The 115343-nt window shown below is 33.7% G+C and carries 100 protein-coding genes and 1 riboswitch (1 of these 101 cut by a window edge); of the genes, 34 read left to right on the forward strand and 66 right to left on the reverse strand.

The window, feature by feature from the left end:
- Nucleotides 1-8: 8 nt before the first annotated feature.
- The 6 genes from EYD46_RS12750 to EYD46_RS12775 all read right to left on the reverse strand — a co-directional run bounded on the left by EYD46_RS12750 (nt 9) and on the right by EYD46_RS12775 (nt 5109).
- On the reverse strand, nt 9-929 hold the full coding sequence (locus EYD46_RS12750; RefSeq protein WP_130937558.1) for a lipid A-modifier LpxR family protein: 921 nt from the start codon (nt 927-929) through the stop codon (nt 9-11).
- 128 nt (nt 930-1057) lie between these two features.
- On the reverse strand, nt 1058-1822 hold the full coding sequence (locus EYD46_RS12755; RefSeq protein ID WP_130937559.1) for a hypothetical protein: 765 nt from the start codon (nt 1820-1822) through the stop codon (nt 1058-1060).
- An 11-nt stretch (nt 1823-1833) separates the two neighbouring features.
- Nucleotides 1834-2607, reverse strand: coding sequence for a hypothetical protein (locus EYD46_RS12760; RefSeq protein WP_130937560.1), 774 nt, complete (start codon nt 2605-2607; stop codon nt 1834-1836).
- 92 nt (nt 2608-2699) lie between these two features.
- Nucleotides 2700-3929 (reverse strand): LVIVD repeat-containing protein, encoded by a 1230-nt coding sequence (locus EYD46_RS12765; protein WP_130937561.1) that lies wholly within the window; start codon nt 3927-3929, stop codon nt 2700-2702.
- A gap of 32 nt (nt 3930-3961) precedes the next feature.
- A complete protein-coding gene (locus tag EYD46_RS12770; RefSeq protein ID WP_130937562.1) occupies nt 3962-4396 on the reverse strand; it encodes a hypothetical protein in 435 nt (144 codons plus the stop codon).
- Between the two features lie 14 nt (nt 4397-4410).
- Nucleotides 4411-5109: a lipocalin-like domain-containing protein gene (locus EYD46_RS12775; protein ID WP_130937563.1), complete on the reverse strand. Its 699-nt coding sequence runs from the start codon at nt 5107-5109 to the stop codon at nt 4411-4413.
- Between the two features lie 270 nt (nt 5110-5379).
- On the opposite strand from EYD46_RS12775, the gene miaB reads away from it, so the two are divergent.
- From miaB to groL, 8 genes are all read left to right on the forward strand, one after another.
- Entirely contained in the window at nt 5380-6828 is a 1449-nt protein-coding gene (gene miaB, locus EYD46_RS12780; protein WP_130937564.1) for a tRNA (N6-isopentenyl adenosine(37)-C2)-methylthiotransferase MiaB, read from the forward strand.
- Nucleotides 6829-6835: 7 nt separating this feature from the next.
- Nucleotides 6836-7177: a hypothetical protein gene (locus tag EYD46_RS12785; protein ID WP_130937565.1), complete on the forward strand. Its 342-nt coding sequence runs from the start codon at nt 6836-6838 to the stop codon at nt 7175-7177.
- Entirely contained in the window at nt 7178-8452 is a 1275-nt protein-coding gene (locus tag EYD46_RS12790) for a sigma 54-interacting transcriptional regulator (RefSeq protein ID WP_130937566.1), read from the forward strand.
- A 63-nt stretch (nt 8453-8515) separates the two neighbouring features.
- Entirely contained in the window at nt 8516-9022 is a 507-nt protein-coding gene (lptE, locus tag EYD46_RS12795; protein WP_130937567.1) for an LPS assembly lipoprotein LptE, read from the forward strand.
- 7 nt (nt 9023-9029) lie between these two features.
- Entirely contained in the window at nt 9030-9971 is a 942-nt protein-coding gene (locus tag EYD46_RS12800; protein ID WP_130937568.1) for a hypothetical protein, read from the forward strand.
- A gap of 6 nt (nt 9972-9977) precedes the next feature.
- Nucleotides 9978-10346 carry a preprotein translocase subunit SecG gene (gene secG, locus EYD46_RS12805; RefSeq protein ID WP_130937569.1) on the forward strand — a complete coding sequence of 123 codons (369 nt, stop codon included), beginning with the start codon at nt 9978-9980 and terminating at the stop codon, nt 10344-10346.
- Nucleotides 10347-10695: 349 nt separating this feature from the next.
- On the forward strand, nt 10696-10971 hold the full coding sequence (locus tag EYD46_RS12810; protein WP_130937570.1) for a co-chaperone GroES: 276 nt from the start codon (nt 10696-10698) through the stop codon (nt 10969-10971).
- Between the two features lie 111 nt (nt 10972-11082).
- Nucleotides 11083-12714, forward strand: coding sequence for a chaperonin GroEL (gene groL / locus EYD46_RS12815; RefSeq protein ID WP_130937571.1), 1632 nt, complete (start codon nt 11083-11085; stop codon nt 12712-12714).
- 54 nt (nt 12715-12768) lie between these two features.
- Here the strand turns inward: groL and EYD46_RS12820 are convergent, their stop codons facing one another.
- Nucleotides 12769-14076 carry a CsgG/HfaB family protein gene (locus tag EYD46_RS12820; protein WP_130937572.1) on the reverse strand — a complete coding sequence of 436 codons (1308 nt, stop codon included), beginning with the start codon at nt 14074-14076 and terminating at the stop codon, nt 12769-12771.
- Between the two features lie 145 nt (nt 14077-14221).
- On the opposite strand from EYD46_RS12820, the gene EYD46_RS12825 reads away from it, so the two are divergent.
- On the forward strand, nt 14222-14881 hold the full coding sequence (locus EYD46_RS12825) for a DUF6090 family protein (protein ID WP_130937573.1): 660 nt from the start codon (nt 14222-14224) through the stop codon (nt 14879-14881).
- On the opposite strand, the gene EYD46_RS12830 is transcribed toward EYD46_RS12825, so the two are convergent.
- The 8 genes from EYD46_RS12830 to xrtF all read right to left on the reverse strand — a co-directional run bounded on the left by EYD46_RS12830 (nt 14867) and on the right by xrtF (nt 20752).
- Complete coding sequence (locus EYD46_RS12830) at nt 14867-15232, reverse strand: DUF2200 domain-containing protein (protein WP_130937574.1); 366 nt, start codon at nt 15230-15232, stop codon at nt 14867-14869. The genes EYD46_RS12825 and EYD46_RS12830 overlap by 15 nt on opposite strands.
- Nucleotides 15233-15253: 21 nt before the next feature.
- Nucleotides 15254-15604, reverse strand: coding sequence for a ribose-5-phosphate isomerase (locus EYD46_RS12835; RefSeq protein ID WP_130937575.1), 351 nt, complete (start codon nt 15602-15604; stop codon nt 15254-15256).
- Nucleotides 15605-15625: 21 nt separating this feature from the next.
- Nucleotides 15626-15991 (reverse strand): heavy-metal-associated domain-containing protein, encoded by a 366-nt coding sequence (locus EYD46_RS12840; protein ID WP_130937576.1) that lies wholly within the window; start codon nt 15989-15991, stop codon nt 15626-15628.
- A gap of 98 nt (nt 15992-16089) precedes the next feature.
- Nucleotides 16090-18330, reverse strand: coding sequence for a TonB-dependent receptor (locus tag EYD46_RS12845; protein WP_130937577.1), 2241 nt, complete (start codon nt 18328-18330; stop codon nt 16090-16092).
- Nucleotides 18331-19053, reverse strand: coding sequence for a heavy metal translocating P-type ATPase (locus EYD46_RS12850; RefSeq protein ID WP_130937578.1), 723 nt, complete (start codon nt 19051-19053; stop codon nt 18331-18333). It abuts the gene before it with no gap.
- A gap of 125 nt (nt 19054-19178) precedes the next feature.
- Complete coding sequence (locus EYD46_RS12855) at nt 19179-19580, reverse strand: HYC_CC_PP family protein (RefSeq protein ID WP_174719904.1); 402 nt, start codon at nt 19578-19580, stop codon at nt 19179-19181.
- Nucleotides 19581-19776: 196 nt separating this feature from the next.
- Complete coding sequence (locus EYD46_RS12860) at nt 19777-20208, reverse strand: exosortase F system-associated membrane protein (protein ID WP_130937579.1); 432 nt, start codon at nt 20206-20208, stop codon at nt 19777-19779.
- Nucleotides 20201-20752, reverse strand: coding sequence for an exosortase family protein XrtF (xrtF, locus tag EYD46_RS12865; RefSeq protein ID WP_130937580.1), 552 nt, complete (start codon nt 20750-20752; stop codon nt 20201-20203). Before xrtF ends, EYD46_RS12860 begins: the two co-directional genes overlap by 8 nt.
- A 65-nt stretch (nt 20753-20817) precedes the next feature.
- Here xrtF and EYD46_RS12870 point away from each other — a divergent pair, with 65 nt between their 5' ends.
- Nucleotides 20818-21276, forward strand: coding sequence for a GAF domain-containing protein (locus tag EYD46_RS12870; protein WP_130937581.1), 459 nt, complete (start codon nt 20818-20820; stop codon nt 21274-21276).
- A 241-nt stretch (nt 21277-21517) separates the two neighbouring features.
- A complete protein-coding gene (purH, locus tag EYD46_RS12875; protein WP_130937582.1) occupies nt 21518-23050 on the forward strand; it encodes a bifunctional phosphoribosylaminoimidazolecarboxamide formyltransferase/IMP cyclohydrolase in 1533 nt (510 codons plus the stop codon).
- Between the two features lie 489 nt (nt 23051-23539).
- On the opposite strand, the gene EYD46_RS12880 is transcribed toward purH, so the two are convergent.
- The 4 genes from EYD46_RS12880 to EYD46_RS12895 all read right to left on the reverse strand — a co-directional run bounded on the left by EYD46_RS12880 (nt 23540) and on the right by EYD46_RS12895 (nt 29245).
- Nucleotides 23540-24286 (reverse strand): LytR/AlgR family response regulator transcription factor, encoded by a 747-nt coding sequence (locus EYD46_RS12880; RefSeq protein WP_130937583.1) that lies wholly within the window; start codon nt 24284-24286, stop codon nt 23540-23542.
- The gene (locus EYD46_RS12885) at nt 24279-26030 is read right to left on the reverse strand and encodes a tetratricopeptide repeat-containing sensor histidine kinase (RefSeq protein ID WP_130937584.1); all 1752 of its coding nucleotides are present in this window, start codon (nt 26028-26030) and stop codon (nt 24279-24281) included. Before EYD46_RS12885 ends, EYD46_RS12880 begins: the two co-directional genes overlap by 8 nt.
- Before the next feature lie 82 nt (nt 26031-26112).
- Nucleotides 26113-26553 carry a hypothetical protein gene (locus EYD46_RS12890; protein WP_130937585.1) on the reverse strand — a complete coding sequence of 147 codons (441 nt, stop codon included), beginning with the start codon at nt 26551-26553 and terminating at the stop codon, nt 26113-26115.
- Between the two features lie 169 nt (nt 26554-26722).
- Nucleotides 26723-29245 (reverse strand): T9SS type A sorting domain-containing protein, encoded by a 2523-nt coding sequence (locus EYD46_RS12895; RefSeq protein ID WP_130937586.1) that lies wholly within the window; start codon nt 29243-29245, stop codon nt 26723-26725.
- A 269-nt stretch (nt 29246-29514) separates the two neighbouring features.
- On the opposite strand from EYD46_RS12895, the gene EYD46_RS12900 reads away from it, so the two are divergent.
- The 10 genes from EYD46_RS12900 to EYD46_RS12940 all read left to right on the forward strand — a co-directional run bounded on the left by EYD46_RS12900 (nt 29515) and on the right by EYD46_RS12940 (nt 39505).
- The gene (locus EYD46_RS12900; protein ID WP_130937587.1) at nt 29515-30543 is read left to right on the forward strand and encodes a rod shape-determining protein; all 1029 of its coding nucleotides are present in this window, start codon (nt 29515-29517) and stop codon (nt 30541-30543) included.
- A 23-nt stretch (nt 30544-30566) separates the two neighbouring features.
- Complete coding sequence (locus tag EYD46_RS17795) at nt 30567-30722, forward strand: hypothetical protein (RefSeq protein WP_165454384.1); 156 nt, start codon at nt 30567-30569, stop codon at nt 30720-30722.
- Between the two features lie 11 nt (nt 30723-30733).
- Nucleotides 30734-31552 (forward strand): rod shape-determining protein MreC, encoded by an 819-nt coding sequence (gene mreC, locus EYD46_RS12905; RefSeq protein WP_130937588.1) that lies wholly within the window; start codon nt 30734-30736, stop codon nt 31550-31552.
- Nucleotides 31545-32048: a rod shape-determining protein MreD gene (locus EYD46_RS12910; RefSeq protein ID WP_130937589.1), complete on the forward strand. Its 504-nt coding sequence runs from the start codon at nt 31545-31547 to the stop codon at nt 32046-32048. The genes mreC and EYD46_RS12910 overlap by 8 nt, the downstream gene beginning before the upstream one ends.
- Nucleotides 32048-33985 (forward strand): penicillin-binding protein 2, encoded by a 1938-nt coding sequence (mrdA, locus tag EYD46_RS12915; protein ID WP_130937590.1) that lies wholly within the window; start codon nt 32048-32050, stop codon nt 33983-33985. Before EYD46_RS12910 ends, mrdA begins: the two co-directional genes overlap by 1 nt.
- The gene (rodA, locus tag EYD46_RS12920) at nt 33985-35262 is read left to right on the forward strand and encodes a rod shape-determining protein RodA (protein WP_130937591.1); all 1278 of its coding nucleotides are present in this window, start codon (nt 33985-33987) and stop codon (nt 35260-35262) included. Before mrdA ends, rodA begins: the two co-directional genes overlap by 1 nt.
- 28 nt (nt 35263-35290) lie before the next feature.
- The gene (gene def / locus EYD46_RS12925) at nt 35291-35908 is read left to right on the forward strand and encodes a peptide deformylase (protein WP_130937592.1); all 618 of its coding nucleotides are present in this window, start codon (nt 35291-35293) and stop codon (nt 35906-35908) included.
- 244 nt (nt 35909-36152) lie between these two features.
- Nucleotides 36153-37595: a circularly permuted type 2 ATP-grasp protein gene (locus EYD46_RS12930; protein ID WP_130937593.1), complete on the forward strand. Its 1443-nt coding sequence runs from the start codon at nt 36153-36155 to the stop codon at nt 37593-37595.
- Nucleotides 37596-37599: 4 nt separating this feature from the next.
- Nucleotides 37600-38526 carry an alpha-E domain-containing protein gene (locus EYD46_RS12935; RefSeq protein WP_130937594.1) on the forward strand — a complete coding sequence of 309 codons (927 nt, stop codon included), beginning with the start codon at nt 37600-37602 and terminating at the stop codon, nt 38524-38526.
- A 7-nt stretch (nt 38527-38533) separates the two neighbouring features.
- Complete coding sequence (locus EYD46_RS12940; protein ID WP_130937595.1) at nt 38534-39505, forward strand: transglutaminase family protein; 972 nt, start codon at nt 38534-38536, stop codon at nt 39503-39505.
- A 56-nt stretch (nt 39506-39561) separates the two neighbouring features.
- Here the strand turns inward: EYD46_RS12940 and EYD46_RS12945 are convergent, their stop codons facing one another.
- The 10 genes from EYD46_RS12945 to EYD46_RS12990 all read right to left on the reverse strand — a co-directional run bounded on the left by EYD46_RS12945 (nt 39562) and on the right by EYD46_RS12990 (nt 50728).
- Nucleotides 39562-40539, reverse strand: coding sequence for a polyprenyl synthetase family protein (locus tag EYD46_RS12945; protein WP_130937596.1), 978 nt, complete (start codon nt 40537-40539; stop codon nt 39562-39564).
- A 23-nt stretch (nt 40540-40562) separates the two neighbouring features.
- Nucleotides 40563-41603, reverse strand: coding sequence for a 23S rRNA (adenine(2503)-C(2))-methyltransferase RlmN (gene rlmN, locus EYD46_RS12950; RefSeq protein ID WP_130937597.1), 1041 nt, complete (start codon nt 41601-41603; stop codon nt 40563-40565).
- A gap of 357 nt (nt 41604-41960) precedes the next feature.
- Complete coding sequence (gene queA, locus EYD46_RS12955; RefSeq protein WP_130937598.1) at nt 41961-43010, reverse strand: tRNA preQ1(34) S-adenosylmethionine ribosyltransferase-isomerase QueA; 1050 nt, start codon at nt 43008-43010, stop codon at nt 41961-41963.
- A gap of 80 nt (nt 43011-43090) precedes the next feature.
- Nucleotides 43091-44308, reverse strand: a complete 1218-nt coding sequence (locus tag EYD46_RS12960) for a 3-phosphoshikimate 1-carboxyvinyltransferase (protein WP_130937599.1) — start codon at nt 44306-44308, stop codon at nt 43091-43093.
- Nucleotides 44309-44352: 44 nt separating this feature from the next.
- Nucleotides 44353-44679: a nucleotide pyrophosphohydrolase gene (locus EYD46_RS12965; protein WP_130937600.1), complete on the reverse strand. Its 327-nt coding sequence runs from the start codon at nt 44677-44679 to the stop codon at nt 44353-44355.
- Nucleotides 44679-46601 carry a DUF3857 domain-containing protein gene (locus tag EYD46_RS12970; RefSeq protein ID WP_130937601.1) on the reverse strand — a complete coding sequence of 641 codons (1923 nt, stop codon included), beginning with the start codon at nt 46599-46601 and terminating at the stop codon, nt 44679-44681. The genes EYD46_RS12965 and EYD46_RS12970 overlap by 1 nt, the downstream gene beginning before the upstream one ends.
- Nucleotides 46602-46603: 2 nt before the next feature.
- Entirely contained in the window at nt 46604-48517 is a 1914-nt protein-coding gene (locus EYD46_RS12975) for a DUF3857 domain-containing protein (protein WP_130937602.1), read from the reverse strand.
- A 134-nt stretch (nt 48518-48651) separates the two neighbouring features.
- Nucleotides 48652-49104, reverse strand: a complete 453-nt coding sequence (gene dtd / locus EYD46_RS12980) for a D-aminoacyl-tRNA deacylase (protein WP_130937603.1) — start codon at nt 49102-49104, stop codon at nt 48652-48654.
- Complete coding sequence (gene rsgA, locus EYD46_RS12985) at nt 49101-50051, reverse strand: ribosome small subunit-dependent GTPase A (RefSeq protein ID WP_130937604.1); 951 nt, start codon at nt 50049-50051, stop codon at nt 49101-49103. Before rsgA ends, dtd begins: the two co-directional genes overlap by 4 nt.
- A gap of 44 nt (nt 50052-50095) precedes the next feature.
- A complete protein-coding gene (locus EYD46_RS12990; protein ID WP_130937605.1) occupies nt 50096-50728 on the reverse strand; it encodes a T9SS type A sorting domain-containing protein in 633 nt (210 codons plus the stop codon).
- Between the two features lie 187 nt (nt 50729-50915).
- Here EYD46_RS12990 and EYD46_RS12995 point away from each other — a divergent pair, with 187 nt between their 5' ends.
- Together EYD46_RS12995 and EYD46_RS13000 are read left to right on the forward strand one after the other, a co-directional pair.
- Nucleotides 50916-51365 (forward strand): hypothetical protein, encoded by a 450-nt coding sequence (locus EYD46_RS12995; RefSeq protein WP_130937606.1) that lies wholly within the window; start codon nt 50916-50918, stop codon nt 51363-51365.
- 148 nt (nt 51366-51513) lie between these two features.
- Nucleotides 51514-52038, forward strand: a complete 525-nt coding sequence (locus EYD46_RS13000) for a hypothetical protein (protein ID WP_130937607.1) — start codon at nt 51514-51516, stop codon at nt 52036-52038.
- A 72-nt stretch (nt 52039-52110) separates the two neighbouring features.
- On the opposite strand, the gene EYD46_RS13005 is transcribed toward EYD46_RS13000, so the two are convergent.
- The 4 genes from EYD46_RS13005 to EYD46_RS13020 form a co-directional block, all read right to left on the reverse strand.
- Nucleotides 52111-53193 carry a bifunctional 3-deoxy-7-phosphoheptulonate synthase/chorismate mutase type II gene (locus EYD46_RS13005; RefSeq protein WP_130937608.1) on the reverse strand — a complete coding sequence of 361 codons (1083 nt, stop codon included), beginning with the start codon at nt 53191-53193 and terminating at the stop codon, nt 52111-52113.
- 160 nt (nt 53194-53353) lie between these two features.
- Complete coding sequence (locus EYD46_RS13010) at nt 53354-54205, reverse strand: prephenate dehydrogenase (protein ID WP_130937609.1); 852 nt, start codon at nt 54203-54205, stop codon at nt 53354-53356.
- Between the two features lies 1 nt (nt 54206).
- Nucleotides 54207-55352 (reverse strand): pyridoxal phosphate-dependent aminotransferase, encoded by a 1146-nt coding sequence (locus tag EYD46_RS13015; RefSeq protein WP_130937610.1) that lies wholly within the window; start codon nt 55350-55352, stop codon nt 54207-54209.
- Nucleotides 55349-56176 carry a prephenate dehydratase gene (locus EYD46_RS13020; protein ID WP_130937611.1) on the reverse strand — a complete coding sequence of 276 codons (828 nt, stop codon included), beginning with the start codon at nt 56174-56176 and terminating at the stop codon, nt 55349-55351. Before EYD46_RS13020 ends, EYD46_RS13015 begins: the two co-directional genes overlap by 4 nt.
- 282 nt (nt 56177-56458) lie before the next feature.
- Here EYD46_RS13020 and gldA point away from each other — a divergent pair, with 282 nt between their 5' ends.
- The 3 genes from gldA to EYD46_RS13035 all read left to right on the forward strand — a co-directional run bounded on the left by gldA (nt 56459) and on the right by EYD46_RS13035 (nt 60790).
- Complete coding sequence (gene gldA, locus EYD46_RS13025; protein WP_130937612.1) at nt 56459-57352, forward strand: gliding motility-associated ABC transporter ATP-binding subunit GldA; 894 nt, start codon at nt 56459-56461, stop codon at nt 57350-57352.
- Nucleotides 57353-57509: 157 nt separating this feature from the next.
- On the forward strand, nt 57510-59600 hold the full coding sequence (gene pta / locus EYD46_RS13030; RefSeq protein WP_130937613.1) for a phosphate acetyltransferase: 2091 nt from the start codon (nt 57510-57512) through the stop codon (nt 59598-59600).
- Between the two features lie 2 nt (nt 59601-59602).
- Nucleotides 59603-60790, forward strand: coding sequence for an acetate/propionate family kinase (locus EYD46_RS13035; RefSeq protein WP_130937614.1), 1188 nt, complete (start codon nt 59603-59605; stop codon nt 60788-60790).
- Here the strand turns inward: EYD46_RS13035 and EYD46_RS13040 are convergent.
- From EYD46_RS13040 to EYD46_RS13155, 24 genes are all read right to left on the reverse strand, one after another.
- On the reverse strand, nt 60776-61522 hold the full coding sequence (locus EYD46_RS13040) for a head GIN domain-containing protein (protein ID WP_130937615.1): 747 nt from the start codon (nt 61520-61522) through the stop codon (nt 60776-60778). The two genes, EYD46_RS13035 and EYD46_RS13040, sit on opposite strands and share 15 nt — an antisense overlap.
- Before the next feature lie 6 nt (nt 61523-61528).
- Nucleotides 61529-61954, reverse strand: a complete 426-nt coding sequence (locus EYD46_RS13045; protein ID WP_130937616.1) for a VOC family protein — start codon at nt 61952-61954, stop codon at nt 61529-61531.
- Nucleotides 61955-61964: 10 nt separating this feature from the next.
- A complete protein-coding gene (locus EYD46_RS13050) occupies nt 61965-63065 on the reverse strand; it encodes an acyloxyacyl hydrolase (protein ID WP_130937617.1) in 1101 nt (366 codons plus the stop codon).
- A gap of 31 nt (nt 63066-63096) precedes the next feature.
- Nucleotides 63097-64053, reverse strand: a complete 957-nt coding sequence (gene metF, locus EYD46_RS13055; protein ID WP_130937618.1) for a methylenetetrahydrofolate reductase [NAD(P)H] — start codon at nt 64051-64053, stop codon at nt 63097-63099.
- Nucleotides 64054-64335: 282 nt separating this feature from the next.
- On the reverse strand, nt 64336-67011 hold the full coding sequence (gene metH / locus EYD46_RS13060) for a methionine synthase (RefSeq protein ID WP_130937619.1): 2676 nt from the start codon (nt 67009-67011) through the stop codon (nt 64336-64338).
- Nucleotides 67012-67086: 75 nt separating this feature from the next.
- Entirely contained in the window at nt 67087-67542 is a 456-nt protein-coding gene (locus EYD46_RS13065) for a GNAT family N-acetyltransferase (RefSeq protein ID WP_130937620.1), read from the reverse strand.
- Between the two features lie 6 nt (nt 67543-67548).
- Nucleotides 67549-68556 (reverse strand): homocysteine S-methyltransferase family protein, encoded by a 1008-nt coding sequence (locus EYD46_RS13070; RefSeq protein WP_130937621.1) that lies wholly within the window; start codon nt 68554-68556, stop codon nt 67549-67551.
- A gap of 56 nt (nt 68557-68612) precedes the next feature.
- Nucleotides 68613-69503, reverse strand: coding sequence for a cysteine synthase CysM (cysM, locus tag EYD46_RS13075; protein ID WP_130937622.1), 891 nt, complete (start codon nt 69501-69503; stop codon nt 68613-68615).
- Nucleotides 69487-70230, reverse strand: a complete 744-nt coding sequence (gene epsC, locus EYD46_RS13080) for a serine O-acetyltransferase EpsC (RefSeq protein WP_130937623.1) — start codon at nt 70228-70230, stop codon at nt 69487-69489. Before epsC ends, cysM begins: the two co-directional genes overlap by 17 nt.
- 238 nt (nt 70231-70468) lie before the next feature.
- The gene (locus EYD46_RS13085; RefSeq protein ID WP_130937624.1) at nt 70469-71524 is read right to left on the reverse strand and encodes an NAD(P)/FAD-dependent oxidoreductase; all 1056 of its coding nucleotides are present in this window, start codon (nt 71522-71524) and stop codon (nt 70469-70471) included.
- 82 nt (nt 71525-71606) lie between these two features.
- Nucleotides 71607-72185 carry a precorrin-2 dehydrogenase/sirohydrochlorin ferrochelatase family protein gene (locus tag EYD46_RS13090; RefSeq protein ID WP_130937625.1) on the reverse strand — a complete coding sequence of 193 codons (579 nt, stop codon included), beginning with the start codon at nt 72183-72185 and terminating at the stop codon, nt 71607-71609.
- A gap of 3 nt (nt 72186-72188) precedes the next feature.
- Nucleotides 72189-72950, reverse strand: coding sequence for a uroporphyrinogen-III C-methyltransferase (gene cobA / locus EYD46_RS13095; protein WP_130937626.1), 762 nt, complete (start codon nt 72948-72950; stop codon nt 72189-72191).
- Nucleotides 72951-72959: 9 nt separating this feature from the next.
- Nucleotides 72960-75065, reverse strand: coding sequence for a HEPN domain-containing protein (locus EYD46_RS13100; RefSeq protein WP_130937627.1), 2106 nt, complete (start codon nt 75063-75065; stop codon nt 72960-72962).
- A gap of 12 nt (nt 75066-75077) precedes the next feature.
- Entirely contained in the window at nt 75078-76325 is a 1248-nt protein-coding gene (locus tag EYD46_RS13105) for a sulfate adenylyltransferase subunit 1 (RefSeq protein WP_130937628.1), read from the reverse strand.
- A gap of 128 nt (nt 76326-76453) precedes the next feature.
- The gene (cysD, locus tag EYD46_RS13110; RefSeq protein WP_130937629.1) at nt 76454-77359 is read right to left on the reverse strand and encodes a sulfate adenylyltransferase subunit CysD; all 906 of its coding nucleotides are present in this window, start codon (nt 77357-77359) and stop codon (nt 76454-76456) included.
- 128 nt (nt 77360-77487) lie between these two features.
- A complete protein-coding gene (locus EYD46_RS13115) occupies nt 77488-78114 on the reverse strand; it encodes a phosphoadenosine phosphosulfate reductase domain-containing protein (RefSeq protein WP_130937630.1) in 627 nt (208 codons plus the stop codon).
- Between the two features lie 10 nt (nt 78115-78124).
- Nucleotides 78125-78370 carry a DUF2061 domain-containing protein gene (locus EYD46_RS13120; protein WP_371870108.1) on the reverse strand — a complete coding sequence of 82 codons (246 nt, stop codon included), beginning with the start codon at nt 78368-78370 and terminating at the stop codon, nt 78125-78127.
- A 179-nt stretch (nt 78371-78549) separates the two neighbouring features.
- Nucleotides 78550-78963, reverse strand: coding sequence for an RrF2 family transcriptional regulator (locus EYD46_RS13125; protein WP_130937632.1), 414 nt, complete (start codon nt 78961-78963; stop codon nt 78550-78552).
- 48 nt (nt 78964-79011) lie between these two features.
- Nucleotides 79012-80316, reverse strand: a complete 1305-nt coding sequence (locus tag EYD46_RS13130; protein WP_130937633.1) for a BamA/TamA family outer membrane protein — start codon at nt 80314-80316, stop codon at nt 79012-79014.
- Between the two features lie 108 nt (nt 80317-80424).
- Nucleotides 80425-81630: a polysaccharide lyase family 7 protein gene (locus EYD46_RS13135; RefSeq protein ID WP_130937634.1), complete on the reverse strand. Its 1206-nt coding sequence runs from the start codon at nt 81628-81630 to the stop codon at nt 80425-80427.
- 100 nt (nt 81631-81730) lie between these two features.
- Nucleotides 81731-82903 (reverse strand): trans-sulfuration enzyme family protein, encoded by a 1173-nt coding sequence (locus EYD46_RS13140; protein ID WP_130937635.1) that lies wholly within the window; start codon nt 82901-82903, stop codon nt 81731-81733.
- Nucleotides 82904-83045: 142 nt separating this feature from the next.
- Nucleotides 83046-83657: a DUF4145 domain-containing protein gene (locus EYD46_RS13145; protein ID WP_130937636.1), complete on the reverse strand. Its 612-nt coding sequence runs from the start codon at nt 83655-83657 to the stop codon at nt 83046-83048.
- Between the two features lie 27 nt (nt 83658-83684).
- A complete protein-coding gene (thrA, locus tag EYD46_RS13150) occupies nt 83685-87083 on the reverse strand; it encodes a bifunctional aspartate kinase/homoserine dehydrogenase I (RefSeq protein WP_130937637.1) in 3399 nt (1132 codons plus the stop codon).
- 422 nt (nt 87084-87505) lie between these two features.
- The gene (locus EYD46_RS13155; RefSeq protein ID WP_130937638.1) at nt 87506-88780 is read right to left on the reverse strand and encodes an O-acetylhomoserine aminocarboxypropyltransferase/cysteine synthase family protein; all 1275 of its coding nucleotides are present in this window, start codon (nt 88778-88780) and stop codon (nt 87506-87508) included.
- A gap of 118 nt (nt 88781-88898) precedes the next feature.
- Nucleotides 88899-89023, reverse strand: a riboswitch (SAM riboswitch).
- Between the two features lie 319 nt (nt 89024-89342).
- Here EYD46_RS13155 and EYD46_RS13160 point away from each other — a divergent pair.
- The 3 genes from EYD46_RS13160 to EYD46_RS13170 all read left to right on the forward strand — a co-directional run bounded on the left by EYD46_RS13160 (nt 89343) and on the right by EYD46_RS13170 (nt 91436).
- The gene (locus tag EYD46_RS13160) at nt 89343-89900 is read left to right on the forward strand and encodes a DUF2975 domain-containing protein (protein WP_130937639.1); all 558 of its coding nucleotides are present in this window, start codon (nt 89343-89345) and stop codon (nt 89898-89900) included.
- Nucleotides 89897-90121 (forward strand): helix-turn-helix domain-containing protein, encoded by a 225-nt coding sequence (locus tag EYD46_RS13165; protein WP_130937640.1) that lies wholly within the window; start codon nt 89897-89899, stop codon nt 90119-90121. Before EYD46_RS13160 ends, EYD46_RS13165 begins: the two co-directional genes overlap by 4 nt.
- A 169-nt stretch (nt 90122-90290) precedes the next feature.
- Complete coding sequence (locus tag EYD46_RS13170) at nt 90291-91436, forward strand: pepsin/retropepsin-like aspartic protease family protein (protein ID WP_130937641.1); 1146 nt, start codon at nt 90291-90293, stop codon at nt 91434-91436.
- A gap of 460 nt (nt 91437-91896) precedes the next feature.
- Here EYD46_RS13170 and EYD46_RS13175 read toward each other — a convergent pair whose 3' ends face one another.
- Complete coding sequence (locus EYD46_RS13175) at nt 91897-93441, reverse strand: hypothetical protein (protein ID WP_371870112.1); 1545 nt, start codon at nt 93439-93441, stop codon at nt 91897-91899.
- 149 nt (nt 93442-93590) lie between these two features.
- Here EYD46_RS13175 and EYD46_RS13180 point away from each other — a divergent pair, with 149 nt between their 5' ends.
- The gene (locus EYD46_RS13180) at nt 93591-94766 is read left to right on the forward strand and encodes a 2-isopropylmalate synthase (RefSeq protein WP_130937643.1); all 1176 of its coding nucleotides are present in this window, start codon (nt 93591-93593) and stop codon (nt 94764-94766) included.
- 82 nt (nt 94767-94848) lie between these two features.
- Nucleotides 94849-95967: a 3-isopropylmalate dehydrogenase gene (leuB, locus tag EYD46_RS13185; protein ID WP_130937644.1), complete on the forward strand. Its 1119-nt coding sequence runs from the start codon at nt 94849-94851 to the stop codon at nt 95965-95967.
- Nucleotides 95968-96088: 121 nt separating this feature from the next.
- On the opposite strand, the gene EYD46_RS13190 is transcribed toward leuB, so the two are convergent.
- The 8 genes from EYD46_RS13190 to EYD46_RS13225 all read right to left on the reverse strand — a co-directional run bounded on the left by EYD46_RS13190 (nt 96089) and on the right by EYD46_RS13225 (nt 109407).
- Nucleotides 96089-97756, reverse strand: coding sequence for an alpha-amylase family glycosyl hydrolase (locus EYD46_RS13190; RefSeq protein WP_130937645.1), 1668 nt, complete (start codon nt 97754-97756; stop codon nt 96089-96091).
- 3 nt (nt 97757-97759) lie between these two features.
- Entirely contained in the window at nt 97760-99634 is a 1875-nt protein-coding gene (locus tag EYD46_RS13195; RefSeq protein ID WP_130937646.1) for an alpha-amylase family glycosyl hydrolase, read from the reverse strand.
- Nucleotides 99635-99712: 78 nt separating this feature from the next.
- Nucleotides 99713-101677, reverse strand: coding sequence for a glycoside hydrolase family 13 protein (locus EYD46_RS13200; protein WP_371870109.1), 1965 nt, complete (start codon nt 101675-101677; stop codon nt 99713-99715).
- Nucleotides 101678-101687: 10 nt separating this feature from the next.
- Nucleotides 101688-103778 carry a glycoside hydrolase family 97 protein gene (locus tag EYD46_RS13205; RefSeq protein ID WP_371870113.1) on the reverse strand — a complete coding sequence of 697 codons (2091 nt, stop codon included), beginning with the start codon at nt 103776-103778 and terminating at the stop codon, nt 101688-101690.
- Nucleotides 103779-103836: 58 nt separating this feature from the next.
- Complete coding sequence (locus tag EYD46_RS13210) at nt 103837-106146, reverse strand: glycoside hydrolase family 65 protein (protein ID WP_130937648.1); 2310 nt, start codon at nt 106144-106146, stop codon at nt 103837-103839.
- Nucleotides 106118-106816, reverse strand: a complete 699-nt coding sequence (pgmB, locus tag EYD46_RS13215; protein WP_130937649.1) for a beta-phosphoglucomutase — start codon at nt 106814-106816, stop codon at nt 106118-106120. Before pgmB ends, EYD46_RS13210 begins: the two co-directional genes overlap by 29 nt.
- A 1-nt stretch (nt 106817) precedes the next feature.
- Nucleotides 106818-108179, reverse strand: coding sequence for an MFS transporter (locus EYD46_RS13220; RefSeq protein WP_130937650.1), 1362 nt, complete (start codon nt 108177-108179; stop codon nt 106818-106820).
- 154 nt (nt 108180-108333) lie between these two features.
- On the reverse strand, nt 108334-109407 hold the full coding sequence (locus tag EYD46_RS13225) for a LacI family DNA-binding transcriptional regulator (protein ID WP_130937651.1): 1074 nt from the start codon (nt 109405-109407) through the stop codon (nt 108334-108336).
- Between the two features lie 248 nt (nt 109408-109655).
- On the opposite strand from EYD46_RS13225, the gene EYD46_RS13230 reads away from it, so the two are divergent.
- The 3 genes in view from EYD46_RS13230 to EYD46_RS13240 are tightly spaced (at most 17 nt apart) and all read left to right on the forward strand, a layout consistent with a single transcriptional unit that may run on beyond the window.
- On the forward strand, nt 109656-112601 hold the full coding sequence (locus EYD46_RS13230; RefSeq protein WP_130937652.1) for a SusC/RagA family TonB-linked outer membrane protein: 2946 nt from the start codon (nt 109656-109658) through the stop codon (nt 112599-112601).
- Nucleotides 112602-112611: 10 nt separating this feature from the next.
- Entirely contained in the window at nt 112612-114216 is a 1605-nt protein-coding gene (locus tag EYD46_RS13235) for a RagB/SusD family nutrient uptake outer membrane protein (protein ID WP_130937653.1), read from the forward strand.
- A gap of 17 nt (nt 114217-114233) precedes the next feature.
- A protein-coding gene (locus EYD46_RS13240) for a SusE domain-containing protein (protein ID WP_130937654.1) crosses the window boundary here: on the forward strand, nt 114234-115343 show its 5' portion. The gene runs 24 nt beyond the window's last position; 1110 of the gene's 1134 nt are visible here — the first part of the coding sequence; it begins with the start codon at nt 114234-114236; its stop codon lies off the right edge, out of view.

Genomic DNA, 115343 nt, shown 5'->3' on the forward strand with positions numbered 1-115343 from the left:
ATGAATACTTAAATACCAAAACCAAATACTAACATACCATAAATATGAGATTTTGATAATGGTGTTTCTTTAGAGTTATAGTTGAATTCAATCTTATAAACCTGATTTCTAATTTTCAAGGCACTACCTACCACCATATTAAAAACATGATTTTCAGCAATTGACGTAAAAGGATCGTTATTTCTAAATGGACTCCCTTGTATTAACGTATTTAGTGCTACATATTTATAACCTCCACCAATAAAACCAAAAAATTCTTTTTTAAATGTTGCATCTAATGCTTGTATTCGATAGGAATTTTGAAAGTCATTAAATTTTCCAAAAAACAAAAACACATTGTTTTGTAGATAAGTGTCTTTACTTCCCAAACTGAGACTGGCACGATTTTGAATATCCAAATTCTTAGATATCTGAAAATTATATATTTTTTTTATCTTGAAATTAAAGAGCCATTTAAAAGCTATTTCATCTTCCCAAGTAGGCTTTTCTATATTCAACAAACCATGAAATGCATTTTGCAATTTTCCTGCTAATGATGCTTCTCCTGTTATTCCTGATTCTAAAGCTAGAAATAAAGCTGAATTTGATTTAATCTTACCCAACTCCAAGCTACCAAACAACCATCCTGCATAAGGACGATCAAAATCATTAGTATCAAAAGAAAAAAGGTTACTGGGGGTATATGTTTCGTTTCCTATTGATATATTGGTTTGCAATTTTTCATTTTTCGTCTTTTTGAATAAAATATTACTATTTACATTTTTCCTGTAGGTAATATGTAAACCATTAGTATAGTACTTGTCTTGAAAAACAAACTTATCGTTGCTTATTCTTATTTCTATTTGCTGATCTTGAGATACTATAACATTACAACCTAATAGACCGAGGACTAAAAAACTCCAGATTTTTAAAATTTGTAGCGTATACAATTAAGTTATAATTAAATATTGATGTAAACATATAGTCGTATTATGACGTGATCATCTTACGATTTTAAATAACAATAAAAAGCTAAACTTGTAAGTTTAGCTTTTTATTTTACTCGTGTATATTAAAATTATTCTCCTGAACCTATTTGCTCGATTTCACTTTTGTCGTCAAAGCCAACAGATTCTTTATAAATCATATATAAAGGAATATAAGAAAAAGAAGAAGTAGCTATAATTCCAATAAAGCACATTAACATACCTACTAACCCCGCTAAAAAACCAGCCACTATCATTAGCCCAAAGGTTATCAACCATTTTTTATTCCCTAATTTAAATCCAGCTTTTACTATTTCTGAAACAGACAAATCTGGGTTAAATGCATATATAACATTTATAATAGAAATAGGCACCACAGCATATATTATTGGAAAAAAACATAACATGTAAGAAATTATAATAATTAAGAATGTTGCAGCTCCTACTTTAATTGTTTTTCCTAAATAAGGTCTTTTAAAAAAATATAGATAATCGTCATTGGCATTTTCATCAGCATCTTTATGCTTACATATTCTAAAAAAAGCTGCTTTAAGACCAACACCTATTATCATTGCAAAAAATGAAAAAACAATCATCATGCCGTAGAATGGTAACATTACAGCAAAGTTTGGCTCCCCTCCATTATTGAATGATTCAGGATCCATAATACCCATTCCTATAAATGGCACATACATTAACAAATAAAACGGCAGCATAAATAACATACTTAAAAGTAAAATTACTAACCCTTGCACCCAAACTTTTTTGAATAGCTCTATAGAATCACTAAAAATAGTTCCAAAATCTAACTCCTTAGCAGTTTCTATCTTGTCTAATAATATATCAATTGTATTCATCTTTTATTATTTTAAAATGAGTCTTCTCTTTGGTTTGTACCAATTAAATCAATTTCGTTACGGTTATCAAACCCTAACACTCCTTTATAGATTAAAAAAACTGGTAAATACATTATACTAACGGTAAGGACCACCCCTACTATGCAAGCTATCGCCCCAAGCATTCCTAATATACCACACACAAACATGGATCCAAAACTAATTAACCACTTTTTATTACCTAATGCAAAGCTTAACTTAATAATTTCTGTTTCACTCAAATCTGGGTTATTAGCAAATATGATAGAAAAATAGGATAAAGGCACAAAAACATATATATAAGGAATTAATAACAGAGCCTGAGCTAATGCCTGTATTAGAGCGTACACGATTCCTAGCATTAATGCCTTAGAAAAATATTCTTTTTTGAAATAATAAAAATAGTCATCATTGTAAGTTTCTCCCTGTACTTCTTGCTTACACATTCTGTAGAATCCTGCCAACATTACAATCATTAATGTGCTAGCTAAAATAGTTTGTGGCAAGCCATACAGTGCACTTTGAGAATAAAATTTTGTTAAGCTATCTATAGTTATGCCTTCCATTAGTATAGAAGGATCTACAGCCAGACCGATAGCTTGAAAAATAAAATTTAAGCATACACCAGCTATCGCTATAATTAATATCACTAAAAACCCTTTTAACCAAACTTTCTTGAACAACTCTATGGCTTCATTTAAAATATCTCCAAAATTTAATTCTGGTGCATTTCTTATTTTATCTCTTAAAACTTCGTATGAATTCATTTAAACAAGTGATTTATTATAGATATCTTTATACAATTATAAACAAAAAAATCTGCCCGAGAGCAGATTTTTCCAACAACATCAGTTTTAGTTTAGTTTAGCGAATAAGCACTAATAAGCGCCACGTTGTTGACTTTATATTCATATTGATATAGTGTATTCTCACCAATCATTATTAAACTATTTTCTAAAGGAATTACATCTTTGGCTTGGGCTTCTTCAAGTGTGTTAACCAAATCTAAATCTACAGGAGTATTTCGTTTAAATAATTTTAAACCAGCTGTTCCATCGCATACATAAAGTATATCATCTTTTATCCCAAGTCCATACGGATTTTCTAATATGTAACGTTTAGCTAAAGTAGGATTAGATTTGTCTGATATATCTATAACTTCAAGTACACTTTCCTGTTGTCCACATAAATTACCTCCTCTCAAAGTTAAATATGCATAATTACCGTCAACTACAACCGGGTCGCATCCCTCCCAATGCACAAACTCTGAAACATATTCTGGTGTAGATGGAGTTTTTAAATCATAAATATACATCCCTTGAGTGCTCCCTAAATACAAATAACCATCAGCAGCAAACATGGTCTCAATATTCCACCCTGCACTTTGCGTAGCCTCTAACACAGGATTTGATAAATTTTGAATATTGAAAATAGACATGCTGTATTGTCCGACAGTATACAAATAGTTATTTACTATTTGAAATCTTGCTAAAGACCCACCTTTACCAACCGCTGCTTCTGCAGATGTATTACTGAAAGCGATATCGTCAATTAATACTCGATCAAAATCTTCTCTTCGTTCCTGTTTTAGATTCCAACCTACGATAACTTGAGTTTCATAATTAAAACCCTCAAAATCAGAAAACTCAGCTTCTTCAGGAATTTGATAATTATATATTTCAAATACATCTTCTAAACGCTCCACTTGTTTTACATCATTAATATTAGAAATATCGAACACTACTAAATCTGTAGCACTATCAGCATATAGATAATCGTTTTTTACAGAAATATCTTCATTACCAGGGATTTCAATATAATTTAATGGTTGGGGAGATACAGGGTTAGAATTATCAATAATATGTACACCTCTATCAGTATCACTTACAAAAATATAATTACCGTAAGTGTATATCTTTCCAGGTTCAGCAATAGGTTGAGGCGCTTTGATTTTAACTGATTTACGAAAATCAGATTTACTCATAACTTCTGGTGTTGCAACCAGTACCAGATCAGAATTACTATCGTTATCACAAGAAAAAAATGTAACAATTAGTAATAGGTTTAAAAAAAATGTAGTTGATTTCACAGTTTATAGTTTGTTTATAGCTTAGTTAAAGTTTAGTATGAATAGTTTACAGATGTTTCCCAACCATCAAGATTCAAAATAATTTCATTACTCCCGCTAATTTGCAACGGCTCTAGATTAAAAGAAATTGTACGTTCAAAAAAGGCAGTACATACCTCAGCATTAAGGAATTCAAATTTCAAAAAACGTTGTTCAGGAGAAGATTCAGCAACAGCTCCAGAATCTACCAAAGCAAAAGACCAAGAATTACCATCGCAACCTGATGCTCCTATTGAAATACTTAAACAATCTCCATCAATACTAACATCTGTAAACTGGAAACTATCAGATTGAATAGTATCATAAGCCGTATTATCTATTACAACTATATCATCACATAAATTATCAATATCATCAACAATATCGTCATCACATTGTGTGCTCAAAAAACAGCACATTACAAAAACTAGGAAACTTATTTTTTTCATTTTTAAAGATTTAGTTAGTATTTTAAAATTGGAAAACCATTTTCACAGACTACAGCAGTGGGTTGCGGAGTGATATCACAAGTTGAAAAAACACTCCACTTTATATTATATTCATTTTCAGCTTGGGTATAAATCTCAACCTTTTCTAAAAACGCCTCAACATCTATAGATTTTGGATAAGCAACATACCCTTGCGGTCCACCGCAAGATTTAGAACCGTATGGTGCAAATGCCCAATCCTCGGCATTTTCACAAGCTATACCATCAATCAATTCATTAATATCATCAAATAAACTCATCAATATTCTATAATCTTGTTCTTGTTCACTAAGCGCCTTAGTTACTACAAGCTCTGTTTCTGTAACTGATATAATACGCCATACATAATTGTTTGGAAAGTGATTTTGTGTTATGGTTATTACATTTTCAGTGAGTTCCCAAGTACCGTTATAATCTGAAAAATGAAGCGGAGGTGTTCCACACCATCCAGAAGAACGTTCAACTAAATTACCTTTAGCTCTAAATGAAATACCATAAGTATTCTCAGGTAAAGAATTTTGTCTTTTAAAAGTGATGTTTTCCTTATCATACTGTACCTCAGACCAGTTTCCTATTAACAAATTAGACGCATCTATTAAATCATCTTCATTCGATTCACACTTCATATTAATACAACAAATTAATATGGTTACAGCAAAGGCTAACTTTTTCATAAGCGTCTTTTGGGTTTAATTTAAAGTTCAATTATTAGATACAGAACTAAACAAATGGTTGCGTGAAAAATTTGAATCAATATTGAAAATACAATGAAAACAGAATGTTTCATTTTAGATTTCTGTCTTTGCAGGAATAACAATTTTTAATACAAACTTCGTTGCTGTACACAAAGAATTATTTTTCAATTTAAATATGACACTTTGTCATAAAATGCATATTAATTGTATCTTTGCACACTTATTGACCCATTGTGGACTCAGGATATTATGGAAAAGATTATAGACGAAAGCAAACAAGGACAATCCTTAATTTTAGACAAAAAAGAAGGCAATACGCGTAAACTTTTTATTGAAAGTTATGGGTGTCAAATGAATTTTAGTGATAGCGAAATTGTGGCTTCTATTTTAAACGAACAAGGCTACAACACTACACAAAATTTAGAAGAAGCCGATTTGGTTTTGGTTAATACCTGCTCTATTCGAGATAAGGCAGAACAAACTGTTAGAAAACGTTTAGAAAAATATAATGCCGTAAAACAAAACCAAAATCCAAGCATGAAAGTTGGTGTTTTAGGGTGTATGGCAGAACGTTTAAAAAGCAAGTTTCTTGAGGAAGAAAAAATTGTAGATTTAGTTGTTGGTCCTGATGCCTACAAAGATTTACCTAATCTTTTAGCTGAAGTCGAAGATGGAAGAGATGCTATTAATGTTATTTTATCTAAAGAAGAGACTTATGGCGACATATCTCCTGTACGTTTAAACACAAACGGTGTAACTGCCTTTGTTTCCATAACAAGAGGTTGTGATAACATGTGTACATTTTGCGTAGTTCCTTTTACTCGTGGGAGAGAGCGCAGTAGAGATCCACAAAGTATTATTGAAGAGGTTAATGATTTGTGGAATAAAGGATACAAAGAAGTAACGCTTTTAGGGCAGAATGTAGACAGTTACCTGTGGTATGGTGGTGGGTTGAAAAAAGATTTTGATAAAGCCAGCGAACTTCAAAAAGCTACAGCTGTGAATTTTGCTATGCTGCTAGATATGTGCGCTATTGCTCAACCAAAAATGCGTTTCCGCTTCTCTACATCTAATCCTCAAGATTTCACTTTGGATGTGATTGAAACTATGGCAAAACATAGAAACATTTGCAATTATATACACTTACCTGTGCAAAGTGGAAGTGACCGAATTCTAAAAGCAATGAATCGTTTACATACACGCAAAGAATATTTCAAATTAATTGATAACATAAAACGATTGATTCCAGATTGTGCTATTAGCCAAGATATGATTGCTGGTTTCCCAACAGAAACAGAAGAAGATCATCAAGATACATTAAGCTTAATGGAATATGTGAAATACGATTTTGGTTTCATGTTTGCATACTCAGAAAGACCGGGCACACTTGCAGAGCGCAAAATGGAAGACGATATTCCCGAAGATATTAAGAAAAGGCGTTTAAATGAAATTATTGCTTTGCAACAAAAGCATAGTTTATTGCGCACACAGGAACATGTTGGAAAAATTGAGGAGGTATTGATCGAGAAGTCTTCGAAGCGTTCTGATGCGCATTGGTCTGGTAGAAACACTCAAAACACTGTAGTTGTTTTTCCAAAAAACAAATATAATATTGGAGATTTTGTAAATGTAAAAATCACAGATTGCACCAGTGCTACCCTAATTGGAGAAGCTGTTGGATATTCAGATAATAATTAAATAAAAGATGACTGAATTTAACTTTAACAACAAAACATTTTCTTTAATTGAAAACTCAGAAAATGGACAGGTTAATTCTGAAACACTATTTAAATATAAACAACAAGGCAATCTAATTACTGCTGATTATTCTGGAGGAAGTGTTATTTACGGAAAAATAGTTGGTAAGCTAAACAAAGATAAAATAGAGATGCTTTACCAATGTTTAACTTCAGACGAAGAATTAAGAGCAGGAAAAGCAATTGCAACGATTAGTTTAACAAAAGAGCATAAAATTAAACTGAAGTTACATTGGGAGTGGCTTAATGATAAAAACGAAAAAGGAACTTCAGAATATATAGAAAACTAAATGGAATCAGTACAAGCCATAAAACAACGCTTTGGTATTATTGGTAATACACTATCGTTAAACCGTGCTTTAGAAAAGGCGATTCGTGTATCTCCAACGGATATTTCAGTTTTGGTAACTGGAGAAAGTGGTGTTGGAAAAGAAAGTATTCCTAAAATCATACATCAATTATCACATAGAAAACACAATAAATATATTGCTGTGAACTGTGGTGCCATTCCAGAAGGCACTATAGATAGTGAACTTTTTGGGCATGAAAAAGGTGCTTTTACAGGAGCAACTTCTACACGTAGTGGATATTTTGAAGTAGCTGATGGTGGGACTATTTTTTTAGATGAAGTTGGAGAATTACCACTTACCACACAAGTACGTTTATTACGTGTTTTAGAAAATGGCGAGTTCATTAAAGTAGGCTCCAGTAAAGTACAAAAAACCAACGTTCGTATAGTTGCAGCTACAAACGTTAATATGTTTGAAGCTATCGAAAAGGAAAAGTTTCGCGAAGATTTATACTATCGTTTAAGTACCGTTGAAATTAACTTGCCACCGCTTCGAGAACGCCAAGATGACATCCATTTACTATTTAGAAAATTCGCCAGTGATTTTGCATTAAAATATAAAATGCCTACTGTAAAACTTACCGATAATGCAGTTCAATTGCTTCTAAAACATAGATGGGGAGGAAACATTAGGCAGTTGCGTAATGTTGCCGAACAAATATCTGTTCTTGAGCAAAACCGAACAGTTTCAGCTGAAGTTTTAAGAGGCTATTTACCTGCCTCAGGCACTCCAAATTTACCTGCAGTTGTAAAGTCTTCTAAAAGCGAAAGTGATTTTAGTAGCGAAAGAGAGATTCTTTACAAAGTACTGTTTGATATGAAAAGTGACTTAAATGATTTAAAGAAACTCACTATGGAGCTCATGAAAAATGGTAACTCCAAAGATGTAGAAAAAGAAAACGAGCATTTAATTCAGAAAATTTATGGAGACGATAATGAGGATGCTACTGATTTTTCTTTTGAAGAAGAAGAAAACATAGTAGAAAACCCTGAAGTTTTATCTATTCCAGAACATATCAACGAAGTATCTACTGGAGATAAATACCATTTCGCCGAAGAAATCGAAGAAGAAGAGACTTTGTCTTTACAAGACAAAGAATTAGAATTAATAAAAAAATCATTGGAGCGACATAACGGAAAACGTAAATTAGCCGCTGCTGAATTAGGTATAAGTGAAAGAACACTATACCGAAAAATTAAGCAATACGATCTTTAAACTAAACTATAAGTCGCAATATTAAATTAGCAACAATATTAAAAATTCTACGTTAGGAATTAAATGAAATACATAAAATACATATACATTTTAGGACTACTTGTTTTAGTTTCTAATTGTGGGTTCTATTCGTTTACGGGAGCTTCAATATCTCCAGACACTAAAACATTTCAAGTAAATCGTTTTGAAAATAATTCGCTTTTAGTTGAACCCGGTTTAGAGGTAACTTTTAGAAATACCATGATTGCCATTTTGGAAAATCAAACCAACTTAAACAATGTAAACTCCAATGGAGATATTGTTTATGAGGGAGAGATTACAGAATACCGTATCTCTCCTACTACAGCTACAGCTCAAAATACAGCTGCACAAAACAGGTTAACTATAAGTGTAAAAGTGCACTTTTATGATAAAAACGATCCTGAAGCAGAATTTGATCAAAGATTCTCATTTTTTCACGATTATGAAGGAACCGCTCAATTATCAGGGGCTGTTAAGGACACTGCTATAGAAGAAATTTTTGAGCGTATAACACAAGATATTTTTAATGCCTCTTTGGCAAAATGGTAAACACACTTTGAATAGTCACGATTTTACATCATTATTACAAAACCCTCAAAACATAAATCCTCAAAAAACCGAGGCACTTAGGACTATTATTCAACAACACCCCTATTTTCAATCTGCAAAAGCATTACACCTTAAAGGCTTAAAACATCAAGAAAGCACTGATTACAACCAAGCCTTAAAGACAACTGCAGCTTACACTACAGATAGAAGTATCCTTTTTGACTTTATTACATCAGATGTTTTTATTCAGAATGAAATATCAAAAATAATCAAACAAAATACCATTTATTTGAATGACATTAATGTAAATGCTGATGATATTTCTTTAGATAAAAGTCAACAAATTGCTCATAACCTTAAACAGCAAATTAAAGAAACCTCTGGTGTTTTAGACCCTGAATTATTTCAACCTAAAGACCCCTCAGCAGTAAGAACCATTAACTTTAAGTTAGATGAATCTGAAGCTATTGAAAGTACTACTGAAGCCTCTAATATTGAAGAAGCATCAGCCGAAGACATTTTAAAATTAGGTAAGCCCTTACAATTTGATAGGCGTGAAACACATTCCTTTAATGAATGGTTAAAACTAACGCGAATAAAACCAATTAAAAGAAATGAGGCTTCTGAAAAAATGACTTCAAAAGAAAAAACATCAACCCAAACGCATGATAAGTCAAAACAAAGTGAAATTATAGATAGATTTATCGCGGAAAATCCTAAAATAACACCAGCTAAAGCGCCAGTCTCAAAAGAAAACTTAGCAAAGGCAAGAACAAAGCAGTCTGAAACCTTAATGACTGAGACTTTAGCAAGGATTTACCTAGAGCAAAAAAACTACAAAAAAGCAATTCAATCTTACAAAATTTTAAGTTTGAAATATCCAGAAAAAAGTAGTTTCTTTGCAAACCAAATTAAGGCAATACAACAATTACAAGAATATAATAAATAAAAAATAATGGGTACGTTTACAATATTTTTAATCCTTATCGTAGTTGTAGCATTTTTGCTTGTAGTAGTAATTATGGTACAAAACCCTAAAGGTGGTGGCTTATCTTCATCTTTTGGTGGCGGTGGCACACAGCAACTTGGTGGCGTTAAAAAAACCACAGACTTTTTAGATAAAAGCACATGGACTTTAGCAACAGTACTTTTGGTATTAATCTTAGTATCAAATATTACAATTGGTGGTGGGAATGCAACAGCAGATTCTAAAGCTCTAGATACTGATGCGCAAACTACGCAACCTTTACCAGATGCAGTACCAGACACGCAACCATTACCTACAGGTAGTGATAATTCTGGAACAACAGACACAAATCCATAGTAAGATCACAATCTGTAAAATATAAAACAAAAGTCAACTTATATTATATAAGTTGGCTTTTTTTAATGAATTTAATTTGGACATTACCAAACTTAGCCGAGGTCTAACCTTCCTATTAGCCGCAGACTACCCTTTACAACTCCTCACTTCGCAACTCTCTGCGAGATTTCCATTGCAATTCCTAATGCAATCTATCCGCCAAAAACAGTAACTGAGCTTAAATTAATAGATCATCTAGCAATACTATCATATCTTTTCTGCAAGTTTGTCAGTTTCCCTGCCATGGCACATTTTTAGCTTAACGCTTAAGCGTTAATATAATAACCTAAATAATAAAATATAAAACAAAATGGGAGTAAACATTAAACCATTAGCAGACAGAGTTCTTATAGAACCTGCCGCAGCTGAAACAAAAACAGCATCAGGAATTATTATTCCAGACAACGCTAAAGAAAAACCTCAAAAGGGAACAGTAGTAGCTGCCGGACCTGGCACTAAAGATGAACCTATTACAGTTAAAGTTGGCGATACCGTTTTATATGGAAAATACGCTGGCACAGAATTAAAACTTGACGGCACAGATTATTTAATGATGCGTGAGAGTGATATTCTTGCAATTGTTTAATTACAAATTCCAAAAACCAAAAAAATAAATTCCAAAAAATCTCATTTAACTAAGCTCCTTCTTTGGAATTTAGAATTTGAACATTGAGATTTTAAATAAAATTTTTAAAAGATGGCAAAAGACATAAAATTTGATATTGAAGCACGCGATGGTTTAAAACGTGGTGTAGATGCATTAGCAAACGCAGTAAAAGTAACTTTAGGTCCTAAAGGACGTAATGTAATTATTTCTAAAAGCTTTGGAGCACCTCAAGTAACAAAAGACGGGGTTTCTGTTGCAAAAGAAATTGAATTGGAAGATGCTCATGAAAACATGGGAGCGCAAATGGTAAAAGAAGTAGCTTCTAAAACTAACGATTTAGCTGGAGATGGTACTACAACGGCTACCGTTTTAGCACAGGCTATCGTAAAAGAAGGCTTAAAAAATGTAGCTTCTGGTGCAAATCCAATGGATTTAAAACGTGGTATTGATAAAGCTGTAGAAGCAATAACAGTTGATCTTGAAAAGCAGGCAAAAAAAGTAGGAAACTCTTCTGAAAAAATAAAGCAAGTAGCTGCTATTTCTGCCAATAATGACGATACTATTGGAGAGCTAATTGCACAAGCTTTTGGAAAAGTTGGTAAAGAAGGAGTAATTACTGTTGAAGAAGCTAAAGGTATGGACACTTATGTTGATGTTGTTGAGGGTATGCAGTTTGACAGGGGATATTTATCACCATATTTCGTTACAGACTCAGATAAAATGATTGCAGATTTAGAAAATCCATACATTTTATTATTCGATAAGAAGATTTCTAACTTACAAGAAATTCTTCCAATTTTAGAACCAGTTGCACAATCTGGTCGTCCTTTATTAATTATTGCAGAAGATGTAGACGGACAAGCTTTAGCTACTTTAGTTGTGAACAAACTACGTGGTGGTTTAAAAATCGCTGCTGTTAAAGCACCAGGTTTTGGAGATAGACGTAAAGCAATGCTTGAAGATATAGCTATTTTAACTGGTGGAACTGTAATTTCTGAAGAAAGAGGATTCACTTTAGAGAATGCTGATTTAAGCATGCTAGGTACTGCTGAGACAGTAACAGTTGACAAAGACAACACAACAATAGTTAATGGTTCTGGAAAAGCTGGAGATATTAAAGCAAGAGTAAATCAAATTAAAGCTCAAATTGAAACTACTACTTCTGATTATGATAGAGAGAAGTTACAAGAGCGTTTAGCAAAATTAGCTGGTGGTGTTGCGGTACTATATGTTGGTGCTGCTTCTGAGGTTGAAATGAAAGAAAAGAAAGATCGTGTTGACGATGCCTTACATGCTACAAGAGCTGCAGTAGAAGAAGGTATTGTTGCTGGTGGTGGTGTTGCTTTAGTAAGAGCAAAATCTATTTTAGCTAAAATTACTACTGATAATTTAGATGAAACTACCGGTGTACAAATTGTAAATAAAGCTATTGAAGCACCTTTAAGAACTATCGTTGAAAATGCTGGTGGAGAAGGTTCTGTAGTTATCAATAAAGTATTAGAAGGTAAGAAAGATTTTGGTTATGATGCTAAATCTGAGGAATATGTAGATATGCTTAAAACAGGAATTATAGATCCTAAAAAAGTAACACGTATTGCTTTAGAAAATGCTGCCTCTGTTGCTGGTATGATTTTAACTACTGAGTGTGCTTTAATTGATATTAAAGAAGATGCACCTGCAATGCCTCCAATGGGTGGCGGCGGAATGCCAGGAATGATGTAATATCAGATCGTTACAGATAAATTAAAAAAACGCTTCCTGTTTGGAAGCGTTTTTTTATTTACCACGTATCACATCTTTATCTTTAAAATAGCCTTTTTCGCCATTAGGTAACTTTGCGATAATCCATTTGCCATCTTCTGAAACTTCAACAACATCAAGTTCTATTCCCCCTGGAAACTCGCCAACTGTTTTAGAAGCTTCATTTGCTTTAGAATATGCCATCTTTCTTTTACTTCTAGACCCTTTAATTTTAATACGCTCTATCAATACATTTTCTCCAGAACTTACAAAAGTATAAGGCTGTATTGCAATCCCTAAAAGACCTAAATAGGCTGTGAGTTCAATATTTTCCTCTGCTCGCCTTAAGCCATTAACATAAGCTTCATTTCCAGAATTCATATTTACTGCTACGCTATACAATTCCTTTGCTTTTTGATAATTACCTACGGCTTCGTTTAACACCCCCATATTAAACACCAATTCAGCATTATATGGATCTACTTCATATATGGCACTGTACATATCGTAAGCTTTATCTATTTCTCTTAGTTTAAGATATTCTGTAGCATCTTTGATGCGCTCCTTAAACTGCTTATTTTTCACCCTTTCAAATGTAAAAGTATATGAATAATAATAAGGTGCTATGTAATTAGCCAATTGATATGCAATACTTTCACAACCAAATTCTGCTAATTTTGCTGGTGCCATCACCGCATCATCCAACGGTCTTGTATTTGACACTGAAGTATCTTTTTTTGATGATCTACCACTAGTTTGCCCAATAATTTCTCCTGTTTCAATAGATAATACTTTCATTCTCGCCTCTACTGATGTGGTTCTCGTTAAATGATACGATATTATTAATTTACCGTCGTCATTTCTATAAGAGCTTCTATCTCGTTCATCCGTACTAGAATAAGACACGTTTCCTGTAATAATAGCATCTACACCTAAATCTTTACCTATAGATACAATTTGCGCATCACTTAATTCTGCAAGTACTATATTTTTATCTTTTAGTAATCGTTGTAACTCCTCTCTTTCTACAATCGAATAAATATCAGTTCTCGCTCCCTCAATAAAACAATTATCACTCTTACCTCTATATTCTTTTAATAAAGCAATAGAAATATAATCTGAAAGCTTACTACCAACATCTATACCTGCATTTTTATATTCGTCTGAACTTATATTTTGGAAATCCAATATTGCTATACGCTGTACGTTACCAATATCTTTTTTGGGTGGACTTAACAAGGAAGTTCTTAATATTGATTTAAAAAGTTGGGCGGATACGTTTTGTGTATTTATACATACCAAAAAAATGAAAATTGACAATTTGAGAGTATTCTTTATGTTCATCGTAATTAATTTTAATATTACACCGAAAGTAATAGTGTTTTAATTACTTTGTATGAGAGAACCCGTAAACAAAAGGTTTTTATTAAATTGATCCCTCTATTTTTAAACCTAGACAGGTAAGTACAAAAGTTATATTTTTATAAACATGAAAAAAATAAATTGGCAATATGCGCTTGGAGAGGTTTTAATAGTAATTGTTGGTATTTCTATAGCATTTAGCATGAATAAATGTGCCGAAAACACAAAAAATGACAAACTGAAGCAGCAATATTTAACGAGTATAAAAAACGATCTTGAAATTGATAAAGTTACACTTGAGACCAACACCGAAGAATTGGGAAGAAAAATAGGTGTACTTCAAAAAGTACTACCTTTGTTTAGTGCTACTAACTCCAATGAAAAAAATGGACTGCGTGAAATTTTCTCTATCATGCAATTAACCGATTTTAATCCTAAAGATATTACCTATCAATCTATGATCAACTCTGGAGATTTTAGCTTGATAGAGGATTTCCAATTAAAAACAGCTATAGAAACACACTACTCTGATTATAAAACTATTTTAAAAGACTACGAGCGTCAGGAAATTATTCATAAAGAATACTTTGGCGATTATTTCATACATAACATGGATTATGATGCAATGCGTCGTGGGGAATTAGGCTTTATGGATGAAAAACTACTTAAAAATATCCTACAAAGTATGAGAGGCGCTTTTATTATTAAACAGAAGGCAAGTGAACGTGGTATAAAAAGCTGTGATAGTTTAATTAAACTAATTTCTTCTGAATTAGCTTCCCCTTAAAATTTTTTCCATTTTTCGACCCTTGGCCAATTCATCTATCAGTTTATCCAAATAACGGCATTGCTTTGTTAATGTATTATCAATTTCTTCAATACGATAACCACAAATAACACCCTTGATTAATTCAGCATTAGGATTAACTTCCGCTTCGTTAAAGAACTCCTCAAAAGTTACTTTTCGGTCTATCATATCTTTAATTTTTGCATCATCAAAACCCGTCAACCATGTAATTACCGTATGTAACTCTTCTTTTGTTCTGCCTTTTTTCTCAACTTTATTAACGTAGTGTGGATAGACTGAAAAAAATTTCATTGTCCTAACGCGTTCGTTGTGCTCTGGTGTAGTTTTCATATTTTAAAGTATTAGCAAGATTTAATTATACCATACTGCATAGCCTTTTCGTCTTAATTCCAAGGCTAGGGTTTCTTCCATTTTTAATGCTTCAACCTTTGAAAGAATAGGATTTATGTGATTGTACAAACTTGGCCTTAAATAAGACCCATATTTTTCAACAATACTAGCCGATATTTTATACCCTTTTTTATTTCTATAACCTGTTTTATGTTGAAGAAATCGCTCTTTAGGTGTTTTGCTGGTCATACCAACATATAAACATTCCAATACGCCATTAAATTGAGGGTTAGCAGCTCTAAATTTAGCATTTTCTGAAAAAACACGCTTCTTTAGTTCTATAACATAAATACAATATTTGGTCTTAGGCATATTAAAAAACTATCACTATAATTAAGACTTAGTGTTTTCCTCATGAGCTTCTTTAATATCTTCATCCCGATATTTACAGCATGGGTGTACTTTTGCATAAGCTTCATCTGTTGCTCTTTCATTTTTAACATCATGCCCTACAGCCAATACTTGCGCTTTAATTGAAGTGGTATCCGTTTTACGTTCATCAAAAATTAATTTTAACTCATGTGTATCCACATCCCATTGCGCATATTTTACACCTTTGGTATTTAAGCATGTCTTCTCTATTCTAGCTTTGCACATACCACAAACACCATCTACCTCCATGGAAGCTTTAGCGTTTTTATTTTGTGCATAAGTTGTTGTTGCTATTAGTAATATTGCTATTGTAATAATGTTTTTCATTTTTAGTCTTTTTTATCATTCCTACGAAAGCAGGAATCTTATTTTACATTTAACTTTATCCTGAGTGAACTTCCCTCCTTTTGCGGGAATAATATACTCTATTTTATTCTATATCGTAACCCCGCATAATACATACTTCCAAAAATTGGACCATACACAAAAGTGGAATCAAAATTCTCACTAAAAGGATTATCTGCTGCTAAAATTGGATTGGACTGTCTTACGTTAGTAACATTTTCTCCACCTAAATATACCTCAAATTTAGGAGAGAACACTTTCGTTATTTGCGTGTTTAAAGTTGCTACCATTGGTGTTCGTTCTGGTAATTGAAATTCCACGGGGTTACTTGCTGTTGATGCATAGCGTTGATCTCCCAACCAATTATAAGTAACATCAAATTTCCAACGACTTCTTGCTCCTTCTTCACGATTTGTAACATACCCTAAATTAGCAAACACACGATGTTTGGGAGTTAATGATCTTTCTAATCGCCCTGCATTATAGTCTGTTTGTACATCATAAAATTTGTAAGCAGTTCTAAAGTCTAAACCTTCAAAGGCATTATAATTTAATTCTACCTGAAAGCTATTAGCAAAACTTTTTCCTTCTAGATTATAAAAATTAATTTCCTGAGGGTTTTCCCAATCTACTACAACTTGATTTGTGAAATCTGTTTTATAAAAATCTAAAGTAATATCGGCTTTTCTTCCAAAAAGATTAAATCCTTGTAAATAGGACACGCCATAATTCCAGGCAATTTCGGGATCCAAACCATAAATATTACCCCTAGAGTTTAAAATATTGATCTGTCGTGATGTTGAGAATAATTGTTGATTTTCGGTGAAAATATTAGCACTACGCTTGCCTCTTCCAAAAGATGCTCTAAATGCAGATTTACTCCAAGGTGAATATCTTAGATGTAAACGTGGAGTAATGAATGTTCCTAATAAATTATGATGATCAATACGAAATCCTGCTGTAAGATTCAGTAGCTCTAAATTATCGTAACTATACTCAAAAAATGCTCCAACTGAGTTTTCGGTTCTTGTATAATTTGTAGTATTTACCAATTCGTCATAGTCATCATACGTATAGCTTAGCCCTGTTTTTATTTTATTTCTGGAATCGCTAATTATAGAGTTATATATCGCATTTGCATATAGACTATTATGCTGAATATCATAAATGTTCAACCCAAAATAAGAATCTTGTTTATGACTGCTAAATGCTGTTTGCACTCCTAAACTTTGCCATGGTACTTCTGGATTTACATAACCAAATTTAGCCGAAACCTCATACCGTTTGGTTTTAATTTCACTGCCCCAGGCATTGGTAGTTAATTTATCTGTTTCTGGATTAAAATCTAACTGACCCGATTGTTTCTCATCATCTAAATACTTCAAATTAATAAAACTCACAAAACCTTTTTGAGTATCGGTATATTGCCAACGGTTCATAAAATTTATTTGATTAAATAATGGCATATCTAAAAACCCATCGTCATTTACATCATGCTTCTTTTGGTGTGTATTACCGTGAATGTATAATCCAGTATGCCATCTGTTACTCACTTTTGTATTGATATGGGTATTTAGTTCTAAACGTTCACTTGTTGCCCAATACAAATTCACAAATAACTTATCATCTATTGAAGGCTTTACTAACTCTGTATTAATTTGCCCTGCAATACTTTCAAACCCATTAACCACACTCCCTGCGCCTTTGGTAATTTGAATACTTTCTACCCAAGTTCCAGGAATAAAACTTAGTCCATAAGCTTGGGATGCACCTCTTATGGATGGAATATTTTCTGTTGCAATTAAAATATACGGACTTGTTAACCCTAACATCTTAATTTGCCGAGTCCCTGAAATGGCATCGGCAAAATTTACATCAATAGAGGGATTGGTTTCAAAACTTTCTGATAAATTACAGCATGCTGCTTTTAACAACTCTTCACTGCTTACCGTAATAACATTTTGTGATTTCAAATACGATTTTGCTGTGGTTTGTTTTCTTGAAGTTACAACTACTTCATCTAAATCGTCTGTAGATTTTAACCAGTGTTGTATAAATTTTGGTGTATTAATTGTGAGTGTATCTGTTTTAAAACCAACATAACTAATCACTAGTTTTCTATAGGATGGTTTATACGAAATTGTAAAATTTCCATCGATATCAGTAACTGTTCCAACTTCTGTGTTTAACCAAAACACATTAGCTCCTGCTAAACCTATATGCGTATTAGTATCGTTTGCTTCCATAACAACCCCGCTTATCTTGTCTTGCGAAAAACAAACAACTGTAAGCATCATCAATATATATACAATGCTTCTCATTTATCCATTTATTTGAATTAACATGATAATTGCCATGACAATCATGATACTATTCTCGATAAATGTGGCTTTTGTCATAGGTAATTTTAATGCGATTCCTAGGCACGCACATTGCATTGACTTTTTATCTAGTAGTGTTTTTGCTACCCCTATAGTAGTGATTCCCAAAATTACCAACGTGATAACCAAAGCTATAGGGATTTCAATTCGCATTAAAAATAGTAGCGCAAGTGCCACCTCTACAAAAGGGTATAACCATGCGTATATTGGCACTGCTTTTGCCAAAGGATCATACATCCTGAATGATTTGGGAAAGCCTTTTAAATCTAATAGCTTAAAAAAGCTAAAAACAATATAGAATAGGCCCATAAAATCTAACATAAAGCCATTAGTATCCCATGGATTTCTATTAAGTAATATAGAAGCTATTGTGATATAACCAAAAATTAAAAACAATGGAAATAATTGTTTTAATTCTGATGTGTCTTCTGTTGTAATAGCAGAAGAATTTGCAAAACTATTTTGCTCTGAAATTGAATATTTATTAGGAAGTACTTCTTGTAACTGCTGAGTTGAAATGTGTTTTGACATTTGGATAGTTGCCTCTGCAGATTCTAAATTTACCATAGCATTTTCTACTTCTGGAATTGCATTTAGCTTTTCTTCTACAGAGGTTCTGCATCCATTACAGGTCATTCCTGTAACTGTATATTTATATTTCATTTTGATTTTAATATTTGAAATAACTAATTCGTCTTTTCATTCCTGAAAAAGCAGGAATCTAAAATTCACTTACCATGTAATGGTAAGGTTCCTACTTTCGCAGGAATGACAGAATTACTTAAAAATCAAATTAAAAACACCTCATCTAAAACCTGAATGTCGTAGACAAGATTGGGAGGAGAATAGTCCTTATGAGAAATGGTTTCTTTAGGTAAACTTTTAAAACCATTGATATATGTGTATGTAAAGGCTACCAAGAATTGCTGCTGCTTAATATCTAATTCTTCAAAGGAAGCTTGTTTTAATTCATCCTGACCTTCAACTACATCAATCTCATCATCACAGCAAGACTTTTGCTGCATTACATCTGCACTTTCCATACCACAGGATTTTGCTTCAGAAAAAACCGCAACATCTATTAGAGTATCTCCACAATAATGCTTTTCTATAGTAAAAGACACAGTAGAAAACAACACTAACAATGCTAGGGTAACAGAAAATATTTTATGTAACAATTGATGTATCACATTACAAAATTACAAAAATTGAATTTTAAGTATTAGTATTTATCAAATGATTAACAAACAAACAGTAATGTTGTTGCTGTACATGATGTTTGCAGATAATGCATTAGGGATTGAACGGCATGTTTGAAATCCCCGACGTAGGAGGGATTGAGTAGTGAAAGCCCGACCCCGCTTTTTCGGGGGAATGCCCAAAAAATTAACTTTCTTTTATTTTATGATAATAAAAAGCTGGAAGTAATAGAATTAAAATTATAGGTTGAATTAAAAACCTACGGATATTAAAAAACAGATAATAGTCTTCTTGTTTTGGGTTGGATATAAAAAATAGAAAGAGTACGATTAAAACAACATAGGCAATACCAAAAATAATACTTGAAAACTTTAGGGTACTCGCATCTCTAAATATCACAAACAGTATTCCTAAAGATATAATGCTATTTAAAACATACCTTAATGTTGTAAACGCTACCAATTTAAACACCTCGCGTCTTGGACTATCTAAATACAAATAGTCGTTCTGAAAAAACGTAAGATAAGGATCGTAAAAAAGCGTGTCTTCGAAAAACCGAATTAAAATCAACAATGCAAACAACACTATTAACAATATGTATTTTAACGGTTTAGACATTGTTTTGCTTTAATTTAGAAAACCTATTTACCCAAAACACCCATAATAAAAATACCATACTATAAATTATTGCAGGAAATACTACACTGTGCAATATATCTTCATACTTTGGATAATGGTATAAACCTATTGTTAAAAGCACAATTCTTAACAGATTCACACTATAAATAAGCACACTTCCTGAGAGAATATAAAAGAATGTTGTTTTTAAATTTCCTGAGAATGCTACAACAAAGGATAAAAACAAAATAATTACACTTACCGCATTACATCCCTCAATAACACGTGCCAAGTATTTACCATTTATTAACAATTTCATAGAAGCTTCGTTAGGGTGTGGCAATATTTTAGCATCATACCCTAGTGTATCTAAAACTGCATCGCTTTGCCTTGCTACTAAATTGGTTAAATAATCGGGGTAATAGAGTGAGCCATCAGAAAATTGCAAATAAAATTTATAACACACTGAAAGTATAGTGTATACCAACAAAAATGTAAGAATAAATTTTATAACCGACTTGTATTTTACAAATAGTGCTTTCAAGTAATTATTAGTATAAACTCCGAAATTACATCTTTTTAGATACTTTTACCAAAACTTTTGAAATCATGCCTTTTAAAAATCTAAAACCACAAGTTGAGACTATTATTTCTAATACTGAAAAAACTGTTGATGAACGTTTACTAAGTGTTTGTGAATTACTGGAAACCAATATTGATTACTACAACTGGGTGGGGTTTTATTTTAGAAACGGCGATAAGGAAGAATTAAAATTAGGGCCTTATGTTGGGGCTCCTACAGACCATACAATTATTCCCTTTGGGAAAGGTATTTGCGGACAAGTTGCTGTAAGTAATGAAAACTTTGTTGTGCCTGATGTGTCTGCCCAAGACAATTACATTGCATGTAGTATTACTGTAAAGTCTGAAATTGTAATTCCAATTTTTGTAAATGGAGAAAATGTTGGGCAGATTGATATTGATTCTAACACTCCTGATCCTTTTTCTGAAGCTGACGAACGGTTTTTGGAGTTTGTTTGTAAGAAAGTCTCTGAAATACTTTCTTAAAATTCCAATTTTCAGAAACTAAATTCCAAAATTATTAGAGTGCCGTTTTGCAATTTTTGTTCTCTGTTAACAACTTCTCGCTTTCGTTAAAAAAATGCCCTCTTTTTCAAACAAATAGAGATTGCATTTCTTAAGGAAATAGCTACTTTTGCATTTTGATTTAAAACATAAACTTTTTAACCAAACCACAACAGTACTGTTCTCTTTTTCAAAGAAATAGAACTTTAAGAATCTCTAAGCAATGAGCAACGAAAAAACAATTAAATCTGCATTAATCTCGGTTTTTAGTAAAGACGGATTAGCACCAATCGTAAAAGAGTTAGACAAACAAGGTGTTACCATTTATTCTACAGGAGGTACAGAAACTTTTATTAACGATTTAGGAATTAATGTAGTACCCGTAGAGGATGTTACTTCTTATCCCTCTATTTTGGGAGGTCGTGTAAAAACATTACATCCAAAAGTATTTGGTGGTATTTTAAACCGCCAAAACCATGATGGAGATGTTGCAGAATTGGCTGAATATGAAATTCCACAAATTGATGTTGTAATTGTTGATTTATATCCTTTTGAAAAAACTGTTGCTTCTGGCGCTAGTAATCAGGACATCATTGAAAAAATAGATATTGGAGGTATTTCCTTAATACGTGCAGCAGCAAAAAATTATGCTGACGTCATTTGTATATCATCTGTTGATGATTACAATGAGTTTTTAGAATTAATTTCTATAAACAACGGTACTATCTCTGAAGAAGACAGAAAACGTTTTGCTGCAAAAGCTTTTAATGTGTCTTCACATTACGATACAGCTATCTTTAATTATTTTAATCAAAATAACAAAGAGACTGTTTTAAAGTTAAGTGAAACTAAAGGCAAGGTTTTACGCTATGGTGAAAACCCACATCAAAAAGGATTTTTCTTTGGAGATTTTGACGAACTATTCACTAAACTTCATGGTAAAGAATTGAGCTACAACAACCTTTTAGATGTTGATGCTGCAGTAAATTTAATGTTAGAATTTAAAAACGATGCGCCTACATTTGCCATCTTAAAACATAATAATGCCTGTGGTTTAGCACAACGTGATACACTTCATAAGGCGTATGTTGATGCTTTAGCCGGGGATCCTGTTTCAGCTTTTGGTGGTGTATTAATTAGCAATACTGAAATTGATGTAGCTACTGCTGAAGAAATCCATAAACTATTCTGTGAAGTAGTAATAGCACCTTCTTTTTCTCCTGAAGCTTTAGAAATACTAAAAGGAAAAAAGAATCGTATTTTATTACAAATTCATGATATAGATATGCCAAAAACAAACGTTCGTAGTTGTTTAAATGGTGTGTTGGTTCAAGATAGAAATACTATTACTGACACTGCTGAAGACTTAAAAACTGTTACTAATATTGCGCCTACTAATGCACAAATAGACGATTTATTATTCGCTTCAAAAATTTGTAAGCATACCAAATCTAATACTATTGTTTTAGCCAAAAACAAGCAATTGTGTGCAAGTGGTACCGGGCAAACTAGTCGTGTAGATGCTTTACAACAGGCTATTCATAAAGCTGGCTCTTTTAATTTTGATTTGAATGGTGCGGTAATGGCTAGTGATGCATTTTTCCCTTTCCCTGATTGTGTAGAAATTGCTGATAATGCAGGAATAAATGCTGTGATTCAGCCTGGTGGTTCTATTAAAGACCAGTTAAGTATTGATTATTGCAACGATAATGATATAGCTATGGTAATGACAGGTACGCGTCATTTTAAGCATTAAAAAGAGATAATTAATCTTATTTAAAAAGAGCACTCTTATTGAGTGCTCTTTTTTTTCGAACCTATACTAATAAATAAACTTATCCCTTAATTAAGTTTATCAATAAAAGACAATTATAAAACGTTTAGTGTGGGCATGCCTTAACCTATATATGATTCGAACTGTGATTAAACAGAGGTTAATATAACTAGTCTATAAATTAAAATGCTTAACTGAACAACTACTGCTATCATCAAAAAATAAAGTAAATAATTTGTTTTAATTTTTCCTGTTTCTTCCATATTATTTGTATCTTTCTTTCTATGCTTCTCCTTTGAACACATATACTACTTAATCCCTTTCTTATTCTGGGGTAAATATAAATGTGATACTAAACTATTTTAGAAAAAATGACATGAAACGGAAAATCTGTTGTATGAAACAAGAATAGTTTGTAATGAAATTTTTCATTTATTTTAAACAGGTTGTACAACAGTAAGAAATAGCTTTCTACCTAAGCGTTGTTAGTCTTTTTAAAAGATCTTTATAGGTTTCGCTTAAAGTTACTTTGTGGTTTCCTGAAAGCAAAATAAGGTTATCAGCAGGTATTATTTCTTCAATTTTATTAATATTCACAATGAAGTTACGGTGCGTTCTACAGAAGACATTGTTATCTAACAACTTAAGGAGTTTTGTTAGTGAAATTAAGATGACAAACTTATCTTGCTCCGATATGATGTTACAATACCTTTCTTCCACTTCAATACAAATAATATCTTTTGTATACACCTTTTTAAGTGATTTTCCTTTTTTTATGAAGAGATATTCGTTACTTATAATGGTATCTTCAGCCTCACTTAAGAATACATCTGGCTGTTTATAAAATTTTTCTACTGCCATTTCTAAAGCATACAAAATCTCTAGCTCATTAAACGGCTTTATTAAAAAACTAAAAGGCTGAGTAAGTTTGGCGCGTTCAAATATAGCCCTATCTGTACTGCTCGTTAAAAAAACAAAAGGTATTGATGCGTTTGGTGTTGCATTTATGGTTTCTGCAAATGTGATACCCTCAGGGTTTCCATTTAAAAAAATATCTACTACTGCTATATCGACAGAATTACTATGAAACATTTGTAGTGCATCCGAAAATGTAGTGGCCACACCTACAATATTATAATTATAGGATTTTAATGTTGTAACAAGCGCATTACTTTCGGCAGGTGTATCTTCAATTATTAAGACATTTACCTTATGCATTTGGTGTAGTTTTTGGTAAAGATACGACCATTTTAGTTCCTTTTCCTAATGTGCTTTCTATTGTAAACTTACTATTATTCTTTTTGATGTAAGATTTGCAAAGTTGTAACCCTAAACCTGTACCAATAGTGCCTTCATGTTCTTTTTTAGCAAGTGTCCCTGTATCCTTTTGTAAGGTTTCGAGTGTAGTTTTACTCATACCTAAACCACTATCCTCTACAATTAAATTACAATAGATGCCATTTGGATGTTCTGTATAAATCTTAATACTATCGTTTGCTTCAGAAAACTTTATAGCATTATCCAGTAAGTTTCGCAATACTATTTTAAGTGATTCTTGATCAGCAAACACTTTATCTGTTTTTAAAATTGACATAGAAAAATCAATACCTTTATCTTCCATTATGGCTTTGTAATTATATGCTACTTGCTCTACTATAAAAAACAAGCGTAATGACTCTATATGAAAATAGGATTGTTTAGTTTGTAATAGCGCCCAATGCAATAAATTATCTAACAAGTTATAGGCACCATTTACAATACTACTATTGTTTTGCAGAGCATCTTTAATAGTATCTAAGTTTTTAGTTCCTATATCATCTAACAACTTAGTATTACTCATTTTCAAAGCATTTACTGAGGATCTTAAATCATGACTTACAATTGAAAATAGTTTATCTTTTGCAACATTAAGCTCATCTAAACGGGCCTTTTGAGCAAGAATAATTTTATTAGTTTTATTTTTTTCCTTGTAAAAGTAAAAGGTAACGCCTAACAAAATTAGAAGTGTTACTGCAGAATATAGCAAACTATTGCGTTCCTTGACTTTTGCTTTATTTTCGGCCTCTAACAAGTTCACTTCCTGTTGTTTTTGTTTAACGGCAAATTCCTTTTCAATTTGAGCTACTTCATATATTTTATTTTGATCATTTAAAGAATCTTTCCATTGTTCGTATTCTTTTCTATAAACTAGGGCTTTTTGAAAGTTTTTTCGATTTTCTTCAACTACTGCCATATTCATGGATGTCAACAGTTTTTCATTAAAAGCTTTAATATTTTTAGAAAGACGGTATGCCTTTTCAAAATATGGAATCGCCATGTCGTCTTTATATTGCTCGTAATATAAATTAGCAATATTACCATATGTTAGTATTAAAGCCAAGGTATCTTTTTTTAGCTCCCTGTCTTTTGCACTTTGTAACAAATAAGGCTCTGCTTTATTAAAGTTTTTTAGGTGCAAATAGCATAATCCAATATTTTCGAGTATATCTCCCTTTCTTATAAAAAAATTATTATTAACATCCTTGGGCGATCCTATTAATTCCTTAAAATAAGATATAGCTTTTTCAAATTCATGTTGCTCCAAAGCAATCTGCCCCAAACGCATTTTAACTAATGGATAATACTCAAATTTAGGAGATATTAGTTTAAATTCTCTTTCAGCTTCTTGATATATGCTTTTGCTTAGAAAACTAAACCCTCTAAAGTAATGGCTATAATCAGTTAAATCAATATTTTGCTTAGCTGTATTAAGATAGCGCATGGCGTATACCAATGTAGAATCCCATTCCTCTTCTACAAAAAAAGATGCGGACTTATAAAAGTCTACATCAGATTTATGTTGATTTGCCTTTTTTAGAATTTCAGAACGAAATACATCATTTTGAGTTACTTCTTGAGAAGATAAATAATATCTAAAAAGCAGAAATAGAAGTAATATGCTAAACTTTATGATTCTATTCATAATGAGAGATCAAAAGACAAATATATTTAAAAAAAAACCGCAAGGTTCACTTGCGGTTTTTGTTTCTTTAATAATGAGAGTCTTATTTTCCTTGTACTCCCGTAACTGTTCCTCTAGATGTAACTGGATCACTATCCCATAAAAAGGTTTCTATTTGTACTAAATCAGACGGAGGGTTTTCAACTACAAAATCCACACGATATGCATTAAAAGTTTGGTAACTCTGCTCTGGTGCATCGTAAATAATGAAAAAGTCCAATTGTGTCTCACCAGAATCAGAAATAACAGATTCCTGATTTACAGCAGATAAGTTTGGCGTTTCAGAAGACGCTACAAATACTACTGCACTTACTTGTAAATTCCCCTCAGGGCTAAAACTAACTTGCACAAGCGGTGCTAAAGGTTTTAAACTTGATGAATTATAATCAAATTCAATTTGAGAATTTAAATTTGTGATGCTTATCAAGTTTTGGTTAATAGGTTGTCCTGGTGGTGTAGTTACACTTAAAATTGATGTACTCATGATAAATTGGGGGTTTTAAGTTAATGATTGTAATTATTTTTTGTTTGAAAAATCATCCAATAGTATAAAATAAATCGATTAAATACAAATAAATAGGTTTAAATACTTATTTAAATAAAAAAAAAGAGCATCCGTAAATGCTCTTTTAAATTATATAATTATGATTATTTTAATTTTTAACTACTCTTTTTGTTATACTACTTCCAGAATCCTCATCGGTAATATTTAAAAAATATGTACCGTTAGAAAGCTGACTTAAATCTAACGTCATTCTATTACTTGAGGGTGTAGAAGTCCCTATATGCTGTTTTCCTAAAATATCAAAAACTTTAATATTTAAATTCAGACTATTGTTTCCTTTATAACTAATGGTAACAGAGGAATGAGTAGGGTTTGGATATAACGACACATTAAAATTAGTTTCAAAATCGTTTGTTGATAGTGAGCTACAATCCGTTCCTGTTAATCGTGTTACAGAAATAGCATTTGAAAGATCAAAACATCCACTCAAATCAGACACATAAGTCGCACTTCCTAAACCAATATCTCCTGTGTATCTTAAATACCAGATGTCACATACACCTGTTGGGGCACCCTCTAAACTAAATCCGCCTGCTGGCTGTGTCGCTGGAGTGCCTAAAATCTCTCCCGTGGCTTGATCCGTGATTACCCATGTAGCACTATCGCCTGAACGTGCTACCGAATCATCAAACTCTACAGCTATTAAATCATCGGTACCCTCGCCTACGCAGATCTCTGCCGTGGTATCTGTAGTACCTGAGATTTGGATAGCCCCACCATTTACTGCATTTCTTGATACTGATATTGGGTTAGATAGATCGAAACAGCCACTTAAGTCTGCAACATTCGTTGCGCTACCTAAGCCTATATCCCCTGTATATCTTAAATACCAGATGTCACATACACCTGTTGAGGCACCCTCTAAACTAAAACCGCCTGCTGGTTGTGTAGCTGGAGCACCTAAAATCTCTCCTGTGGCTTGGTCTGTAATTACCCATGTGGCACTATCACCTGAACGTGCTACCGAATCGTCAAACTCTACAGCTATCAAATCATCAGTGCCTTCTCCCACGCAGATCTCTGCCGTGGTATCTGTAGTACCTGCGATTTGGATAGCCCCACCATTTACTGCATTTCTTGATACTGATATTGGGTTGGACAGATCGAAACAGCCAATTAAGTCTGCAACATTCGTTGCGCTGCCTAAACCTATATCGCCTGTATATCTCAAGTACCAGATATCGCAGATTCCTGTTGGTGCGCCTTCTAAACTAAAACCTCCAGCTGGCTGTGTTGCTGGGGCTCCCAAAATATCTCCTGTGGCTTGATCCGTGATTACCCATGTAGCATTATCTCCTGAACGGGCTACCGAATCATCAAACTCTACGGCTATTAAATCATCGGTACCTTCTCCCACACAGATCTCTGCCGTGGTATCTGTAGTGCCTGCAATTTGTATCGCTCCACCGTTTACTGCATTTCTTGATACTGATATTGGGTTGGACAGATCGAAACAGCCACTTAAGTCTGCAACATTCGTTGCGCTACCTAAGCCTATATCCCCTGTATATCTTAAATACCAAATATCACAGATTCCTGTTGGTGCGCCCTCTAAACTAAACCCACCTGCTGGTTGTGTAGCTGGAGCACCTAAAATCTCTCCTGTGGCTTGATCCGTGATTACCCATGTAGCACTATCGCCTGAACGTGCTACCGAATCGTCAAACTCTACAGCTATCAAATCATCAGTGCCTTCTCCCACGCAGATCTCTGCCGTGGTATCTGTAGTACCTGCGATTTGGATAGCCCCACCATTTACTGCATTTCTTGATACTGATATTGGGTTGGACAGATCGAAACAGCCAATTAAGTCTGCAACATTCGTTGCGCTGCCTAAACCTATATCGCCTGTATATCTCAAGTACCAGATATCGCAGATTCCTGTTGGTGCGCCTTCTAAACTAAAACCTCCAGCTGGCTGTGTTGCTGGGGCTCCCAAAATATCTCCTGTGGCTTGATCCGTGATTACCCATGTTGATGATGCACCACTTAGCACTCCGGCATCTACAAACTCTACTTCTATTCCATCTACTACACCTTCGCCTACACAAATCTCGGCTGTAGTGTCTGTAGTTCCAGCGATTTGAATCGCTCCGCCTTCAGCATTACATGCACTCCACGAAGCGGCAGATCCACCGGTTATAGTAGTATAAGGTACATTACCAGAAACAAAATTACTTGCATTATCCCATCTACCAGCAGTTACTGCCTGTGAAACTCGAGGCTGACTACCAGCACCCCACTGTACATAATCAATTAAATCAGTAGGGTTTGATGAACCAAAGTTACTATTACTAAATAAACTTAAACCATCCATGGCATCGTCCATGGTGTATGATAAAGTTACAGTTGCTCCTGCAGCTAACATAGCGCTACCACTTATTGGGGTTAGTGATCCTATTGAAACATAAGTACTGGGACCTAAGCACAATTGATAACCTGTTAGATCTACTAACATAGATCCTGGATTTGTAATAGTTAAAACATCTGATGTTGGGTCTACGTTAGTAAACCTAACATCTTGTGCATTTGCATGAAATAATACGCTTAAAAAGCATATCATCAAAAAGCACGTTTTCATAAATTTCCACACGGGTAATTCTTTTTTCATCTTTTGATTTTTTATTTGTTAATTATTGATTGATAAAACTAACAACCAACAATGATTCAAAATGTTAGCTATCTTACATTTTGAAAATTCAAATGTTAAAATTGACTTTTCTCAGTAAAAAGAGTAATGTATCACTTAGACAAAGCGTATCAATTAGGGAGATATTTTCGATTTTAAATATTTTGATATACTATTAAACTTAAATATTTATGAACTTTTATTACTTTTACGGGATTCGTTTTTAAACCACTTTAAACTTCTAATATCATATGGGATTTTTTGACTTCTTAACCGAAGACATAGCTATTGATTTAGGTACTGCTAATACCTTGATTATTCATAACGACAAAGTAGTTGTGGATGCGCCTTCTATTGTAGCCAGAGACAGGGTTAACAATAAAATTATTGCTGTAGGACAGGAAGCGAGTTTAATGCAAGGAAAAACCCATGAAAACATTAAAACCATTCGTCCTTTAAAAGATGGTGTAATTGCAGACTTTGATGCCTCAGAGCAAATGATAAGTATGTTTATTAAAAACATACCTGCATTAAAAAAGAAATTTTTCACTCCAGCTTTACGCATGGTAATTTGTATTCCTTCTGGAATTACTGAAGTGGAGATGCGTGCTGTAAAAGAAAGTGCTGAACGTGTAAATGGTAAAGAAGTATATTTAATTCACGAGCCTATGGCTGCTGCTATAGGTATTGGTGTAGATATCATGCAACCCAAAGGAAATATGGTAGTTGATATAGGTGGTGGTACTACTGAAATTGCTGTTATTGCACTTGGGGGTATAGTTTGTGATAAATCGGTAAAAATTGCAGGAGATGTGTTTACCAATGATATTGTATACTACATGAGAACTCAGCATAATTTATATGTTGGAGAACGTACTGCTGAAAAAATTAAAATACAAATTGGTGCTGCAACCGAAGATTTAGAATTACCTCCAGAAGATATGAGTGTTCAAGGACGCGACTTATTGACTGGAAAACCAAAACAAGTTTCAATTTCGTTTAGAGAAATTGCAAAAGCACTTGATAAATCAATTTTGAGAATTGAAGATGCAGTAATGGAAACTTTAGGACAAACACCTCCTGAATTAGCCGCAGACATATACAATACAGGTATTTATTTAGCTGGTGGAGGATCCATGCTACGTGGTTTAGATAAACGATTATCGCAAAAAACAGATTTACCTGTTTATATTGCCGAAGACCCTTTACGAGCTGTTGTTAGAGGTACAGGTATTACACTTAAAAACTTACCTAAATATAAAAGTGTATTGATAAAGTAAGCCCTTTTTAAAAATGCTGTAATATGTTTAAGGACGTTATTTTAAAATCCACAAATGCATCTTATGCGTTAGGGATTGCAGCGGCATCCTTTTTTGCATTTTGTAGCAAAAAAGATATAGTGAAAAGCCCGACCACGCCAAAGCGTGGTAACGTCCAAAATACAACCATTAACAATTAGGTTAATAAACCATGCAACAGATTATAAACTTTATAATACGGAACAAAAACTTTTTATTGTTCTTATTGCTTTTTGGTATTGGTCTTATTTTCACAATTCAATCTCACTCTTATCATAAAAGTAGGTTTGTTAATTCTGCTAATTTTTTAAGTGGCGGTGTTTATAATTCAGTAAACAATATTAGTTCTTATTTTGACTTAAGAGCTCAAAATCAATTATTAGCTGAAGAGAATAAACGCTTAAATGAATTATTATTCAATAGTAAAACGGATAATGATTCTACAACAGAGCATATTCCTAATACGCTAAATTACGCCTATACTGCAGCTAATGTTATTCGTAATAATTACAGTTTAACCAATAATTTTTTATTAGTAAATAGAGGCAAAAACGATAGTATTAATGAAGACTTTGGTGTAATTTCTACATTAGGTATTGTTGGGATTATAGATGGTGTTTCCAACAATTACGCGAGGGTAATTTCCATCTTAAATTCTAAAAGCAGTATTAGCGTTACTCTTAAAAAATCAGGACATATTGGTTCTTTAACATGGAATGGTAATTCTCCAAATATTATTCAACTTATTGATGTTGAAAAAATAGCACCTGTTTCAGTAGGCGATACCATTGTTACTTCAGGACAATCCCTAATTTTTCCTAAAAACATACCTGTTGGAACTGTATTAAATTCTAAGCTAGACGCCACTGAAAACTTCTATGAGATAGATGTGAAATTATTTAACGACATGACTAGTATTGAGCATGTTTATATTATTAAAAACACCAATAAAAAAGAGATTGAAACTTTACTAGAAAACACCAATGAATAGTATTATAACTGGACAAAGTATTAGGTTTATTTTACTTGTATTATTTCAGGTAATACTGTTTAATCACATTAATTTTTTAGGTTATATCAATCCATACATTTATATCATCTTTATTATTTTCTATCCTATAAAAAATAACCGTTTGTTATTTCTATTTCTTGCTTTTTTAATAGGATTAACGGTTGATATGTTTTCGGATTCAGGTGGTATTCATGCCTCTGCTTCTGTTTTTATTGCTTATGCAAGACCCGCCTTTTTGAAGTTCTCATTTGGTACTATGTATGAGCATAATAATGTTAAGTTTGATAATACGGACTTTGGAGCAAAACTTACTTATATAGCTCTATTAGCTTTATTACATCACATTATTTTATTTTCCTTAGAAATATTTAGTATTTCTAGGATACTAATGGTATTTCAAAAAACGTTATTCTCAGGTATATTTACTATTTTAATGATTACGTTAATTTCAATCATTTTTAGTCGAAAAAACTAATGAGGCAATTTTTACTTTTCTTATTGGTTATTCTATGTGGCTTTACCTTTATTGGTAGGTTATTTTACCTGCAAATTTATAAAGGACGGTCAAATAGTTTACATGATGACAATGCCATACGAAAAGTTTGGGATTATCCTAAACGCGGTTTTGTTTATGACAGAAATGGAAAACTTCTAGTTGGCAACCAACCTTCTTATGATGTTATGGTTATACCTAGAGAAGTTGGAGAATTTGATATCGATGAATTTTGTAAGCTTTTAAAAATATCACGAGAAACTTACGATAAAAAACTAGACCGCGCTAAACGCTACTCTCCCAGACTAGCTTCTCCTTTTGTCCCGCAACTTTCTAAGCAAGATTACGCAGTACTTCAAGAAAAAATGCGAAAGTTTGAAGGTTTTTATATTCAAAAAAGACCTTTAAGAAAATATGAAACCACTATTGGAGCTAACGTACTAGGAGATATTGGAGAAGTAAACAACAGAGATATAAAGAACGATCCTTACTACCAAATGGGAGATTTAAAAGGAAAAAATGGAGTAGAAGCATCTTACGAAAAAACCTTGAGAGGCGTTAAAGGTATTAAGCGTATTTTAAGAGACAGATTTAACAAAGATATTGGTCCATACAAAGATGGTAAGTTTGATTCCCTGCCAGAACAGGGCAAAGACATAACCATAACTATTGATGCAAACTTACAAGCTTATGGCGAACTGCTAATGGAAAACAAACGTGGTGGTGTAATTGCCCTTGAGCCCTCTTCCGGAGAAATTTTAGCCATGGTAGCTGCACCTACTTACGATCCTAATATCCTAGTGGGTAGAGAGCGTTCAAAAAACTTTACTAAGTTATTACGTGACAAAATTGCTAATCCATTATTTAATAGAAGTATTCAGGGCGTTTACGCACCGGGTTCGCCTTTTAAACTTATGAATGCTTTAATTGCTTTGCAAGAAGATGTTATTACGCCAGATGAAAAAATCACATGTTATGCTGGCTACAAATATGGCAACCGCTTTATGAAATGTCACTGTTATAGAGGAAGACGTAATAATATGATTACTGGCATACAAGAATCTTGCAATGCATACTTTGCAACGACTTATAGACGTATTTTAGACAAATCTGGTAATGCATCTGTAGGTATTGATACTTGGAGCAAACATGCACAAAGTTTTGGGCTTGGTAATTTTTTAAATAATGATTTATATGTAGGCCAAAAAGGACGTATACCAGATAGGGCGTATTATAAACACGTATACCCAAAAACATTTTATTCAACATATACTATCTCTAATGCTATAGGACAAGGAGAAGTAGTTACTACCCCCATACAACTAGCTAATATGACCTGCGCCATTGCCAACAGAGGGTATTATTACACACCACATATTATTAAAAATATTGAGGATGAGACACTGCCAGATAATTTTACAAAGCCAAAATATACTACGATAGACAAAACTCATTTTGAACCCATAATTGAGGGGATGCATGCTGTTTACAAAAACGGAACAGCAAAATTCTTAAACATTAAAGGTATTGACATTTGTGGTAAGACTGGTACAGTAGAAAACTTTGCGATTATCGATAGTGTAAGAACACAACTAACCGACCATTCCATTTTTGTTGCTTTTGCTCCTAAGGAAAATCCCAAGATTGCCATTGCTGTTTTTGTTGAAAATGGTTATTGGGGTAGCCGTTTTGCTGGGAAAGTAGCAAGTTTAATGATTGAAAAACATATTAAAGGACAGATAACGAGAACAGATTTGGAAGAGTGGCTTTTAAAGCATTCATTAGAAAACGAATATGCTAAACCTTATTCAGGAATTCCTTTTAATATTAATGGTAAAACGCAATTGCAAATTATTGAAGAACCAGAGTACTACCGTTTAAAACGTAAGTTAAACCAACTTAACACTACTGCCAACTAATGGTTAGAGAATCAAATAGATATTTTAAATTCGATTGGGTTACTATTATTATTTTTTTACTTTTAGTAGGATTTGGTTGGCTTAACATTTTATCAGCTTCGCATACGGGAACAGATATTAATTATTTTGATTTCACGAAACCCTTTGCTAAACAATTAGCATTTATTTGCTTAACTCTAATATTAATAGTATTGCTCTTAGCTATAGATGCCAAGTTCTATGAACGCTTTGCAAGTATTTTTTATATTATCTCAATGTTATCTCTTGTTGGGCTTTTTCTTTTTGGAAAAAATGTAAATGGTGCTACCTCATGGTACGCTATAGGAAGTTTTACCCTTCAACCTAGTGAATTTGCCAAAGCCGCTACTGCTCTTGCTGTTGCTAAATATATAAGTGATTTAAACACAGATATAAACACACTAAAAGACCAACTTCGTACGTTCCTTATTATACTTATTCCTGCCATTTTAGTTTTGTTACAAAATGATACTGGGAGTACTGTAGTTTATGGTGCTTTCTTTTTTGTATTATACCGTGAAGGTTTACCAAAAACATACCTTATCATTGGTGGTTTGATAGTACTACTCTCTATACTTGCTCTTAAATTTGGTGCATTAGTTACTACTGTTATAGCTACTTTAGTAATGTTATTTCTATATTTTTTTAGCAAACGTAAAGTTTCAATACTTCAAAGTGTATTTGTAATCATTATAAGTGCTTCCTTAAGTTTTGGCTTACAATTTTTTTACAAAAGTATATTAAAGTCACATCAACAAGATAGAATTAGCTTATGGTTAGGCTTAGAAAAAGACCCCGAAAAACTAGAGGCTATGAAACGTACATTTGCCTACAACCTCAACGAATCTGAAAAAGCCATAAGTTCTGGAGGTTTTACAGGTAAAGGTTTTATGGAAGGTACTCGTACTACTGGTAAGTTTGTACCAGAGCAACATACCGATTATATTTTTAGTACCGTAGGCGAGGAATGGGGCTTTTTGGGCACCACCCTTGTTGTGATACTTTTTGTACTACTTATACTAAGAGTTTTGCATTTAGCCGAACTTCAAAAATCACAGTTTAGCCGTGTATATGGTTATGGTGTTGCTTCTATCATTTTTATGCATTTTATGATTAATATTGGTATGGTTATGGGATTAATTCCAACTATAGGTATTCCTCTACCAATGTTTAGTTATGGTGGGTCCGGTTTATGGGCATTCACTATTTTACTATTTATTTTTATTAAATTGGATTCTAATCGGATTAACGAATGGTAGATAACTCGTATTTAATCAACTTATCCAAATGAAAAAAATTATATTTTTTGCATTTAGTATTCTTTTAATTTCTGGTTGTTCTAGCTCTAAATATCTAAAATCCTTTTCTTTTTCATCAGAAGAAAAACAGCTTATTACAAATGGAGATAGTTTAGCGCCAATGCGCGTGTATAAAATATCTAGCACAACAGACTCTTTAGTATTGCGAACTAAAAGCACATATATTAAACCAGACCCCGAAAATATCGTACTTAAAAAATTCGTTAAGCGTTTGTACACCACAGTAAGAGATAGTATGTCTATGGGTGTTGGTATTGCAGCACCGCAAGTTGGTATTTTAAAAAACATTATTTGGGTGCAACGTTTGGATAAGGAGGGTTTACCTTTTGAAGTTTACCTAAACCCCAAAATCATTAATTATTCTACAACAACACAAACGGTAAGGGAAGGATGTCTTTCCATCCCTGATAGGAGCGAAACCCTTAGCAGTCGGTCAGAGAAAATTATCATTGAGTATGATACGATGCAAGGGCAATATAAATCTGAAACCGTTGAGGGATTTACTGCAGTTATTTTTCAACATGAAATCGATCACCTTAATGGGATTTTATATCTAGACCATCTGCAGAAAGAATTAAAAAACTAAAACATACATTCCTATATCGAGGTTTTACCTTCGTTATTATTTGAGGTAATATATAGATTCCTGAGGCAGTTTTTAGCAAAGAGAAATATAAGGAACCAAAATAAAACACCCTTATTTTACGAAATCTTTATTTAATACTCATCTAAACACTTATTTTAATAATTTATATTCATCGCAATAGCATTATTCATGAATATTATTTATCTTTTTTTAAATTTTATTGAAAGACTCTCAAAAACAAAGTATGCAAAATTCATCACTTTTTTCTTCTTATGATTTTTTAAAAGATACTTGGGATGAAATGTTTACCACTAACCAAAAATTGCGCGAACAGTATAATACAATTACTAGTTATTTAAGTAACACATCGGAAGATGAACTGACTAAAAAAGAGGATCTTTCCAAACAACTCTTTATGAACCAAGGTGTTACCTTTACTGTTTACAATGATGAAAAAGGTATTGAGAAAATTTTTCCTTTCGATATTTTACCAAGAATCCTAACCTACAAAGAATGGGAAAAAATTGAAACTGGTATCAAACAACGTATAACCGCTTTAAACCTATTTTTAAAGGATATTTATCATGACCAATATATTTTAAAAGACGGCATAATACCTGTTGATTTGGTGTATTCGTGCCCATATTTTTTACGCGAAATGAAGGGAGTTACACCACCACATGATATTTATGTTCACATTACCGGTGTAGATTTAATAAGAAATAACGACGGCGAATTTTATGTTCTCGAAGATAATTTAAGAACCCCCTCTGGTGTAAGCTATATGTTAGAGAATAGAGAAATTTCTAAACGTATCTTCCCAGGTATTTTACCAAAATGTAACGTTCTTACAGTATCTAACTACCCAAACATACTGTACAAAAAATTAAAAGCTTGTAGTAATCAACCCGACCCGAATGTAGTTTTATTAACTCCTGGAATATACAATTCGGCTTATTACGAGCATACTACACTAGCACGTTTAATGGGCATAGAACTCGTTGAAGGTTCCGATCTAGTGGTTAAAGATCATACAGTTTTTATGAAAACCACATTTGGGTTAAAGCGTATTGATGTGATATACAGACGTGTTGATGACGATTATTTAGATCCATTAGAATTTAATGCCAACAGTATCTTAGGCGTAGCTGGTATTATGTCTGCTTACAGAAAAGGCAACGTTACCATAGTTAATGCACCGGGAACAGGAATAGCAGACGATAAAGCGGTTTATACATTTGTTCCTGATATGATTCGCTACTATTTGAATGAAGAGCCTATTTTAAAGAATATTGAAACTTACCAATTGGGGAAACCTGAAGATTTAGAATATGTAAAAAATAATATTTCTAAAATGGTAATCAAAAAAACAGATGGTAGTGGCGGGTATGGCATGCTTATGGGGCACGAAGCCAATAAAAAAGATATCGAAGCTTATTTTAAAACCGTAGATAAAAACCCTGCTGCATATATAGCCCAACCCATCTTAAAACTTTCTACTGCTCCCTGTTTTATAGATGGAAAATTATCGCCTAGGTGTGTAGATTTAAGGCCATTTGCCATCTATGGTCCAGATGGAATTGAAATATGCCCCGGTGGCCTAACACGTGTTGCATTAAAAAAAGGTTCATTAGTTGTAAATAGTTCTCAAGGTGGAGGCAGTAAAGACACATGGGTAATAAAATAAATTTATGTTAAGCAGAGTAGCAAATAACTTAATGTGGATGAATCGCTATATGGAGCGCGGGTATAGTATTTTAAGGCTACTTAAAGTAAATTTTTCTGCAAACCAAGATTCTCCAGAACTATTCTCTTGGACACCTATTATCAAAAATTATGCTGGACCAGATAGCACATTTCAAACAGAAAACGCTGTAGAATGTATTGACTTTATGGTTTTTAATATTGATAACCCTAATTCTATTATAAATCTGGTTACAAAGTCAAGAGAAAATGCCAGAAGTGCTCAAGAACACATACCAAGGGAATTGTGGTTAGGCATTAACAGCTACTTCTTGTACTTAAAAGACAGTAATTTACCAGAAAAATTAAAACAACAAGACCCCGTTGTATTTCTAGACAGATTGTTAAATTATCAGTTGTTACATTATGGTAATATTGATATTACGCAGGAGAGAGGAGCAGCATACTATTTTATGAACGTAGGTAAGTTTTTAGAACGCGTTATTCAAATTTCTGATTTTACATCTATGAAACTTGTGCAAATTGCAAAAACATCTGACAGTTTAGAGCGCAGTTTCCATTGGAAAAACTTACTTCTATCTGTGGGAGCTTATCAATTGTTTCTTAAGAAATACAAGTCATCCCTTCAGGAAGATCATGTAATACGTGTTATTTTTCAAGAACAATTATTTCCAAAATCGCTGTACTACTGTGTTAACAAATTAAGTAGACATATTAATTTACTTATAAGAACCAATGAACTCGTAAAAAACGATTTAGAATTTTTGCTTGGTAAACTAGAAAGCACCATAAAGTACACTACTATTGAAAACATAAACGAGCAAGGGTTAGAGAATTTTATTGAAAACATAAAACAAGATATTAGAAACATCTCCATGAGTATTAATAACGTATATTTCTCCACTAAAAGTTAATACTTGTATGTCGTTATACTATATAAAACATATTACAAAATACACGTACAGTGGCGATGTAATTGATGGTGCTAACCAAATACGTTTATACCCTTTTAACAATGAATTTCAAAAGGTAACGTACCAAAAAATTCTAATAAACGGGAATCCAAATATTCACGTCCACCAAGATTTCTATTCTAATGCTGTTGGGTCATTTATGCTAGTTGAACCACATAATTTTTTATCAATAGAATCTGAAATTGAGGTTATTACATCTCCTATTATCTTTCCAGAAGATAATGCGGCACCAAACAAACAGTGGGAATTTTTGAAGTCCTTAAAAAATGACTCTCAATTTATAGACTATTTAAAGTATATCTCTTTTGATGGTACTCCTGAAATTTTTGAGATGATTAATGAAAAGCATCTTTCTGAAATTACCCCCTACAAAATTGCTTTAGAATTTTGTGAGTTCATCTATACCAATTTTAAATACATACAAGGTATCACTAATGTAGATTCTAAGTTAGATTTAGTATGGGAATTAAAGGCAGGAGTATGTCAAGACTTTACCAATATATTATTGCAGATGATACGTATGTTAGGCATTCCTGCGAGATACGTTAGTGGCTATATATGTCCTGGAGATTCTAAAACACGCGGTGAGGGTGCTACCCATGCATGGATAGAGGTTTATATTCCCTTTTACGGTTGGTTAGGTTTAGACCCTACTAATAATCTAGTAGCATCAGAGCATCATGTAAAACTAGCAGTAGGAAAAAATTATAAAGATTGCGCACCAGTTAAAGGTGTTTATAAAGGACACGTTACGGATAGTCTTTTTGTAAAAGTACATGTAAGCAACACTAAAAATTATAATGATATTGCTGTTACATCTACTGATGCAGAAAAATCAAAAACTACTGAAAAGAAGATTACCATTAACAGCTATCGACGAAATTTAGAGTTCATCCAACAGCAACAACAGCAGCAGTAGTATTTTTTTTGATATTGGTAATTATTTCGAAGAAAAATAAGTGGACAAAAAACACTCTATTTCTTCCTATCAATTACATAATTTACCATCAATTCTAGTGAATCTTTGTATTCTGATTCTGGATAGTCTTCAAGCATTAGTAGTGCTTTTTGCTGAAATGCTTTCATTTTAGATATCGCATAATCTAACCCTCCACTATCTTTCACATAAGTAATAACTTCCTTGACCCTCTTAGCATTTTTATTATGGTTTTTAACAGAGTTAATTAGCCATTTTTTATCTTTTTTATCTGCATGGTTTATAGCATAAATTAAAGGTAACGTCATTTTTTGTTCCTTAATATCTATGCCTGTAGGCTTTCCTATTTGGGTCTCGCCATAATCGAACAAATCATCTTTAATTTGAAATGCCATCCCTATTAACTCTCCAAATTTACGCATGCTATCAACATGCTGAGATTTTGGTTTTACCGAAGCTGCACCCAAACTACAGCAGGCTGCTATTAGGGTTGCTGTTTTTTGGCGAATGATTTCGTAATATACGTCTTCAGTTATATCTAATTTCCTGGCTTTTTCAATTTGTAACAATTCCCCCTCACTCATCTCACGAACTGCGATGGATATAATTTTCAATAAATCAAAATCGTTATTATCAATGGAGAGTAATAAGCCTTTCGAGAGTAGATAATCTCCAATTAAAACAGCAATTTTATTTTTCCAAAGTGCATTTACTGAGAAAAAACCTCTACGACGATTACTGTCGTCCACCACATCGTCATGTACTAAAGTAGCTGTATGAATTAACTCTATAACTGATGCACCACGATAGGTGCGTTCACTTACCTCTCCATCAGATACCATTTTTGCTACTAAAAACACAAACATAGGGCGCATTTGCTTCCCTTTTCGGTTTACAATATAATGGGTAATTCTATTAAGCAACGCAACTTTACTTGACATGGACAGTTGAAACTTTTGCTCAAACAGTTCCATCTCATAAGCTATAGGTTGTTTTATTTGCTCTACTATTTTCATTGGATTTGCAAATATACCATTTGTTAAGACTTATTTGCTAATTGTCCGCATGCAGCATCAATATCTTTCCCTCTGCTTCTACGAATTGTTACTGTAATATTATTAGCCTCTAGTATTTTTTGATACATATCTATAGCCCTTGAATCCGCTTGTTGAAATTCGCCATCGTCAATGGGATTGTACTCAATTAAATTTACTTTACTGGGTGCAAACTTGCAAAACTGCACTAATGCATCTACATCTTTTCTTTGATCATTTATCCCTTTCCAAACTACATATTCGTAAGTAATTCTATTTTTGGTTTTGGCATACCAATACTCTAAAGCCTCCCTTAGATCTGCTAGAGGAAAGGTTTCATTAAATGGCATAATAGAGGTTCGCACCTCGTCTATTGCAGAATGTAGAGACACTGCAAGCTTAAACTTTACGCCGTCATCTGCTATTTTCTTTATCATTTTTGGCACTCCCGATGTTGAAACTACTATACGTTTTGGCGACATACCTAAGCCTTCATCTGATGTTATTTTATCTATAGCTTTTAATACGTTATTGTAGTTCATTAGTGGTTCTCCCATACCCATAAATACTATATTGCTTAGTGGGCGGTTGTGGTATAACCTACTTTCATTATCGATGGCTACTACTTGATCGTAAATTTCATCTGGGTTAAGGTTTCGCATTCGCTTAAGACGTGCTGTTGCACAAAACCGGCAATCTAGACTACAACCTACTTGGCTGGAAACACATGCTGTTGTTCTTGTAGCTGTTGGTATTAATACGGATTCTACCACCAAGCCATCGTGTAGCTTTACTGCATTTTTAATAGTACCATCACTACTGCGTTGCATAGTATCTACACGAATGTGATTGATAACAAAATGGTCTTCTAGCATTTGGCGTGTTTCTTTTGAAATATTAGTCATTTCCTCAAAACTATGCGCCGATTTTTGCCAGAGCCATTCATATACTTGATTACCCCGAAAAGCTTTATCGCCTTGGCTAACGAAAAAATTTCTGAGTTGTTCTTTTGTTAATGCACGTATGTCTTTTTTTGAAGTACTCATCTGCGTTTGCAAAAATAGTGAAAGGTTTTTCGAATTGCGATGTTTGAATTAGGAATTATAGTCTTGATACTGAGCCTTATCTAAAACTTATCGTAAAAGCACAAAAAAGTTAGAATGATCGATTTATTATCTCTTATCATGAATATTCTTTTCTATTACTTATAATTTAACAAATAACATAGTGTTTTACTTGTGAAAGTTGCTAGCTGATAAGTTTGCGTTAGGGCTTGAACGATTGTTGGAGCTCCTCCCAGAGAACGACTCATGAAAGCCTGCCTTCCGACAGGCAGGCCCAACCACGACAGAGCATGGTAACGCCCTAAAAAGAAAAAGTCCCGCATAATGCAGGACTCTTTTTTATATGATTAACATGGCATCGCCATAACTGTAAAATTTATATTTTTCCTTGATGGCTTCTTGGTATGCCTCCATTACAAAATCATGCCCAGCAAAAGCTGAAATCATCATTAACAACGTAGATTTTGGTGTATGAAAATTAGTTACCATGCAATTTGCAATACTAAAATCGTATGGCGGGAATATAAATTTGTTAGTCCAACCATCCATTTCATTAAGCATTCCACTTGATGACACGGCACTTTCTATGGTACGCATTGCGGTTGTCCCTACTGCACAAACGCGTTTTTTATTAGTTATACCAGTGTTTATAATATCTACCGCTTGAGGGCCTATTTTTATCTCCTCGCTGTCCATTTTATGCTTAGATAAATCTTCTACCTCTACCGGGTTAAATGTACCTAAACCTACATGTAATGTTACTTCGGCAAAATTTATTCCTTTAATTTCTAAACGCTTTAACAGATGTTTTGAGAAGTGTAATCCTGCCGTTGGTGCTGCTACTGCGCCTTCGTTTTTTGCAAAAATAGTTTGGTAACGTTCTTCATCTTCTGGCTCTACATCTCTTTTAATGTATTTAGGCAATGGTGTTTGCCCAAGCTCTCTAAGTTTTATTCTAAATTCTTTATAAGAGCCATCGTATAGAAAACGCAATGTACGTCCTCTTGATGTGGTATTATCTATAACTTCGGCTACTAAACTTTCATCATCACCAAAATATAGTTTATTACCAATTCTTATTTTTCTCGCCGGATCTACTAACACATCCCAAAGACGCTGTTCTTCATTTAATTCTCTCAATAAAAACACCTCAATTCTAGCTCCTGTTTTTTCCTTATTACCATATAAACGTGCTGGAAACACTTTGGTATTGTTAAGAATCATTACATCGTCTTCATCAAAATAATTGATTAAATCTTTAAATTGTTTATGCTCTATAGTCTGTTCTTTTCTATTTAAGACCATCAAACGAGATTCATCTCTATTTTCTGAAGGATACTCTGCTAATAATTCTGCTGGCAAATCAAAACCGAAGTTCGATAATTTCATGGATTATGTGTTTAAGTAATTTTTACAAAGTTGCAAATATACAATCTGAGGATAGGGGTTGTCAAGTAAATAACTGATTATTATTCTGAAATTTTAAAATCAATAGCTTTCAAATCTTCCCAAAATGTTGGATAACTTTTTGAGACTACACCTGCATCTTCAATTATTATATCTTGTTTGAGAGCTACTGGTGCAAATGCCATTGCCATTCTATGGTCGTTATATGTAGTAATTGACACCATAGGCTTAATGTTTTTTGATACTTTTAAATGCAACGATTTATCTGTAATTTCAATTGTCCCACCTAACTTTTCTATCTCGGTTTTTAGAGCTACAAGTCTATCTGTTTCTTTAATTTTTAAAGTATGAAGCCCTGTTAAATCACAAGAAATTCCTAAAACGAAACAGGTTACTGCAATAGTTTGAGCAATATCTGGAGCATTTTTTAAGTCTAAGGCCAATGGCTTTATTTGTGTAGCTTCTTTTTTTAATACAACTGAATTCTCTTTAAAAGTTGATATTACTCCAAAATGCTTATAAATAGCAACTAAACAGGAATCTCCTTGTAACGAGTTTTCTTTATATGACGATAACTCTATTTGTGTTCCTACCTCACTAATAGCAACTATACTGAAATAATATGATGCTGAAGACCAATCAGACTCAACCACTAATGGTTTTGGATTTGTCTTTGAAGGGTAAACTTTGATAACATTATTTTGAAATGATGTTTTGACTCCTATTTCATTTAATAGACTTAACGTCATATTAATGTATGGCACAGATGTAATGTCTCCATCTAAAGTTAATTCAATACCGTTTTCTAATTTTGAAGCTATTAATAGTAATGCAGAAATATATTGACTACTTACATTAGCTTTTAATGATACTTTATGTTTTGAAAGCTTCTTCCCAGTTATTTTTATCGGAGGAAAACCGTCATTTTCTACATAGTCAATTTCAGCTCCTAATTCCCTTAAAGCATCTACCAAAATTTTAATGGGGCGCTCTTTCATGCGCTTAGATCCTGTAAGAATGGTTTTTCTACCTTCTTGAACCGCAAAATAAGCAGTTAAAAAACGCATTGCAGTACCTGCGTGATGGATATCAACCAATTCTTCTTTTGATGCTAATGCCTTAGTCATTAAATTACTATCATCAGAATTTGAAACATTTTTCAATTCTATTTCTGGAAAAAGTGCTTGTAATAAAAGTAATCGGTTAGATTCACTTTTAGAACCTGTAATTTGTATAGCTGATTGCTTTTGTATTGTTGACTTTTGTAGAGTAATATCCATTAAAAAACGCTTCTAAAATTAGAAGCGTCAAATATAATTATAAATTATTTCAATTTCTGGTTATTGTGATGTCTATCATGGTCTCGCTTTGCTTTTTTATCCATCCTTTTATCAAAGGCCTGTTGCAAATCAACCCCTGTTTGGTTAGCAAGACACAGTACTACAAAAAGTACATCGGCTAATTCTTCCCCTAAATCTTTATCTTTATCGCTTTCTTTCTCACTTTGTTCTCCATAGCGACGTGCTATAATTCTAGCTACCTCTCCTACCTCTTCGGTAAGTTGCGCCATGTTGGTAAGCTCATTGAAGTAACGCACGCCGTGTTCATTAATCCAATTATCAACTATTTTTTGAGCGTTTTTTATATCCATTATACTTTTGTTAGTACTACTTGTTCTGCCTCTTTAATAATCATTTTATGGAATAATTGTTTTAAAAAAGGAAAATCTACCGTAGTTATCATTGCTTTATTTATATCAAAATTAACCAATAATTGTAAACTATTCCCAGCTGGTCTCATTCTGTAAACAAATTTACCCAAATCTTTAGGCATTTTCATAGCAACTGGTTCTGGTTGGGATTCTACAGTATATCCTTCTGGAAGCTTTATGTTGATAATATAATTCTGACTAAAAGGCGCACCAAAATCAATAGGGCACTCTCTTTTATCTTGCTTAAAAGGGTTCTCTTCAATTGCAAAAAACATAAAAGGATTGAAAAACAATTTATCGCCAACAACATCTACCCCATTTTCGTAGTAAAAATCAAAAGATTCATTCACAAAACCTTCATAACTATCTATATTTTCTAATTTATACTCGGAAATTTCTATATTATCCATTGCAGATTCTCTATCAGTAATAATAGCGTCCATTTCCTTGTCTTTAAATCGCTTTCTTATTTTTAGCGCACTATGTTTAGAACACCTAGAGCTTAAATGACCTTGAATACTACCATCTTCATTAATTTCTGTTTGAACCATGTATTGCTCTTTTGACTGCTCTGGTTGCTTGATATTTATTAAATTCCATCTTCTATTCAAATTATTAATATATATACCTTTCCAGTTATAGTCCTTAATTGGAAGCACATTTATATCGCTAAACTCATCCGTGGCATCCAAAAAATATCGTTCCTCTCCTATTTCAGCATAAGCTATTACATAGTTTAATCTATCTACTGTAGGAAAAAAAGGTATAATATTATCTTTGGTACTTAACACTACTGGATTGGCATCAATACCTGCATACCTTAACATTGCAACAAGCGTTAAATTTATGTCTGCCACATTTCCTTTCTTTTCTTTTAAGGCTTTTTTTATTCCATTATAAAAATATTTACCATCAATGCCATTCCACGTTATTTTATTTTTAACGTGTTTAAACAGAAGTTTCATTTTCTCTTCTGGTTTGTTTAATCCGTTTAGGAGCAAATCTAGATCATCATCGAATGATCTTGTTTTATCAAGTTTATCTTTATAATCCTCTGAATTACCGATTGTTTTAGCAACATCTGACCAACTAGTAGCATAGGTATGAGGCATTTGCCCTGGTATTTCGATAGAAACCAATTCAAACATTATCCCAGATCTGTAATTGTCCATATTATCAACATAACGCTCTTGTTTTAAAGCTGGAACATTTACCATGGTATATTTAACGGTATTCATATTCGAACCAGAATAACCTTTTTGTGAATTTATAAACAAGAACCCTTTTTGGGTAGCTTTAAAGTTGAGTCCATCTGGTGTTCTTAATTCTGCATCTACTTTTTTTATAGGAATGTCGTATTGCAATTTAAACTCATCAATATTCCAAATGAAAGGTGATGTAATTTTATATTTAAACTCTATAACAGAACCTTCTTTAATATTCGGCATGGTAAAACTAACGCCTTTATAGTTATAGCTTATGTTTTCCTCAAATATTTGTTCTTTATCAAGTTTCGTTTTAACAACTTCCCCATTTTCTAAATTGTAGGTATATGCCTTTAATCTTCCTAATAATTCCTTGGAGGAACGTGATTTGAAAAGGCTTATTCGCTTTGTTGCATTATCAAAGCCCTCTTTGTTATATATTTTTATACGCTCATGAACCTCGGTAACTAAGTCAAAATTTTGGGAATAATATGTTAATCTATTTTTGTATAATACTACTGCATTGGCTGATTTATCGTTTACATATTCTTTTTCTAATAGTTCTTCTTTTGTAACCTCTCCAAACTTTATTTCAGATTGAGCTGACAAAACACGAACGCAAATCGTTAACAATACTATGATGTACACTCTTTTCATTTCTATATACTTTTCTTTAATACTATCTTTAAATTATCATTATTTGACACTGATTTTCTAAACATTCTATATGCCTTATATTCAGCGCTAGGATATTCTCCTTTCTTAATCAGTAATTTTCTTTTAACTGTGATGTAGTTATCATCATTATTAACAAAGTTCAACTGGTATTCTCCATATTTATTTGTTATTATTATATTTTCAGGTAGTGCCTCAATGGTATAATTACTAGGTATTTTTATTGTAAAATCATCCTCATCAAGATATCCTCTCTGAATTTGCAAGGGCAACGTTCTATGCCTGTATCTGTCAGGAACAAAACTGTTTCTGTTAAACACATTGGCATGAAAAATAATTCTGTCTCCCACTTTAGAAGCATAATTCCTTGCATAGGCAGTTATAGCTTCTAAAAATTCGACATCGTCTTTATTATTCTTAAATTTATATGCCTCGACATCTAAACCATTTACATATCCCCACGATTCTTTATAGTATTCCAACACATCTTTTTTAGACTGATTTTCAAGAAAAAACCTATTATCATATTGAATACCTTTCGTTTTTATCTCTATTGAAGCATTAATACTGGCATCTTCTTTCAAATCTATTGTTGCCTTCATAGATTGGTGATTTTTAGTATCTGGATAGTTTACAGTTTTAATAACCTCACTTTTATCTTCCTTTACAACTAACACTGCTCTATCGTCAGTAAAATCTCCTATAAAACCAAATGGATGTATTTGACTTGTACAATCTAACCAGATCATATCTTCTTCTTTAGGTATACAGAGTATAATATGATTGCCTTGCGCTAAAGAAGGAAAATCATCTTCAAAATCCACTATTTCCTTTCCTGCTTCTACTACTGTGTAATAGGATTCTACCCCTGCAATACCTAAAAGCGCTTGTGTATAGTTGGTTAGTCCTTTACAATCTCCATATTTAAGCTCATCTACTTCCATAGCCGCTATTGGTTGAATACCTCCAATACCAACCTGTACGCTAATGTATCTCGTATTTCCTTGTACATAGTTGTATACAAGTTTTGCTTTTTCTAACGGATCTTCTACGTTCTCAACCAATTGTAAAATGGCAGCTTTGGTTTCTTCAGATACTTTATCCCTTCCTTCAAGCAAATCGTGCTTTATCCAATCTCCCATTTCTTTCCAGTTACTTGCATTTCCGTCAATACCATTGTAGTGAAATTTCTCCACCGTAACTAATACATATGGGCTTATATTACCTAAAGAGGGACTTAAATCTTCTGGTCTTAGTGCTTTTACGTTTTCAATACTATAATTTAAGGTATTTTCAGTTGAGTGACTTTTAATAGTTTCGTATCCTTTAAAGTTTTTTTCTTTGAATCTTAAACCTAGATTAGCATTATCTGTTATCTCGTAGCTATTCTTTTCTACACTAACAAAATAACCATTTAGAGGTTTCCAAGAAGGAATAGCCGCTGTATTAGGGGTTTTAATCTCACAAATAAACTCAACTGTATAAGGGTATTTTATTGGCGTATATCCCATAAATAACATTCTAGAATCTGAGTATAGTGTACCACCATCAACTGCACTATGATCTATAAAATCTTTTTTCTTAAATTTTTTAATTTGCTTCCCTGCAGCATCATAAACAATAGCCTCTATCCCTTTAATTTTTAGGTAATTGTCATATCCAGCTCCTGCTTCCACAAACTTATTCCCTGCTTTATTTAAAACTGTTACTATTCGTCTAATACTTATAGTCATATTATCCCTAGAGTCAATAACTACATTAGTTTTGTGTAACCTAACCACTGCATTTGCATGTTCTTTTAGGTTGTCAGGGATAGATAAGCTTGAATAAGAAAAATTTTGAGAAATACCTTTAAAGGAAAACAAAAAGCATACTAAAAGTGCCATGTTTTTTAACATAGTGTAAGTGTTTTTGTGATGTAAATGTAAAGAAACGCTAATAGCTAATTAGTGATAAATATCATATATGAAACATTCAAATTAACTAAAAATCGTACAGATTAAATAATTATATACTTGAAAATCGATAAACATTACTCTTTATTCTTTGAATCAATAATAATAGTAACTGGACCATCATTAATTAACCCCACTTGCATATTAGCTCCAAACTTTCCTGTTTGTACAGTTTTACCAATAACATGTTCTAGTGTATTTATAAATAACTCATATAAAGGTATTGCTATATCTGGTTTAGCTGCTTTAATATAACTCGGCCTATTTCCTTTTTTTGTTGCTGCATGAAGTGTAAACTGGCTTACAACAATAATATCTCCATCAACATCTAATAATGATTTATTCATAACATCATTTTCATCACTAAAAATTCTCAGATTAAAAATTTTATTACATAGCCAATTAATATCTTCCTGAGTGTCTTCATTTACAATTCCAAGAAGCACTAACAAACCTTCATGTATTGATGCTACTTCTTTTTCTTCAATCGTAACGCTTGCTGTTGATACTCTTTGAATAACTACTTTCATTCGTTATCCCAATTATCTGTTCTGTAATTTTCTTCTTCTCCTTCTAAAATCTGCACATAACTACGATACCTTGAATATGCAATCTCATCAGCTTCTAAAGCTTCTTTTACAGCGCATTTAGGTTCTTTAAGATGCAGACAATTATTGAATTTACAATGTTGTTTTAACTCAAAAATTTCTGGAAAATAATCTCCAACTTCTTCTTTGTCCATATCTACTACCCCAAAACCTTTAATTCCTGGAGTATCTATAATTTTTCCACCAAAACTAGTATCAAACATTTCGGCAAAAGTTGTAGTGTGTTGCCCTTGCATATGCTGACTTGATATCTCCTTTGTCTTTAAGTTTAAATTAGGCTCAATAGCATTAACTAACGTAGACTTACCAACACCTGAATGACCAGAAAACATACTTACCTTATCTCTCATTAAACGTTGTACTTTATCAACATTTTTTCCTGTTTTAGCTGAAATACCAATACACTCATAACCTATTTTCCTGTAAACATGTGCTAAATATTTAACTTCTAAAAGTGTTTCTTCATCATAGGTATCTATCTTATTGAATAATAAAATTGTAGTTATTGAATAAGCTTCAGCCGTAACTAGAAAACGATCTATAAAACTCGTAAATGTTGGTGGATTATCAATAGTTATCATTAAAAATACCTGATCTATATTCGCAGATATAATATGTGTTTGTTTAGATAGGTTTACCGACTTTCTTACAATATAGTTTGCTCTATCATGAATGTTGTGGATAATTCCTGAAACCTCATCATTTTTAGTTTCTAAATCAAAATCTACAACATCGCCAACGGCTATTGGGTTTGTACTTTTTATACCTCTAATACGAAATTTCCCCTTAATACGACATTGATATACTTCTCCCAATTGAGTTTTAACTGTATACCAGCTTCCTGTAGATTTATAAACGCGTCCTGTCATGCATATTTTTCTACCACAAAATAACAATATTTAAATTTAATTTATCAATCAATAATTGCTTTTTTAGTGGTTAGTTGTTTCCCATTGGCTTCAAGACTAAGGATATACATTCCAGAATTCATATCGCTCAAGTCTAGCTGTAAAATTTTATTATTGGGTTTACCCTCTACAGACTTAACTAACTGACCAGAGATATTAAAAACTTGTACATTGAGGGTTTTATATTCCTCTAAAAGTTTTAGTTGAAATCGTCCTGTCTTTGAAGGGTTTGGGTATAGCTTTTCTGTTACCAAATCTGATTTAAACGTCGTAATATGAGATTGTTTTATTATTCCTCCACAACACATCCTGACACATCTATGACTACAATAAGCTATAATTTCGACTGTATTTAGAGCAATATTACCTTCCAAAGCAACCTTTATCTCTTTTTTATTTTCAACAATAATTTCTTTTGAATTATATCCTAAATAGGAGACAACAAGTGTATCATTTTCATTAGCTTTAATTTTAAAGTTTCCATCAAAACTTGTAGTGGTACCTTTATTTGTGTTTTTGATTATAATATTTGCTTCAGCTAGAGAATACCCTTCTGCAGAGACACTCCCTGTAATTGTAGTTTGTGATAATGACGTAAACCACATTAATAATAAATACATAGTAATTGTTAACTTCATTTTTTAGTTTTTAAGTTTTATAAATCAAACCTACTTTGAATTGAAAGTTTTAAAAAATATAAATGAGTGAATGCAACCTTTTAACTAGTTAACTGTCCTTAATAAAAAATACTTCAAACCAAAACCATTTTACGTAGGAGTATTTTTATATTAGCATTTTTTAACCTTATAATTAAAATTCAACAACATGAAAAAATTAGTATTAGTATTGATTATTTGTGCTTTTAGTTTTCTTGACGCTCAAGCACAAGTAGAGTTTAAAGTAGTAACAAGTGTAGAATCTATTGTTCCTAGTGGTCTAGGGCGTTCTAGAATTATTAGCGCAAACGACAAAAAAGATTATAAAGAATACACATCAACCCAAACAGAAGAAGACAATACTAGAAATAAGTCTAAACGAGGAGATATTAGAGTTAAAGGCTTTGATGAAACTAAGCTATTAAACTTTTTTAACATTGGAGGTATTCGTTTTCAAAATATAGCAGCAAACGATGCCTTAATAACATCAAAAATAAATGCTATGATAGAAGAAGGTTGGGAACTTGCCTTTGTAACCAGCGCTGTTGAAAGTGCTGGTTATAAAGACAATCAAGGTATATTTATTACTCGCTATATCTTTAAGAGAAACAAAAAATAATTTAAAAAATTATTGTACTAAGAAGCCTCCAAACGGAGGCTTTTTTTATCTCTTCTCTGAAAAGAAACTATTCATCAATTATACATGAACTTTAAATGGTTGATGACATTATTACTCCTTTTACGATGAAAGCTAAAATAACAGTACAATGAAAAAATATAACATTTTATTTATCCTTACTCTTCTGGTTGCTACTGTAGCATGTGGTAGCGATTCTGAAAACATGAATAACCTACCTAGCAATGATGTAAGAACCATAAGCATCAATGGAGGACCATTAATTGAAATCGATACCGTACAAGGTCAATTTATAAAAGATTATGAAGTAAGCAATACAATAGAAGGTAGCTTTTCTGCTACCAATTTCACAACAGGTGATCAAATTTTACTCTTTTTATATGATGACGATGAGAGTAGCTTCCCTTTTATTAATAATGGAATTTTTCCTATTAATAACAATCCTATTCGAGCAACAGTACGCTACGATAACTTTAGAGAAAGCCTAACAATTAAAGCAAATTCTGGCTCTGTAACTATAACGGAATATAGTCGTATTGAAGAAAACAATAGGGTTTTTATTAAAATCTCCGGTAATCTTAATATTTCTGATGACTCTGAAAGCCTAACGGCAACATTCAATAACATACGTGTGCAATGTTTAGAATGCGAATAGAACTCTAATAAAAAAGCCTGTTCAAAATAATTGAAACAGGCTTTCTTTATTAATTACTAAAAGGGAATCTATCTAACCATTTATTATCTTCTCTTGATGGTTAATAGATTCTTGATGAACGGCTTTAAACATTCTTAAAATAAATTCTTCGCTTAAACCATGTTGCTCTCCCTCTAAAACCATTTTACCTAAAATCTCATTCCAACGTTTAGATTGTAATACAGCTACATTCTTTTTCTTTTTTAATGCTCCTATACCATCTGAGGCTTTCATGCGTTGCCCTAGCAACTCTATGATTTGATTATCAACAACATCTATTTGGGCTCTTAAATTATTTAGTGTACTATTGTATTCCTCTTCTTCATTAGATTCTTTTCTAATTTTCAAATCTTTCATGATTTGGACTAAAGTCTTAGGTGTTACTTGTTGTGCAGCATCACTCCAAGCATTATCAGGATCGTAATGTGTTTCTATCATTAAACCATCAAAATTCAAATCTAATGCAGTTTGAGACACATCAAACACCATATCTCTCTTTCCTGTAATATGCGAAGGATCGTTAATCAAAGGAATATCAGGGAATCTGTTTTGAAACTCAATAGCCATCTGCCATTCTGGTATGTTTCTGTATTTTGTTTTCTGGTATGTTGAAAACCCTCTGTGGATGGCACCAATATTCTTAACACCAGAACTATAGATTCTTTCAATACCACCTAACCACAATGACAAGTCTGGATTCACTGGATTTTTAATTAAAACTGGTTTATCCGTACCTTGTAAAGCATCTGCAATCTCTTGCATAATAAATGGAGAAACTGTAGATCGTGCACCAATCCAAAGTAAATCTACATCATGCTCTAATGCTAATTTCACGTGTGCAGCATTGGCAACCTCAGTACATACTTTCATACCTGTTTCTGCCTTAACCTTTTGCAACCACTTTAACCCTAAAGCTCCAACACCTTCAAAATTACCTGGACGTGTTCTTGGTTTCCAAATACCAGCTCTAAAATAACTCACATCCGTATCTTTTAACTCATGTGCAATTTTTAAAACTTGCTCTTCTGTTTCAGCACTACAAGGACCTGCAATTACTAATGGATGATCCAATCCTAAATCATCTAACCAAGATCTCATTTCTTTCTTGTTTTCCATTTTTACTTAATATTTGAAGCCTCCCCTAGCCCCTCCAAAGGAGGGGAAACCCACTGTTATATATTTACTTATTTATATTAAAATGATTAAAAATTTTTCATTTACTTTAAATGTAGCCTCATCCTTATCCGAGTGTTTAAGTTCCTCCCCCTTGTGGAGGTTAGGTGGGGCTGTCTATTATATTCTTTATACGATTGGTACTCTTCATCTCATCATAAATTGCTGCAAAATCATCAGCTGCCATCAACTCTTTAAAATGAGTAAGGTTATTTATATATTCTTCTAATGTTTCAATAACATTAGTTTTATTCTGTTCGAAAATAGGTGTCCACATTTCAGGCGAACTTTTTGCTAAACGTACTGTTGATGCAAACCCGCTACCAGCCATATCGAAAATATCACGCTCATTTTTCTCTTTTTCAATCACGGTTTTTCCTAACATAAAGGAACTAATATGTGATAGATGCGATACATAAGCAATATGTCTATCATGGTCTTTAGGATTCATATATCTAATTCGCATTCCTATATCCGTAAATAACTTCAATGCCTTTTCTTGCAATTTAAAGGTGGTTTTTTCAACCTCACAAACTATATTTGTTTTCCCTTTAAATAACCCCTCAATTGCTGCTGTTGGTCCAGAATGTTCAGTACCAGCAATAGGATGCATAGCTAAAAAATTTCTTCGTTTTGGATGATTTTCAACTACTTTACAAATATCTTCCTTTGTGGATCCAGCATCAACTACTAAACCAGTATCAGATATCTTGTCCAAAATGGTTGGCAATAATTTTACAGTAGCATCCACGGGAATAGAAACAATAACTAAATCAGCATTTTCTAAATCATCTAAAGTCGCCTTTTTATCAATCAACCCTAGCTCCAAAGCAGTATTTAAGGTTGTATCTTTTCTACTAATACCATGAATAATCGCATCTGGATTATGCTTTTTGATATCAATAGCAAGACTACCTCCTATTAAACCTACTCCTATGGCGTATATCTGCTTCATCCTAATTAACTCTTGAAATTGCTTCTTCTAGAACCTCAGTTGATGCACACAATGAAAAACGAATATAACCTTCGCCTTGACTACCAAAAATAGTCCCAGGCGTGATAAATATATGGTTGTTTTTCAGTACTAAATCAATAAATTCTTCAGACTTTAAGTATGGCGGTAACTTTGCCCATACAAACATTCCTGTGGCATTCTTATCATAAGTACAGTTTAAAGCCTCTGCTAATTGCCATACCAAATCACGTCGCCGTTTGTAAACACTATTTAAAGTAACAAACCACATTTCTGAGCATTTTAAAGCCTCAATCGCTCCCTTCTGAATGCCATAAAACATCCCAGAGTCCATGTTACTCTTAACTTTTAAAATATTGCTAATATGCTCGCTATTTCCTAGAACCATTCCCACACGCCATCCTGCCATATTAAAAGTTTTACTTAAAGAATTTAGCTCTAAACATACATCTTTGGCACCTTCAACACTTAAAATACTTCTAGGGTTATCATTAAGCACAAAACTGTACGGATTATCATTTACAATTAAGATGCTATGACGCTTTGCAAATGCTACTAATTCTTCAAAAACAGTCTCAGTTGGTGTTGACCCTGTTGGCATGTGTGGATAATTAACCCACATTAGTTTTACCTTACTTAAATCTGTTTGCTCTAAGGCTGCAATGTTTGGCATCCAGTTATTACTAGCATCCAAATCGTAGGTTACAATCTTAGCCCCTACCAACTTAGTAACAGATTGATATGTAGGATATCCAGGATTTGGTATTAACACCTCATCTCCCTCATTCAAATATGCCATGGAAATATGCATAATCCCTTCCTTACTTCCCATTAAAGGCAATATCTCATTGGTCGCATTTACTTTAACACCAAAATGATCTTTATAAAACGCTACCATGGCCTCTCGCAATTCTGGCAACCCTTGGTAACTTTGGTATTTATGCGCAGTGGCATCCATTAAACTACCCGAAATAGCATCAATCACTTTTTGTGGTGGTTGCAAATCCGGACTACCAATTCCTAAATTAATGATAGGCTTTCCACTTGCAATAAGCAACCCCACTTCTCTTAGTTTTTTAGAGAAATAGTATTCTTCAACTGTATGTAATCGCTTAGCAACTTCTATCATGACTTTGCATTTTTATAGGTTCCCAACAACTTAAAACTGGGACTCATAATTTCAATTAAAGATTTCGCTTTTTCAAAATCTGCATAAGCTTCAAAAGTAACATCAACAAAAAACGCATACTTCCATGGCGTTTTAATAATTGGCAGTGATTGTATCTTAGTTAAATTCAAATTACAATCGCTCATTACGTTTAAAATAGTCGCTAAACTACCTCGTTTATGATCTGCTTCAAACTTTATAGAAGCTTTATTAATTTCACTCTCAGAAACCTCAGAGTTTGTACGTTTTACAATAGCAAACCGGGTTTCATTATGCTTTATGGTTTGAATACTATGCGCCAAAATATCTAGCTTAAAAATCTCTGCCGCTAAAACACTAGCAATAGCGCCAACCTGTTTTAAACCTTGTTTTTGAATACGTTCTGCAACCTCAGCAGTATCTTTATCTTCAACTAGTTTAATATGCGGATAATTCTTAAAAAAATCTTTACACTGTAGTAAGGCCATTGGATGCGAATACACCTCCTTAATATCTTCAATACTTTGATTTGGTAAAGCCATCAAATTATGTTGAATATCCAAATAATGCTCTCCTACAATATGCAGTTCATAATCATCTATTAAGGCATAATTAGGGATGATTGAACCTGCTATAGAATTTTCTAGAGCCATAATAGCAGCATCGCACTCTTTGTTAATTAGTGCATTTACTACACGATCAAAAGTCATACACTCAATAATATCAACAGAATTCTCAAAAAACTCCTTTGATACTATATCGTGAAAACTCCCTTTAACTCCTTGTATGGCTACCGTATTAATCATAAAAAAAAGTCTCGATTTTCATCGAGACTTGTAGTATTATATATTATTGTTTAATTATACACACAACGTCTCGATTTCCCTATTAAAAAAGAAATAAAAAAAGTTAAAATATGTATAATACGTTGTTGTTCTCATAATTACGGTTGCTAAAGTAGTTATTATTTTAAGAAATCAAAATACAATAAATCTTTTTTTTATGCTTTTTTAAAAAGATTTAAAGAATTTCTAACAAAATTCAAATTACATTACATAATCATTATTTTTGATAAAAATTTTTAAAATATGTCTATTGAAGTTAATGGTGTCTCTAAGTTATACGGTAATCAAAAGGCCTTAAATAACATTTCCTTTACTATAGCACAACCCGAAATTGTAGGCTTTCTTGGTCCTAACGGCGCTGGAAAATCTACTATGATGAAAATTTTAACCACCTATATAAAATCTTCATCAGGCGATATTAAAGTTAATAACCATAACACTCAACAACTTCAAGACATACAAAAAAGTGTTGGCTATCTTCCAGAACACAATCCTTTATACTTAGAAATGTACATAAAGGAATACCTTGCATTTAATGCAAACGTTTACAATATTGAAAAATCTAGAATTAACGAGGTTATAGAAATGACTGGGTTAGCTCCAGAAGTTCATAAAAAAATAGGACAGCTTTCTAAAGGGTATCGGCAGCGTGTTGGTTTAGCTACAGCACTATTACACGACCCAGAGGTTTTAATTTTAGATGAACCCACTACTGGTTTAGATCCTAATCAACTTATAGATATCAGAAATCTTATTAAATCTATCGGCAAAACCAAAACCGTTTTTCTTTCAACACATATTATGCAAGAAGTTGAGGCTATGTGTGATAGAGTAATTATTATTAATAAAGGCGAAGTTGTTGCAGATAAAAAACTTAAAGATCTTCGGGATGAAAAAGAGCAAATCGTTATAGTTGAGTTTGATTATCGGGTTGAGGATGCCTTTCTTTTAAAACTTCCTAAAGTTGAAAATGTAGTAAACACTCATAACTTTGTTTATGAAATCACATTTAAAACATCAGAAGACATGCGCTCTTATGTTTTTGATTTTGCACATGACAATCAACTAAAAATTTTACAGCTTAATCAAAAGAATGCAAGTTTGGAGAGTTTATTTAGAGAGTTAACAAGCAACTAAAACTCTTTTACTATAAAAGTACTATAGTTAATACAAATCATGACAATTATCATCTTCAAAAGAATAATCTCAAACTAATTTTGCCTCATAATAGTTTTATAAAACATACTTTACAACCTAACTTTTAAAGTATCTTTATAACAAAATAAACTAAAGAATGAGCAAAGGAATTTATGTTGCTACTGTAGAGTCTAATAGTGGTAAATCTGTTGTAGTTTTGGGTTTAATGCGTATGCTTTTAGGTAAAACTGCCAAAGTAGGTTACTTTAGACCAATAATAGAAGATGTTGAGGCTGGAAAACGAGACAATCATATAAATACGGTTTTATCTTATTTTGACATAGATCTCAACTATAAAAAAACATACGCATACACCAGAAGCCAAGTACTAGAACTCTACAACCAAGGAAAATCTGGAGAAGTATTAGACGAAATCATAAAAAAATATAAGAGTTTAGAAGAACGCTTTGATTTAGTTTTGGTAGAAGGCACAGACTTCTCTCATGAAAACTCTAGTTTAGAGTTAGATATTAATATGCTTATCTCTAAAAACTTAGGTATTCCAGTTATTATTGTAGTAAACGGAGATAAAAAAGACAATAAAGAAATTGTAGATAACGTACAGCTGTCTCATGATACATTTAAAGAAGAGGTAGATGTACTCTCTATTATAACCAATAAAGTAGAAATTGATAGTATTTCCAATCTAAAAAAAGCCTTGAAGGAACGTATAAATTGCGGTACAAATATTACTGTAATACCAAAAATTGAAAGTTTAGCAAATCCAACTTTAAAAGAAATAGCCCAAGCCCTAGATGCTAAAGTATTGTTTGGAAAAGACATGTTGAATAATCAGGTACAGAACTCTGGAGTTGGGGCCATGCAACTTAGAAACTATATTACAAAACTTAAGGAAGGCTCTTTAGTAATTACATCAGGAGATAGAGCAGATATTATCTTAGGCGCTTTACAAGCAAATATTTCAAAAAACTATCCTAAAATTTCAGGTATTGTATTAACTGGAAATTTACTTCCCGAAGATTCTATTTTAAAATTAATTGAAGGTCTCTCTAGTGTTGTACCTATAATTAGTGTTAACGATGGTACATTTAATGTCACTAATGCAATTGGCAAAGTAAAATCAAGAATCTATGCTGAAAATACAGATAAAATATCTACGTCTATTTCAACCTTCGAAAAATATGTAGATACAGAAGAACTTTCTAATAAACTTATTACATTCAAATCGGATATTTTTACTCCTAGAATGTTTCAATACAATCTGTTACAACGCGCTTTAAAAGAGAAAAAACATATTGTATTACCTGAAGGTTCTGACGAACGCGTACTTCGCGCAGCAGCAAGATTAATTGATGCACATGTGGTAGATTTAACCTTAATTGGGGAATCCAATAAAATTAAAGAACAAATTGAAAAATTTGATATCCCTTTAAACACTAAAAACATAAGTATTGTTTCTCCGCAAAAATCCCCTCACTTTGAAGATTACGTAAATACTTTTTATGAATTACGAAAACACAAAGATGTTAACTTGGATATGGCAAGAGATGCCATGGCAGATGTGTCTTATTTTGCTACCATGATGATACATAAAGGACATGCAGATGGGATGGTTTCTGGAGCTATTCATACAACAGCACACACCTTGCGTCCTGCGTTGCAGTTTATAAAAACCAAACCAAACGTTAATATTGTATCCTCTGTATTTTTTATGTGTTTAGAAGATCGTGTTTCTGTTTTTGGAGATTGTGCTATTAACCCTAACCCTAATTCAGAGCAATTAGCAGAAATTGCTATTTCTTCCGCAGAATCTGCAAAAAACTTTGGTATAGAACCTAAAGTTGCCATGTTATCTTATTCTTCTGGTTCCTCAGGAAAAGGAGAAGACGTAGAACGTGTTAGAGAAGCAACCGAAATTGTAAAAGCAAAGGTCCCTAATCTTAAAATTGAAGGCCCTATTCAATATGATGCAGCTGTAGATATGCGTATTGGCAAAAGCAAATTGCCTGATTCTGAAGTTGCAGGACAAGCAAGTGTATTGATTTTTCCAGATTTAAACACTGGCAACAATACTTATAAAGCTGTACAAAGAGAAACAGGAGCCTTAGCCATTGGTCCAATGTTACAAGGCTTAAACAAACCTGTAAACGATTTAAGTAGAGGCTGTACTGCTGATGATATTTACAGTACTGTAATTATAACCGCAATTCAAGCTCAAGACCAATAAATATGCAAGTACTTGTAATAAACTCAGGAAGTTCGTCATTAAAGTTTCAACTATTTTTAATGCCTCAAGAAACGATTTTGTGTTCTGGATTAATAGAACGTATAGGTTTTGAAGATGCCAAGTTTAAATTTAAGACGCAAAGCGATGCTATTGAGGTTGTAACACCTATTCTTAATCATAATGAAGCTTTGGCATTGTTATCAAAACAACTTTTAGACACTAAAACAGGTATTATTACATCTACTGATGATATTAGTATTGTTGGTCATCGTGTAGTACATGGTGGTAAACACTTTGGAAACACTACAGAAATCACATCAGATGTTAAAGATAAAATTAAAGCGTTATCGTCTTTAGCACCTTTACATAACCCAGCAAACTTAGAAGGAATTATAGTCGCAGAAACCACGTTTCCCAACGCAAAACAAGTTGCTGTTTTTGATACCGCATTCCATCAAAGTATTCCTGAATATGCTTATAAATATGCCATTCCCAAGAAATATTCTGAAGAAGATAATATCAGATTATACGGATTTCATGGTACAAGCCATAAATATGTTTCACAACAGGCTATTTCATATCTTGGTAAAACACACTCTAAAATTATTACTATCCATTTAGGTAATGGATGTAGCATGACAGCTATTAAAGATGGAAAAAGTATAGACCATTCTTTAGGATTTTCTCCTGTGAACGGATTAATTATGGGTACACGCTCTGGAGATATAGATCAATCTATAATTTTTCACTTGGCTAAAAAATACAGGTATAGTTTGGAAGACGTCAATACAATGCTGCAAAAAAAGAGTGGCATGTTAGGTCTTACCGGATTTAGTGATTTAAGAGACATTTTGAGTGAAGCTGAAAAAGGAAACAAAGACTGCCTTTTAGCTCTTGAGATGAGCAGCTACCGCATTAAAAAATACATTGGAAGCTATACTGCAGTTATGAACGGACTGGATGCTATTGTATTTACAGCTGGTATAGGAGAAAATGCACCACAAATAAGAGCCCAAGCTTGCAAAGATTTAGATTATTTAGGAATTTCTATCGACAATAAAAAGAACACTATTAGGCCAAAGGATTTAACTGAAATACATGCCACAAATTCTAAAGTTAAAGTTCTAGTTATACCAACAAATGAAGAATTAGAAATTGCTAAACAAGCTGTAGACTTATTCAAAAATTAAGCGACCATTAAATAATGTTTCAACATCTATAATTGGTGGTGTATTTATAGAAATAACATTACCTGTACTAACAATTTTACCTTTTATTCCTTGTTGTGGATTTACAATAATATCATTAGAACTTCTATGAAAAATGGTAATGTTTTGAGCTTCTAAAGCTCTAGCCTCAAAACGAGAATCCCCTCCTGCCAAATTCACATTTAAATTAGTGGTACTGCCCGAAATATAAGCAATAGACAATCCATTGAATACTGCATTAAAACTAGTATTATTTATTTCTAAAATAAAATCTCCTACAGAAAACGTATCTGGAACGATAAAATCTTCAGATAAAATAGTAATTGATGGATATGTTAAAACGCCATCAGATCTAACATCATATTGCGTAGAACTTCTTATTTCAGTAATATTTGGCGAGATTACATATACTTTTGTAACACCATAATCTCTAACATAATTACAATTATTGTTATCGCTTACTATTAGTTTTCCATTTTCAACAATAGCGCTAACATCATTCAATAAATTTTCTCCCGTTTCAATAATTACCTTTTGCTCAACATCATCTTTCAAAATTAGTTCTACATCCCGATTTACAAGAATTTTATCAAAGGTTGCAAGATCTATTTCTTCTTGAATAATATTACCGGTTTTTTGAAAACAGTCATTTGCATTTTCACTATCACAAGCAAAAATTATAAGTAAAACTAATATGAAACTTATCCTTTTCATTTTAAACTATGTTTCCAAAGTATTACCTTTTTCATCTAATGGTAAAAACGGATTAAACGCTATTTCCCATAAATTATCATCTAAATCAGATACATAACCACTATAGCCTCCCCAAAACACCTCTTCAGGTTGTTTTACAATGGTTACACCTTTTTGTTCTAACTCAGAAAACAGTTGATCAACTTCCGTTTTAGATCTTAAATTATGCGCCAAAGTAAATCCTTTAAATCCATTTCCTCCATGCGGTACTTGCGCATCTTCTGCTAACTTTTCTCTGGGATACAAAGACAACAAAATGCCATTTAATTGAAGAAATGTAATCGTATCAGTACTTGAATCAGCTTTTTCCCAGCCAAATTTCTCTTCATAAAACGTAGTAGCCTTCTTTAAGTCACTAACCCCCAGTCCTACAATAGTTAATCTCTGCTCCATAATTTCAAAATTATAATCTTAAGCCAATCCCAAACTCAACAGCCTCTGCCCTAAAACCGTGTGATTTTAAGGTTACAGCTCCAAACCATTTCTTACCAAAATAACGTTTTAGTCCTGCTCTTATATACACACGCCCCTCAAACTCAAAAGGGTAATACACATAATATCCTAATTGAGATAATAAACTTGTTTTATTTACAAACAATTCATGACCTACAAATACACCAATACGTTTAAAATCTTCATCTCCTGAAAGTCCTTCATTAGGAAAGGCTACACTTCTAAATCGAATTAACTCTTTTAAAAAGTTTGAAAAAAACACATCAGTACCTACCTGTAATGCACTCTTTCTATTGATACGCTTATCTACATATCCAGAAAAAATATAAAATGGGTATTGTCCACTGCCAATTAAATCACTCTGGTTAATCCCACTTCTAAATACAACGTTATATCTTATGGGTTCTGTAAATTTTTTATCGGCTTTTTTATCTAAAGTTTTTTGATATTCTAGTACTTCTTCATCTAAATTATAAGTTACTCCTAGATTAAAAGCAATAGTATTTGTGCCATTATTAGGCGCTTTAACATTAGCATTAGAATAATGAATTAACGAAAACCCTGCTTGTAAACCAAACCTATCAAAAATGCGTTCTTTTTTGTAATTAATCATCGCATAAGTGCTACTCATTAAAGTAGAACCAAAGGCTACATTTTTAAAGTTAGTTTCTCTATCATAAGGATTAGAATTATGAGCCAAACCTTGCCCTATACGAAACATTAAATTCCTATTTAAAAAATAGAAATTGTAATGCGCATAAATAGACACATTATTACCTAAAACAGGATTATTAAAATTTTGGTACGCTAACGAAAATCCATAATCTGGATAGTTAAAGCGCTGTTCCCAATCTTCAAAGCCAAAAGTTTTCTTATTCCAGCTAAGAATAACACCACTGGGATGTTCCTGTATTAAATGCAGAATCTCATTATTGTGAAGGCCAATATAACCACCAAAATAATTCGTATCAACGTAAGAAGTATGTGTTTTGTCTTGCGCAAGAGCACTAAAACAACATAAGACTAAAAAGTAGGTATTAAATAACTTCATATTTGGGTTTCAACCACCGCAAATGTACTATTTAAAATAATGCTTTAGCAATAGCATGAACATTATCACTCTTACCCATAGAGTAGTAATGCAGTACAGGAACCCCAAAATCTAATAGTTCCTTAGATTGTTGAATTGCGAATTCTATCCCAACTTGCCTTACGGCTTTATTGTCCTTACAATCCTCTACAGCATCAATTAAATCCTGCGGTAAATCAATTTTAAATACTTGCGGTAGGAGTTGCAAATGACGTTTTACAGCTATTGGCTTAATTCCTGGAATAATAGGCACATTAATACCCATTTCTCGAGCTTTTTCAACAAATTCAAAATACTTTTTATTGTCAAAAAACATCTGCGTTACTACATAATCAGCACCAGCATCTACCTTAGCTTTCAAACGTTTTAAATCTGTTAATAAAGAAGGGGCTTCCATGTGCTTCTCGGGATATCCAGCTACACCAATACAAAAATCAGAATTATGTTCTACCTCAACATCGTCATGTAAATACTTACCACGATTCAAATCAGCAATTTGTTGTACTAAATCACTAGCAAAGGCATTGCCGCCTTTGATTGGTTTAAAATAAGGTTCATCTTTCATAGAATCACCTCGTAGTGCCATAACATTATCCAAACCTAAATAATGACAATCTACCAACACATATTCCGTTTCTTCTTTGGTAAAACCACCACACAATAAATGTGGAATGGCATCCACCTGATACTTATGCATAATAGACGCACAAATTCCCACCGTACCAGGACGCATACGTGTAATACGCTTATCTAAAAGTCCGTTACCTTTATCGATATAAACGTACTCCTCTCGAGACGTTGTTACATCAATAAACGGTGGCTTAAACTCCATTAATGGATCTATATTATTATATAAATCCTGAATATTTTTACCTTTTTTAGGTGGTATTACCTCAAACGAAAACAATGTTTTTCCGTTAGCGTTCTTAATATGGTCTGTTACTTTCATAACTCGGTTTTGTCATTCCCGCGTAGGTGGGAATTTCTTCATTAATATTTTTATTTTTTGGGCGTTACCTTCCGCTCATACCTACAAGGTTAAAAAAACCTTGCAGGATCGCTACAGGTCGGGCTTTACGTTACAAGTCCTCGCACCTCCTACGTCGGGCTGTGGGCTTTCCTCTACAATCCCTAACGCACCACTCATTCGAGGTCTCCCCTAACCCCTCCAGAGGAGAGGAACCTTACTCAAACGAATTCTCACGTATAAGTTTCCTCCCTTTCGGGGAGGTTAGGAGGGGCTTATATTAGGATGTAGCCATTTTCTAGCCTTCTCTATGTCAATGCCTTTTCTTTCAGCATAATCAGTTACTTGGTCATCCGTGATTTTACCCAAACCAAAATACTTTGCCTCTTTGTTAGCAAAATAATACCCAGAGACTGCTGCTGCAGGCCACATAGCCAAACTTTCGGTTAGTGTTACCCCAATCAATTTTTCAACATCCAATAATTCCCAAATCGTTTCCTTTTCCAGATGGTCAGGACAAGCTGGGTAACCAGGAGCAGGACGAATACCTTTATAACTTTCTTTAATCAAATCATCATTACTCAAATCCTCATCTGCTGCATAACTCCAATGTTTGGTACGTATCTGTTTGTGCAAATATTCAGCAAAAGCCTCAGCAAATCTATCTGCTATCGCTTGCGCCATAATCGCATTATAATCGTCATCTTTTGCTTTATAACTTTCAGCTAATTCTTGAGCTCCAAAAACACTCACACAAAACGCCCCAACATAATCTGTTTTTCCTGCACTTTCAGGTGCAATAAAATCTGCCAGAGCATGATTGGGAACTCCTTCTCGTTTTTTTAATTGCTGACGCAAGGTTCTAAATATCGCTATTTCTTCTCCCTTTTTCTTTACAGAAATATCATCATCATTAATCGTATTTGCTTCAAACAAACCAAAAACTGCTTTTGGTTTCAACAATTGTTTTGCAATAATCTGTTGTATCATATCTTGAGCATCTTCAAATAATTGCGTTGCTTGTTCGCCAACAACATCATCTTTTAAAATATCAGGGTATTTACCGTGTAAGTCCCAGCTTCTAAAAAACGGACTCCAATCTATAAAAGGCAGCAGCTCTTTTAAGCTTAATTGTTTCAAAATCTGTACACCCATTTCTTTAGGCTTTACAATTTCAGAAGTCTCCCAATCAATCTTATACTTTTTGTTACGTGCTTCTTCAATAGAAATATATGATTTCTCTTTACCTCGTTTTAAAAACTTAGTACGAAATTCATCATAATCCTTCTTAAGTTTTGCTACATAAGCGTTAGACGTTTTCTTGTTTAATAAATCGCCAACCACTGTTACTGCACGCGACGCATCATTTACATGTACCACAGCATTTTCATACTGCGTATCAATCTTCACTGCTGTATGCGCTTTGGATGTGGTAGCACCACCAATTAATAAGGGGACTTCAAAATTTTTGTTTTGCATCTCCTTAGCCAAATACACCATCTCGTCCAACGAAGGCGTAATTAACCCAGACAATCCAATGGCATCCACACGCTCTTCAATAGCTGTTTGTATTATTTTTTCTGGTGGCACCATTACTCCCAAATCAACTATTTCGTAGTTGTTACAAGCCAATACCACACTCACTATATTTTTACCAATATCATGTACATCACCTTTTACGGTAGCCATTAATATTTTCCCAACAGGCTCTGAGGTATCTGATTTTTCAGCCTCTATATACGGATTTAAATAGGCTACAGCTTTTTTCATCACACGGGCCGACTTTACCACCTGAGGCAAAAACATTTTACCAGCGCCAAACAAATCACCTACCACATTCATCCCAATCATCAAATTGCCTTCAATCACTTCAATCGGCTTGGAAGCTGCTTGTCGTGCTTCTTCAACATCTTCAATAATAAAAGCATCTAAACCTTTTACCAAAGCATGGGTAATTCTATCTTGAACAGTACCTTCTCTCCAAGATAAGTCAACCGTTTTTTCTTTTTTTGAGCCTTTTACTGTCTCTGCAAAATCTAATAAACGTTCGGTAGCATCATCACATCTATCAAGAATAACATCTTCAATATGTTCTAATAAATCCTTTGGGATATCATCATAAACCTCCAACATTGCTGGATTTACAATACCCATATTCATTCCATTTTGAATAGCATAATATAAAAACACCGAGTGCATCGCTTCTCGGACTATATTATTACCTCGAAAAGAGAATGACACATTACTTACTCCTCCACTAACAGAAACATTTTCTAAATTTTCTCTAACCCAACGTGTGGCTTCTATAAAATCAATAGCATTTTTACGATGCTCTTCCATCCCTGTTGCCACAGGAAATATATTTAAATCGAATATGATGTCTTCTGAAGGAAAGCCAACTTTGTTAACCAAAACATCGTAAGAACGTTTGGCTATTTCTATCCTACGTTCATAATTATCGGCTTGCCCAACTTCATCAAAAGCCATAACAATTACCGCGGCCCCATAACGCTTAATTTGAGTAGCTTCCCAAATAAATTTTTCTTCGCCTTCTTTTAATGAAATAGAATTTACAACACATTTTCCCTGCACCACTTGTAAACCAGCCTCAATAATTTCCCATTTAGAAGAATCTATCATAATAGGCACACGACAAATGTCAGGTTCAGCAGCTATCAAGTTTAAGAAACGTACCATGGCTTCTTTACCATCAATCAAACCATCATCCATATTAATGTCGATAATTTGAGCTCCACCATCAACTTGATGTCTTGCTATATCTAAAGCCTCATCAAATTTTTCTTCTTTTATTAAACGCAAAAACTTTCTAGAACCAGCAACATTAGTACGTTCTCCAACGTTTATAAAGTTGCTGTTCTCATTAAGGATTAGTGGCTCTAATCCTGACAGTTTCATGTATTTGGTTTGTTTTATCTTCATTATTTATATTGCTCAACTGTAATAAACAGCTTAGAAAATAATCCTTTTCAATTTTACTTTAGACTACTTTTAAAATCATAATTGATGTAGCGACATAATCCACAATTTTCGTCCATTTATGGTTTTAACTTTATCTTTTTTAAAACCTAACGATTGATACAGCTTAATAGCTCTTAAATTGTCTTCATAAACATCTAGCCAAATTTGTTTTGCTTTCAATTGAGTAAAACAAATTTGTTTTATCAACCTAATTGCATCTTTACCATAGCCTAGTCCTTTTTTAGAAACAACTATTCTTCTAAATTCAATAATTTTATTTTTACTAAATATCCCTGCTAATATTATATATCCAATTAAAGCTTCACTTTTCTTTTCGAATATAGATAAATGCTGTTCTTCTTCTATTATATTTTGATGCTCAGCTTTACTATATTCTTGCACAAACTGACTATCATTTTTTTCAAGAACTACAATCTTATCAAGATCATCAGGTACTGTATTTCTTATTATTATTTTATCAGTCTCATTCATTCTATATCATACTGAAACAACTTCAGCATAACTACGCGGTTTATATTTTGCCGCAATATCAGCAATTACCCTAATATGCTCAGGAGTTGTCCCACAACATCCCCCAACAATATTCATTAAGTTCTTTTTTAAATACTCTTCAATTTGAGCACCCATTTCCTCAGGAGTTTCGTCATATTCTCCAAAGGCATTTGGCAATCCAGCATTTGGATGTGCAGAAACAGCAAAGTCTGTTTTATTTGCAATCGCTTCTAAATGTGGTTGCAATAAATTAGCTCCCAAAGCACAATTAAAACCAACAGATAATAATGGTACATGCGATACCGAAATCAAAAATGCTTCTGCTGTTTGTCCTGACAAGGTACGCCCCGAAGCGTCTGTAATAGTACCACTAAGCATTATAGGGACTTCTATATTACGCTCTGCTTTTACTTCTTCTATAGAAAATAAAGCTGCTTTGGCATTTAAGGTATCAAAAACCGTTTCCACTAACAGTATATCGGCACCACCATCTAATAACGCTTCAACTTGCTGCTTATAAGCGATGCGCAACTCATCGAACGTTACAGCACGATATCCAGGGTCATTTACATCTGGCGACATACTTGCAGTACGGTTTGTAGGACCAATAGACCCCGCTACAAATCTTGGTTTATGTGGTTCTTTTGCAGTAAATTCATCAGCTACTTCTCTGGCTATTCTTGCTGATTCGTAATTAAGCTCATACACCAAATCTTCCATTTGGTAATCTGCCATAGCGATAGTTGTACCCGAAAAGGTATTGGTCTCTGCAATATCGGCACCGGCTTCAAAATACTTGGCATGAATGGTTTTTATAGCTTCAGGCTGCGTTATAGATAACAAATCATTATTACCCTGTAATGGAGTTGGATAATCCTTAAAACGCTTACCTCTATAATCTTCTTCCGTAAATTTATAAGCCTGTATCATGGTACCCATTGCACCATCTAATATTAAAATGCGCTCTTTTAACGCCTCGTATATTTTTGACATTTTCAATTTCTTTGACATCTACAGGGTTTTTAAAACCTTGTAGAAAATTTCAGATATTATTCAAACAATGTTGATGATAAATACCTGTCGCCTCTATCACAAATTATAGCTACTATAACACCTTCATCAATAGACTCTGCTGTTTTTAAAGCACAATACATAGAGCCACCACTGCTCATACCTGCAAAAACACCTTCCTCTTTAGCCAAACTTATAGTGGTAGCTTTAGCATCTTCTTCAGAAACATCAATAACAGTATCCACTCTAGAGCGCTCAAAAAACTTAGGCACATAATCTGGTGACCACTTTCTAATCCCAGGAATTCTTGCGCCATCCGCAGGTTGTGCACCTACAATATGGATATCTGGATTTTGCTCTTTCAAAAATCTTGATGTTCCCATTATAGTTCCCGTAGTACCCATAGTAGCCACAAAATGTGTAATCTCACCTTCGGTATCTCTCCAAATTTCTGGCCCTGTAGTTTTATAATGTGCTTTCCAGTTGTCATCATTTTCAAACTGATTCAACAATGTGTAGCATTTTTCATCACGAAGTTTAAAGGCTAAATCTCGTGAACCTTCAATACCTATATCTGCAGGTGTTAAAATTACCTCAGCACCATAGGCGCGCATTGTTTTCACACGCTCTTCAGTAGAATTCTCAGGCATAATTAATACCATATTTAAACCTAAAAGCTTCGAAATAAAAGCTAATGCAATCCCTGTATTTCCACTAGTAGCTTCAACTAAAGTGCCTCCTTTTTTTATGTCGCCGCGTTTTAGAGCTTCGTTTATCATATTAAAAGCTGGCCTATCTTTTACACTGCCACCTGGGTTGTTCCCTTCTAACTTCAAAAACAGTTTTACCCCATTTTTTTTAAGCAGATGCGTTACCTCTACCAAAGGTGTATTTCCAATCTGGCCAATAATGCTATTCTCGTATGCCATTCTTTTTCGGTCTTATTTTAATTTCTGTTTGATAGGTTACCAATGAATTTTCTGGAACAGACTGGGTAATCCAAACATTAGCTCCAATAATACTGTTTGCGCCAATAACAATGTCGCCTCCTAAAACTGTGGCATTTGCATAAATGCACACTCCATCTTCTATAGTAGGATGACGCTTAGTTTTTGCTAAACTTTTAGATATGGAAACACCTCCTAGTGTAACTCCTTGATACATTTTTACATTCTTACCAATAATAGCAGTTTCTCCAACTACAATTCCAGTACCATGATCTATATAAAACGACTCACCAATAGTAGCACCTGGATGAATATCAATACCTGTCATACCATGCGCATATTCACTCATCATTCTAGGTAAAATATACACATTGCGCTTATACAAAGCATGACTTAACCTGTGAATTGATATCGCATGAAACCCAGGGTAGGCCAAATAAATTTCTTGTAAACAGTGCGATGCGGGGTCGTTCTGTTCAAATGCAACAGCATCTAAATCCAGCTTTTTTCTAATCTTAGGTAATTCTGCCTTAAAACTATCCCAAATAGTAGCACCGTTTTCTATCTCTAAAGCAGTAAGAATCTTCAAAAACGTTTTCTCCAAATAGTCACTATGCTCCTCTTCCTGCTCACAATCAAACAAGGAGTAAAACAAGCGTTTTGTAAAGGTTTTAGCCGTATCTTTTAAGCAAACGTTATAACTTTTCATGTGATAATATCTATTGGCTCTTACAAGCCATGTGTGACCTTTTAATTTCAGTTGATAAAAGTAAAACTTATCTCTGTAAATCTCATTGTTATGAAACATTAAATCCTACAAAGCTTTTACACCTTGCAGGATTATGTTTTTATGTTCTTTTTGAGCGCCTGCGTGAGGCAAGCAGGTTACCCACTACCGATAGCTATCAGGACAACGCGGGCAATATCCGCCAAAGTTATTTTCAAACTTAATTAATGGCTTGTACTACAGCTTTTGGTGCTTCTTTTCTAGTACCATCAAATCCATCAATACCACTAACAGTAGTGTACTTTAAAACAAATTTCTTACCAGGATTTATAATTTTATAAGCCGCTTGACACATAATAGTAGCTTCATGGAAACCACATAATATCAACTTTAGTTTTCCAGGATAATAGTTACCATCTCCAATTGCAAAAATCCCAGGAATATTAGTTTGGTAATCTAAAGCATTATTCACTTTAATAGCATTTTTTTCAATCTCTAAGCCCCAGTTTGCAATAGGTCCTAATTTAGGCGACAACCCAAATAATGGAATAAAATGATCAGTCTCTATTCGAATTGGTTCCTCTCCCTTTTTGGTAATTTCTATAGCCTCAACCTTATCGTCTCCTAAAATATCGGTAACCTCAGCAGGTGTAATTAAAGTGATTTTACCATCATTTTTTAAGTCTTGTACTTTTTCAACAGAGTCTAAATGTCCTCTAAACTCATTACGTCTATGTACTAAGGTTACACTCTTTGCTACATCGGCTAAAAATATACTCCAATCTAAAGCAGAATCTCCTCCACCAGCTATTACTACATTTTTATCACGGTATATTTCTGGCTCTTTAATCATATATTCCACACCTTTATCCTCATACTTAGCAAGGTTTTCAAGTTGTGGTTTTCTTGGTTCAAAACTTCCTAAACCACTAGCAATCGCTACAACTGGTGCTTGATGTTGTGTACCTTTGTTGGTAGTTACAATAAAAGAGCCATCCTCTTGCTTCTCAATAGTCTCAGCACGCTCACCTAATGTAAATCCAGGTTCAAATTGCTTTCCTTGTTCCAACAAATTTTTGGTTAAATCCCCAGCTAAAATCTCTGGAAACGCAGGGATATCATAAATAGGTTTCTTAGGATAAATTTCAGAACACTGTCCACCTGGTTGTGGTAATGCGTCAATTAAATGACATTTTAATTTTAATAATCCTGCTTCAAATACAGTAAATAACCCTGTAGGGCCAGCACCAATTACAATTATATCTGTTTTTATCATTTTTTAAAAATTTGCTTTTAGCTATTTGCTTTTAGCCATTCGCTAGTTGCTAATCGCAAAAAGCTAGGGGCTAATCGTCATTTTATTTCTTACTAATTAGTCCTTTGGTAAATTCGTTAAGTGTTTCCACTTTCTCCTCGAAATCTCCTTTTATTGTTTTTCTATACTCGTTTAAATTCTTTACTAAATCGTCAATATTTTCAGGTATTACAGCCTCAAAAAATTGTCGTAACCGTTTTGCTGTTGTTGGCGATTTTCCATTTGTGGAAATAGCTACTTTCACATTGCCTTTGGTTACAATACCGCCCATATAAAAATCGCAATACGGTGGATTATCTGCTACATTAACCAATTTCGCTTCGGCTCTACAATCTTTCCACACCTGAACGTTTACTTCAGGCACATCAGTCGTTGCAACTACAATATGCTTTCCTTCCAAATACTTTTTTTGGTAGGTATCTTCAATTAAAGTGACACACCCTTTTTTTGCCAATGCGGTTGTACCTTCTCTAAACATGGGAGATATCATGGTTACATGCGCATCCGGACTCGATTTTAATAAGAACGTTAGCTTTTCTTCTGCTACAAATCCACCTCCAACAATAAGTACATTTAAGTTTTTAGTCTTTAAAAAAATAGGATATAAATTATTACGTTCCATAATTTACCCTTCTGTTACCTCACTATAAATTGAACTTAAAACTGCTCTTTCCTTAACCACATCGCCAATGATGATAATTGCAGGGTTTGCTAATTGTTTTTCTTCAACTATGTTTTCAATAGTATCAATGCTACCAATACCTACATTTTCATTCTCTCTAGTACCATTTTGTATTACAGCTATAGCTGTATCGCCTTTACCTTCTTTTGAAAAAATACTAACGATTTCCCCTAGTTTACCCATGCCCATCAAAATCACAACCGTAGCTGTAGATTTTGCAGCAAGAGCTACATCTTCAGATAATTTATGCTTTTTAGTAGTACCTGTAATTACCCAAAAACTTTCTGAAGCACCACGTTTTGTAAGCGGGATACCTTGATACGCTGGCACTGCAACTGATGATGAAATACCAGGTACCATAAAGGTTTCTAAATCAAACTGTCTTACATAATCAATCTCCTCTGCACCACGTCCAAAAATAAATGGATCGCCTCCTTTTAAGCGCACTACATGGCCTTTTTCTTTGGCTTTAGAAACGATTAACTCGTTAATCTGTTCTTGCTGAAATGCATAACACCCCCTGCGTTTCCCTACAAAAATAAGTTCTGCATCATCAGAAGCATACTTAAGTAAAGATTCGTTGATTAGCGCATCGTATAGGATAACGTTAGCAGATTCAATAGCCTTAATTGCCTTAAGCGTTATTAAATCTTCGTCTCCAGGACCTGCACCTACAACAGTTAATTTTGGGATGATACTCTTCATGTTTACGTATTAAACTGCTTTTGGTTCTAGCTCAGTTTGTGCTTCTCTAAACGCTCTAACTTTTGCTAAAAACTGATTTGCATTTTCAATATATTTTGAAGCAAAATCAGCAGTTGGTGCAAATTTATTAATTTGATATATCAATTCTGAGAAAGATGTTCCTAAATCTATACGACCACTTTCAACAAACAACTCATCAAACTGCTTAATAATTCCTGCATGTGTGTTTGTTTTCTTATTTTCAGCCAATAATAATGCTTTAGCTGAATTTACTAAAGATTGGTAGGCTAAATAAATAGCACCAGAATACACACCATTATCAAAAGACTCTTTGGCGTTTTCGATTTTTTCTTCACTTTCAAAGAATAAAGTTGCAATTAAATCTATTACTACACCAGCACATTCTCCAATACCTATTTCTTTTACGTATTTTTCTTCTTCTCCCCAATCAATAAAATCAGCTTGGGTTAAATTAGTAGCATCTTGTAAATCATTTAAGAAATCATAAAAATACTTTTCGCCTTTTTCTTGGTAGTATTCTACAAATTGTTTGCCGTTTGCATTGGCTTCAAAATCATTTAAAATTCTGCGCAGTGCTTCTGGACCTCTTTTACTTGGCACTTTTACTACTTTATCAGCAAAGGTTGCATTACCATCGCCTTGGTTACCACCACCAAGCAATACTTGTAAGGCTGGTGCCACTAATTTATCTGGCGTACGTACCGTCATCCCTTGGAATCCAATGTTGGCCATATTGTGTTGTCCACAAGCATTCATACAACCACTAATCTTAATTACTAAATCTTCATTTTTAAGATATTGTGGATATTCTGCTTTAATAACACGCTCTAACTCCTCTGCAATACCTGTACTACTCGCAATACCTAAATTACAAGTATCTGTACCAGGACATGCTGTAATATCTACAGCCTTATTATATCCTGCTTCTACAAAACCTAGTTTCTCTAATTCGGTATAGAAAAATGGCACTAATTCTCTTTTCACAAAAGGAATTACGATGTTTTGACGCAAGGTTAAACGCACTTCGCCTGCAGCGTATTTATCTACTAAATCTGCTAACAAACGTGCTTTATCTGTGTGAAAATCTCCCAATAACACTTTAATACCTATACCTACATAACCCTCCTGTTTTTGTGGAATTAAGTTGGTAGATTTCCAAGTTTCAAATGCTTGTTGGTCTTTTATAGATACTTCTGGAAATTCAGTTATGTCTACTGGTGTTGAAGCCACGTAAGACTCTGCATCAATAGGAACACTTTTAAATTCTATAGCGTTTTGTTCTTCTGCAATTAAGTCTTTAAACGCTTCTAAACCGATGTCTTTTACTAAAAACTTCATTCTAGCTTTTGCACGACTTTTACGCTCGCCATAACGGTCAAATACACGTAAAACCCCTTCCATGATTGGGATGATTTTATCAGTCTCCACAAAATCATACAATACATCTGCATGACGTGGCTGCGATCCTAATCCTCCTGCTACCATAACTTTAAACCCACGAACACCATCTTTCATTTTAGCAATGTACCCTATATCGTGTAAATACGATAAGCCTGTATCTTGATCTGTAGAAGAAAAAGACACCTTGAATTTGCGTCCCATTTCTTGACAAATGGCATTACGTAAAAAGAATTTATACAAAGCATCTGCATACGGCGACACATCAAAAGGTTCGTTCACATCAATACCAGCAGTTTCAGAAGCTGTAACGTTTCTTACCACGTTACCACATGCTTCACGTACCGTAACCTCATCCTTTTCTAATTCTGCCCAAAGCTCTGGCGTTCTGTTTAAATCCACATAGTGAATTTGAATATCTTGACGCGTTGTAATGTGTAAACGCCCGCGCGAATATTCATCAGAAACTGCAGAAATTCGACGTAATTGATTACTTTTTAGCTTTCCGTAAGGTACTTTTATACGAATCATTTGTACGCCTTCTTGACGTTGACCGTAAACCCCACGTGCTAAACGTAAGCTTCTGAATTTTTCTTCATCTATTTTACCATTATGAAATAACTCTATTTTTTGAGCTAATTCTATAATGTCCTTTTGTACTATAGGATTTTCTATTTCAGTTTCGAAACTTCTCATTTTCTTTTTCTTTTATTGGATAAATCCAGCGCCTACTGTATTGTTAGATTGCGGATCAATTAAAATGAAAGACCCATTAGTTCTATGGTTTTTAAATTGATCGTAGAAAATAGGCTTGTTTAACTTAAACGTTACTGATGCAATATCATTAATACCTAAACCTGTAACATCTTTTTCAAAACCTGAATAATCAGGGTTAATTTTATGATTAATACGATCTACTTTTGCTAACACCTTGTTAATACCATGTTGAACAATATATTTCCCTCCTGGGTTTAGCTGCTCAGCATCCATCCAACATACATTTGCAGTAAACTGCTTATCTATGGTTGGCAAGTCGTTTTCTTTCACAATCATATCGCCACGACTTACATTAATATCATTTTCTAAAGTGATGGTAACTGACGAACGTCTTGATGCCGTTTCGTACTTTTCATCATAGAAATAGATATCTTTTATTTTAGAACGTGTTTTTGATGGTAATACAATAATATCGTCGCCAACACTTAAATCGCCACCGTACACTTTACCAGCATAACCTCTAAAATCATGGTAATCTTCAGTTTTAGGACGAATAACGTATTGTACCGGGAAACGTGGTGTACCTACATTAAAGATATCAGACTTATCGATAGCTTCTAAATGCTCTAACAAAGCTTCTCCGTCATACCAAGGCATATTATCAGAACGATTAACAACATTATCTCCTTTTAAAGCACTTACAGGAATAAATGTAATTTTTTGATCTTGATAATCACGTTTACTCATCAATTCCTCAAAATCAGCTTTAATTTTATTATAAACTTCTTCTGAGTAATCCACCAAGTCCATTTTATTAATAGCCACTACAATATCTTTAACTCTTAAAAGATTATTGATAAAAAAGTGACGATTAGTTTGCTCGATAACCCCTTTTCTAGCATCAATTAAAATGATAGATGCCTGAGATGTTGAAGCCCCTGTTACCATGTTACGCGTATATTCTACATGACCCGGAGTATCTGCAATGATGTAACTTTTCTTTTTAGTTGAAAAATATATGTGTGCCACATCAATAGTGATACCTTGCTCTCTTTCTGCAACCAAACCATCGGTAGCTAATGAGAAATCTAAGTAATCGTACCCACGCTGCTTACTGGTTTTTTCTATGGCTTCTAACTTATCTGTAGTTAAAGATTTTGTATCGTAAAGAATACGTCCTATTAAGGTACTTTTTCCGTCATCTACACTTCCTGCTGTTGCTATTTTTAATACTTCCATTTTATATTGGCTGTTGGCCTTTGGCTTTTAGCTGTTGGCTAATCTCCGCTTGCCTAATTTTAAATTCTTTTTAGTTTTGCTAAAGGCTAAAAGCCAATAGCTAAAGGCAAAATTTGCTTTCGCAAATTTTAAAAGTACCCTTGTTGTTTACGTTTTTCCATGGCTGCTTCAGAGCGTTTATCGTCTATACGTGCACCACGTTCTGAAATTGAAGAGTCTCTAATTTCTTCAACAACTTTATCAATTGAAACCGCATCAGATAATACGGCTGCGGTACAACTCATATCACCTACGGTTCTAAAACGCACCATTTTTTCTAATACTTCTTCGTGCTCGTCTCTGTAAACCACCTCATCATCAGCAGACCAAATCATGCCATCTCTTAAAAACACTTTACGCTTGTGTGCAAAGTAGATTGAAGGAATTTCGATGTTTTCTTTTTCTATGTAAGACCAAACATCTAATTCTGTCCAGTTAGAAATTGGGAACACACGAACATTCTGTCCATGATCTATCTCGCCATTCAACATATCAAACAACTCTGGTCGTTGGTTTTTCTCATCCCATTGTCCAAAATCATCACGTACAGAAAAAATACGTTCTTTTGCTCTTGCTTTTTCTTCATCACGTCTTGCTCCACCTATTGCTGCATCAAACTTAAACTCTTCTAGAGCATCTAAAAGTGTTGTAGTTTGCAACATATTTCTACTAGCATAACGCCCAGATTCTTCTTTTACTTTTCCTGCATCGATAGAATCTTGTACGTTTCTTACAATCAACTCCAAACCTAGCTCTTTAACCAAACGGTCTCTAAACTCGATAGTTTCAGGAAAGTTATGTCCTGTATCAATGTGCATTAAAGGAAATGGAACTTTAGCTGGATAAAACGCTTTAACTGCTAATCTTACTAAAGTGATAGAATCCTTTCCTCCTGAGAATAACAACACTGGTTTTTCAAACTGTGCTGCTACTTCTCTCATGATGTAAATCGCTTCGTTTTCTAACGAGTTGATATGTGATGTATCTTTATTCATAATTAAAGGCCCTCCTAACCTCCCCATGAGGGAGGAAAACTTACTCGGGCGGAGTAAATGTTTTTTGTTACTATTTTAATGTCTTAATCTGTTTCACTATTTACTGCCACTGTTAACTGAACACTGGATTAAGCGTGTAAACCACACTCTCTATTTTCTAATGCTTTTGTTGGATCGAAATATTTAAATTCGTTTGGTAAATTATTATCTTCTAAGTATTTATCTAAATCCTTATCAGTCCAATAATAAAACGGACTTACTTTTAAAACGCCATCTTTACTTAAACTAAATATACCAATGCTATTTCTAAAGGCAGTTTGCCCTTGACGCAAGTTAGTAAACCACACATTTGGTTTATGCTCATCCATAGCTCTTTTAAAAGGCTCTAACTTTACTTGCTCTGTAAACTCTGCATGTTTTGGATCATCTACAGAAGGAATACCCATAACAACGTCTCTATGAGAAGACGTTTGCTTTGGCACATACAAATGCACATTCAAGTTTAAATCTTTAATTACTTGTTCTGCATGCCTGTAAGTTTGTGGCGTATTGTAACCTGTATCACACCATACAACAGGTATTTGAGATTCTACTTTACTTACCGCATGAAGGATTGCAGCTTCATAAGGTCTAAAGTTAGTTGTAACTACAGCATTATTATTAAGCTCAAAAGCTTTTTCTATAATTTCAGAAGGACTAGCATTCTGAAATAATAAATTTAAAGCATCTAACTGTTCTTGTGATTTAATTTCCATGTTTATTTAATTATTTCCCCCATTTTATAGCATTCCAAATACGCTCATGGAAAAAGTACAACACTAATTTTGTTAAGAAATCCACAGAAGCAATAGAAGCTGCAAGAGATATTCTACCTGTTAGTATGTATGACACAACTAACGTATCTAAAGTACCTACTACTCTCCAACTAAGAGCTTTTGCAACACTTCTAATTGGTTTTTCTCCAACACTATCCTCCTTGTAAGTGGACTTTTGTTTACTTTTAACTAGCATTTGCGCAATCATTTGTCGTTATTTTATATTAATCCTATCAATTTAGTAGGGATTACAAAAGTAATACTTTTTTTGGCTCTACAAACTTTGATCTTAATTTTTTAGAATAATGGACTATTTTGACGATAAAATGAAGAAAACTTACAAGGTTTCCTTGTAAACTGTGAATTTTTAAATAACTATACACCTGAAAGATCTGCTAAAGTTGTATTTCTAAACACTTTAAGTGTGCTATCTCTCACTTCAATCATGAGTTTATGTACACTACATTTGTGTTCATCAGGACAATCATCACACTTTTCGTAATAATTTAAACTTACGCAAGGCACCATGGCAATGGGACCTTCAAGGACTCGCATTACATCAGTCATTTTTATTCCAGAAGGTTCATCTCGTAAATAATAACCTCCATGCTTTCCTTTTTTAGAACCTAAGATTCCTGATTTACGAAGTGTTAATAAAATACTTTCTAAAAACTTTTGAGGTATTTGCTCACTTTTAGCAATTACACTCACTTGAACTGGAACGTCATCGCCACTTCGCGCAATAAATGTTAAGGCTTTTAGTCCGTATTTTGTCTTTTTAGAAAGCATTGTGCTAATATAGATAATTTAGTATTTGCACTAAAACTAAAAGCATATTTAAAAATACTGACCTATTCCAAACACAAAACCATTAGCTCCATTACCTGTTACATTAATGCCATAATCAAAACGCAATACTGCATTAAAAATATATTTATGAATAAAACGCACACCCAAGCCTGAATATACACGGGTTGTATTTTGAGAAAACACATCTCCAAAATTAGCATCAGGACGTTGCACACCACTCACATCTAAAAAGCCATTTCCTTGTAACACAAACCAACCTTTTTCTAAAAGTGTATGTCGATACTCACTGTTTAATGCTACAATGGCGGAGCCTCTATCTGTTATATTCCCAACGCCTCTTGTATTTAATTGGTTATCGATAACTAATGGTGCAAAAGCACTATTCTCTATCGGATTACTAAATTGTAATTGTAGCTGACTTGCAAAATTACCTTTACTTCCTATTCGTTTAAAATACTGTGTCGTATTATTTATAATGAAATCTGTTTGTAAAAGAGTATTACTATCACTAAACACGGTAGTTTCAAAAAGATTTCTAAACCCTGAAACGTTTTGATATTCAATATCAATATCTACATATTCATGAGAGCCTCTAAATGCTGTTCTCCTGATACTTGGTTCTGCTGAATTTATGGATTCTACATCATCATCGTCGGATAATAACACATAACTTTCATCTGAAGTTCTTACTCCAAACTCAAACCTATTATTAAAGTTTAATTCATAAAATAAAATGGTTTCAAAACCTTTATTCGTAAATACATAATCGGTACCATTATCAATAGCATTAGGATCAAAAAAAATAGGCTGCTGTGTACTATCATCCATATAATTTACACCTAAACCTAACTTGTTTGTAAACAAATACGGATGCTCTAAAAATACGCCAAAAGCATTAAAAACTTCCTTTTTAAAAAAGCCTCCAAAAATAATATTGCGACCTAAGCCGTTAAATTCAAATGCTGAAAATCTATACGAAAAGCTATCATCTGCAGCTTGTCCAGCTCTAATACCAGGAATGATACTAAAATTCTCTTCAACTATATATGTGATTTTATAGCCTGCATTACCAACAGATTCCACTTTGTAATCGGCAAACGCAATACCATCTAAACGTTTAAAACGTTCTATATCTGTTACTACTACAACACTATCGGTTTCCTGTCCTGCTTTTACTTTTGCTATTCTGGTTAAAAAACTGGCTTTAGTTTTTTTAAGGCCTTCGAAATTTAAACTTTCTACCTTGAATTTAGTTTGGGCTAAACTTTGAAGACTTGAGCAAACTAATAGAAGAATTACAAGAATGCTTTTATATCTAGATATCACAATCATTTTTTTTAAGATTGTAAGTCGAGATAGTTAAAAAGAAATTACTTGATAACTGATTATTATTTCAAATTAGAAAAAAACAGTTTCAAGTATAATGTCTGCAAAATAAAGTTACAATGTAGTATGAGACTTTTCTAATGCATAAAACGTAGCTTGAACATAATCGTCTGCATCGCCAGAATTATTTTGGTTATAAACTCCAGCCTTAAAATACATATATTGCCCTCCAATATTAAATCCACTGCTGGCCATATTTATAGTTTTAACCACGTTATCTTTTCCTTCCCTAAAGATAATAACCGTAAGTACATCTCCAACAGTCCTAATACGGTAGCTAAATTTTTCATTAAGAGCGATACCGTCTGTAGGGTTCGAAGCAGAACTGCTTCTTGATCCAATCATTTCGTGCCATTGTTCATTTCCATTACCATCTGTGGGTTCATGAGCAAAGTAAATTGATCCAAGCGAGTTGTTTGGTAACTTCCTATAATACAAACGTATAGGCTCATCATCATTGGCATGTATTTGTCCTATAATTACCCTACCCACTTGATTACTATTTCCTGTGGTGGTAACATGATTTACGGCCACGGTAGCATTCATCTCACCATCATAACCATAAGCAGCATTTTTATCCGCTAGAGGAGCTGTACCAAAAACCCAGTTGTTCTTATTTACACCTTGCGTACTTATACTTGTATTAGTACCTCTTAACATTTCACGCAGTTCTACTCTTACATAACTTGTATTAGCAGAAGTTTTAAAACCATCAACTGGACATTTAAACACCATGCCGCCATCATCACCAGTATAAAAATAGTTACTGTTTTCATAATTATTATTAATCTGGTTAACAGTAATTGTAGTTGCTGTACCATTCCCTTTATCTTCTGGAATACTTAAATTCCACGTAGACAAATCAAAATTTTCTGAAGGTGTTTTACTTGCATCTAATCCTCCTGTATTTGGCTCTTTTCCCGTCTGGGTAATGGTTAAATTTCTTGATACATCTCCGCCTATAACACTAATTATTCCAGTACGTTTAACTTCCGTTGGGTTTGAAGACACAGCAATATTTATAGTTCCATTATTTGTTCCGTTTGTGGGAGTAAGGATAATCCAATCATTGTTATTCTCAGTATACCAGTATAAATTAGCAGTTACTGCAAGTGATTTTGTTTCTTGATTTGCTGAAAAATCAGAAATTGAAGACAAACTCAATTCTACAACTTTCTCTTCTTCATTTGAATCTTCCGAACTACAACTAATTATTGATATAAAAATTAGAAATGTAAAAATGATTTGTATTAGCTTCATAACATGTTTTTTACAAAAATAGTAACTTAACCTTTAAATTGGTTAACCAATTTAAAAATTCTTTGTAAAACGTTGAAAAACATGCTATACACCTATAAAATTAAGACAAAGCCTGCTCAATATCGGCAATAATATCATCAATATGTTCTAATCCTAAAGAGCAACGCACCATTCCATCCGTAATACCAGCAGCAGCTTTAACATCGGCTTCAACCTTAGCATGCGTGGTACTTGCAGGATGTGTTACGATAGTTCTCGTATCTCCTAAATTAGCCGAAAGCGAACACATTTTAATTGCATTTAAAAATGCTCTACCACCATCTAAACCACCTTCCACTTCAAACGCCACAATATTACCACCAAGTTTCATCTGTTTTTTGGCAATCTCATATTTTGGGTGCGATTTTAAAAACGGATATTTCACCCATTTCACTTTAGGGTGTGCCTCCAAAAATTCAGCCAATTTTAAAGCATTCTCACAATGCTTATCCACACGAATGGCCAATGTTTCTAAAGATTTAGACAGTACCCATGCGTTAAACGGACTCATAGATGGTCCCGTTAACCTCGAAAACAAATAAATTTCACGAATCAAGTCTGCCCTACCAACGGTAACTCCGCCTAAAACACGCCCTTGTCCGTCCATTAATTTTGTAGCCGAATGTATTACCAAATCTGCACCAAACTTTATAGGATTTTGCAAATACGGTGTCGCAAAACAGTTATCAATTACCAATAGCAAATCGTGTTTTTTACAAATGGCACTTAAAAATTCCAAGTCCAACACATCCACACCTGGATTGGTTGGCGTTTCAGCATAAATAAATTTGGTGTTGGGTTGTATCAACGCTTCAACCGCATCTACGTCGTTAATGCTAAAATACGAGCACTCAATATTCCATTTCGGAAAATATTTGGTAAATAATCCGTGGGTTGCCCCAAATACCGAGCTACACGACACCACATGGTCGCCCGCATCCAGCAAGGTGGCAAATGTAGAAAATACCGCCGCCATACCGCTCGCAAAGGCAAACCCCGCTTCCGCACCTTCCATGGCGCACACTTTCTCCACAAACTCGTTAGTATTTGGGTTGCTGTAGCGGCTGTACAAATCGCGCTGCTTCTCCTCGGCAAACGAAGCGCGCATCTCCTCGGCATCCTCAAATACAAATCCCGATGTTAAGTACAACGGCACCGAATGTTCCGAAAACTGAGAGCGCTCACTCTGCGTTCTTATCGCGTTGGTTTCAAATTTTTTATGCTTCACTTTAATTTTTTTATGTTTTTTTTGGCGTTACCCACAAGGGGTCGGGCTTTCACTACTCAATCCCTCCTACGTCGGGGATTTCAAACATGTCGTTCAATCCCTAACGCGGGCATATCCGCTAAATTCATTTTATTCCTAAGAGTTTGTTTTAATTTTCAGTTTCTGTATTTCCCGACGCATTCTCAATTCCACGTTGAATTCTAGAAGGTAATACAAACAAATATTCCCCTAAAGCAATAGTAAAATCAATTGCTTTTTGGGCGTCATCAGAATCTGGTAAATCTGCATCTTCATCGGCATGTCTTTCGTCATTTGCATCAAGTCTAACCTCATGAGCCCATGTAGCCATATTATCTGTTATTAGATGATCAGTAACTGCTGTATTAATTCTTGAATATAAACTTCCTTGATTATATCCTTTTTCTTTCAGCATTGCATCCACAGAACTTGCACACAGCATTATTGCTCCAGATGGTGCATGTATACTATTAATAGCTTGTTCAAGAAAGGATTTTGCCTTGAATGGAATTGAATCACTAAGAGACTCAGATTCTGGATAATATTTTTCAACATAACCACCCTGCGTCCAAGAATATGCTGAAACAACTCCACCACATCTTTGGCATGAATAAATTTTCCATATTCTTCCATTCTTAGCGTCGGTTGCCTGTGTTGGAAAACTATGCAACTCTCGCAAACTTGGACTATCAATTTTACAATGTGGGCATTTACTTAATAAAAGATATTGTTGTAATTTCATTTGAATTCATTTTATCAAATCGACTAACTAATTAATATGCTTACTCAACCTTAATATATCCCCAAAAACCCCACGCGCTGTTACCTCAGCACCAGCACCAGCACCTTGGATCACGATAGGTTGCTCGCCATAACTTTCGGTAAATATTTCAAAAATAGCATCACTACCTTTTACATGACCTAAGGTACTATCCTCTGGAATGGACACTAATTTCACTTCTAAATTCCCTTTATCTTGCGATAAATCTCCAGATAAATCGCCAACATATCTAAGTACATGTCCTTCTTTTTGGCCGTCCTTCAATTTTTGATACTGTGCATCCAATACCTCTAATTGCGATAAAAAGTCTTCCACCGAAATATCTCTATACGCCTCAGGAATCAAATTCAATACTTCTACATCATCAAACTCATTTTGTAAATCTAATTCCCTAGCTAAAATCAACAATTTTCTAGCTACATCATTTCCTGAAAAATCCTCACGTGGGTCTGGTTCTGTAAACCCTTTATCCACCGTTTCTTGAATAATGGCACTAAACGGTTTGTCTTCCACCGAAAAATTATTGAATAAATAACTTAACGTCCCAGAAAATACACCACGAATTCTAGTGATGTTTTCTCCAGATTCGTGCAATAGTTTTATCGTATCAATTAACGGTAAACCTGCACCAACTGTGGTTTCGTATAAATACTCTTTATTGTGTTGCTTTAAGTTTTCTCTTAATTCAGTATAAAACTCATGCGAAATGGTATTCGCTATTTTGTTACTTGATACCAAATCAAAACCAGCTTCAATCAGCGGTATGTAATTTTTATAAAACACATTACTTGCTGTATTATCTACCGCAATTAAATTTTCAAGATGATGGTTTTTAGCATAGGTAATCACATCTTCAATAGAACTTTTAAAGGTGCTTGATGTAATCGCCTTCTCCCAATTGCCATTTACACCATTTTTATCCAAAACTAATTTTCTGGAGTTGGCAATAGCAAATACATTTAGGTTGATGCCTTTTCGTTTTTCAATATCGTCTTTCGACTTTAAAATCTGGTTAATCAAAGCACCACCAACACCTCCATGACCAAAAATGGCAATATTTATCTTTTTAGACACACCAAAAATCTCGCCGTGTACCACATTTACTGCCTTATGCAATTGCGTCTTTTTTACCACCAAACTCACATTCTTACCCGTTACGGTATTGTTGAATAACAACGGGGTAATCTGATTTCGGATAAGCGCATTAAATGGCTTGTGGAAAGAGCTCAATTCTATACCAACAATTGAAATTACCGCCACATTATCGTTTACAGTAATAGCATTAACATCTTGTGATTGAAAATCGGTTTTAAACTCACGCTCCAAAGCTCTTACGGCTTGTGCCGCTTGGTCGGCTTCAATAATCAATCCGATACCTCTTTCTGATGAGCCTTGAGATACAATACTCACACTGATACCACTACTACCTAAGGCGCCAAAAATTCTAGCATCAACACCAATTTTCCCTAGCAGACCGCGACCTTCTAAATTCAACAACGCCACATTATCCATCACAGAAAGTGAGGTTACTTCTTTACCGCTTGGGTTTGCCGTTATTAAAGTACCTACATCATCCGCATTAAAGGTATTTAGAATTCTTAAATTAATATTCTTTTCAACTAAAGGAATAATGGTTTTGGCATGCAATACCGATGTTCCAAAATTTGCCAATTCGTTGGCTTCACTAAACGACAACTCACGAATCTGTTTTGCATCTACCACCAAATCTGGATTGGCTGTATAAATACCACTAACGTGGGTATAGTTTTCTAGTTCTTCAGCTTCCAAAAAATTAGCAATTAAAGCCGCTGTATAATTACTACCGTTGCGCCCTAAAGTTGTCGTTTCATTCTTTAAATTTGACGCAATAAAGCCCGTAACCACATTAACCACATTTTTATGTTTTGAAAAATAATCTTGTGTGTTCTCCTTTGATAATTTGGTTAAAGGTTGGGCATTTCCAAACCCTTCATCTGTTTTTATCAATGCTCTAGCATCAGTAGCTTTTGCAGCTATTCCACGTTCATTAAGCAGACTAGAAATTAATTTTATAGATAATAATTCGCCCTGAGCCAAAATAGTATCCTTGGTTTTTTTGCTATAGTCGCGCAATAAACTTACACCTTCAAACAACTGGTCTAACAATGAAAACTCTTCCGAAAAATCAATGGTTTTTAAAGGTTCACTTTGGTAGGTTTTAAACGCTTCTAAATCCTCCTGATACGGTTTACCGTCCAAAGCCTTGTTCAACATAGCTTCCAAATCGTCCGTAGCAGAACCTCTTGCCGAAACTACCACAGTAATCCGCTCTCCCGCTTCAACTTTGTTTGCAATAATAGAAAGTACAGTTTCTAAACCTTTACCATTGGCCAAGGATTTGCCACCAAACTTTAAGACTTTAATAGGTTTACGCTTAGACTCAGGTACAAAAACACCTTCCACTATTTTTTCCAACTGCTCATATTCCATTAAAAAGGCATCATGACCATGTAAAGAGTGAATCTCACTATAGGTTACATTTGGATTAGTTAGCGCTAATTGTTTTTGGGTTTCTCTGTTTTCTTCAGCAGTGAAAAACAAATCAGAATCCACACCAATAATATGGATCTTTGCTTCTATATTTTCCAACACATTAAAGTTGCTCGATCTTCCTTTGGTAACATCAATAGTTTTCAGCAATTGGTTCATCAACTTATACGCCGATAACTGAAAGCGTTCCTGTAGCTTTTTACCATGATGCAACAACCAACTCTCTACATTAAAGATCTCTAAATCCTCGTTTTTAGAACGCTTAAAACGCGCTTTAAACGACTCCGGCGTGCGGTAACACAACATCGCATGCATACGTGCATCATGCACAGGGTTTTTAGAATTCAATAAAAACTGTTCTTGTATTTGGCAGTTGGCAATCAACCAATCAGTAGATTTCCAATCGGTGGCCACTACCACCAAATGCTCCGTAAAATCCGGTTGTAATACTGCCATTTCCCAAGCAATACCTCCACCTAATGAGCCTCCAATAGTTGCAAATAATTTACCTGTATGGAGTATTTTTAATCCTTGTAAAAACAATTTTGCCACATCGCGGGCTACAAAATCCTTGTAATTATCAATCACAAATCCATCATAACCATTCCCAGGAATATTAAACGCCAAAATGGAGTACAATTTAGTATCAATAACCTTATCATCTCCAATCAAATCTTTCCACCAACCGTTTTCGCCCGCAACCTCACTATTTCCAGTAAGCGCATGGTTAACCAACACAATTGGCGCATCGCCTAAAGGCTTTCCAAACACTTGGTAGCTTAATTGTATTGTAGGGTTAAGCACACCACTTTCTGTAGTGTAATTTTCAATTGTAATATGTTGTAATTCGTGTTTCATACTAAAAAGCCCCTCCTAACCTCCCCGAAGGGAAGGAATTCTTACTCTTATGTTTTAAAGTCGACCGGAAATTTAAACCTATCAACTTTTATTTTATTTATTTTTTTTGCGCCTGCCTGCCGACAGGCAGGTTCCCCTATCGGGGAGCAGGCTTTCCGTTGCAAGTCCTCGCACCTCCTTCGTCAGGCTGTGGGCTTTCCACTGCAATCCCTAACGTGGGTGCGTTTGCTAAGGGCTGTATATTCCCAAAAGCTACTCCACTTTTGCATTTTACCCACCCCTAACCCCTCCAAGGAGGGGAACACTTATTGTGATTTATAAAATTGCCCCTTGCCTCCTCAATACTTTCACTACGCTCACTCAAAAGTAGTGCTCGCATGAGTATGGTTCCTCCCCTTTGGGGAGGTTAGGTGCGGCTCCTTTTATATCTTGGCAAATGCCTGTTTTAAATCGGCTTTTAAATCTTCAATATCCTCAATACCTACAGACAAACGTATTAAATCTGGACTTACACCTGCTGAAGCTTGTTCTGCTTCATCTAATTGCTGGTGTGTAGTACTTGATGGGTGGATAATTAATGATTTGGTGTCTCCAATATTTGCCAATAATGAAAATATTTGAGTCTCATCCGCAATCGTTTTTGCAGCATCAAATCCGCCTTTATGCCCAAAGGTTACAATACCACTTTGTCCTTTTGGTAAATATTTTTTAGCTAAAGCATTGTATTTACTACTTTCTAATCCTGGATAGTTAACCCAAGCCACTTCGTCCTGTGCTTCTAGCCATTTTGCTAATTCTAAAGCATTTTCACTGTGTTGCTTGATACGAACTGGCAATGTTTCTAAACCTTGAATGATATTAAAGGCATTTGTTGGACTCATAGCACCTCCAAAATCTCTTAATCCTTCTAAGATTAATTTAAACGTATACGATGCTGCACCTAAAGTTTCGTGATATTTTAAACCGTGATACCCTGCTGATGGCTCTGTAAATTCTGGGAATTTACCATTTGCCCAATCAAACGTTCCACCATCAATAATAGCACCACCAAGTGATGTTCCTTGACCACCAATATATTTTGTTAATGAGTGAATTACAATATTAGCACCGTGTTGTAAAGGATTTAATAATGCAGGCGTTGCTACCGTATTATCCACAATAAAAGGAACACCTGCTGCTTTTGAGTGTTCTGAAATCGCTTCTAAATCTAATACATCTAACTTAGGGTTTCCTAAAGACTCTACAAAGAATGCTCTGGTGTTATCTTGTACAGCATCCTTAAAATTATCTGGATTTGATGCATCTACAAATGTGGTTGTAATACCCAATCTTGGTAATGTTACACTTAATAAATTGTACGTTCCACCATATAAACTGCTCGATGCTACAATATGATCTCCAGCTTTTAACAGCGTTAACAATCCTGTAGAAATTGCTGCTGTTCCTGAAGCAAATACTACGGCGCCTATACCGCCTTCTACAGCTGCTAAACGCTCTTGTAAAATTTGATTGGTTGGGTTATTTAAACGCGTGTAAATAAACCCTAATTCTTGTAAAGAAAACAGATTTGCAGCATGGTCTGAATCGTTAAACACGTAAGACGTAGTTTGATAAATTGGTACTGCTCTTGCTCCACCATTGTTTGCTACGTCATGTCCTGCGTGTAATGCGTTTGTTGCTAATTTTTGATCGCTCATTTTTCTAATATTTTTTAGTTAATTTTTAAAAACCAAAAATTCAAATGCACTTGCAATAAGTGAACTAAATAGAAAAATGTTATAAAGAATTTTTTAAAACTACAGACTGTAATTTTTTTGGTTATCTATCCAAACACCAATAAATGAATTGGGGTTTAAGTAGAATTTAGCACCTTCTTTAATAAGTTTAAAGGGTTGCTAAGGTTTCATCGGGTCTAATCCCTCCACCTTTCTTGATAACATTTCAATACGTTTTTGAACTTTGTGATTGCAAATATCGTGTAGAAAAGTTAATCTGCAAATTTTTTTAGAAAAATTTTGTTTTTATTCCTGAAATCTATTTGTAGAAATTTTCGGCTATCTTCGTTTAGCGTCAGATATAAGCCATTACCAACGGCGCATATCCATCAACATTGTATGTCATTCCCGACATCAAGAGCATACCTAAAAATTAACGATAATCAAATTTAAAATCTAATCACAGTAATATAAATTATGACTAAAAATTATTTTATGTTTTACATAAATTTATTTACGTTTGTATAAATAAAAGTTATTACTCATGAAACGAAATAAAATAATTCAGACCACATTAAACCTTAATAGATTCACTTTTTGGTTGTCAATAGTTGGAGGGACTGCACTTATTCTTTATATAGGCTATTTATTTATTTTTCCAGAATCGTATCCCGATATTAAAATTTTAAATGATGGAAATATTTCAACCTTTTACTTATGTACTGAATGTGATTATACTGCAAAAAGTATCCCTATTGCGGAAGTTGGTTCAGGAATGAAAATCTGGATACTACTGCGCCTAGCTACAATGGGTTTACTATTTATATTGATTACTAATGAAGTAATCAAAATTTTAAAATCAGTTAGAGGTTATAAAACATTCCATAGTCAAAACATGTTGTATTTCAAACGAATAGCTAAATATACCTTAGCAATCGCCTTTTTTAGAACCATCAATTTTGTTGACGAGGGACAACACGGGATAGGTTTAGAAATAGGGTTTCCACTAGATTTGTTGCTATTTGCGTTATTCAGCCTAAGTCTTAGTGAAGTTTTTAAAGAAGGTCAACTCTTGCAAGAGGATAAAGATTCAATATTATGAGTATCGTTATAAATCTGGATGTAATGCTGGCCAAACGCAAAATGAAGCTAAAAGAATTAGCTGAAACCATTGGTATATCTGAAACCAATCTTTCACTTTTAAAAACCGGTAAGGTAAAAGGCATAAGGTTTAACACCCTAGATAGCATTTGTGAAATATTGGAATGTCAACCTGGAGATATCTTAGAACACGTTCCCTCTAATTCACGAAATGAAAACTAACAGAAAACTGAGAACCTCATGATTTGAGGCACAATTAAGAAAAACTGCTTTTTAAAAGGAGCTATTAAATCAATAATTATTAACGAAAATGAAACTATATTCAATTATAGCAATAATCTTATTGTTTAACGCTTGCAACCCCTCTGCGCTAAACACAAAGGAACCAGTCATGGTAAATACACTAGAAAAACCACTAACACTTCCTTACGAAATCATCAATGGGCTAATCGTTATTAAACTGCAAATAAACAATTCAAATCCATTAAACTTTGTTTTGGATACTGGTGCACCCATCACATGTATTTTAGAATCTGATAGGTCCATTGGCTTTAAAGACCCTTTGAATGAGCATGATGAAATTGGCTCACACACAGAAAACTATATGGAAAAGTCCGTAAAGTTTATTGATGGGTTACATCTTAAATTGAATGATAGTATTTTTCTTAAAAACCTATCTGTAGCGCTGTGGCCTCCAGAAATGTTTTTCAAAAGCACTTCTTATGACAATGTACCCTATGATGGCATTATAGGCTATGATCTTTTGAGGTTTGTAACCTTAGAAATTAATCAAGAAAACAAAACCGTAACATTACATAACCCAAAGGAAGATATTCCCCAAAACCATTGGACCTATTCAAATCTTGAGTTTAAAAACAATAAGCCTTATTGTAATATTAATTTACGGATTAAGCCTGAAGACGAAAAAATTCCACTTAAAGTACATTTTGATTTAGGAAACATGAACTACATGTGGGTAAAAACAAATCTCAGCAAAAACATAATTGCTCCAGTAGAAAAGAAAGAACAAATTATTGGTATGGGAATAGATGGCAAACCAATGATGGGAGTTTTATGGCCCGCTCATAGTTTGGAAATTGCTGGATTTACCAATTGGGCAATACCGATTAGGTATACATCCACTGGACATTCTCGCGATAAGAACAGAGCAGGACATATTGGCTTAAGAGAATTGGAACGCTTTAACTTATTGATTGACTACAATAACAAGAGACTTGGAATTCGCCCTATTAAAGAGGTCTTTTCAATCAATGATGCCTACTTAAAAATGTATGAAGGAGAATATTCATCTCCAAACCTTCCTTTTACAATCACATTAGAAGCAAAGAAAAACCTTTTATATCTTACTGCAAAGGGGGAAAACCCACTCCCTATGGTTCCTGTAAATAATTACACGTTCAGCTTCAAGCCAATGCATATTTCGATAGTTTTTTCAAGAAATAAAGACGGTAAAATTGATTATTCTACCTTGACCCTTAAAGAAACCAAAAGGAAATCAACATGGACAAAACTTTGACTTCAATGATTAAGATAAAAACTTAATGAATAAAAACCAACTAAATAGAATTAGAAACTATTAATAGTAAATCCTTTTTTCCATCTCTAATAAACACACATTCTCTAAATGACTGATTAGTGAAATATTGCAATGTTAATCGAAGATGTACTTACAAGTAAAAAGCCATACAACAAGGTATAAAATGTATACCCACCCAGCGGGATGGCTACAACATCTTATACAGAACGGTAAACGAACTTTCCAAAAAAAGCTAAGCCTACTAAATAGTTTAACCATAACTTAGCAAATAAACCCCGCGCAAGGGATTGCAGCGACATCCTTTTTGCGAACTTAAAACAAGAGAATTTAAATAATCTTTGGATTTGACTAGACTAATGGAATCCCGAAACAAGTTCGGGACGCTTCGTGAAAAGATATAGTGAAAAGCCCGACCCCTTTTGGGTTGCGCCCAAAAAATTTAAGTTTGTGTTTGCAAAAATTTATCGCGGATAACTTGTCCGATTGGTCGGTTTTCTATTTTAGATTCTAACCATGAAATGATATCTAAATACAGGAACGCCCGACTTTGGTATGGGTCGTTCTCAAACTCTTTTAACTTTTTGTGCAGTTTGATGAATTCGCCTTTTACTTCGTGCGGATATATATCTGGTAACACACGTAAAAACTTGATAAACTCCTTCTGCACTTCGTACAAATCTTCCATTTTTATTAGAAACTTATACGTACTCCTGATGAGCACATCTAGGTTGTAATCTAAACCTGCTTCGTAGTGTGCCACTAAATTTAATATGCGAGAAAAGCACAATAAATCTTCCCGCATTTGCAGCGATTTGTTGCTTATTATTTTATCCAAATAATAGATGCATTTTCTAATTTCGCCTGCTCCAAAATACATGCTTGCCATTTTATAATAAAACACCATGATATGATGCTCATCAATACGACTTTTGTAGTTTTTTAGTTTTTCTAAAACCTCATCTATTAATGGTAAACCGTCTTGAAAACTACCTTCAATAAAATGCAAGTTAAACTTGTTGTTGTAGATGTACAAAAAGGCTAAGGACTCTGTATTATCATCTAATGGAAACCATTTTTCTTGTGTTATAGCTTCGAATTTTGCGAGCGTTTCCTGAAATTTTTCGTGTTGCCTTAAGTAGAATAGTGCTTCTAGCAAATAGTGGTTGCCACGAAGAAAAAACACAGGATTTAGCACAATCATCTCTTTATTATCATAAAATAAGCCTACCCATTTAGAGGCGTATTTATAGCAGGCTAAAAAGTCTACCGTTAAAAAACTGTACCATAATTTTGCTTTATACAACCACAGTTTTTCTCTAAAACCTAGTTTGTTAATATCGTATCTGGGTAATCTGTCGTGATAGTATTTATCAATAATCTGATATTCTTCATCATTTTTTACATAACCTGTTTTTAAAAACAGCCCATATAACTGCAAGGACAGGTTAGAGAGTTTGCTTGCTAGCACATTTTGTAAACTTAACTCTTTTGCTTGTATGGTAAGTTCGTCTGCACGATTGCTAATACTTCTGGTAATGTATTGAGATTCAATAACTTTTTCTAATTCCACAATCTCATACGCCACATTTTTTTCCTCGTTTGACACTGCTAAATTCTTAGCTTTATCAAGGATTTTTAAACTTTGTTTGTAAAGTCCTTTATGATATAAAATTGTTGCAAAATCGAGTTGTTCACGGATTTGAATCCTGATATCTTGATGTGATGGGTTTAAGCGTAAACTAATTAAAATCTGCTTGTACAAATGTGCTTTAAGGTTGGATAACTGCTGCTTTTTTACAATACCTTTTTTTAAAATAGCAGCTTCATCATAGGTTTTTAATTTATCCAGAATATTGAATAGCATTAAAAACTTTGAATCTTCGTTTACTCCCAATCGACCAACGTAAAGCTTGAATTGTCGCTTTTCAGACTTTGAAAGGGATTTTACCAAAACAAATAAGTTATCTTTTTGCTCTTTTACCATAGTCATAAAATCATATTCAAAAAACTGATTTTCAAATATTTAACAAATCATCAACTCAGTTAAACGTCGTAAAAAAAATGAGATGAATAGTAACTTTTACGAAACCAAAATATAAATTCGTATCACAATAAGAAAATATATTCTAATAAATGTCTGATAATCACGTTCAAATTTTTGATACTACCCTCCGAGACGGAGAGCAAGTCCCTGGTTGCAAGCTTAACACTGAGCAAAAACTAGTTATTGCGGAACAGCTGGATGAATTAGGGGTAGACATTATTGAAGCGGGGTTTCCCGTCTCTAGCCCAGGGGATTTTAAATCGGTAGAAGAAATTTCTAAGATTGTAAAAAACGCTACGGTTTGTGGTTTAACCCGATCTGTAGAAAATGATATAAAAGTTGCTGGAGAAGCACTTAAATATGCAAAGACTCCTAGAATTCACACAGGAATAGGCACTTCTGACTCTCATATAAAATTCAAATTTAAATCTACTCAAGAAGCTATTATAGAACGTGCTGTTAAAGCAGTAAGTTACGCCAAAACTTTTGTTGAGGATGTTGAGTTTTATGCCGAAGATGCTGGAAGAACTGATAATGAATATTTAGCTCGCGTTTGCGAAGCTGTAATTAAAGCAGGTGCTACTGTACTAAATATTCCTGATACTACAGGGTACTGTTTGCCGCATGAGTATGGTGCAAAAATTAAGTATTTAAAAGAGAATGTAAAAGATATTGATAAAGCTATTTTATCATGCCACTGCCATAATGATTTAGGTTTGGCTACTGCAAACTCTATAGAAGGTGTTATTAATGGTGCACGCCAAATAGAATGTACTATAAATGGTATAGGAGAACGCGCTGGAAATACTGCTTTAGAAGAGGTAGTGATGATTTTAAGACAACATCCTTATTTGAATTTAGATACTAGAATTAAATCTGAAATGCTATATGGTATTAGTCAATTAGTATCAGACAGCATGGGTATTTACACGCAACCTAATAAAGCTATAGTAGGCGCAAACGCTTTTGCGCATAGTTCTGGAATACACCAAGATGGTGTAATAAAAAATCGTGAAACTTACGAAATTATAGATCCTAAAGACGTTGGTGTAACAGAATCTGCTATTGTATTAACAGCTCGTAGTGGAAGAGCTGCATTAGCCTATAGAGCCAAAAATATTGGTTACGAATTGACCAAATTACAATTAGATGAAATCTACACTAATTTCTTAGATTTTGCTGATAAGAAAAAAGAAGTGGATGATAACGATATTCACAAAATTATAGAGAATAGTAAGGTATATAAAGAAATTGTATCCTCTTAATCGAAAAAATTTTATTAATAATTCTAAAGCTTCTTAATTTACAAGAAGCTTTTCAATTTAAGAGATAAAAACCATAAATCAAATGAAATTAAACATTGCTGTTTTACCTGGTGATGGTATAGGGCCTGAGGTTACTGCTGAAGCAGTTAAGGTGCTAAAAGCTATTGGTATGGTATTCGAGCATACATTTAATTTTAAATATGGACTAGTTGGAGCGGCGGCTATAGACGCTTTTGAAAATCCTTTACCTGAAGAAACTATAGATTTGTGTAAAGACACTGATGCTGTTCTTTTTGGCGCAATTGGAGATACAGCTTATGATATTGATCCTGATGCTAAAATACGTCCAGAACAAGGCCTTTTAGGTATTCGTAAGGCATTAGGACTTCACACCAATATTCGGCCAGTAATTGCTTATGATGATTTATTGAATAAGTCATCTTTAAAAGTTAAGCAAATTAAAGATACTGATATTCTCATCTATCGCGAGCTCACTGGAGGTATTTATTTTGGAGAAAAAAGTTTAAGCAGTGATGGCAATACCGCATATGATGTTTGCGAGTACCACCGTTTTGAAATTGAACGTATTGCTCATGCTGCATTTAAAGCGGCTCAATCTAGAAAAGGTAAAGTTACCTTAGTAGACAAAGCTAATGTTTTAGAAAGCTCGAGACTGTGGCGCCGTGTGGTTTTAGAGCTGGCCAAACATTATCCGAACGTAGTTTTGGATTTTATGTTTATTGATAATGCTGCCGTTGAGCTTATTAAAAATCCTAGACAGTTTGATGTGATTTTAACCGAAAACATGTTTGGGGATATCATATCTGAAGAGGCTAGTGTTATTGTGGGCTCTATAGGATTATTAGCATCGGCTTCTACTGGAGATACTCATGCTATGTTCGAGCCTATTCATGGCTCCTATAGCAAAGCGAAAAACAAGGGGATTGCCAACCCAATTGCATCTATACTTTCTGCTTCTATGCTGTTGGATCATTTTAATTTATCTGAAGAAGCGGCTTTAGTAAGAGAGGCTGTAGAAAAATCGTTAAAATTACATATTACCACTCCAGATTTAAATACTAAATACGATAATATTACCACAAGTAAGGTGGGAGATTTTATAGAAGATTTTATAAATAATCCAGAAGAAACCAATCTAAACTTTACTAATATTCACTTAGGACAATCCACAATTATTTAATTATTTGAATTAGTCACCAATACAATTAAATACCAAACTAAACTTTACGGAAATGTCCGGAACGAGAGCCCAATTCTAGGGCTCTTTTTCTTTTTGAATGGTTTATTTCTAATAGCTAATATTAACGTGGAGATTTAAACAAATGTAATGGTTCCAATAGAATAGTAGATCCTAGAGCCTCTACATTAACGTTCCCATTTTCAACCTTTAGGATGTTGCCACTGTAAAACTCGGTTAAAGTTTGTCCTTCTAAAAAAACGTCCGACACGCTAATTTGTTTGACATCTGTTGAGACATTTAAAGCAATAACCACTTTATCCTTAAAATCTCCTCTTGAATATACTCTTGAGAATACATAGGGTGTTTCAGTTAATATTTGATGCATCCCAGCTCCAACAGCAGGATGGTTAGCTCTAAATTGCCCTAATTTTTGCCAATGCCGTAAAATGACTTCATTTTTTTCTAAATCATCCCAATTCATCACTGAACGCAGTGTTGCATCACCTTGAGTATCTTCAACCAGTAAAGACCTTGCTATTTCGTCGCCATAATATACCTGAGATGCCCCAGGACACAACAATAATTTGTTTGCTGTTTCATAAGGTTTTTCTCTTGAGGGGTCGAATGGTTGACCATCGTCATGTGAACTTAAATAATTTAACACACCATAACCTTTTAAATCTGAATTTAAAATATCTGAATATTTAGTAAAAAAATCATCTATAGGCATTTGTGCTGCATTCCATTTTGCCTCAAAGTTTATCAATCCATTAAAAGCATTATCAAAATAGTTAACTTTTTTATTGCCAAAATCAAATGCTTTTTTAGCCGAAACCCCATAATTGTAGACCTCTCCAACTAAATAGAAGTCGTTATTATCTAAAACTTTATCAGGATTATTTTTTTTAAATTCTGCAAATGCTACATCACATTCAGTTTTAAACTCCTGCCAGACGTATGATTCAGTATGCTTTACTGTATCTACACGATAACCGTCTATTCCAAACTCAATAATGTAATCCGTTAGCCATTTCATTATGTAAAAGCGGGGTGCTTTAGGATGTCCTGTTCTTTTAAAAAACGCATCTAGTTCTGTCACTTCTTGTTCATATCTGCCTTCAGTTTTCCATTTATGCACTAATTGAGTGGGTAATTCTACAGCTTCATTACTTTCAGTTTTAATGTCTGGTAAATTCTTAACTAAAGTACAGGTTATCGTATTTTCGTAAGATTGGTAATCACATTGCGGTTCTGTTCTTACCCATGTCCCTGGCCAAAGTGAATCCTTTTCTGTAACTGGTCCTGTGTGATTAATCACAGCATCTAATAAAATACGGATACCGTTATTGTGCGCCGTTTGTACTAGTTCTTGTAAATCTGCTTTTGTTCCAAAATTTGGATCTATAGCTGTCCAATCGCTGGTCCAATACCCATGAAACCCATAGGTAAAACCTGTTCCTTCATCTGTTCCTCCCTGGATTTGTTCAACAATTGGTGTCATCCAAATAGCATTAATCCCTAGATTGGTAAAATAACCTTCCTTAATTTTCTGTGTTACACCTTTAATATCACCTCCTTCAAACCCACGTAATTTTCCAGTTTCTCCTATTCTATTGAAATTGACATCATTTGAAGTATCGCCATTATTAAACCTGTCTGTTAATAAGAAATAGACATTAGCGCCTTCCCAGACAAAAGGAACTTCTGCTTTTTCTTTTGGATTTTGTTTTTTGTCTTTACAATTGAAAAGAAACAAAACCAATGGTAGAACTAAAATATATCGCTTCATAGTTTACTTTAATTTTAAAATAAAAGACTCTAATGGTTTTAGTTGTATTTTAATACTGCCTAATCCGTTTTCAACATTTAAAGTCGGATTGAAATTGTAGAACAATTGATCTTCTAGCTTATAATTCCCATTTATCAACTTCCACTTACTAATGATATCTTTGGATAACTTTAAATTAAATTCGCAACTATTCTCACTATCAAAATTTGAAACAACAATCAACTTTTCATTATCGTTCCAACGCACAAAAGACAATACTTTATCAGAATAATTTTTCGTGTGTTTTCTGTTTAATTGATGAATATCTTGGTATTTTCCTGTTAAGGCTTCACTACCAATTGTAAAGTTTAAAAGTCGCTTGTAAAAAGCTCTTAAACGCCTTTCTTTATCTGATAATTGTCCTCCATCAAATTGTTTATTATTTACCCATCGCTGATGTGCTGGAACACCCACATAATCAAAAATTGATGTTCTTGTAGGAGCTCCAAAACCTGCGTTTTCAGAACCATCTTCTCCTACTTCTTGTCCAAAATAAATCATAGTAGGAGCTGTGGTTAATGTTGCAGAAACAACCATAGCTGGTTTTCCTTTTTTTGCATCTCCAGCAAAATCAGGACTTGCTAAACGCTGTTCATCATGGTTTTCTAGGAAGTGCAACATGTGATGTTCGATATCTTTTAAATCTTCTAATATTGGTGGAATATTATCTGTCTTTCCGTAGCCTTGAATTACATGCTTTAAGGTATCATAAAGCTGTACCTTATCATATAAATAATCCATTTTACCTCTTTTGATATAATCTCTATACAATGAGGGATTATAAACCTCAGCCAACAAAAATGCCTCAGAATTTTTCATTTTAATAGATGAATTCATAAAACTCCAAAATTCTACAGGCACCATTTCTGCCATATCATAACGAAAACCATCTACTCCTCTTTCTAGCCAATACAGCCCAATATCCCTAAACTTTAACCAAGAATTAGGAACATCTTTACCCCTCCAAAACTCAAAATGCTTTTTATAATTCTTATTTTCAAAACTATCTGGAAGTAGATCAAAATCTTTTTTACCATCAGGTAAAATTCCATAATTCACTTTTACGGTTTCATACCAATCGTTCATATCGGGTTGTGACAACTTTGAACCATTTCCTGTCCATTTTGCAGGTTGTTCTGGAAATACACCATCTTCTAATGGATGCGTTTCATTGCCCAATGGCGAATAGTCGTTTTTCCATTCAGGCACTCTAAAGACCTCATATGGATTATAGTAAAAATTGTTATCCCTATCATAAACTACAGAAAGATCGTCGTTTTCCCCAAAATCTTTTACACCTTCTGGCTTAGAATTACTCTGATAGTTACGTGCTACATGATTTGGTACAATATCAATAATCACTTTTAATCCTGCCTGATGTGTTCGCTTTATAAGAGCTTCAAATTCATCCAAACGGTTCTCAACATTTTTAGCTAAATCTGGATTTACGTTGTAATAATCCTTAACTGCGTAAGGCGAACCAGCACGTCCTTTAACTACATCTGGATCATCATTTGTAATACCGTATTTAGTATAATCGTTAATTACAGCATGATGTGGCACACCTGTATACCAAATATGTGTTACACCTAAATCTTTAATTTCTTGCAAAGCTTTTTCGGTAAAATCATTGAACTTCCCAACGCCATTCTCCTCGATTGTTCCCCAAGGTTTGTTGGTGGTATTTGTATTACCAAATAAACGGGTAAACACTTGATATATCACGTATTTTTTCTTAGCTGACTTTTCATCAATTACTGCTAAATTTTCTCGAACTTCAGATTTACAACCCAGCGTACCTATTACCAAAACAACTATAAAAAAACGGACGAACTTCATACTAATTTGCTCTCAAAAGAAAAGTTAATAACCTATGTAAACGTAGATTCCATAAAATAACAAACACTCATTTCATTACTACAGCTTTTTTGTAGTTAACATCACACTACCTTTAGTATTGAATTTTAATGTCTTATCCCATTTTACAGTTGCTCCCGTTATTATATTTTTTAAAGATTTTCCATCCAATCCTATCTCCTTAAATCTACTCAAATCTAAATCTACTTCGTCTATATTCTTGTTAAGAATATGAACAAACGTTTCATCTTTATGAAGTCTAAATAATACGTATATCCCATTTTTAGGTGCAAAATGCACTGTCTTTCCTTTGTGAATAGCCTTGCTGTTTTTACGATAATTCAATACTTTTTTTAAAAAAGACTGCATATTCATCTGGTCTGGTTTTAGTCCTTCTCCAGAAAAAGCATTAACCTTATCATTTGCCCAGCCTCCAGGAAAATCACTTCTGATTAATCCATGGTCTCCAGGTTTATCAAAATCATGCATCAAGATCTCTGTACCGTAATATATTTGAGGAATTCTGGGTAATGTTAACGTATAACTTAGTGCCATTTTGGTATTCACTAAGTTACCATGTAACTGCGTAAAAACACGACTCATATCATGGTTGTCAGGAAAAATCATTATGTCTTTCGGGCTGGCATAATGAAAATCGTTGGCCAATCCTTCGTACATCTTAATCAAACCTGTATCCCATTGCTCTTCTTCATTTAGTGCCTCAACAATTAAGCGCTGCATAGCAAAATCCATAGGCGACTTTAAATTTGATTTATAACCATCTCTGTTATTTGCGCCATCTTGCCAATATCCAATTAGCAAAGGATTTAAACTCCATTCTTCTCCAACAATACTAAAATTAGGATATTCTGTCATAATTTCCCCAGCCCATTGACTCATAAAATCTTTATCTGGGTATGGATAGGTATCCTGACGAATACCTCCAAGATTTGCTGTTTCTATCCACCAAATACTATTTTGAATGGTATAACGTGCCATGAAAGGATTACGCTGATTTAAATCGGGCATAACTGAAACAAACCAACCTACACTCATGTTTTCTTTATCAATTTTAGAGGCATATATATCTTGGTTCGTAGTACGTTTGTGATTAGTGGTTTTGCTCATATTACCCGTCCAATGCTCAATGTTTTCTTCATAATGTGCCTGATGATTAATCCAATCCTTAAAAGGTAAATCTTTCATCCACCAGTGCTCCAATCCACAGTGATTGGCTACTTGATCCATGATTAATTTCATACCACTTTCTTTCAATTTTAAGGATAAAGACACATAATCCTCCAAGGTACCATAGCGAGGGTCAATCTGATAATAATCCGTAATAGCGTACCCATGATACGAACTCTCTGGCATATCGTTGGTTAATAGCGGACAAGACCAAATAGCGGTAAACCCCATATCTTCTATATAATCCAGATGATTGATGATCCCCTGAATATCACCTCCATGTCGTGCATAATTATCTTTTCTACTTATGGTTTCTTCCTTCATACCTAAAACCACATCATTTTTAGGATTACCATTAGCGAAACGGTCTGGTGTAATTAAATACACGACATCACTACTATCAAAACCTTTAAAATCATCCGAAGGGCTTTGGCGCTTTTTCAACTCATAGGTATGTAATAAATCTTTTTCGCCTTCTTTTTGAAATATGATGTTAAATTTTCCTGCGACAGTTGATTCTGCTATATGCAAATCAATAAAGAGATAATTGGGACTATCTCCTTGATACACTTTTTTTATCACGACGCCTTGATGGGCTATTTTTGGTTCCCACTTTGAAATATTAGGATGATGCACCAATAATTGTAATTTTGGGTTTTTAAAACCTATCCACCAATGCATTGGCTCAACACGATTGATATCGTTTTGTTCAATAGCCTCAGATGGTACTGAGAATTCTTCTTTAGACATATTCACTTCTTTTTTGCACGCTGTAGTAAGTGCTACTAAAAATAGTAATACACCTGCAAAATATCTGTATTTTGAACCTCTAATCATTATTTAAACTTTAATTCATTGGTTTTATGCTAATTGCATATCCTCCTCCCGAAGCAGACCATAATTTAAGTTTAGATTTGCTGGTAACTTTTTTTGTTTTTATAGTATATGCCTGCGGATTTGTTTTATAATGTGCATCTTTAGCATCGGCATAAATTGTAGCTTTATATGTCTTGCCTTTATCCAAAAAGTCCAAAGCAATTGAAGTTTTTCTTGGCTGCTCACCATTTACATTACCTAAAAACCAATTATCACTGCCTTTTTCTTTTCGTGCTATGGTAAGAAACTCTCCTGGTTCTGCCTCCAGATATTCACTTGCTTCCCAATCTATGGCCACATCTTTTATAAACTGGAACGCATCCATGAATTTCTCATAATGTTCTGGTAAGTCTGCCGCCATTTGTAATGGACTGTACATTGTAACATATAATGCCAATTGGTTAGCGATAGTACTATTTACATGCGAATTATTATCTGGATTTAACTTGCTAATATCCATTTCAAAAATCCCTGGTGTATAATCCATAGGCCCTCCTATTAACCTAGTAAATGGCAACACTGTGACATGATTTGGTTTTGAACCTCCAAAAGCTTGAAATTCCGTTCCTCTTGCAGATTCGTTACCTATTAAGTTAGGATAGGTTCTGCAAATGCCTGTTGGTCTTACAGCTTCGTGAGCGTTTACCATAATTTGATATTCAGCAGCTTTTTCTAAAGCATACTGATAGTGATTCACGATATACTGACTGTAATGATGCTCGCCTCTTGGAATGATGTTACCAACGTAACCACTCTTTACAGCATTATATCCATTGTCTTTCATGAATTGATACGCTGTATCTAGATGACGCTCGTAGTTTCTTGTAGACCCTGAGGTTTCATGATGCATAATCATTTTTACGCCTTTAGACTTTGCATACTTATGAATTTCTTGAACATCAAAATCTGGATATGGTGTTATAAAATCAAACACATAATCTTTAGATTTTCCAAACCAATCTTCCCAACCTTCGTTCCAGCCTTCTACTAAAACACCATCGAAACCATGTGCTGATGCAAAATCTATATAGCATTTTACCTTTTGGTTGTTTGCTGCATGTTTACCGTTTGGTGTTACTTTAGAATAATCAGTAACACCCAATTGTACTGCGGGTAAATCATCAGTGTATGCCCAGGAACTTTTTCCTGTAATCATCTCCCACCAAACTCCAATATATTTTACGGGCTTTATCCAAGATACATCTTCTATAGCACAGGGTTCGTTTAGGTTTAGAGTTATTCTTGATGCTAAAATATCTGTTGCATCATCACTTACTATAATGGTTCGCCAAGGTGTATTACAAGGTGCTTGCATATAGCCTTTATCTCCATTTACATCTGGTGTTAAATGAGACTCAAAAATCATATTTTTATCATCTAAATCTAGGTGCATACATGCATAGTTTACTAAAGAAGCTTCATGTAAATTGATATATAAGCCTGTATCGGTTTTTAACATTAATGCGGTTTGCACACCAGTTTTAGAAAATGCAGTTTGTGAAGCATTGCTCTGGCGCGAACCATCAAATTTTGATCTGATTTCTGAAAGCTTAGATTTTGTATAATCGTATTCTTGAGAGTCGTAATCACCCGCAATCCAATGCGCTGTGTGATCTCCCGTCATAGCAAATTGCGTACGTTCTTCTTTAATGACAAAATAGACTAAATTATCCTGCTGCGGAAACTCATATCTAAAACCTAAACCATCATTAAACAACCTAAAACGAATACGCATAATTCTATCAGTCTTATTTTGTTTTAAGGTAACTGCTAACTCATTGTAATAATTTCTAATATTACTTTCCTCTCCCCAAACAGGTTGCCATGTTTCATCAAAGGTGGATGTATTTGTATCACTAATTATAAAGTCTTTCAGTAATGATGTTTTATCATCTTTCAACTCAAAACCTAAATAACTTGACTTTATAACATCTTGTTTTTTATAAGATAACTGGTATGTTGGTTTTCCTACTTCTCCTAAAGAAAACTGCATGGTAAATTCTCCATTTGGAGATTTTAATTCTTGAGTATTGCCATAATTAAACAATAGCAACAGTAACATTATATTCGTAATGAAATTAGACCTCATAACTTATTGCTTATTTTTTTGAAACCCTTTATTAACTTACCGCTTTTAGCACATTACTTTCTAAGACTAAAGGTTTATCATTAAATAAAATCTCTAATTCTTCTCCACAAAGCATTTCTAAATAGGTTTGTTCTTGTGTAACATTTACCTTTAAAACATGGTTTCTAAAGTTTATTTTAAAGGAGTACCCTTTCCATTGTTTTGGTATTTTTGGAGCAAAAGATAGCTTTCCATTTATAACTCGCATGCCCCCAAAACCTTCAACAATACTCATCCAAGTTCCTGCCATAGAAGTAATATGCAAACCTTCATGAACCTCATGATTATAATCATCTAAATCTAATCTCGAAGTTCTTAAATAGAATGTATAAGCTTGTTCCATTCTACCTAATTTTGCTGCTTGAATACTATGTACACATGGAGACAATGAACTTTCGTGAACTGTAAATGGTTCGTAAAAATCAAAATGCCGTTCTAAAGATTCATCTGTAAATTGATCTTCAAAAAAGTAAAATCCTTGTAGCACATCTGCTTGTTTGATATACGGTGAGCGTAATATTCTATCCCAACTCCATTTCTGATTTATTGGTCTTTGCGTCTTTGATAAATCTTTTACGGAAATCAATTCCTTATCTAAGAAACCATCTTGTTGCAGATACACTTGATGTTTCTCTGAATATGGAAAATACATATTATCTGCAACGGCTTTCCAAAGTGCTAACTCTTTTTTGGTTAACTTTACTTTTTTAGCTATTCTAGAAAAATCACTAGAAAATTCTGCTTCAACATTTTCAATTTGTGCTATAGTATAATCAATACACCACTTAGCTAAATAGTTTGTATACCAATTGTTATTTACATTATTTTCGTACTCATTTGGCCCTGTTACTCCTAAAATGACATACTTGTTTTTGGATTTAGAAAAGTTAGCGCGTTGTTGCCAAAAACGTGCGATACCTATTAAGACCTCTAAACCTTTTTCTGGAATATAACTATAATCCCCTGTAAAACGATGATAGTTATAAATAGCAAAGGCAATAGCTCCATTTCTATGAATTTCCTCAAATGTAATTTCCCATTCGTTATGGCATTCTTCTCCATTCATAGTAACCATTGGATATAATGCCGCACCATTAGTAAATCCTAATTTTTCTGCGTTTTCTATTGCTTTATCTAAATGATTGTAACGATATTCTAAAAGTGTTCTAGCCACCTTTTGATCTTTGGTGGCCATATAAAATGGAATACAATAGGCCTCTGTATCCCAATAGGTGCTTCCTCCATATTTTTCTCCTGTAAAACCCTTTGGACCAATATTTAACCTAGAATCTTTACCCAAATATGTTTGGTTTAATTGAAATATGTTAAAGCGAATACCTTGTTGTGCTTTTACATCACCATCAATAGTAACATCTGCCATTTCCCAAATATTAGCCCATGCTTTTTTTTGATCTTCAAGTAATTTTAAAAATCCTTTTTTTGTAGCAGTCTTTAAAGCACGTTTAGCTTCTTTAATAAGTTCAGATTTTTTATGATTTCTATCAACAGTATACCCTCCATACTTATGAATACTATAAGTGTCTCCTTGCTTTACAGGATATGCATAACTAAATGACACATGATTGGAATCCGCTTTAACATTGTGTTCTACGAGAATAGGCTTATTAGAAATGTACACTTTAGACTCCATAAACGTACAAGTATGAAAATCAGTTTTCATAGTTTTTGCCTCAATAAATGCTTGATTATTTATGTGGCTTACTTCTGTAGTATCCCAAAACTTATCATCCCAATTTGTGTCTTCATTGGTAATCCCTGAATCTAAATAGGGTTGAAATATAATTTCTGCATCAGAATTCAATGGTTTTATCTCATAGTTAATAGCTCCAACTTCATCTAAATCTAAGCTCAAAAAACGTTTTATATATACTTCAACTTGAATATTATTTAATAAGGTTGCTTTGAAACTTCTTGACAACCAACCTTCTTTCATATTTAATTCTCTACGAAAATTAGCAACAGATTTACAAGTATTTAAATCTAATTGTTCTCCATTAACCGATACATTAATCCCAATCCAATTTGGTGCATTTAGCACTTTGGCAAAATATTCAGGATATCCATTTTTCCACCAACCAACACGTGTTTTATCAGGGTAATACACACCAGCAATATAGCTTCCTTGAAAAGTATTACCTGTATATTGTTCTTCAAAGTTGGCACGTTGTCCCATAGCACCGTTACCAATGCTGAACAAACTCTCAGAAGACTTTACACGACTAGCATCAAACCCTTCTTCTATGATAGACCAATTATCTGGTTTTATATAATCTTGGTTCATTGTTATTTGATATTTTTTCTGAAATAACTCGAGTAAAGAAATTACTTGGAATTTCAGTTAAACTGTTAAAATTAAAATTGGCTTCACTTAAAGTATTTTTATCTCCTATACCGATGGATATCATGTTTGCTGTATTGGCAGCTTCAATACCTGCAATTGCATCTTCAAAAACCACACAATGCTCTGGTTGTAGTTTTAATTTTTTAGCGCCAATCAAGAATACTTCTGGATTTGGTTTCGCTTTAGAGACACTATTTCCATCAACAATTCCAGTAAATCTTTCATAAAGATGTACCTGTTTTAATATTAGCGGTGCATTTTTACTGGCAGAACCTAATACATAGTTGATACCTAACGTATCAAGTAAATCTAATAATTCACTTGCACCAGGGAGAATTTCTTTGGGTCCCATTTTATGGATATACTCTAAATAATGTGCATTCTTACTTATTAAGTATTCTTGTTTTTTTGCTTCGGAAAGTTCAACATTTCCTATGCCTAGTAAAATTTCTAAAGACCTTACGCGACTCACTCCTTTCAATAATTCATTGTGAGTTTCGGTAAATTCAAAACCTAATTCATCTGCAAGATCTTTCCAGGCTAAAAAGTGATATTTAGCAGTGTCAACAATAACACCGTCTAAATCAAATATGACTCCTATTTTATTCATTTTATGATTTAATTATATCATCAACATCCTTTACTTTATACACTAAGGATGCTGCAATCAAAAAACTAACTCCACTCATTACCAGAGCAAAAATGGCATGGTTTCCATAAGCATATTTAACAAGTGGCCCACCAATTAAGGCATTAATAATTTGTGGAATTACAATGAAGAAATTGAATATTCCCATATATACTCCCATTTTTTTTGGCGAAATAGACCCTGCCAATATAGCATATGGCATAGCTAAAATACTTGCCCATGCAATTCCCACTCCTACCATGGAAAAAATTAACCAGTTTTTATCTGGCATTATGTAAATAGATAATAATCCAATACCACCCATAATTAAGGAAACAGAATGTGTTTTCTTTCTACCAATCTTTTTCGCGATATATGGTAATGCAAAGGCATAAAATGCAGAGATTAGATTGTAAACTCCAAACAGAATACCTATCCAGTCACCTACTTCCTGATACTTTGAACTACTACCATCAGTATATGGCAAACCATAAACATGTTGTGCGATAGCTGGTGTTGTAAACACCCACATTCCAAAAAGACCAAACCATGAAAAGAATTGCACCCAACTTAATTGGCGCATGGTTACTGGCATTTTTTTGAAATCTTCAAAAATATCCAACAAGCTTGATTTTTTTTCTTTGTCATCATTTGACATAGCTTCAACATGCTCTTGTTCATCTTTAAAACTAGCCAATTCTTCAGGTGAGTACTCCTTAGTTGTAATTACTGTTACCAAAATTGAAATAATTAGGATAGTAGCTCCTATTATAAAAGAAAGGATTAAGTTAAAAGGGACCGTACCTTCTATAGCTTCATTAGATACTCCAAACCAATTTGTTAGAACGTATGGCAACCAAGATCCTATAACTGCACCAAATCCTATCAACGCAGTTTGCACACTAAAACCTAGTGTTCTTTGGTCTGTTCTAAGGTTATCACCAACTAAAGCCCTAAAGGGCTCCATTGCTATATTGAAAGAAGCATCCATTATCATCAACATGCCTGCTCCAACCCAAAGCGCTGGAAGGTATGCTATAAAAATATCTGCTTGAGGCATAAGCGCTAGACCAATAGAAGCTAAAATTGCTCCAACAAGAAAATATGGCTTGCGTCTTCCAAATTTCCCCCAGGTTTTGTCACTGTAATGTCCAATTACAGGCTGAACTATTAAACCCATTAATGGTGCAATTATCCAGAACCATGATAACTGATGTACATCAGCTCCAAAACTTTGGAGAATTCTACTTGCATTGGCATTTTGGAGAGCAAACCCCATCTGTATCCCCAGAAATCCAAAACTCATGTTCCAGATTTGCCAGAAACTTAATTTACGCTTTTCCATTAAATAGTATATTAGATTAATACTATTTGATAAGCGATATACTTATCAAAACTTATTGTGAGAAGTAAAAATATAAGTCTTGATTTCTATTCAAAGATATAAAAGATTTTTGTTTTTCCTAATTATGCTTTTGTCTTAGATTGATGTTACGAAACTATTTAGTAGATTCTCTTTCAATAATTTCGGTTTCAATAACCATCTTTATAAAATCACGTTTTTGCTCATTATTTGTAAAGTATTGCTCGGTTTCTGCTTCTTCTGCTTCTAACCTATCTATCAATAAATTTGCAGACTGCTCTCCTATTTTCTGACCATGTTGACTAACAGTTGTTAAACTAGGTGTAGCATGTTTAGAAAGTACACCATCTGTAAAACCAATAACTTGTATATCATCAGGAATAGTTAAACCTATTTTTCTTGCTACTTTCATCGCTGTTACTGCGTATAACTCATTTACGGCAAAAACACCATCAATACTAGGGTTAGACTTAAAAAAATGTACAATTTCGGTCTCTAATACTTCTAAATGATTTTCTACATCTAAACTATCATCAATCTTTAAAATCAGATTAGAATCGGCCTCAATTCCACTAGATTGTAATGCATCAAGATAACCTTGAGTTCTAAGCCTACCAACACTAACATAATCCATTGTTGTAATTAAAGCGATATTTTTACATTCGTTTTCAATCAACTTTTTTACAGCTTTTACCGCCCCATTAAAATCATCAACGATAACCTTATCACAATTTACCTCATTTACCACACGATCAAACATCACAATAGGCATACCTTGATCTATAGTTGCATTAAAATGATGGTAATCCTGCTTAAGCAAAGTTTCTTTTGAAATAGAGAGAATAAAACCGTCAATACTGCCATTAGCAAGCATTTCCATATTTATAATTTCTTTAGTAAACGACTCATTAGAAAGACCTACAATAACATTATATCCTCTTCGATTAGCAACACGTTCAATACCACGAATTACTGTTGAGAAAAAATGATGTACTATTTCTGGAATCAAAATACCTATCGTCTTAGTTTTTCTATTTTTTAAACTAAGCGCTATATTATTAGGCTTGTAATTATAGAGTTTTGCAAATGCCTGGATTTTCTTAGTAGTATCCTCACTAATTTCTTTACTATTACTTAACGCCTTAGAAACAGTTGAAACTGAGACATCTAACTCTCTAGCTATTTGTTTTAATGTAATCTTTTTCTTCATAATAATTTTCAAGCTCTAAAATAAGAATTATTTAGTCTCTTTCTCTCGTTAAGAATAAAGTTTTTAATCAGCTAAATTATGCGATTTTCTTAATTTAAGATAAAAAAAATATAAAGTTGTCAACACGAAAACGTTTTCGTTAAATATTTCGTAATTATAAATTATCTCTTAACAATTTCTTTACATAGATTTGAAGTGAGGAGTAAAAATATAAACTAACTAATTAGAACATTAAATTAACAAAACTAATGAAAACAAGAACTCAAAAATTACTGTTTTTCATGATGCTACTGCCCGTATTTATATTTGGGCAAAGTATCGTTAAAGGAACAGTAACAGAACAATCTACCTCCATCCCTCTTCCTGGAGTTAATGTCATTATAAAAGGCACCACTACTGGAACTACTACAGATTTTGATGGAAACTATCAGATTGAAGCAAACAATGGAGATATTGTTATTTTTTCATACGTGGGCTATGCCTCACAAGAAGTTACATACTCTGGTCAATCCACTCTAGATGTACAATTAGCTGAAGATGCAGCCCAATTAGATGAGGTGGTTGTAATTGGTTATGGTACTACTACGAGAAAAGATGCTACAGGCTCTGTTGAGGCTATTACTTCCAAAGGATTTACTAAAGGTAATATTGTAACTCCTGAGAACTTAATTAACGGACGTATTGCTGGTGTAAGTGTTAATACCAGTGGTGCTCCAGGATCCGGTTCTCAAATTAGAATTCGTGGTGGAGCATCTATTAATGGTTCAAATGAACCTTTAATTATAATAGATGGTTTACCTATATCTAATGACGGTGTTACAGGTTCCAGAGGTGTATTATCTTCTATTAATCCAAATGATATTGATTCCTTTTCTGTTTTAAAGGATGCTTCAGCCACTGCAATTTACGGTTCTCGGGCATCAAACGGTGTAATAATTATTGTTACCAAAAAAGGAAAATCTACATTTAGTGCCACTTATGATACACAGTATAGCTTTGGTGAAGTAACCAATACCATTGATGTGTTTTCGGCAGATGCCTACAGACAATTAGTAGCATCTCAACCTATTAACGGCACTACAATCGATGAAAGCTTATTAGGAAACGCTAATACAAACTGGCAAAATGAAATTTTTAGAAACACTGTGTCTTCCCAACACAACATCTCTATGCAAGGATCTTTATTTAAAGTGTTACCCGCAAGATTTTCTTTTGGTGTTGTAGACCAAGAAGGTGCTTTAAAAACATCTAAATTCGAAAGACGTAACTTAAGTTTATCATTAAACCCTAAGTTTTTTGATGATCATTTAAAAGTAAGCCTTAATGCGAATTTTGCATTTGAGGATAACCGATTTGCTGATGCAGGACAAATTGGTGCTGCAATGCGTTATGATCCTACACAACCTGTATTTGATGCTGATTCTCCTTTTGGTGGATTCTATCAGCATAGAACTGGAAACCAAGTAGCAAACGGCACTACTAACCCTGTTGCGCAATTATTACAAAGAAACAACCTTGGTGATGCCAATAGGCTTTATGGTAATTTAAATTTTGATTATAAATTTCACTTTCTACCTGAACTGAGAGCTGTAATAAATCTTGGTTATGACAAAACTGAAGCTAAAGGCTTTGATACAAGAGATAGGTTACAAGCAACTACAGATCAAGATATTCTATTCAAGGGAGAGTCTAGACAAAACACTCAAGAGAGAACAAACGAGCTATTTGATGGATATCTTAACTACAAAAAAGATATAGATAATGTAGGTTTAGATTTTACTGCTGGTTATTCATACCAAAGATTTACTAATGGAGGTAAAAATGGTAGAAATATAACTGATCCATTGAGTGTTGATGATTTTTACACTGATCCAGATGTAGTACTGATTGGCTTTTTTGGTAGAGCTAACTTCTCATTAGATGATAAATATTTATTGACCCTTACTTACAGACGTGATGGAACTTCTCGTTTTAGCAAAGAAAACCAATGGGGTAATTTCCCAGCTGCTGCCTTTGCTTGGAGTATTAGTGATGAAGATTTTATGACCGATTCTAAAGTATTTTCAAACTTAAAATTACGTTTAGGTTATGGTATTACTGGTCAACAAAGTATAACTGAAAAGGATATTTTCTTAAACCGTTATAGAGGAGGTATAGCAAACTCTCAATTTCAATTTGGTAATGAAATTATTGAGTCTTTGATAGCTTCTGAAATAAATCCAGATCTAAAATGGGAAGAAACCACTACAATGGAAGTTGGGATAGATTATGGACTATTCAATAACAAAGTTTCTGGTTCATTAAATTTCTTCCAAAAAAACTCAACAGATTTATTGTTTACGGCTGCTGTCCCTGATGGTGCCAACTTTTCCAACAGTGTTATTCAAAACATTGGAGAATTACAAATACAAGGTTTAGAATTCTCTGTGAATACTGATGTTATAAGTAATAACGACTTAAAAGTAGACTTTAACTTTAATGCTACATTATTAGATAGAGAAGTTAAAGAACTAGCTCTAGGGCAAGATGTGAGAACTGGGGGTATTAGTGGAGGAACCGGTACAAATATTCAATTACACAGAGAAGGTGAAGCACCAAATTCATTTTATGTCTTCAAACAATTGTACGATGGTAATGGAAGACCTATTGAAGGTGCTTATGCCGATTTAAATGGAGATAACATTATCAATGATAATGATAGATATATTAAAGAAAACCCTGGGGCAAATGCAATTTTTGGTTTTCAATCTAATCTCTTTTATAAAAACTTAGATTTCTCATTTAACTTAAGAGCAAACCTTGGAAATTATGTGTATAATAACGTAAAATCTTCTAGAGCACAATACGAATTATTATTGGATAACGCTGTACTAGGCAACATCCCTACTAGTGTTTTAGATACCGATTTTCAAAGAACTGCTGATGTTATTATTTCAGATCTTTTTGTTGAAAATGCATCATTCTTAAGAATGGACAATATAACTTTAGGATACACCTTTAACAACATATCTAAAACACTTAAGAGTGTTAGAGTTTGGGGTGGTGTTCAAAATGTATTCACAATAACAAACTACAGTGGTTTAGATCCTGAAGTTACCGATAATGACTCAGACCTAACACTTACGTTAGGTATAGATAATGTAGTATATCCAAGACCAAGAACTGTTTTGGTAGGAGCTAACATTAAATTTTAAAAAAACAACTATGAAAACAAGATTTAAAATGCACAAAACAATTGGAGTAATATGCTTTTGTCTCTTAGCGCTAGTCTCGTGTACCGATGATTTAAATATTACCCCTAACGATGATCAAACTGTTTTAAGTGAAAACCTTTTTGAAGATGAAAGCGCTTACGAACAAGTTTTAGCTGGTATTTATGCAAATTTAGCATTAACAGGAACTGACGGCCCTGAGAGTTCTAACTTAAAAGATATTGATGCTGGTACTAGTCAATTTGGGCGTGTATTATTATACACTCAAACACTTACTACGGATTTAATGGTATGGTCTTATGAAAACGATGCTGGTACCAGAGAACTTCAAAGAAATATCTGGACAGCCCAAAACCCTCTACTATTAGGAATGTTTAGTAGAGCTCATTTATCTGTAGCATTGGCCAATAACTTTTTACGCGAAACTACTGATGATAAATTAGACTCTAGAAATGTTTCTGAAAGCACAAGAAATAATATCCCAGAATATAGAGCGGAAGCAAGACTAATGAGAGCTATGGCATATTATTATTTGATGGATTTATTTGGAAAAGCAAACTTTACAGATGAAAACACACCATTAAACACACAACCAGAAGTTTATGAAAGAGCACAACTATTCTCTTTTATAGAGGCAGAATTATTAGATATTGAAGATGATTTAGTTGCTCCCAGACAAAACGAATATGGAAGAGCTGATAGCGCTGTTGCCCAAATGATTTTAGCTAAAATTTATTTAAATGCTGAAGTTTACATAAGTGAGAATCGCTATAGCGATTGTATGAATTATTGTGAGAAGATCATTGGCGGTGGTTATGAATTAGCAGACAGTTATTTACATAATTTTATGGCAGACAACAATACTAATTCTGCAACCAAGGAAATTATTTTTCCAATTGTATCTGATGGAGTAACTACCCAAAATTATGGACCAACAACAGTTATGGTAAATGGCTCTGTTGGAAGTTTAGAAAAAAATGGCGATGAAGTTGGTGTAGGTACCGAAGGCTGGGGAGGTGCTTTGAGAATAAAAAGACAATTTGCTGAACTTTTTGGTGCTGCATTTGCAAATGATGATAGAAACACTGTAATCTCTGCAGATAGACCAATCGATATCCCAGATATATCTGATAGAGATACAGGATATGTTATCCAAAAATATTCTAATGCAACCTCAACGGGCGGATTCGGTGCCGATAAAACATTTGTTGACACAGACTTTCCTCTATACAGACTTGCTGATGTATACTTGATGTATGCTGAAGCACACTTAAGAGGTGGTGGAGGCAATTTAACTACTGCCGTTGAATATATTAATGCATTAAGAACCAGAGCAAATAACCCTAGCTCTATTTCATCTGGAGATCTAACCCTTGATTTTATTTTGGATGAAAGAGCTCGTGAGTTACACTGGGAAGCTCATAGAAGACAAGATTTAATTAGATATAGTAGATACACTGGCGGGAATTATAACTGGGCTTGGAAAGGTAACGGGAGTAATGGAATCGCAATACCTTCACATTTTGATGTATTCCCTATACCAACAGGTAGTATAGCTGCTAATCCAGATAACTTGAAACAAAATACAGGGTACTAAAACTAAATAAAATTAAGATGATGAAAACAATAAAACGAATTTCAGCACTTTGCATGATTGGGTTAGTTTTACTATACCTTGGTTCATGTGATGACGATTCAACACTATTTACAGTATCTGATCCTAATGCACCTGTTTTGGCAGATTTAGGAATTACTCAAATTGAATTAGATGCTGCCAATACAGGAAACCCTGCCATAGCACTAAACTGGTCTGAGTCTGATTATGGACAACCAACAGCAGTAAGCTACGACGTACAATTTTCAATGGATGAAGCATTTACTGCTCCAGTCACAGCAACAAGTGTTACAGGACGCAATAATATTACATTATCTATTGGAGAAGTAAATTCTGCGGCAGGTAATGCAGGTTTAAACCCATTTGAATGGGCTACATTATACACAAGAGTTGTTGCTTCATTAGGCACACAACAAAGTGAAGCAATAAATTCTAACACCCTTCAATTTGAAGTATTTCCTTTTTTCAATTACATATTTAATGACTATTATTTAGTTGGAAACGGTACTGCTCCTGGGTGGGATAACAATGCTAATAATCCGCCATTATTTAGAGACGCAGGTAATGCTAACCTATACTATTATACTGGTTTCTTTACTAAAGGTGGAGGCGATTTTAACGACGGAAGATTTAAAGTTTTAGAATTTAGAGGTTTATGGCAACCACAATGGGGCGTAACTGATAATGAAGGTGAGGATGAAATCAAAACTGATGGGGATATAGCAGGAAATCCTGCAACTCAAGATGGAGACCCTGGTCGTTTTGGAGTTCCATCTGATGGATACTACGAATTCACAATAAACTTTTCTACAAAGAAGTATACAATGACCCCTTTTGATGCTTCAGGAGCCACTATGTTCTCTGGTATGAGCATTCAAGGATCAAGTGTTGCAACTACTGCAATGACACAACTAACATTTGACGGGCATATTTGGTATGCTGCTGGAATTCGCTTAACACCCGGCGAAGTATCATTCTTAACAGACACAGGAGCTACTTGGGGAGCTGCTACTGGTTTTTCAGGTGTAGCTACAAACGGAGGAAGTGCTATTCCTGTGGTTGTTGAAGATGATTATGATGTTTGGTTTAACACCTTAACCGGTCGTTAC

Source organism: Hyunsoonleella pacifica, from assembly GCF_004310335.1.
Classification (GTDB): Bacteria; Bacteroidota; Bacteroidia; order Flavobacteriales; family Flavobacteriaceae; genus Jejuia; species Jejuia pacifica.

Excerpts from the sequence above, each read along its gene's own strand:
- EYD46_RS12870 (WP_130937581.1), top strand. The coding sequence starts at position 20,818 with ATGCCTTTTAAAAATCTAAAACCACAAGTTGAGACTATTATTTCTAAT.
- queA (WP_130937598.1), bottom strand. The coding sequence starts at position 43,010 with ATGAAATTATCGAACTTCGGTTTTGATTTGCCAGCAGAATTATTAGCA.
- EYD46_RS13090 (WP_130937625.1), bottom strand. The coding sequence starts at position 72,185 with ATGGAACGTAATAATTTATATCCTATTTTTTTAAAGACTAAAAACTTA.
- EYD46_RS12785 (WP_130937565.1), top strand. The coding sequence starts at position 6,836 with ATGACTGAATTTAACTTTAACAACAAAACATTTTCTTTAATTGAAAAC.
- EYD46_RS12820 (WP_130937572.1), bottom strand. The coding sequence starts at position 14,076 with ATGAACATAAAGAATACTCTCAAATTGTCAATTTTCATTTTTTTGGTA.
- metF (WP_130937618.1), bottom strand. The coding sequence starts at position 64,053 with ATGAAAGTAACAGACCATATTAAGAACGCTAACGGAAAAACATTGTTT.
- EYD46_RS13135 (WP_130937634.1), bottom strand. The coding sequence starts at position 81,630 with ATGAAGCTAATACAAATCATTTTTACATTTCTAATTTTTATATCAATA.
- EYD46_RS13200 (WP_371870109.1), bottom strand. The coding sequence starts at position 101,677 with ATGATTAGAGGTTCAAAATACAGATATTTTGCAGGTGTATTACTATTT.
- EYD46_RS13045 (WP_130937616.1), bottom strand. The coding sequence starts at position 61,954 with ATGGAGCAGAGATTAACTATTGTAGGACTGGGGGTTAGTGACTTAAAG.
- EYD46_RS12825 (WP_130937573.1), top strand. The coding sequence starts at position 14,222 with ATGAAAAAAATAAATTGGCAATATGCGCTTGGAGAGGTTTTAATAGTA.
- EYD46_RS12930 (WP_130937593.1), top strand. The coding sequence starts at position 36,153 with ATGCAAAATTCATCACTTTTTTCTTCTTATGATTTTTTAAAAGATACT.
- EYD46_RS13125 (WP_130937632.1), bottom strand. The coding sequence starts at position 78,963 with ATGCTTTCTAAAAAGACAAAATACGGACTAAAAGCCTTAACATTTATT.
- EYD46_RS12880 (WP_130937583.1), bottom strand. The coding sequence starts at position 24,286 with ATGCATAAGGTAAATGTCTTAATAATTGAAGATACACCTGCCGAAAGT.
- EYD46_RS12845 (WP_130937577.1), bottom strand. The coding sequence starts at position 18,330 with ATGAGAAGCATTGTATATATATTGATGATGCTTACAGTTGTTTGTTTT.
- EYD46_RS12935 (WP_130937594.1), top strand. The coding sequence starts at position 37,600 with ATGTTAAGCAGAGTAGCAAATAACTTAATGTGGATGAATCGCTATATG.
- EYD46_RS12970 (WP_130937601.1), bottom strand. The coding sequence starts at position 46,601 with ATGAAAAGAGTGTACATCATAGTATTGTTAACGATTTGCGTTCGTGTT.
- metH (WP_130937619.1), bottom strand. The coding sequence starts at position 67,011 with ATGAAGATAAAACAAACCAAATACATGAAACTGTCAGGATTAGAGCCA.
- miaB (WP_130937564.1), top strand. The coding sequence starts at position 5,380 with ATGGAAAAGATTATAGACGAAAGCAAACAAGGACAATCCTTAATTTTA.
- EYD46_RS12940 (WP_130937595.1), top strand. The coding sequence starts at position 38,534 with ATGTCGTTATACTATATAAAACATATTACAAAATACACGTACAGTGGC.
- EYD46_RS13040 (WP_130937615.1), bottom strand. The coding sequence starts at position 61,522 with ATGAAAAGGATAAGTTTCATATTAGTTTTACTTATAATTTTTGCTTGT.
- EYD46_RS13160 (WP_130937639.1), top strand. The coding sequence starts at position 89,343 with ATGAAACGAAATAAAATAATTCAGACCACATTAAACCTTAATAGATTC.
- EYD46_RS13235 (WP_130937653.1), top strand. The coding sequence starts at position 112,612 with ATGAAAACAAGATTTAAAATGCACAAAACAATTGGAGTAATATGCTTT.
- pgmB (WP_130937649.1), bottom strand. The coding sequence starts at position 106,816 with ATGAATAAAATAGGAGTCATATTTGATTTAGACGGTGTTATTGTTGAC.
- EYD46_RS12885 (WP_130937584.1), bottom strand. The coding sequence starts at position 26,030 with ATGAATAGAATCATAAAGTTTAGCATATTACTTCTATTTCTGCTTTTT.
- groL (WP_130937571.1), top strand. The coding sequence starts at position 11,083 with ATGGCAAAAGACATAAAATTTGATATTGAAGCACGCGATGGTTTAAAA.
- EYD46_RS13175 (WP_371870112.1), bottom strand. The coding sequence starts at position 93,441 with ATGGTAAAAGAGCAAAAAGATAACTTATTTGTTTTGGTAAAATCCCTT.
- EYD46_RS13210 (WP_130937648.1), bottom strand. The coding sequence starts at position 106,146 with ATGAACCAAGATTATATAAAACCAGATAATTGGTCTATCATAGAAGAA.
- EYD46_RS13070 (WP_130937621.1), bottom strand. The coding sequence starts at position 68,556 with ATGTCAAAAATATACGAGGCGTTAAAAGAGCGCATTTTAATATTAGAT.
- mreC (WP_130937588.1), top strand. The coding sequence starts at position 30,734 with ATGCAACAGATTATAAACTTTATAATACGGAACAAAAACTTTTTATTG.
- EYD46_RS13145 (WP_130937636.1), bottom strand. The coding sequence starts at position 83,657 with ATGAAATTACAACAATATCTTTTATTAAGTAAATGCCCACATTGTAAA.
- EYD46_RS12840 (WP_130937576.1), bottom strand. The coding sequence starts at position 15,991 with ATGAAAAACATTATTACAATAGCAATATTACTAATAGCAACAACAACT.
- EYD46_RS13035 (WP_130937614.1), top strand. The coding sequence starts at position 59,603 with ATGCAAGTACTTGTAATAAACTCAGGAAGTTCGTCATTAAAGTTTCAA.
- EYD46_RS12900 (WP_130937587.1), top strand. The coding sequence starts at position 29,515 with ATGGGATTTTTTGACTTCTTAACCGAAGACATAGCTATTGATTTAGGT.
- EYD46_RS12965 (WP_130937600.1), bottom strand. The coding sequence starts at position 44,679 with ATGGATATAAAAAACGCTCAAAAAATAGTTGATAATTGGATTAATGAA.
- rlmN (WP_130937597.1), bottom strand. The coding sequence starts at position 41,603 with ATGAGTACTTCAAAAAAAGACATACGTGCATTAACAAAAGAACAACTC.
- EYD46_RS12770 (WP_130937562.1), bottom strand. The coding sequence starts at position 4,396 with ATGAAAAAAATAAGTTTCCTAGTTTTTGTAATGTGCTGTTTTTTGAGC.
- lptE (WP_130937567.1), top strand. The coding sequence starts at position 8,516 with ATGAAATACATAAAATACATATACATTTTAGGACTACTTGTTTTAGTT.
- EYD46_RS12830 (WP_130937574.1), bottom strand. The coding sequence starts at position 15,232 with ATGAAAACTACACCAGAGCACAACGAACGCGTTAGGACAATGAAATTT.
- EYD46_RS13065 (WP_130937620.1), bottom strand. The coding sequence starts at position 67,542 with ATGAATGAGACTGATAAAATAATAATAAGAAATACAGTACCTGATGAT.
- EYD46_RS12895 (WP_130937586.1), bottom strand. The coding sequence starts at position 29,245 with ATGAAAAAAGAATTACCCGTGTGGAAATTTATGAAAACGTGCTTTTTG.
- EYD46_RS17795 (WP_165454384.1), top strand. The coding sequence starts at position 30,567 with ATGTTTAAGGACGTTATTTTAAAATCCACAAATGCATCTTATGCGTTA.
- EYD46_RS13190 (WP_130937645.1), bottom strand. The coding sequence starts at position 97,756 with ATGAAGCGATATATTTTAGTTCTACCATTGGTTTTGTTTCTTTTCAAT.
- EYD46_RS13010 (WP_130937609.1), bottom strand. The coding sequence starts at position 54,205 with ATGAAGCAGATATACGCCATAGGAGTAGGTTTAATAGGAGGTAGTCTT.
- EYD46_RS13220 (WP_130937650.1), bottom strand. The coding sequence starts at position 108,179 with ATGGAAAAGCGTAAATTAAGTTTCTGGCAAATCTGGAACATGAGTTTT.
- leuB (WP_130937644.1), top strand. The coding sequence starts at position 94,849 with ATGAAATTAAACATTGCTGTTTTACCTGGTGATGGTATAGGGCCTGAG.
- EYD46_RS13165 (WP_130937640.1), top strand. The coding sequence starts at position 89,897 with ATGAGTATCGTTATAAATCTGGATGTAATGCTGGCCAAACGCAAAATG.
- def (WP_130937592.1), top strand. The coding sequence starts at position 35,291 with ATGAAAAAAATTATATTTTTTGCATTTAGTATTCTTTTAATTTCTGGT.
- EYD46_RS13115 (WP_130937630.1), bottom strand. The coding sequence starts at position 78,114 with ATGGAAATTAAATCACAAGAACAGTTAGATGCTTTAAATTTATTATTT.
- cysD (WP_130937629.1), bottom strand. The coding sequence starts at position 77,359 with ATGAATAAAGATACATCACATATCAACTCGTTAGAAAACGAAGCGATT.
- EYD46_RS13170 (WP_130937641.1), top strand. The coding sequence starts at position 90,291 with ATGGTAAATACACTAGAAAAACCACTAACACTTCCTTACGAAATCATC.
- EYD46_RS12755 (WP_130937559.1), bottom strand. The coding sequence starts at position 1,822 with ATGAATACAATTGATATATTATTAGACAAGATAGAAACTGCTAAGGAG.
- EYD46_RS13225 (WP_130937651.1), bottom strand. The coding sequence starts at position 109,407 with ATGAAGAAAAAGATTACATTAAAACAAATAGCTAGAGAGTTAGATGTC.
- cysM (WP_130937622.1), bottom strand. The coding sequence starts at position 69,503 with ATGGCATACGAGAATAGCATTATTGGCCAGATTGGAAATACACCTTTG.
- EYD46_RS12995 (WP_130937606.1), top strand. The coding sequence starts at position 50,916 with ATGAAAAAATTAGTATTAGTATTGATTATTTGTGCTTTTAGTTTTCTT.
- EYD46_RS12760 (WP_130937560.1), bottom strand. The coding sequence starts at position 2,607 with ATGAATTCATACGAAGTTTTAAGAGATAAAATAAGAAATGCACCAGAA.
- pta (WP_130937613.1), top strand. The coding sequence starts at position 57,510 with ATGAGCAAAGGAATTTATGTTGCTACTGTAGAGTCTAATAGTGGTAAA.
- EYD46_RS13015 (WP_130937610.1), bottom strand. The coding sequence starts at position 55,352 with ATGATAGAAGTTGCTAAGCGATTACATACAGTTGAAGAATACTATTTC.
- EYD46_RS13120 (WP_371870108.1), bottom strand. The coding sequence starts at position 78,370 with ATGCTAGTTAAAAGTAAACAAAAGTCCACTTACAAGGAGGATAGTGTT.
- EYD46_RS12860 (WP_130937579.1), bottom strand. The coding sequence starts at position 20,208 with ATGTCTAAACCGTTAAAATACATATTGTTAATAGTGTTGTTTGCATTG.
- EYD46_RS12975 (WP_130937602.1), bottom strand. The coding sequence starts at position 48,517 with ATGTTAAAAAACATGGCACTTTTAGTATGCTTTTTGTTTTCCTTTAAA.
- secG (WP_130937569.1), top strand. The coding sequence starts at position 9,978 with ATGGGTACGTTTACAATATTTTTAATCCTTATCGTAGTTGTAGCATTT.
- EYD46_RS13085 (WP_130937624.1), bottom strand. The coding sequence starts at position 71,524 with ATGATAAAAACAGATATAATTGTAATTGGTGCTGGCCCTACAGGGTTA.
- EYD46_RS12945 (WP_130937596.1), bottom strand. The coding sequence starts at position 40,539 with ATGAAAATAGTAGAGCAAATAAAACAACCTATAGCTTATGAGATGGAA.
- purH (WP_130937582.1), top strand. The coding sequence starts at position 21,518 with ATGAGCAACGAAAAAACAATTAAATCTGCATTAATCTCGGTTTTTAGT.
- thrA (WP_130937637.1), bottom strand. The coding sequence starts at position 87,083 with ATGAAACACGAATTACAACATATTACAATTGAAAATTACACTACAGAA.
- epsC (WP_130937623.1), bottom strand. The coding sequence starts at position 70,230 with ATGAAAAGTTATAACGTTTGCTTAAAAGATACGGCTAAAACCTTTACA.
- dtd (WP_130937603.1), bottom strand. The coding sequence starts at position 49,104 with ATGAAAGTAGTTATTCAAAGAGTATCAACAGCAAGCGTTACGATTGAA.
- cobA (WP_130937626.1), bottom strand. The coding sequence starts at position 72,950 with ATGAAGAGTATCATCCCAAAATTAACTGTTGTAGGTGCAGGTCCTGGA.
- EYD46_RS13180 (WP_130937643.1), top strand. The coding sequence starts at position 93,591 with ATGTCTGATAATCACGTTCAAATTTTTGATACTACCCTCCGAGACGGA.
- rodA (WP_130937591.1), top strand. The coding sequence starts at position 33,985 with ATGGTTAGAGAATCAAATAGATATTTTAAATTCGATTGGGTTACTATT.
- EYD46_RS12890 (WP_130937585.1), bottom strand. The coding sequence starts at position 26,553 with ATGAGTACATCAATTTTAAGTGTAACTACACCACCAGGACAACCTATT.
- mrdA (WP_130937590.1), top strand. The coding sequence starts at position 32,048 with ATGAGGCAATTTTTACTTTTCTTATTGGTTATTCTATGTGGCTTTACC.
- EYD46_RS13195 (WP_130937646.1), bottom strand. The coding sequence starts at position 99,634 with ATGAAGTTCGTCCGTTTTTTTATAGTTGTTTTGGTAATAGGTACGCTG.
- EYD46_RS12775 (WP_130937563.1), bottom strand. The coding sequence starts at position 5,109 with ATGAAAAAGTTAGCCTTTGCTGTAACCATATTAATTTGTTGTATTAAT.
- EYD46_RS12835 (WP_130937575.1), bottom strand. The coding sequence starts at position 15,604 with ATGCCTAAGACCAAATATTGTATTTATGTTATAGAACTAAAGAAGCGT.
- EYD46_RS12790 (WP_130937566.1), top strand. The coding sequence starts at position 7,178 with ATGGAATCAGTACAAGCCATAAAACAACGCTTTGGTATTATTGGTAAT.
- EYD46_RS13130 (WP_130937633.1), bottom strand. The coding sequence starts at position 80,316 with ATGATTGTGATATCTAGATATAAAAGCATTCTTGTAATTCTTCTATTA.
- EYD46_RS13050 (WP_130937617.1), bottom strand. The coding sequence starts at position 63,065 with ATGAAGTTATTTAATACCTACTTTTTAGTCTTATGTTGTTTTAGTGCT.
- EYD46_RS13000 (WP_130937607.1), top strand. The coding sequence starts at position 51,514 with ATGAAAAAATATAACATTTTATTTATCCTTACTCTTCTGGTTGCTACT.
- EYD46_RS13100 (WP_130937627.1), bottom strand. The coding sequence starts at position 75,065 with ATGAGAAGTTTCGAAACTGAAATAGAAAATCCTATAGTACAAAAGGAC.
- EYD46_RS13020 (WP_130937611.1), bottom strand. The coding sequence starts at position 56,176 with ATGATTAATACGGTAGCCATACAAGGAGTTAAAGGGAGTTTTCACGAT.
- EYD46_RS13155 (WP_130937638.1), bottom strand. The coding sequence starts at position 88,780 with ATGAGCGATCAAAAATTAGCAACAAACGCATTACACGCAGGACATGAC.
- EYD46_RS12910 (WP_130937589.1), top strand. The coding sequence starts at position 31,545 with ATGAATAGTATTATAACTGGACAAAGTATTAGGTTTATTTTACTTGTA.
- rsgA (WP_130937604.1), bottom strand. The coding sequence starts at position 50,051 with ATGACAGGACGCGTTTATAAATCTACAGGAAGCTGGTATACAGTTAAA.
- EYD46_RS13205 (WP_371870113.1), bottom strand. The coding sequence starts at position 103,778 with ATGTTACTGTTGCTATTGTTTAATTATGGCAATACTCAAGAATTAAAA.
- EYD46_RS12990 (WP_130937605.1), bottom strand. The coding sequence starts at position 50,728 with ATGAAGTTAACAATTACTATGTATTTATTATTAATGTGGTTTACGTCA.
- EYD46_RS13105 (WP_130937628.1), bottom strand. The coding sequence starts at position 76,325 with ATGGAAGTATTAAAAATAGCAACAGCAGGAAGTGTAGATGACGGAAAA.
- EYD46_RS13005 (WP_130937608.1), bottom strand. The coding sequence starts at position 53,193 with ATGGAAAACAAGAAAGAAATGAGATCTTGGTTAGATGATTTAGGATTG.
- gldA (WP_130937612.1), top strand. The coding sequence starts at position 56,459 with ATGTCTATTGAAGTTAATGGTGTCTCTAAGTTATACGGTAATCAAAAG.
- EYD46_RS12960 (WP_130937599.1), bottom strand. The coding sequence starts at position 44,308 with ATGGATATTACTCTACAAAAGTCAACAATACAAAAGCAATCAGCTATA.
- EYD46_RS12850 (WP_130937578.1), bottom strand. The coding sequence starts at position 19,053 with ATGAAATATAAATATACAGTTACAGGAATGACCTGTAATGGATGCAGA.
- EYD46_RS13230 (WP_130937652.1), top strand. The coding sequence starts at position 109,656 with ATGAAAACAAGAACTCAAAAATTACTGTTTTTCATGATGCTACTGCCC.
- EYD46_RS12810 (WP_130937570.1), top strand. The coding sequence starts at position 10,696 with ATGGGAGTAAACATTAAACCATTAGCAGACAGAGTTCTTATAGAACCT.